The organism is Rhodopseudomonas sp. BR0M22 (assembly GCF_010907035.1).
Lineage (GTDB): Bacteria > Pseudomonadota > Alphaproteobacteria > Rhizobiales > Xanthobacteraceae > Rhodopseudomonas.
The window spans coordinates 57,672-140,751 of the sequence record NZ_QUMK01000002.1; the positions used below are offsets into that span (position 1 = coordinate 57,672).

65 protein-coding genes and 1 pseudogene (1 of these 66 running past the window's edge) are annotated in these 83,080 nt (G+C 65.1%); 39 read left to right on the forward strand and 27 right to left on the reverse strand.

The window, feature by feature from the left end:
- The 3 genes from DY468_RS01030 to DY468_RS01040 all read right to left on the reverse strand — a co-directional run.
- Nucleotides 1-491, reverse strand: partial view of an amidase gene (locus tag DY468_RS01030; RefSeq protein WP_164601545.1) — the start only. The gene continues 994 nt to the left of window position 1, outside the view; the window shows 491 of its 1,485 coding nt (coding positions 1-491); it begins with the start codon at nt 489-491; its stop codon lies off the left edge, out of view.
- Between the two features lie 364 nt (nt 492-855).
- Entirely contained in the window at nt 856-1,659 is an 804-nt protein-coding gene (locus DY468_RS01035; protein ID WP_164601547.1) for an NYN domain-containing protein, read from the reverse strand.
- Nucleotides 1,660-1,822: 163 nt separating this feature from the next.
- Nucleotides 1,823-7,699 (reverse strand): apolipoprotein A-IV repeat region-like domain-containing protein, encoded by a 5,877-nt coding sequence (locus DY468_RS01040; protein ID WP_164601549.1) that lies wholly within the window; start codon nt 7,697-7,699, stop codon nt 1,823-1,825.
- 440 nt (nt 7,700-8,139) lie between these two features.
- Between DY468_RS01040 and DY468_RS01045 the strand changes: the two genes are divergently transcribed.
- Entirely contained in the window at nt 8,140-8,499 is a 360-nt protein-coding gene (locus DY468_RS01045) for an Hpt domain-containing protein (protein WP_164601551.1), read from the forward strand.
- Between the two features lie 96 nt (nt 8,500-8,595).
- Nucleotides 8,596-8,916 carry a 2Fe-2S iron-sulfur cluster-binding protein gene (locus DY468_RS01050; protein WP_110788664.1) on the forward strand — a complete coding sequence of 107 codons (321 nt, stop codon included), beginning with the start codon at nt 8,596-8,598 and terminating at the stop codon, nt 8,914-8,916.
- A gap of 144 nt (nt 8,917-9,060) precedes the next feature.
- Here the strand turns inward: DY468_RS01050 and DY468_RS01055 are convergent, their stop codons facing one another.
- A complete protein-coding gene (locus tag DY468_RS01055; RefSeq protein ID WP_164601553.1) occupies nt 9,061-9,516 on the reverse strand; it encodes an acyl-CoA thioesterase in 456 nt (151 codons plus the stop codon).
- A 160-nt stretch (nt 9,517-9,676) separates the two neighbouring features.
- Between DY468_RS01055 and DY468_RS01060 the strand changes: the two genes are divergently transcribed.
- Nucleotides 9,677-10,705: an NAD(P)/FAD-dependent oxidoreductase gene (locus DY468_RS01060; RefSeq protein WP_164601555.1), complete on the forward strand. Its 1,029-nt coding sequence runs from the start codon at nt 9,677-9,679 to the stop codon at nt 10,703-10,705.
- A gap of 116 nt (nt 10,706-10,821) precedes the next feature.
- Here DY468_RS01060 and DY468_RS01065 read toward each other — a convergent pair whose 3' ends face one another.
- Nucleotides 10,822-11,871 carry a glycosyltransferase family 2 protein gene (locus DY468_RS01065; protein WP_164601556.1) on the reverse strand — a complete coding sequence of 350 codons (1,050 nt, stop codon included), beginning with the start codon at nt 11,869-11,871 and terminating at the stop codon, nt 10,822-10,824.
- A gap of 134 nt (nt 11,872-12,005) precedes the next feature.
- On the opposite strand from DY468_RS01065, the gene DY468_RS01070 reads away from it, so the two are divergent.
- The 3 genes from DY468_RS01070 (at nt 12,006) to DY468_RS01080 (ending at nt 15,377) form a co-directional block, all read left to right on the forward strand.
- On the forward strand, nt 12,006-13,343 hold the full coding sequence (locus DY468_RS01070) for a glycosyltransferase family 4 protein (RefSeq protein ID WP_246700837.1): 1,338 nt from the start codon (nt 12,006-12,008) through the stop codon (nt 13,341-13,343).
- Nucleotides 13,344-13,515: 172 nt separating this feature from the next.
- Entirely contained in the window at nt 13,516-14,622 is a 1,107-nt protein-coding gene (locus tag DY468_RS01075; RefSeq protein ID WP_349644224.1) for an O-antigen ligase family protein, read from the forward strand.
- Between the two features lie 89 nt (nt 14,623-14,711).
- Nucleotides 14,712-15,377 carry a DUF2147 domain-containing protein gene (locus DY468_RS01080; protein ID WP_164601559.1) on the forward strand — a complete coding sequence of 222 codons (666 nt, stop codon included), beginning with the start codon at nt 14,712-14,714 and terminating at the stop codon, nt 15,375-15,377.
- A 148-nt stretch (nt 15,378-15,525) separates the two neighbouring features.
- Here DY468_RS01080 and DY468_RS01085 read toward each other — a convergent pair whose 3' ends face one another.
- The 3 genes from DY468_RS01085 to DY468_RS01095 all read right to left on the reverse strand — a co-directional run bounded on the left by DY468_RS01085 (nt 15,526) and on the right by DY468_RS01095 (nt 21,378).
- Nucleotides 15,526-17,559 (reverse strand): TonB-dependent receptor, encoded by a 2,034-nt coding sequence (locus DY468_RS01085; RefSeq protein ID WP_205511763.1) that lies wholly within the window; start codon nt 17,557-17,559, stop codon nt 15,526-15,528.
- Nucleotides 17,560-18,092: 533 nt separating this feature from the next.
- Nucleotides 18,093-20,192, reverse strand: a complete 2,100-nt coding sequence (locus DY468_RS01090; RefSeq protein ID WP_164601563.1) for an SGNH/GDSL hydrolase family protein — start codon at nt 20,190-20,192, stop codon at nt 18,093-18,095.
- Between the two features lie 91 nt (nt 20,193-20,283).
- A complete protein-coding gene (locus tag DY468_RS01095) occupies nt 20,284-21,378 on the reverse strand; it encodes a putative bifunctional lysylphosphatidylglycerol flippase/synthetase (RefSeq protein WP_164601564.1) in 1,095 nt (364 codons plus the stop codon).
- 410 nt (nt 21,379-21,788) lie between these two features.
- On the opposite strand from DY468_RS01095, the gene DY468_RS01100 reads away from it, so the two are divergent.
- On the forward strand, nt 21,789-22,295 hold the full coding sequence (locus tag DY468_RS01100; protein ID WP_164601566.1) for a YciE/YciF ferroxidase family protein: 507 nt from the start codon (nt 21,789-21,791) through the stop codon (nt 22,293-22,295).
- A gap of 101 nt (nt 22,296-22,396) precedes the next feature.
- Here the strand turns inward: DY468_RS01100 and DY468_RS01105 are convergent, their stop codons facing one another.
- A complete protein-coding gene (locus DY468_RS01105) occupies nt 22,397-22,837 on the reverse strand; it encodes a hypothetical protein (protein ID WP_164601568.1) in 441 nt (146 codons plus the stop codon).
- Nucleotides 22,838-22,986: 149 nt separating this feature from the next.
- Here DY468_RS01105 and DY468_RS01110 point away from each other — a divergent pair, with 149 nt between their 5' ends.
- Complete coding sequence (locus tag DY468_RS01110) at nt 22,987-23,583, forward strand: hypothetical protein (RefSeq protein ID WP_164601570.1); 597 nt, start codon at nt 22,987-22,989, stop codon at nt 23,581-23,583.
- A gap of 27 nt (nt 23,584-23,610) precedes the next feature.
- Here the strand turns inward: DY468_RS01110 and DY468_RS01115 are convergent, their stop codons facing one another.
- Nucleotides 23,611-24,042 (reverse strand): universal stress protein, encoded by a 432-nt coding sequence (locus tag DY468_RS01115; RefSeq protein ID WP_164601572.1) that lies wholly within the window; start codon nt 24,040-24,042, stop codon nt 23,611-23,613.
- 43 nt (nt 24,043-24,085) lie between these two features.
- On the reverse strand, nt 24,086-24,622 hold the full coding sequence (locus DY468_RS01120; protein ID WP_164601574.1) for a SixA phosphatase family protein: 537 nt from the start codon (nt 24,620-24,622) through the stop codon (nt 24,086-24,088).
- 143 nt (nt 24,623-24,765) lie between these two features.
- On the opposite strand from DY468_RS01120, the gene DY468_RS01125 reads away from it, so the two are divergent.
- From DY468_RS01125 to DY468_RS01135, 3 genes are all read left to right on the forward strand, one after another.
- Complete coding sequence (locus DY468_RS01125; protein ID WP_164601576.1) at nt 24,766-26,205, forward strand: NAD(P)/FAD-dependent oxidoreductase; 1,440 nt, start codon at nt 24,766-24,768, stop codon at nt 26,203-26,205.
- A 128-nt stretch (nt 26,206-26,333) separates the two neighbouring features.
- On the forward strand, nt 26,334-26,831 hold the full coding sequence (gene msrB / locus DY468_RS01130) for a peptide-methionine (R)-S-oxide reductase MsrB (protein WP_164601578.1): 498 nt from the start codon (nt 26,334-26,336) through the stop codon (nt 26,829-26,831).
- A 153-nt stretch (nt 26,832-26,984) separates the two neighbouring features.
- Entirely contained in the window at nt 26,985-28,478 is a 1,494-nt protein-coding gene (locus DY468_RS01135) for a glycosyltransferase family 39 protein (protein WP_164601580.1), read from the forward strand.
- Between the two features lie 36 nt (nt 28,479-28,514).
- On the opposite strand, the gene DY468_RS01140 is transcribed toward DY468_RS01135, so the two are convergent.
- Together DY468_RS01140 and DY468_RS01145 are read right to left on the reverse strand one after the other, a co-directional pair.
- The gene (locus DY468_RS01140; protein ID WP_164601582.1) at nt 28,515-28,787 is read right to left on the reverse strand and encodes a hypothetical protein; all 273 of its coding nucleotides are present in this window, start codon (nt 28,785-28,787) and stop codon (nt 28,515-28,517) included.
- A gap of 186 nt (nt 28,788-28,973) precedes the next feature.
- Nucleotides 28,974-33,224 (reverse strand): ATP-binding protein, encoded by a 4,251-nt coding sequence (locus tag DY468_RS01145; protein ID WP_246700838.1) that lies wholly within the window; start codon nt 33,222-33,224, stop codon nt 28,974-28,976.
- Nucleotides 33,225-33,496: 272 nt separating this feature from the next.
- Here DY468_RS01145 and DY468_RS01150 point away from each other — a divergent pair, with 272 nt between their 5' ends.
- The 16 genes from DY468_RS01150 (at nt 33,497) to DY468_RS01225 (ending at nt 54,801) form a co-directional block, all read left to right on the forward strand.
- Nucleotides 33,497-35,347, forward strand: a complete 1,851-nt coding sequence (locus tag DY468_RS01150; protein WP_164601584.1) for a flagellar hook protein FlgE — start codon at nt 33,497-33,499, stop codon at nt 35,345-35,347.
- 40 nt (nt 35,348-35,387) lie between these two features.
- Nucleotides 35,388-37,262 (forward strand): flagellar hook-associated protein FlgK, encoded by a 1,875-nt coding sequence (gene flgK / locus DY468_RS01155; protein WP_164601586.1) that lies wholly within the window; start codon nt 35,388-35,390, stop codon nt 37,260-37,262.
- An 8-nt stretch (nt 37,263-37,270) separates the two neighbouring features.
- The gene (locus tag DY468_RS01160) at nt 37,271-38,875 is read left to right on the forward strand and encodes a flagellin (RefSeq protein WP_164601588.1); all 1,605 of its coding nucleotides are present in this window, start codon (nt 37,271-37,273) and stop codon (nt 38,873-38,875) included.
- Nucleotides 38,876-39,183: 308 nt separating this feature from the next.
- Nucleotides 39,184-41,850, forward strand: a complete 2,667-nt coding sequence (locus tag DY468_RS01165) for a DUF1522 domain-containing protein (RefSeq protein WP_164601589.1) — start codon at nt 39,184-39,186, stop codon at nt 41,848-41,850.
- Nucleotides 41,851-42,003: 153 nt separating this feature from the next.
- Nucleotides 42,004-42,936 carry an FkbM family methyltransferase gene (locus DY468_RS01170; RefSeq protein ID WP_164601591.1) on the forward strand — a complete coding sequence of 311 codons (933 nt, stop codon included), beginning with the start codon at nt 42,004-42,006 and terminating at the stop codon, nt 42,934-42,936.
- Between the two features lie 123 nt (nt 42,937-43,059).
- Complete coding sequence (locus tag DY468_RS01175; protein WP_164601593.1) at nt 43,060-43,728, forward strand: SIS domain-containing protein; 669 nt, start codon at nt 43,060-43,062, stop codon at nt 43,726-43,728.
- Nucleotides 43,729-43,869: 141 nt separating this feature from the next.
- The gene (locus DY468_RS01180) at nt 43,870-44,808 is read left to right on the forward strand and encodes an NAD-dependent epimerase/dehydratase family protein (protein WP_164601595.1); all 939 of its coding nucleotides are present in this window, start codon (nt 43,870-43,872) and stop codon (nt 44,806-44,808) included.
- Nucleotides 44,805-45,842: a GDP-mannose 4,6-dehydratase gene (locus DY468_RS01185; protein WP_164601597.1), complete on the forward strand. Its 1,038-nt coding sequence runs from the start codon at nt 44,805-44,807 to the stop codon at nt 45,840-45,842. Before DY468_RS01180 ends, DY468_RS01185 begins: the two co-directional genes overlap by 4 nt.
- A gap of 8 nt (nt 45,843-45,850) precedes the next feature.
- Entirely contained in the window at nt 45,851-46,510 is a 660-nt protein-coding gene (locus tag DY468_RS01190) for a class I SAM-dependent methyltransferase (protein ID WP_164601599.1), read from the forward strand.
- On the forward strand, nt 46,507-47,484 hold the full coding sequence (locus DY468_RS01195; RefSeq protein ID WP_164601601.1) for a thiamine pyrophosphate-dependent dehydrogenase E1 component subunit alpha: 978 nt from the start codon (nt 46,507-46,509) through the stop codon (nt 47,482-47,484). Before DY468_RS01190 ends, DY468_RS01195 begins: the two co-directional genes overlap by 4 nt.
- A 10-nt stretch (nt 47,485-47,494) precedes the next feature.
- A complete protein-coding gene (locus DY468_RS01200) occupies nt 47,495-48,547 on the forward strand; it encodes an alpha-ketoacid dehydrogenase subunit beta (protein WP_164601603.1) in 1,053 nt (350 codons plus the stop codon).
- A 150-nt stretch (nt 48,548-48,697) separates the two neighbouring features.
- Nucleotides 48,698-49,753, forward strand: coding sequence for a zinc-binding dehydrogenase (locus DY468_RS01205; RefSeq protein ID WP_164601605.1), 1,056 nt, complete (start codon nt 48,698-48,700; stop codon nt 49,751-49,753).
- A gap of 5 nt (nt 49,754-49,758) precedes the next feature.
- The gene (locus tag DY468_RS01210) at nt 49,759-51,243 is read left to right on the forward strand and encodes a PfkB family carbohydrate kinase (RefSeq protein WP_164601607.1); all 1,485 of its coding nucleotides are present in this window, start codon (nt 49,759-49,761) and stop codon (nt 51,241-51,243) included.
- Nucleotides 51,240-52,169 (forward strand): nucleotidyltransferase family protein, encoded by a 930-nt coding sequence (locus DY468_RS01215; protein WP_164601609.1) that lies wholly within the window; start codon nt 51,240-51,242, stop codon nt 52,167-52,169. Before DY468_RS01210 ends, DY468_RS01215 begins: the two co-directional genes overlap by 4 nt.
- Complete coding sequence (locus tag DY468_RS01220; protein WP_164601611.1) at nt 52,166-52,975, forward strand: SDR family NAD(P)-dependent oxidoreductase; 810 nt, start codon at nt 52,166-52,168, stop codon at nt 52,973-52,975. Before DY468_RS01215 ends, DY468_RS01220 begins: the two co-directional genes overlap by 4 nt.
- A 23-nt stretch (nt 52,976-52,998) precedes the next feature.
- Entirely contained in the window at nt 52,999-54,801 is a 1,803-nt protein-coding gene (locus DY468_RS01225; RefSeq protein ID WP_164601612.1) for a thiamine pyrophosphate-binding protein, read from the forward strand.
- 12 nt (nt 54,802-54,813) lie between these two features.
- On the opposite strand, the gene DY468_RS01230 is transcribed toward DY468_RS01225, so the two are convergent.
- The gene (locus DY468_RS01230; RefSeq protein WP_164601614.1) at nt 54,814-56,961 is read right to left on the reverse strand and encodes an O-linked N-acetylglucosamine transferase, SPINDLY family protein; all 2,148 of its coding nucleotides are present in this window, start codon (nt 56,959-56,961) and stop codon (nt 54,814-54,816) included.
- A 519-nt stretch (nt 56,962-57,480) separates the two neighbouring features.
- On the opposite strand from DY468_RS01230, the gene DY468_RS01235 reads away from it, so the two are divergent.
- From DY468_RS01235 to flaF, 3 genes are all read left to right on the forward strand, one after another.
- Entirely contained in the window at nt 57,481-60,138 is a 2,658-nt protein-coding gene (locus DY468_RS01235) for a DUF1522 domain-containing protein (RefSeq protein WP_164601616.1), read from the forward strand.
- Between the two features lie 213 nt (nt 60,139-60,351).
- On the forward strand, nt 60,352-60,732 hold the full coding sequence (flbT, locus tag DY468_RS01240) for a flagellar biosynthesis repressor FlbT (RefSeq protein WP_164601618.1): 381 nt from the start codon (nt 60,352-60,354) through the stop codon (nt 60,730-60,732).
- Between the two features lie 3 nt (nt 60,733-60,735).
- Nucleotides 60,736-61,104: a flagellar biosynthesis regulator FlaF gene (flaF, locus tag DY468_RS01245; RefSeq protein WP_164601619.1), complete on the forward strand. Its 369-nt coding sequence runs from the start codon at nt 60,736-60,738 to the stop codon at nt 61,102-61,104.
- Nucleotides 61,105-61,236: 132 nt separating this feature from the next.
- On the opposite strand, the gene DY468_RS01250 is transcribed toward flaF, so the two are convergent.
- The 4 genes from DY468_RS01250 to DY468_RS01265 form a co-directional block, all read right to left on the reverse strand.
- On the reverse strand, nt 61,237-61,605 hold the full coding sequence (locus DY468_RS01250; protein WP_164601621.1) for a hypothetical protein: 369 nt from the start codon (nt 61,603-61,605) through the stop codon (nt 61,237-61,239).
- A gap of 185 nt (nt 61,606-61,790) precedes the next feature.
- Nucleotides 61,791-62,282: a hypothetical protein gene (locus DY468_RS01255; RefSeq protein ID WP_164601623.1), complete on the reverse strand. Its 492-nt coding sequence runs from the start codon at nt 62,280-62,282 to the stop codon at nt 61,791-61,793.
- Nucleotides 62,283-62,301: 19 nt separating this feature from the next.
- Nucleotides 62,302-62,637, reverse strand: coding sequence for a flagellar assembly peptidoglycan hydrolase FlgJ (gene flgJ, locus DY468_RS01260; RefSeq protein ID WP_164601625.1), 336 nt, complete (start codon nt 62,635-62,637; stop codon nt 62,302-62,304).
- Nucleotides 62,637-63,758 carry a flagellar basal body P-ring protein FlgI gene (locus DY468_RS01265; protein ID WP_164601627.1) on the reverse strand — a complete coding sequence of 374 codons (1,122 nt, stop codon included), beginning with the start codon at nt 63,756-63,758 and terminating at the stop codon, nt 62,637-62,639. Before DY468_RS01265 ends, flgJ begins: the two co-directional genes overlap by 1 nt.
- A 299-nt stretch (nt 63,759-64,057) precedes the next feature.
- Here DY468_RS01265 and DY468_RS01270 point away from each other — a divergent pair, with 299 nt between their 5' ends.
- Entirely contained in the window at nt 64,058-64,468 is a 411-nt protein-coding gene (locus DY468_RS01270) for a flagellar assembly protein FliX (protein WP_164601629.1), read from the forward strand.
- Between the two features lie 139 nt (nt 64,469-64,607).
- Complete coding sequence (dksA, locus tag DY468_RS01275) at nt 64,608-65,018, forward strand: RNA polymerase-binding protein DksA (protein WP_164601631.1); 411 nt, start codon at nt 64,608-64,610, stop codon at nt 65,016-65,018.
- 122 nt (nt 65,019-65,140) lie between these two features.
- Here the strand turns inward: dksA and DY468_RS01280 are convergent, their stop codons facing one another.
- Together DY468_RS01280 and DY468_RS01285 are read right to left on the reverse strand one after the other, a co-directional pair.
- Nucleotides 65,141-65,422, reverse strand: coding sequence for a DUF3551 domain-containing protein (locus tag DY468_RS01280; RefSeq protein WP_164601633.1), 282 nt, complete (start codon nt 65,420-65,422; stop codon nt 65,141-65,143).
- Between the two features lie 196 nt (nt 65,423-65,618).
- Nucleotides 65,619-66,182: a TetR family transcriptional regulator gene (locus tag DY468_RS01285; protein ID WP_164601635.1), complete on the reverse strand. Its 564-nt coding sequence runs from the start codon at nt 66,180-66,182 to the stop codon at nt 65,619-65,621.
- Nucleotides 66,183-66,322: 140 nt separating this feature from the next.
- On the opposite strand from DY468_RS01285, the gene DY468_RS01290 reads away from it, so the two are divergent.
- A complete protein-coding gene (locus tag DY468_RS01290; RefSeq protein ID WP_164601637.1) occupies nt 66,323-67,519 on the forward strand; it encodes an efflux RND transporter periplasmic adaptor subunit in 1,197 nt (398 codons plus the stop codon).
- Between the two features lie 12 nt (nt 67,520-67,531).
- Complete coding sequence (locus tag DY468_RS01295; RefSeq protein ID WP_164601639.1) at nt 67,532-70,648, forward strand: multidrug efflux RND transporter permease subunit; 3,117 nt, start codon at nt 67,532-67,534, stop codon at nt 70,646-70,648.
- A gap of 213 nt (nt 70,649-70,861) precedes the next feature.
- Here the strand turns inward: DY468_RS01295 and flgH are convergent, their stop codons facing one another.
- The 4 genes from flgH to flgF are packed head-to-tail and all read right to left on the reverse strand — an operon-like array spanning nt 70,862 to nt 74,232.
- On the reverse strand, nt 70,862-71,620 hold the full coding sequence (flgH, locus tag DY468_RS01300; RefSeq protein ID WP_164601641.1) for a flagellar basal body L-ring protein FlgH: 759 nt from the start codon (nt 71,618-71,620) through the stop codon (nt 70,862-70,864).
- 5 nt (nt 71,621-71,625) lie between these two features.
- The gene (gene flgA / locus DY468_RS01305) at nt 71,626-72,657 is read right to left on the reverse strand and encodes a flagellar basal body P-ring formation chaperone FlgA (protein WP_164601643.1); all 1,032 of its coding nucleotides are present in this window, start codon (nt 72,655-72,657) and stop codon (nt 71,626-71,628) included.
- Nucleotides 72,658-72,669: 12 nt separating this feature from the next.
- Entirely contained in the window at nt 72,670-73,458 is a 789-nt protein-coding gene (flgG, locus tag DY468_RS01310; protein WP_164601645.1) for a flagellar basal-body rod protein FlgG, read from the reverse strand.
- Nucleotides 73,459-73,470: 12 nt separating this feature from the next.
- Nucleotides 73,471-74,232: a flagellar basal-body rod protein FlgF gene (gene flgF, locus DY468_RS01315; protein ID WP_164601647.1), complete on the reverse strand. Its 762-nt coding sequence runs from the start codon at nt 74,230-74,232 to the stop codon at nt 73,471-73,473.
- Nucleotides 74,233-74,597: 365 nt separating this feature from the next.
- Between flgF and fliL the strand changes: the two genes are divergently transcribed.
- Genes fliL through DY468_RS01335 form a run of 4 tightly spaced genes read left to right on the forward strand, consistent with a single transcriptional unit; the run spans nt 74,598 to nt 77,491 of the window.
- Nucleotides 74,598-75,101, forward strand: a complete 504-nt coding sequence (gene fliL, locus DY468_RS01320) for a flagellar basal body-associated protein FliL (RefSeq protein WP_164601649.1) — start codon at nt 74,598-74,600, stop codon at nt 75,099-75,101.
- A 7-nt stretch (nt 75,102-75,108) separates the two neighbouring features.
- A complete protein-coding gene (gene fliM, locus DY468_RS01325) occupies nt 75,109-76,311 on the forward strand; it encodes a flagellar motor switch protein FliM (protein WP_164601651.1) in 1,203 nt (400 codons plus the stop codon).
- Nucleotides 76,308-76,733 carry a DUF6468 domain-containing protein gene (locus DY468_RS01330; protein ID WP_164601653.1) on the forward strand — a complete coding sequence of 142 codons (426 nt, stop codon included), beginning with the start codon at nt 76,308-76,310 and terminating at the stop codon, nt 76,731-76,733. The genes fliM and DY468_RS01330 overlap by 4 nt, the downstream gene beginning before the upstream one ends.
- Entirely contained in the window at nt 76,730-77,491 is a 762-nt protein-coding gene (locus DY468_RS01335; RefSeq protein WP_164601655.1) for a MotE family protein, read from the forward strand. Before DY468_RS01330 ends, DY468_RS01335 begins: the two co-directional genes overlap by 4 nt.
- Nucleotides 77,492-77,514: 23 nt before the next feature.
- Here DY468_RS01335 and DY468_RS01340 read toward each other — a convergent pair whose 3' ends face one another.
- The gene (locus DY468_RS01340; protein ID WP_164601670.1) at nt 77,515-77,844 is read right to left on the reverse strand and encodes a hypothetical protein; all 330 of its coding nucleotides are present in this window, start codon (nt 77,842-77,844) and stop codon (nt 77,515-77,517) included.
- 466 nt (nt 77,845-78,310) lie between these two features.
- Between DY468_RS01340 and DY468_RS01345 the strand changes: the two genes are divergently transcribed.
- Complete coding sequence (locus DY468_RS01345; protein ID WP_164601657.1) at nt 78,311-82,015, forward strand: tetratricopeptide repeat protein; 3,705 nt, start codon at nt 78,311-78,313, stop codon at nt 82,013-82,015.
- A 76-nt stretch (nt 82,016-82,091) separates the two neighbouring features.
- On the opposite strand, the gene fliP is transcribed toward DY468_RS01345, so the two are convergent.
- Nucleotides 82,092-82,856 (reverse strand): flagellar type III secretion system pore protein FliP, encoded by a 765-nt coding sequence (gene fliP, locus DY468_RS01350; RefSeq protein WP_164601659.1) that lies wholly within the window; start codon nt 82,854-82,856, stop codon nt 82,092-82,094.
- A pseudogene (locus DY468_RS01355) lies at nt 82,853-83,080 on the reverse strand (flagellar biosynthetic protein FliO); the annotation flags it as partial. The pseudogene DY468_RS01355 and the gene fliP, both read right to left, overlap by 4 nt.

Below are 83,080 nucleotides of genomic sequence, written 5' to 3' on the forward strand. Positions count from 1 at the left end.
GGGCCGAGCAAGAGCGACTCCGTCGTTGGCAGGAAGCCATATTCCGGCGTGTTGCTCTTGCCGACGAAGATGATGCCGGCGCCGTCGTAAGCAGCCAGCAGCGGTTCAGTCTTGGTCGAGATGTTGTCAGCAAACAGCCGCGACCCGAAGGTGGTGCGAACGCCCTTGTAGTCGTTGACGTCCTTGGCCAGGCTCGGAACGCCGGCAAAGGGGCTGTTGGGGAGCGGCTTGCGGGCGGCCTTCCGCGCCCGGTCGAACATCGCGGTCACCATCGCGTTGAGCTTCGGATTGACTTGATCGATGCGCTGGATCGCGGCGTCGACGAGTTCTAATGCGGTCACTTCGCGTTTGCGGACCAGTTCGGCCTGGGCCAGAGCGTCGAGCCGAGCAAGATCCGGTGCACCGGATGCCTTGGTGGCGAAACTGGGAATTGCGGAGGCGGCCACGCAGGCGGTGGTCGATTTCAGGATGAAGCGACGGGTGCAGGACATCGGTGGCCTCTGAGAAATCAACAACAGAACGCCAGATCGGACGAATGCGTCGCTCTCGAACGACGGGCGGAAACGCTGCGCGTCGCTCCTTCACCTTACAACCGACGACGGATAGGCCCGAGGTGAGTCTGTCGATTATTGCCGTAACAAACTAATCAATTGTCGCGTGATAATCGATCCTCGGAATCTAACGCTATCAGCTTTCAGAAAGATAAAATCGCAGTGATGGTTGCCGCCGGGTGAGTACGTGCCGAAGTGATGGAAATGCGGTATTCAGGTGATGTGTATCGCGCTCGCTCCGGGTATCAAGATCGGTCGATACAAACAGATGCACGCGCCGCTCCGCGAATCTCGCGCCGGATGGTCAGGTCGCAGGACTTGCGGTTCGTCGGGCGTCCGGTCTCGCGGAGCGCTTTCGCGGAGGCGTCGTTTTGGCAGGAGGCGCACCGGTCGGTTTCAGGCGGATCCGCATCGAGTGGCCGCTCTGATCCTCCAGCTCGAAGGCGTTGGTCTTGCGCACGAGGTCGCTCAGTTTGCGGAAGCCGAAGGTTCTCGGATCGAAGTCGGACGCCAGATTGGACAGGTGCTTGCCGACCTCGCCGAGCGATACCCAGCCGTCTTCGCTTGCCATCTGCTTGATCACCCGCTCGATGATCGGTGTGGCCGCGCTCGGCGGCTGAAGCGACTTCGCGGCCGATGCGGTCCCTCTGCTGTCGGTCGCTCCGGCGATTAAGTTCTCGGTGTAGACGAAGCGCCGGCATGCCTGCCGGAAACTCTCCGGGGTTTTCTGTTCACCGAAGCCGAACACATCGACGCCCTGCTCGCGAATCCGGGAGGCGAGGCGGGTGAAGTCGCTGTCGGACGACACCAGGCAGAAGCCTTCGAACCGGCCGCTGTGAAGCAGGTCCATCGCGTCGATCACCAGCGTGATGTCGGAGGCGTTCTTGCCGGTGGTGTAGGCGAACTGCTGCTGCGGAATGATGGCGTGTTTCGCCAGAATATCGGCCCAGCCCTTCGAGCGCGGGGTGGAGAAGTCGCCATAGATCCGGCGAACGCTGGCTTCGCCGATTTTCGCGATTTCCTCGAACAGTCCGTCTGCGATCTTGGCGGATGCGTTGTCCGCATCGATCAGAACGGCAAGGCGAGGCGAGCGGGGTTCGAAAGGCATGGTGCGTCCTCGGCCTGATGCGGATCGGAAACTGGAAAGCGTCTCGGCCTGAGATAGCGATGCAGCCCGGCTTCCACAACGCCAAACGAAAAAGCGGGAGCCACCGGCCCCCGCTTCGGATCGATTACTTGAGCGCGCTGCCCGGACCGGGCAGGGCGCCATCTTACCCCAGTCGTCCGGCCGCGTGCGCCAGCAGCGTGTAGACCAGACCGGTTTCCGACGCGAGGTGGCTGCGCAGCGCCTGCGGGGCGTTGTCGTCGCGGGCCACCTCGTCGAGCAGACGCTCGAACTCGGCGATGTAGCGGTCGACGGTCTGCTTGAAGCTGCGCTCGCTGCGATATTTGCGGGCGACTTCGTCGAACGCCTTCTGGCCGGCCGGCGTGTACAGCCGCTTGGTGAAGGACTTCGCCTCGCCGCGCTGATAGCGCTCCCACATTTCCAGCGCGAGGTTGCGATCCATCAGCCGGCCGATGTCGAGCGACAGCGATTCCAGCGGATTGCCGCTCATCGCGGTCTGGGCCTGCGGGGCACGGCCGCGGGGCGGCTCGCGCTCGGCCGTCGTGTCGGCGCGGTTCAGCAGCTCCGACAGCCAGCCGTCACGGCCCTGGTCGGCATTGCTCGGCGCGACCGGCGGCGCTTCGGTCCGGCGCGGTCCGGCCGGCAGGCCGAGATCCGGCGGCGGCAGCGTGGCGGCGCTGGAGTCGCGGCCGCGCGGCGCGGGACGGGCGACGACCGCTGCTTCGCTGCGGGCGGCACTGGCGGTGGCGAGTACCGGCTCGGCCTCGCGGGTGGTGACGGCGGCGGCGCGGGTCGGCGTCACCACGTCCATGCCGCGGCCGTGGCGGGCGACGATGCGGTTGAGTTCGGCCAGCGCTTCGATCTGGTCGACGATCACCTTGCGCATCTGCGAGGTGCTCTCGGCAGCCTCCTGCGGGATTTCGAGCACGCCGCGGCGCAGCTCTTCGCGGGTTGCTTCGAGCTCGTGGTGCATTTCCGAGGCCATCTGCTTGATGCCCTGGACGATCGAGGTGAAGCGATCGGCCGATTGCTTGAACAGCGCGTCGGCTTCCTGCGTGCCCTGCTGATACACCTGGTGCATCGCCTCGACGGTGAGGCGGCGCTCCTGTTCGGCGGCACTGCGCACCGCTTCGAACTGCTGCGTGATGCTGGCGGAGCCGGCACCGGCGGTTTCGGCGACGATCCGGGCGACATCGCGGGCGCGCTCTTCGGCGGCGGCCAGCGATTCATCAAGCAGGTTGGTGAACCGGCCGAGCCGCTGATCGAGGTCGGCGGTGCGCAGATCGATGGTGGTCACCAGCGATTCCAGCGCTTCCCTGCGATCGTTCACCGAACTCGACGCCGCGCGGTTGCTGTGCTCGAGCAGGTCGGCGGCCTCGGCCAGCGCGCGGCCGTGGGCTTCGAACTGCTCCGACAGCGCGCCGAGATCTTCCAGCGCCTTGGAGGTCTTGCTGTGGAAGCCGGTGAGCTGGTCTTCCAGCGTCCGGGTCGCGGTGCCGCTGCGGGCGTTGACCTCGTTCATGGTGGTGACGAAGTCGGCGACCCGGGTGACCAACGCGCGCTCCAGCGAGTTGAGGTTCTCGTGGGCGCCGGTCAGCACCTCCTGCAGCAGGATGTTGCCTTCGCGTAGCCGCTCGAACAGCGCCACCGTGTCGGTGCGCAGGATCTTGCTGGTCTCCTGCATCTCGGTGACGGCGGTGATCGAGACCTGGCGCGACTGTTCGATCGCCGACCGCGACGCGAGGTCGAGGTCCTTGAGCGATTTGTTGATCGCGCTCGTGGCCAGATCGCCGGCGCCGGTGATCGAGCGGGCGACCTCGGTGCCGTTGGTCAGGATCGAGTTCGAGAAGGTCTTGCCGCGGGTTTCGATGGCGTTCAGCGCATCGGAAGTGACGCGGTCGATCTCGACGGTGAGCTGGCTGGTCTTGCCGGTGAGGGCTTCGACCAGAACGCCGCGCTTGCCGTCGATGATCTGCGACAGCCGTTCGGCCTGCTGCTGCACGTAGCCGACGATTTCCTCGCTCTTGGCGGTGATCGTCGAGCCGAAGCTGCCGCTGGCCGCGAACACCGAACGCTCGACGTCGGCCGAGGTCGATTTGATCTTGGCGCTGACCTCGTTCGACATCGCCACCAGGGTCGATTGCGCCGCCGAGGCGCTGACCTGGATCTGGTCTGTGGTGTTGCTCGTCACGGTCGACAGCGTGTGCTCGATCTCGGCGGAGATCGCCTTGATCTGGCCGGCGACGTCCACCGAGCTCGCGGTCAGAGTCGACTGCACCTGGCGGGCGCTGTCGAGAATGGTCGAGGCGGTGGCGGCGCCGACGCTGGTCAGCGTCCGTTCGACATCGATCGCCAGCGACTTGACGTGGTTGGCGGCTGCGTCGGACGCGGCAGTGAGCGTCGTCTGCGCCTCTCGGGCACCAGCCAGAATCGAGTCCGCGGTGCTGCGGCCGGCAGAGACGAGGGTGCGTTCGACATCGCCTGCCAGCGACTTCACCTGCTCGGCTGCCTCGGTGGAGGTCGTCACCAGGGTGGTCTGCGCCTCACGCGCGCCGGCCACGATGGTTTCGATGGTGCTCGAACCGGCCGCCGACAGGCGGCGTTCGACGTCGGCCGTCAGCGTCGTCACCTGGTTGGCGGTCTCCGACGACACCGTGACCAGCGTGGCGTGAGCCTCGCGCGCCCCGGCGATGATCGCGCTGGCGGTCGAGCTGCCGGCTTCGGTCAGCGTGCGTTCCACCTCGGCGCTGAGCGCCTTGACCTTTTCGGACGACTCTTGCGAGGCCGAGACCAGAGTCGACTGCGCCGCGCGGGCACCGCCGAGAACGGCTTCGGCAGTCGCATTGCCGGCTGCGTACAGCGTGCGCTCGATGTCGGTGGACAGGGAGCGGATCTGGCCGGTGACTTCGGACGAAGCGGACACCAGAGTCGCGTGCGCCTCGCGCGCGCTCGCCAGCACCGAGGCCGAAGTGGTGTCGCCGGCTCCAGTCAGGGTGCGTTCGATGTCGGACGCCAGCGACCGCACATGATTGGCGACGTCGGTCGACGTCGTCGTCAGCGCAGTCTGCGCCTCGCGTGCGCTGCCGAGCACCGAAGCTGCGGTCGTGTCGCCTGCGCTGGTCAGCGTGCGTTCGATTTCCGAGGCCAGCGACTTCACCTGGTTGGTGACGTCGGTGGAGGTCGTGGCCAGCGTGGTCTGCGCCTCGCGGGCGTGGGCCAGCACGGTCGCGGCAGTGGCGGTGCCGGCGGCCGACAGCGTGCGCTCGATGTCTTCCGAAACCGAACGGAACTGCATTGCGGCCTCGCTGGAGACCATCGTCAGCTTGGCCTGGGCTTCGGTCGCACTCGACACCACCGTGGCGGCGGCCGTGGTTCCGACCGAGGTCAGGGCGCGTTCGATCTCCGCAGAAGTCACCTGCAACTGAGCGGTGACGTCGCTCGACACCGACAGCATCGATTCCCGCGCCGTCTGCGTGCTGCTGCGGATCGTGTCGGTGGTGCCGACCACGAGGCTGGTCAGGGTGCGTTCGGCGTCGGCGACGTTGGTCTTGATGCCGACCGAGAGCTCTTCGGCACGCGCCATCAGCATCTCGCTGGCTTCGCGTCCGCTGGTCTCGAACCGGCCGGCCACCGCTTCGATGCGTGAGCCGAGCAGGTCTTCGAACTGCGTCACCCGGACGTCGACGTCGTTGATCACCGCGGTGACGCGGTTCTCCAGACCGTCGTGGATTTCCTGGAAGCGGGCGCTGACCGTGGCGCTGAGATTGGCGGTGCGGCCGTCGATGGTCTCGGTGACCGCGCCGATCCGGCGGTCGATCGCGTCGATCGCCTGCGCGGTGCCGTCGGTGAGCGAGTGGGTGAGGTGGGTCAGCCGCGAGTCGATCGCTTCGATCGCCTGCACCGCACCGGTCGACAGCGTCGTGGTGAGCGTGGTGATGCGGTCGTCGATCACTTCGGCGGCGTTGGCCGCGCCGGTCGAGAGCGTGGTGGTCAGCGTCGCGATCCGGCCGTCGATGATGTCCGCTGCACTCGAGGTGCCGGTCGACAGCGTGGTGCTGAGCTGCACGATCCGCGAGTCGATCGCTTCCATTGCCGTGGCCGCGCCGGTCGACAGCGCCGAGGCGAGTTTCTCGATCCGGCCGTCGATGTTGCCGGTGACCGCCTCGGTGCGGGTGTCGAGGATGCGTTCGAGCGAGTTGAGGTGGTTGCCGACGGTGTCGTCGAGCGTCTTGAGGCGGGTGTCGATCGCGCCGTCGATGCTTCCGACGCGGGTGTCGAACAGGCTTTCGAACTGGTGCAGACGATCGTCCAGCCGTGCGGTGATTTCGCCGGAGGTGGTGGTGACCCGCTGATCGAAGCTGTCGACGTAGGTCTTCAGGGTCTCGTTGATGTCGAGGGTGCGCTGGCCCATCCGCTCGACGATCTCGCCGCCAAACGTCTTCACGGTGCGGTCGAACTCGGAGATGTGGCGGGTGATCAGTGCGCCGAGCGAGCCGCTGTCGCGCGCGAACTTCTCGGCGAGTTCGGTGCCCTGCTGCTTCACGAGATCGTCGAACGCGCTCATCTGGATGCTGAGCGTGTCGTGGGTGGACTCCGTCTGGCTGACAACCTTGGCGACCAAAGTGTTCACGGTGACGTCGAGCGCTTCGCTCGCCTTGTCGCCGCTGGTCAGGATCTGGTCGGCGAGGCGATGGCCGGCGTCGTCGATCTTGCTGACCAGATCGCCGCTGCGCAGCTCGAGCTCGAGCAGCAGCGAGTCGCCGGAGTTCTTCAGCGAATCCTGCACCTGCTCGGTGCGCTCCGAAATGCCGTCGATGATCGTCGAAGAGCGCTGCTCGAAATCGGTGGTGATGCGGTCGAGCCGCTCGTTCATCATATCGTGGACGCGATCGGCGAGTTCGACGAACTCGGCGTGCACATGACCGGTCTTGAAATTGAGGCTGGTGGTCAGCCGTTCGCTGGCATCGAGCACCGCGCGCGTGGTCTCGGCGCTGGCCTCTTCAAGGCGGTCGAGCAGTTCGCCGCCGCGCTCGCCGAGCGCCAGAATCATATTGTCGCCGGCGTGACCGAGTGCGCTGGTGATGTGGGCGCCGCGCTCTTCCAGCGCGCTGGTGATGCTCTTGGCGACTTCGTCGACACGGCTGGCGATCGCGTCCGAGATCAGCGCGATGTCGTGCCGCAGATCGATCTGTACGCCGGAAATCGCGGTACGGACCTGCTCGGCCTGTCCCACCAGATTGTCGCGCTGATGCGCGATGTCCTGCAACAGGGCGCGGATGCGGACTTCGTTGTCGGAGTAAGCGCGTTCCAACGCCGACACTTCGTTGGCGACCAGGGCTTCGAGTTCGCTGGCGCGCGCGATCGCGCGCTCGACGCCGTCGCCCATCGCCGCAACCTCGCGGCGGATCGCCTGTCCGACCGTCACGACCGAATCGCTGGCGGCGATTTCGGGCTCGGAGAAGCGGATTGCGACCTGCGCCATCGACTGCGCGATCATCCGCAGTTCCTGACCACGCCAGGCCAGACTGGCGAGGAAGTAGAACAGCATCACCGGCGCGAAGAACAAGGCGGCGAGGCCGGCCAGCGCCAGCGTGCCGCCGCTGCCCTGGCCGATCATCGCCTGCAGCGAGGGCAGGAAGGCGACGGTGAGGGCGATGCCACCAATCAGCCAGACCGCGGCGAAAACGGTGGCGAGGGTGTAGACGTTACGCGTGGTGCGTCCCTTCTGCAGCGACTGCAGCAGTTGGCCGATGGTCTCGCGGTCGTCGTTGGCGGGGCGAGAGGCGAAGCTGCGATCGGCGACCGGCTCGAAGCTCGGCGCAGGCGGCGCGAGCCGAGGCTCGGCCGTCTGTTCCGGCAGATCGGGCAAGCTCGGCTCGGTGTCCGAAATTGACGCACTTTCCTTTGGCCCATCGGCCTGATCGTCACCGGCCGGCGGCGCATCGGGGATATTCAGGGCTTCCTGAATCGCCGATAGCGCGACTTCGGTCGGATCTTTGATCTTCTTGGGATTGTTCGCCATTTTGATTTACGCCCTTGTTACGCATCCGGGGACGTCGGTTCAGTGGAGACCGCAGAAAGGCCCCTCGGTGCTCCCCCAGCACGGCGAAGTTGAACCCCATTCCCACCGCGCTTTTGTCCGCCACTTCCTGAAACATCCTATTGGCTGGATCGAGCGAATGAAATGGTTCGGATTAAGACTTTCTTAATCATCGTTAACGGCATCCGCCGCTAAGCCCTTCGGCGAGCGGAAAAATCCTACGCGCCCGAGCGGTAACGGTGGCATTTTAGCGACATTGGCGCGGCAACTCCGCGACGCTGTCCCAAAACGGTGCATCGGCACCGGCAAGAATGCGTTAACCAGACTCATGGTTCGCTTCTCGGCCTGGATTGCTCCGATGTGGAAAACCGCAATTCTGTGCCGAGGTGAACGTGCCGCTACAGGTCGAACGGATCGAATGGATGCCATCGCCGCCGCTGGTTCCGGACTTCGAGCCGATCGATGATGCGCATCTCTATAAGATGACCCTCGGCGATCCCGCCCTCGAGCGCGAGGTCCTGCTGCTGTTCACCGCGCAGGCAGCGAGTCTGATGGCGCTGCTCGCCTCCTGGCCTCCGGATGCCGCAGCGCTCGCGCATACGTTGAAAGGGTCGGCGCGTGCGATCGGCGCGTTTGCGGTGGCGGATGCTGCCGCTGCCGTTGAAGACGCGCTGCGCCGCAATGACGACGCCGCCGAGCCGCTGATCGTACTCGAAGCTGCGGTCGAGCACGTCCGCGCCGTGATCGACGCGCGCGCCAAGCCGACCGGTTCCGGCTTTTGACCGGTGCGACGGCTGGCGGAACGCCGGCCGAGACGCTATAGGACTGACGCGTCAGCCCATAATTCATAAAACGAGCAAAGCGTCCGACGAGCAATCATGGCCAAGATTCACTTCGTTGATCACACCGGTGAAACACGTACTGTCGACGTCGAGGAAGGCGCGACAGTGATGGAAGCGGCGATCCGCAACGCCATCCCCGGCGTCGAGGCAGAATGCGGCGGCGCCTGCGCCTGCGCGACCTGCCACGTCTATGTCGACGAAGCCTGGCGCGAGAAGGTCGGTGCCCCGTCGCCGATGGAAGAAGACATGCTCGACTTCGGCTACGACGTGCGTCCGAACTCTCGGCTGTCGTGCCAGATCAAGGTCTCGAGCGAGCTCGACGGGCTGGTCGTGACCACGCCCGAACGTCAGGCCTGAGCAAGAGCCAGTCTCAATCACCGGCGGCCGTTGCACGGGCTGTTGTGCAACGCCGCGTGAACCGGCGTTGCCATCGCCGGCTGATCCTGCCGCCGCGCGTCACGGCCGGACGATGCGAACTGTCATCCGGCCAAGAAGTCCCGATCAATCGTGCTCGACGCCGCGGCGCCACCATGGCGCCAGATTGGCAATGATCTGTTCGGTCAGCGGTGCAGGCTTGCGGCTAGTCTCGTCGACCAGCACGGTGACGGCGCGTGCCGAAGCGACGCAGACCCCCTCCGAGAACACGACCTGATCGAAATGCGTCGAGGTACGCCCCAGTTTGACCAGGCCGAGCCCAAGCTCGATCTTGCCCGGCCAGTGCAGTTCGCTGCGGAAGTGAATGTCGAGCCGTACCAGAACCCAGGACAGTCCGGGCGGGATTAGTCCGTTGTTCGGGTCCTTCATCAACGTGACCCGGCCGGTCTCGAAATAACTGGCGTAAACCGCGTTGTTGACGTGGTTATTTGGATCGAGATCAGCGAAGCGGACGTTGTCCGCCAGACGGAACGGGAAGTCGGCGAGCTGCGGCAGCGCGTGGTCACGGGATCGTGCGGTCAAGGGCCATTCTCCGGGCTTTTTAGAACCATTGAACGCAAATCTTGCGCTAGAACAAGATACCAATGGCCTTTTATGGCTTTTCTCCCCTGCCTGCCTTGGTTAGACAGGCCGCGACCGGACGGTCCGCGTCCGACCATCTTCAACCCATAAAGAAGCAAAGATGACCGAAACGATCAAAACCGACGTGCTGATTGTTGGCGCCGGTCCGTGCGGACTATTCGCCGTATTCGAACTGGGTCTGTTGGACGTCAAAGCGCATCTCGTCGACATTCTCGACAAGGTCGGCGGCCAGTGCGCCGAGCTCTATCCGGAGAAGCCGATCTACGACATTCCCGGCGTGCCGATGATCACCGGCCACGGCCTCACCGAAGCGTTGATGGAGCAGATCAAGCCGTTCAATCCGACCTTCCATCTCAGCGAGATGGTCGAGAACGTCGAAAAGATCGGCGATCCCGGCTTCCGTGTCACCACCAATGCCGGCACCGTGTTCGAATGCACCGTTCTGGTCGTGGCGGCCGGCGGCGGCTCGTTCCTGCCGAAGCGTCCGCCGGTGCCCGGCGTCGAAGCCTACGAGGGCAAGTCGGTGCACTACGCGGTGCGCAAGATGGAAGACTTCCGCGGCAAGGACATCCTGATCGTCGGCGGCGGCGACTCTGCGCTCGACTGGACCCTGAACCTCAACCCGATCGCCAAGAGCATGACGCTGGTACATCGCCGCGACGACTTCCGCGGCGCGCCGCATTCGGTCGAGCAGATGCGCCAGCTCGTCGCCAGCGGCAAGCTCGATCTCAAGATCGGCCAGATCACCGAGCTGCAGGGCGACAACGGCCAGCTCACCGGCGCCACCGTGAAGCTGAACGACAATTCGACCGCGCAGATCAAGTGCGATGCGATGCTGCCGTTCTTCGGCCTGACCATGAAGCTCGGCCCGGTTGCCAATTGGGGCCTGGATCTGGAGAACAACCTGATCCCAGTCGATACCGGCACGTTCGAAACCAACGTCCCCGGCATCTTCGCGATCGGCGACATCAACACCTATCCGGGCAAGTTGAAGCTGATCCTCTCGGGCTTCCACGAAGGGGCGCTGATGGCGCAGAAGGCCGTCAAGTACGTCTACCCGGACAAGCGCGTCGTGTTCCAGTACACGACGTCGTCGACCAATCTGCAAAAGAAGCTCGGCGTGAACTAATCGCACCGGTCAATTACGGCACGTATTCGAAGGGCGCGCCTGCAGGTGCGCCCTTTGTCGTTGGGATTGCTCCGCTTGCGATCGCAAGGTGGATAGTTCAACTCCGCAGTGGAGTGCTATTTGTCGCCGAGCAGCAGCTTTGCCGCCTTCACCGGCCCGAGTCGAAGCAGAAGCCTCCACAGCGTCGTGTGCGGGACGGGAAGGCCGCCACGGCGCAGCAAGTTCAGCACCGCGGCCTGGGCGAATTTTCGTTCGCCGGCGGTGAGGGTTCGGAGCTGCGAGGTGATGGCGTCGAGGTCGACCGCCGAGGCGGGGATAGTGGCGGCAACGGTCGGGTCGGCCAGTTCGAGCATCCGGAACAGTCGCGAGCTGTCGCGTTCGAACGGTCCGGGCGCGGGATCGTGCCAGTCCGGCGGCGCCGACAGCGCGGTGGATGGGTCCGGCCTGCCGGCCTGCCGTGCGGCGGCGGCGAGTTTGGCGAGGCGGGCCGAGTAGATCTGGCGTAGCTGCCGGGTGCGGGTGACACTGCCGCCGTGCTCGCGATAGCAGATCAGTAATTCCGGCAGAATGGCGACCTCACCGATATCGGCGAGCCGCAGCCAGAAGTCGTAGTCTTCGCCAGCCTCGAATGCGGCGTGATAGCCGCCGACCCGGCGTGCGGCCTCGGCGCGGAACATCACGGTCGGATGAATGAACGGGCTCTTCTTCATCAGCGTGGAGCGCAGCGCTTGCGGGCTCGGGCGCATGTCGCGGCCCTTCTGCCGCCCGTTCTCGTCGATGATCGTGGCCCAGCCGCCGAGCAGCACCACGTCGGGGTGGCGCTGCATGTAATCGACTTGCTGCGCCAACCGGTCGGGCAGGGCGATGTCGTCGGCATCGAGCCGGGCGATCAGCGCGGCGCGGGCCGTCGCCAATCCTCGGTTGAGGCCGGCGACGAGGCCGTCTCGCGGCTGCCGCAATACGATGACGCGCGGATCGGTCGCCGCGACCTGCGCCAGGATCGCCGGCGTCGCGTCGGTGGAGCCGTCGTCGATGACCAGGAGTTCGAAGCCGGCAAATGTCTGATCCCGAACGCTGCGGATCGCCTCGGCGACCCAGCGTTCGCCGTCACGGACCGGCATGATCACCGAGACTTTGGGCTGCTCCGCCGGCACGCCATTCCTCATTTTGCTCCGCCCAAGCAAGGGCGGCGGAGGAACTTAGACTGCGGGAGAGGAGGCAATGCAAGCGGCGGCATTGACGCTGTAAAGCCGAAACCGCTAGACCCGCCGGTCAGCGGCCGTCAGGCCGGACACCGAAGATGGACAGCACCTTGGACCAGCCCGCCGACCGAAACGATCAGCCTTGGCTGTGGATGGACGTCTCGACCAGCGCGCGGGCGCGCTCCGGCCAGATGAACGGCACGCTCCGGGTCGAACAGAGTTACATTCGGGCCCTGTCGGCCGAAATGGCGCCAGAATTGCGGTTTTGCCGCTACGACCCATTGCGGAGCGAATACGTCGCGGTCGCGTCTCCGCCCGACCTGAGCGGCAAGCCGGTCGCCGGCAAGCCGAAATCCAAACCGGCCGGCGGGATCGCCGCCGTGCTGAAACCGATTGGGAAATCGGTCGAGCGCACGGTCAAAACCGCGGTTCGCGGTGCCACCGCATCGCTGTTGCGCAAGACCAGCCAAGCCGAGCCACTGCCAAAGCTTGGCGGGGAAGGTCTCGGCGAAGTGCTGTTTCTTGCCGGCGAAAACTGGTCGCGGGTCGATTTCGCAGCCGTTGCCCGGATGCGCCGCGAGCGCGGCACCAAGGTTGCGGCTTTGTGCCAGGACTTCATCCCGGCGGTTGCGCCGCAGTTCTTCGCCGGCGGCGATTTCGTTGCCAAGTTCGACGCCTATGCGCAGTTCCTGATCAAGGAAACTGACCTCGTCGTGTCGATTTCGGAGGCGACCAAGCGCGATATTCTCGGCTATGCCCAGCGCCACGGCGGGATGCGCGGCGACGTCGAGGTTGTTCATCTCGGCGCCGATATTCCGGCGCCGCAGACGGCACGGCGACCCGAGGCATTGACTGATGCGCAGGCCGCGCGCTTCGTGATCAGCGTATCGACCATTCAGTCGCGCAAGAATTTCGATCTGCTGTACCACCTTTGGCACCGGCTCACCGAGCAGAACACGCCGAACCTGCCGACGCTGGTGATCGTCGGTCAGCCCGGATTCGGGAGTGCCGACCTGCTGTGGCAGATCGGGAATGATCCGGTCACGGCGCATTCGATCGTTCATCTGCCGCGGGCAGGTGACGACGAGCTGGCATGGTTGTATCAGCACTGCTTGTTCACGTTGTACCCCTCGTTTTACGAGGGCTGGGGTCTGCCAGTGTCCGAAAGCCTCGCCTTCGGTAAGTATTGTCTCGCCTCGGACGCCTCGTCGCTCCCCGAAGCAGGGGCCGGACTCGCCCGGCACCTCGACCCCCTCGATTTCGCCGCCTGGCGTCAAGCCGTCCTTGACCTGATTGCGGCGCCCGAGCAACTTGCCCGCCACGAAGCCGCGATCCGCGACGGCTATCGCTCCGTTACCTGGACGCAATCAGCGACGCGGCTCGCCAGCGTGCTGCGCGGTCTGGCCGCGACGGGGTCCTCTGCACACCCCAGATAGAGGTTTCATGGTGTCTGTTACCGCCCATTCGTCGCCGCCGACTTCGGTGTTCGACCGGAGTCGTGCGTGGCTGTTGGCCGTCAAAGCGCCGGAGCGGCTGTTCGTGCAGGTGCTGTGCCTGATGTATGTGATGCACAACATCTGGCTGTCGCGGACCATCCTTTGGTTCTTGGTGCTGCCGACGCTGCTGATCACCGCGCTGCCGCTGCGCAGCCTCGCGCCGATCGTCAAGTCAGGGGTCTTCCTCGCGACGGCCGCTTTCCTGACCGTTATCATCGCTACGTCGCTGCTCGGCGACGGCGTGCCGGCCGCGCTGCTCTGGAAAAACATCCGCTACGTCGCGGCGGTTCTGGCTTTCGTCGTCATCGTGGCTCATCTGGCCAGCCGCGACGGCGACTTTCTTCGCTTGTTGTTTCTTTGGCTCGCGCCGGTCGCCGCACTCGCGGCAATCCGCGATGTCGGCTCGTTCAGCCACTGGTCGGTCTCTGAGATGCTGACGGTGCGATTGCAGGGGACCAAGGGACTGAGCCTGTACTACAATTCCAACGTCGTCGGCCTGATCTACGCGATGCCGTGCGTCGGCGCGGTGGCGATCATGGCGACGCGCCGGCTGCGCTCCTGGCAATTCATGTTGCTGTTTGTGTCTGCGCTGGTGCTTCTGGCCGCCGTGCTGCTCTCGGGCAGCCGGGGATCCTTGATGGCGGCGCTTGCCGGAATTGGTGTTGCGGTGCTGCTCGCGGCGAATTGGCGGATCTCTGCGGCGATCGCGGGGCTCGTTGCGATCGCGGCTGTCGCGACGTTGCTGACGCCGCTTGCGGGTGAATTGGTTCAGCGGAAGGACAGTCTCCGGTTCGAGCTGTGGCCGGTGTATCTGCACATGGTGACGCTGAAGCCGTGGTTCGGCTATGGCCTTGCCTTCGATCCCCGGGTCACCCTGCCGAACGGCATCGAGGTGATGAACGGCCACAATATCTTTATGTGTGCGGCCATTCGCGGCGGCGTGTTTGCGGCACTGGCGCTCGCAGTCGTGGCGCTCACCGCGTTGGCGAGCGGCTGGCGCGCGTTCCGCCGAACCGGGGAAGTGACGGCGCTGGCGCTGCTCGCGGCTGCTCTGGCAGCGAGCTCCGTCGATTATGAGATCATCCCGAGCGACCTCAGCTATCTCTATATTCTGCTCTGGTTGCCGGTGGCTGTCTGTCTCGGCACCGCGCTCGCTCCCGCGAAGCGAGTTCCCGCCGCACGCCCTGCTACCTCTTCGGCGGACATCGCCGCGTCATAAAATAGATCCCGATCCGCCGCGCTCTGCTCACTGGATTGCCGGATCGATCCGCCATATTGTCGTCTCATCGCGGTGTTTCAGGTGTTGCCATGATCACACATCGACCGACTACACATCGACCGATCCGATTAGTCGCGCGGGCCGCTTTTGCGGCTTTCGCGCTGTTGCTATCCGCGGCCGCCCCGTCGGTTGCCGCGGAACCCACCGCCGCAGGCCTTTGGCAGCGCACCGACAACGGCAAGCCCGGCGGCAAGCCGGTCGTCTGGGTGCTGATGCTCGATCGCGGCAACAACGTGTACGAGGGGGTCGTCGCCAAGAGCTTTCCGCAAGCCGGGCAACCCAACCTGACGACTTGCGACGAGTGTGAGGACGACCGCAAGAACCAGCCGATCCTGGGCATTTCGCTGATCCGCGACATGAAGCGGAAGGGCCGTGTCTACGAGAACGGCAACATCCTCGATCCGCGCAACGGCGACGTGTGGAAGGCGATGCTCACGGTCAGCCCCGATGGACAGACCCTGACGTTGCGCGGCTATCTGATGACGCCCGCGCTCGGCCAGGATGAGGACTGGTTCCGGCTGCCCGACAGCGCTGTCTCTCAACTCGATCCGGAGATCGTTGCTAAGTTCATGCCCGAACAAGCTGCGACCCAGGCGGCGCAGGCCGGCAAGCCGGTCGCTGCTCCCGGGACGGCCGGAAAGGCGAAGGCGCCGCCGCCGGCCCACAAGGGCGGCGCAATGGCCCCGGCAAGGTAAACGCCATCGTCTCCCAAATGGATTGAACGGTTACTGGAGCCCTGCTTCCCCATCAGTCGGAAGCGGGGCTTTTCATTGTCGGGTCGGTGCGGCTTCGGCACGCGAGATGCCGCCTCGGTACGACGTGGTCCGACGATTGCCACCACGGTCAGAAGTCCACCGTCATTGACAACCACAGCGTGCGCGGCATGCCGAGGATGAGATAACCGGATGGGTTTGCGGTCCAGTAGTGCTTGTCGGCGATGTTGGTCACGCTGGCCCGGAACGTCGTTGGTCGGCCGCCCAGCTTGGTGAAATAGCGGGCTCCGATGTCGAACGTCGTCCAACTCGGCACATCCTGCAGATTGTCGCCGCTGACATAGGCCTTGCTGGTGTACACCGCGCGGGCCGTGGCGGTGAGGCCGGGCACGAACGGCGTGTCCCACTCGACGCCGAGATTGCTCTGCAGATCGGGCGCCGCAATGGCGTGGTTGCCGTCGTTGAGATGGCCCGCGGTCTGGGTGAGCCGTGCATCGAGCCATGTCACGCCTCCGAGAATACGCACGCCGGTCGCGACCTCGCCGAAGGTCGTCAGCTCGATGCCACGGTTGCGCTGCTCGCCGTCGAGGCCGAAGTTTTTGCTGACCGGATCGAGCACGCCGTTCGGCTGACTGATCTGGAACGCCGCCAGGGTGGCGCCGAACCGGCCGAAATCGAGCTTGGTGCCGACCTCGTACTGCTTGCTTTTGAACGGCGCGAATACCTGATTGGGGTTGGCGGCGCCGGACGGCGGGGTCGGGCCGGGCGACAGCCCCTCAATGTAGCTGGCATACAGCGACAGATACTGCAGCGGCCGCACCACCAGCGCGACTGACGGCGACGTCGCGCTCTGATCGTAGGCCGCCGTGGAGACGCCGGTGATCGCGGCGTAGCTGTCCGATATCACCTGCTGCTGGCGGACGCCGACGGTGAGCTGAACGGCGCCGTTCAGAACCGACAGCGTGTCAGCCACCCCGGCGCTGCGCAGTTCGAGCTTGCTGGCTTTGCCTTCAGGAAAATACCCCACTGGCACACCGGGGCCGGTCAGCATGGTCGGGGCGTAGATGTTGGTGAGGTAGTTGCCGTAGCGGGTTTGTCCAAGCCAGTTGGTCTGGGTCAGCGCGGAGCCGCTGACGACGACTTCATGGTCGATCGGTCCGGTGGTGAAGCGCGACCTTACGCCGGCTTCGCCGGAGACCGAGTCGGTCTTGCCTGTTTGAAACGTCGAGGTCGACTGCGCGGCCCCGGCCGAATTGAGAATCGTCGGGCCCGGCGACTCGCGCTTGTCGAAGCCGAACAGATTGCCGCCGATCGCGCCAAACACTGTGACGTCGGGCGTCAGATCGTATTCGGCGCGGGTCAGGCCGGTGATGCTCCGCGAGCGCGAGTAGTCGAACGGCTGGGACAGGTTGATCCGCGGATTGGGCGCCGCCGGCACGACGATGCCCGGCACCGGACCGTAGCCGCGCGTGCCGGATTTCAGCCAATCGTCCTGATAGAGCAGGTCGGCCGACCACCTGAACCGTTCGCTGCGATAGTCGACGCCGAGGGAGCCGGCTCCGTCGCGGATCGACTGCCCGTCGATCGCCGGCCAGCCGCCTTCAAACGCGCCGTTGACGCGCACGCCCCACTGTTTCTGATCGCCGTAACGGCGCGAGACGTCGAGGTTGTTGGTGAATCGGGCGTCTGACATGTAGCCGGCCGTGTAGCGGGTCAGCGGATCGTCGCCGGCGCGCTTGGTCACGACGTTGACGTTGCCGCCGATGGAGCCGCGCGGCGACATCCCGTACAGGAAAGAGGCGGGACCCTTCAGCAGCTCGATGCCCGCGATCGGCGCCGGGTTGATGCGATAATTTGGCACGAGGCCATACAGCCCATTCAGCGCGAAATCGCTGTTATCGACGCGAAAGCCGCGGATCGTCAGCGCGTCGTAGCGGTTGCCGGCGCCGATCGCGGCGCGCACCGACGGGGCGCTGTTGGTCAGCACTTCGGCGACGCTGGTGGCCTGCTGATCGCGGATCGTCTGGTCGGTGTAGCTGGTCAGGCTGAACGGCGTCGCCATGTAGTCTTTGTTACCGAGCAGGCCGAGATGGCCGCCGCGCGCGACTTGGCCGCCGGCGTAGCTTGGCGGCGAAGCCGCCCGCTGCGCGCCGAGCGATAGCACCGGAGCTGCGGCGAGATCGTTGCGTGTGGTCCGTCGGCTGTGCGCGGCCGGTTGTGCCGGCGCGGCCGGCTTCCTTTGTGTTCGGGCGACCGTCCTGCGCCGAGGTGCATCGACGACGACCGACGGCAGCGCCTGAGCATCGGACGATGCACGGTCGGCGGAGACGGCGGGGCGCGGCGCTGCGGGATTGCTTGGACCTGGTTGTTGAGCCTGCGCGACATGCGCGGTGAGCAGGATCGATACGCAAGCCAGCGGTAGCGCTGCCGTGCGTTGCGAATTCAGGTCGTTCAGCATGCCGTCCCCAAGGTTTCTTCGTGCTTGACTGCGTCGGGATCGATCAGAAGCAATCGATCCCGACGGCCGCGCACGTTAGGGATGACGGTATTCAGTTCCTAATAGAGCCGTTCCAGTTGAGACTGGTTCTCGCGTTAAACGCTGTGGTTGTGTTTGGTGATCAGCGTGCGGCGAACTGGAGCAACGGCATTCTGCGCGTATTGCGAAGTGATGCCGTCGCACCGGGAGCGTGCGGTGACTCAGTTCTCGGTGGGCGCTGGCGCTTGCGGCGGCGGCAGCGGCAGGCTCTCGACGTCGGGGCCGCCGGGCTGCAGTGACAAGACCGATTCCACTGCCGGCAACGCGGCGTCCGCCATGGCGGCGTGGCCTTCGGCGGTGGGATGGATCGCTCCGCCGTACACCGCCGACACCACGCCCCAGGTGGCGTCGTGGATATCGGCCGGCTGAATCGCAGCGGCCAAACCTTGCGGATAGGTCATCGCCGCAAAGTAACTGTCGTTGGCGTCACGGATCCAGCGCGCGCGCGGCAGATAGGCACGGTAGTTGCTCGCCCCGGCGCCGCAGGTCATCGGCGAGCTTCCGGCGGTGACGATGTCGGGATTGAAGCTCTTGCCGCTCTGCGAGAAGCAGACGCGATCGAATTCGGGGTCGGTCGCGGCGCGGGCGCAGAATCCGTGCTCGGCGAACGCCCGCTGATGAGAATCGACGAAGGTCATGCGGTCGGACGACGGATCGCGGCACAGCACCCCGTTGGCGCATTGCGCCAGATCTTTCAGCCGCGGCAGGAATTCGTTGTCGACGAACGAACTCACCGCGCCGAGCCGGGTCGGATCGGCATTGAACGAGGGATGGATGTCGAACCCGGCCGGACCGCCAGGGCAGGGCGTGCCGCGGTTCGCCAGCGCCGGATTGGCATAGGCGACATAGACCACCCGCGACAGATCCTCGACCATCGGCTTCAGCGCCTCGCGCAGCCGGGCGAAATCCCGCGGCAGGGTGCGGGCCAGCGCGCTGCGGGATTCGTCGACTGAGCCGATCACGCCGGATCGCCGGAACAGCGCGCGCTCGGTCGGGGAGTCGACGATGACGTCGGCGACCAGACCGGAGAAATTGATGTCGTTGGCGCCGATCGACAGCAGCACCAGATCGAGATTGCGGTTCGGCTGGCGGCGATGCGCGGCCGTGAGCGCGGCGCGCAATTCGCCGAGCTGACCGTCGACACTGCCGGGGCAGGTTGTTCCGGATTTGGTGCGGAAACACTCCCGTGCCCGCTGCGAGCCGAACAGGCCGTCGCTGATGGTCGCGCCGGTGCAGGCCAGCGGCAGGTAAGTGACGGCGATGTGCGGATGTCGGACCGCGAGCGCCAGCGCGGTGCGGGTCTGGTAGCTGTAGAGCGAGCGGTGGCAGGCGGCATTGAACCAGGTCGCCGAATAGCGCTGCCAGTTCGCCAGCGTGTCGGGCGCCTCGCAGGCGCGGCCTCCCTTGAAGCCGGCGCGGCTCGGTCGGTAGAACTGGCCGGTGCCGCTGCCGAGGTAGGATTTGAAGCAGAAGCCTTCATCCGACAGCGCGATGGCGCGGTCCGGGTTGCCTTCGCCCGAGCCGATCGAATCGCCGAGGCCGGCGATGAAGAAATCGCGGACCTGGATTGGGGCGGTGACCCGCAGCGGCGCGTCGGCGCCGCTGGTGACGTCGACGGTGGCGATCGTCGGCTTGCCGTAGCGGGCGCGGAAATTGATCGGCTCGGCGCAATCCTGAGTGGCGTTGCGCGGACCGTCGCCGTCGTCGAACGTCCACGCGCAGATCGCGCCGACCGGGATCGCGCCCGTCAGCCGTACCGTCACCGGATGCTCGGTCGGCGTCAGATAGCTCTCCTTGATGCCGTCGCGGGTGCAGGGTTCGTTGACCCGGCCGGCGAGGTCGATGCACAGCCGATTGACGACGTTGCGAGCCCAGCCGCGGCCCTCGCTTTGCCGTCCGAGAGTCTCCTCCGAGGCCAGCACGGTCAGCCCGTTGAGCGCGTCGACCTGCTCGCGGAAATCGCGTTCTTCCCGGAACAGCCTGAAGCGGTTGCGCACCTCCCAACTGATCTGCATCGAGCCGTCGGTGACCGGCACCGCCGCAACCGGTGGGGCCGCTGCCGGCGTCGCCGCGGGAGCCGGCGCTGCCACCGGTGGCGCAGCGGCAGGTGCCGCTGCTGCGGGCGGCGCAGCGGCGGGGGCGGTCTGGTCGGGAGTGCTCGAGCCGCCGAACAGCGAGAATTGAGCAAAAGCGGAGGGCGACCAAGCGCCTGCCGCGCCGGTCAGCAGCAACAACAACGCCAAAGAGCGGAAACGGGACATGTCACCACGCGGCCAACAAGGATCGCGGCCATTGACGCTGCGGTTGAGGCTAAAATATGGGGCCGGCCGCAGCGACGGAGGAATCTCTCGATCAGAGCTTGGGGGTACGGTGCAGCGGCTGTGCGACCGGTGCCCGGACCGGCGCGGCGGCGGGCGTGGGCCCGGCCGCAGTGGCCGGATGGCCGTCGCAGCCGCTGCGGCGTTCCCGCCACGGTTTGATCACGCTCAGCCAGATCTCGCGAATGCCCATGATCGAAATTGCCACTCCGAACGGCAGCAGGAAGTACAGCACGCGGTAGATCAGCAGCGTCGCGATCACGTCCTCGCGGGCGAACATCGGCAGCGCCACCAGCATCGCGGCGTCGAACACGCCGAGGCTGCCCGGCGCATGGCTGGCGAAGCCGAGCAGGGTGGCGAGAATGAACACCACCGCCAGCGAGACATAGTCGATATACGGCTCCGACGGCATCAGCAGGTACATCGCCAGCGCGCAGAAGCCGAGATCGACCACGCCGATCAGCACCTGGACCAGTGTCAGCTTGGCCGACGGCAGCACCACCTTCCAGCCGTTCTGGCCAAGCTCGCGGCGCTTCTTGCCGGTCGCCAGCCAGACGAAATAGGCGGCGATGCCGACCAGACAGGCGACCCCGATCAGCCGGTTGATCTGGTCGGGCAGCAGGTCCATCGCGCTCGCGGCCGCCGGATGCCAGATCATGCCGATCCCGAGCACGAACAGGTTACCGAGCCAGAAGGTCAGACCGGAGATGAAGCAGATCTTGGCGACATCGATCGCCGACAGGCCGTAGTCCGAATAGATCCGGAACCGGATCGCACCGCCGGTAAACACCGTGGCACCGAGATTGTGGCCTATCACGTAGGAGGTAAACGCCGACATCGCGGCGATGCGATAAGGGACGTGCAGCTTGCCGATCGTGCGCAGCGCGAAGAAATCGTAGAACGTCAGGGTGCAGAACGCACCGACCACGCACAGCGCCGCGAGCCCGATCTGGGCCGGGCTCTTGTCGGTCAGCGCGGTCAAAATGACGTTGTGATCGACCCCTTTGAGGGTGCGGACCAGCGACGAAATCGCGAAGCCGATAATCAGGATGCTGGCGACGATACCGACGCGTTTCCAGCCGATATACGTCTTGAAGCCACGCCCCAGCGCGCTCAGCAGTCGATGCATTCGTCCTCCCGGCGGGGCGGCAACGCGACGGACGCCGCCTGCAGCACGACCCTGCTACCAGCGTCCGACTTACTCATCCACGCAATTCCTTAGGGCATAAAGGGCCCGTCGTGCAATCCGCCGTACTGTCGCGTGCGGATCGCGCATCCATGGGACGGGCGGCGGTCGGCGCCTTTGACGTGGCACAAACGAGCCGTCCGGCGGCTGCATGGCCGTTCCCTGTCTGGGGCACCCATGCTCGCCGAGCCTGCTGCATATAGGGCCCGCGCGCGCCCGGCGCCATCGCGACATGATCGCCCAAGGAACCGCGGAACGGCGATCGCTGCCGCTGGTTAACGACCCGAACGCCGTGGAAGGGCGTCGGGCGGATCGCCTTCCAGCTCTCTCCGGCCAACCAGAGAGGAACCGAAATGGGACTTTTCACCAAGGACATCAAGACGATGGACGACCTGTTCGTGCATCAATTGCAGGACATCTACTACGCCGAGAAGCAGCTGTTGAAGGCAATCCCGAAGATGGCCGACAAGGCCACCGATCCGATGTTGAAGCAGGGGTTCCTGAGCCATCTGGACGAAACCAAGGGCCATATCAGGCGGCTGGAGCAGGTGTTCGAGATGCACGGCGTTCGGCCCAAGGCGGTCGAATGTCCGGCGATCGACGGCATCATCGAGGAGGCGGACGAGACCGCCGGTGAGGTCGATGACAAGAAGGTTCTCGACGCCGCATTGATCAATGCAGCTCAGGCGGTGGAGCACTACGAAATCGTGCGCTACGGCAGCCTGGTATCATGGGCGAAGCTGCTCGGCCGTAACGATTGCGCTGCGGTGCTGCAGAAGACGCTCGACGAAGAAAAAGCGACGGACAGAAAGCTCAATACGCTCGCCGAAAGCCAGATCAACCTGCGCGCGGCCGTCTGAGTTGGTTGCGACAATCTTGTGACGTCATGATGAGGCCAAAGGCCGCGCGATGATCGGCGCGGCCTTTGGTGTTTTCAACAGCTTGCGTACCCGGGGCGCGATCACACTTTGCGCAAAGCGAAATAAGCGCCGCAGAACGCCATCGCGGCGCCCAATAACAGCGTAGCCAAACCCGCGATGACGCCCGCGGCGGTCGGCACAGCGGAGGGCGCAGAGGCGGCTTGGCCGGCAGCGGCCAGCACCAGGACCAGCACGGCGATCAGAAACTGCCGCAGCCGGGGTGGAATCTGTCCGGCCACCGCATGGTTCATCAGCCTCGCGGTGAAGTAACCGCCGGCGAATCCGGCGGTCGCGACCAGCCACCACGCCAGCGCTGCACTCGCCGGCATGAAGCTGCCGGCATCGTTCCGCCACAGCCCGCCGAGATCGAGCCCGATGCGCTGGCCGAGCATATGCAGCGCCAGCGCCAGCAACAGGCCGGACATCAGGGCGCCGCCCAGGATCAGGTGGCGAGGATAGGGAACGGCTTTGGTGTCGGGCATGGCGGGGTCCGTGCGAGGCTTGGATTGTAGAAAACCGCGTTGCCGCCCACAAGCTGCACGGGCGAGCCGGTCGTGCGCGGGCTGAACGCCGCATTGCGCCGCCGCTCCGGCTCCGGCAATGACGTCGGAGGGCAGGAGGTGCTTTGGCTGTGAGGTCACGATCCGATTCAGACCAGCAAGGCGATGCAGGCGCGGCTTACGCCTACAAGGCCTCGCTGATCGGTGCAGCGCAGCAATTCGAACTCGGCGACGACGGCTTGATCTGGCGGATCGGGCCGAAGGCCGGGGTGTGGCCTTATGCGACCGTCGCCAAAGTGCGGTTGAGCTACCGGCCGGTGTCGATGCAGTCGCGCCGCTACCGTGCCGATATCGAAGATGTCACCGGCGGACGGCTGCGAATCCTGTCGACCACCTGGCAAACCGTTGCCCTGATGGCGCCGCAAGACCAGGCATACCGGGAGTTCGTGCTCGACCTGCACCGCCGGATGCGCGATGCAGGCAGCCGTGCCGAGCTGATCGGCGGTCTGCCGCCGGCAGTTCACACCGCTGCGTTGGGGCTGATCGCGTTGGTTGCTGTGGCGCTGACCGGGCTGCTGGCCCGCGCGGTAGCCGTCGGATCGTGGTCGGGCGCGTTGTTCCTTGCCGGCTTCGCGCTGCTGTTCGGCTGGCAGGTCGGCGGCTTCATCCGCCGCAATCGCCCGCGTCGTTACACCTTCGACGACGTGCCGCGGGATCTGCTGCCGTAAAGCGGTTCTGTATCGCTCGGCGTCGGGCTATGTGCCCTCCCGCACCACCAGCACCGAGCAGGGTGCGTAGCGGACGACGTGGCCGGCATTGGAGCCGAGGAAGTAGCTGCGCATCGCCGGCCGGTGCGAGCTCATCACGATCAGGTCGGCGCTGATCGCCGCGACCTCTTCGAGAATTTCGTGATAGATGCCGCCCTGGCGAACGCTGGTCGACAGCCGCTGCGAGGGGACGCCTGAATTGCGCGCGATCTCGGCCAGCGCTGCCTCGGCCGACTGCCGTTGCTGATCGTCGAAATCCGCCGGAACGTATTCGGCCAACATCACCGGGGTGATCGCCGAGACGTGCAGGAGACGTACTCTGCCGTTGTAGCTGTCCGCCAACTTCGCCGCCGTTGCGATCGCCGGCTGCGCCAATGCGGTTTCGACCAGATCGATTGGCACGAGGATGGACTTGAACATCGCCGTTACCTCCTGATCGCCGGAACGGAGCGATCGTCTTCGGTCAGCTCGCCTCGCGCAACACTTTCGGATTGACGAAGTGTTGCAGTTTACCGGTGCCGAACGATGCATCGGCCCAGTCGGCGATCGGAAAATCGATCACAGCCACGGCGGCGGTCGGCATGCTGCCGGAAATCTGTCGGCGTTGCGCCTCGTTGCAGGTGCAGGTGCAGGTGAGCGCCAGCGCCAGCTCGTGCAGCCCGGGATTGTGCCCGATCAGCATCAAGCGGTTGATGCCGGCCGAGACCTCGTGGATGGCCTGCAGCAATTGAGAGGAACTCGCGCTGTACAATTCCGGCAGATACTCGACCTGCGGCGTACTGCTCGCCGGGAACAGTTCGGACAGCACGTCCCAGGTCTGGCGGGTCCGGGTGGCGGTCGAGATCAGCACCTGGTCGGGGACCAGATGTTCGGCCGCGAGCCAAGCGGCGATCTCGGCGGCGTCGCTGCGTCCGCGGTCTTCCAGACGGCGATCGTGATCCTTGCCGCTCGGCGCATCCCTCTCGGTTTTGGCGTGTCGCAGCAAAATCAGACGGCGCATGAGTTGTTTCCAGCGGGTGGAGCTTGCGGATTAATCGAGACCGGCGGCGAGGACAAGGTGACAACCGCCTGCGCTGTCCGTATTGAACGCGTATCTCGCAAAAACGTAACCCCTGCTTGCGGATGCGCTCTTTAGGAAACGGCATGGATTCGCTCCCGACAAGTGCGACCAATGGACTGGGCTTCGCCGCCGACACCGCCACGGAACCGCACGCGCGCCTGAACTTCGACCTCGACGTCGATCTGTGCGTGATCGGCGCCGGGCTGGCCGGGCTGTCGGTGGCGTTGGAAGCCGCGCGGGCCGGCCTCAGCGTCGCCGTGCTGGAAAGCGGGCGGATCGGCTGGGGGGCTTCGGGGCACAATCTCGGCACGGTGATGCCTGGCTACGGTGTGCCGATCGCCGATCTGATCGATCGCGTCGGGCTCGACCACGCCAGCGCGTTGTGGGCGCTGACGCGCGAGGGCATGGAGATCGTCCGCGCCCGCGCCGCCGACGAGGCGATGCCGGACCTTGCGCTGTCTGACGGCGCGCTGGAAGTCTCCAATGTCGATATCGGCGACCGATTGGTTGAGCGTCTGCAGACGCTCGGCGTCGATTTCGGCTCCGAAGTCGAAGGTTGGGCCACCGACAAGGTTCGCGATGTGCTCCGGACCAACCGCTATTTCCACGGCATCTACTATCCGACGGCGTTCCAGATCGACGGTCGCGGTTACTTGCACGGGGTGGAGCGGCTGGCGCGGCGGGCAGGGGCTCGGATTTTCGAAGAGACCCCCGTCGTCGAGATCGACTTTTCCGGCATCCGCAAGCGGATCTTCACGCCGAGCGCTCGTCTGCGAGCCTCCGACATCGTGCTGGCCGGCAGCGTACATTTGGGGGCGCCGTCGCGACGCATTGCGGAGACCTTGCTGCCGGTGTGGCGCGCCGCAGTGCTGACGGCGCCACTCGGAGGCCGGCTGGCCGATGCGGTCGGCTTTGCCGGCTCGATCACCGACACGGGCGGGGTCGATCACTACCGCATCGTTGGCGGCGACCGGCTGTTGTGGGCGAGCGGCGAAACCACCTTTGAAGTTGCCCCGCAGCGGCTGGAGAGGATTGTGCGGCGCCGGATCCGGACCGTGTTTCCTCAGCTCGATGAGGTTGCGATCGATCGCAGCTTCAGCGCTGCGGTCGGCGTCACGGTCCATGGCATGCCGCAGATCGGCGAATTACGGCCAGGCCTGTGGGTTGCCAGCGGATTCGGCCGGAATGGGCTCGCCACCACGGCGATCGCCGCCCGGCTGATCGTCCGCGGCCTGACCCATGCCGATGAGCGCGTCAGGCTGTTTGCGCCGTTCGACCTGGTGTGGGCTGGAGGCAGAATCGGCCGCATCGTCGGACAAGGCGTGTATCTGGCTGCGCGGGAGGGTGCGCTGGCCGCCGGTACGTTGGCGCGATATCGGGAACGAACGATTGCCCGCTCGCGGATCAAAAGCGAACAGGCCGAAATCAAGCGCGAGGAGCGCCGGACCCGTCTCGAACAGCTGCGTGCCGCGGAGCGCTCGAGCGCTGCGGCGCGTCGCCCCGTTCCGCCACCCTCCGAATAGCCGGACATCCTCGCTCGCAACAATGTGAGCGGGCCGCACTGCCGCCGGTGTAACCTGAGGTGCTGCGGCTGCGTAACTGACGGAAGTGCCGCCGGGGCGCCCGCGCCCGTCACGCAGGGAACACCATCATGATCGACCGCCGCATGCTGCTCGCTTCCGCCACCCTCGCTGCCGTGTTCGGCTTCCGCTGGCTGCGGCCGGATGCCGCCAGAGCGGCCGAAAAGTTCGAGATCGAGAAGACGCCGGAGGAGTGGCGCAAGCAGCTGACGCCGATGCAGTACCATATCCTGCGCGAGGAGGGCACCGAGCGGCCGTTCTCCAGCCCGCTGCTCAAGGAGCATCGCAAGGGCACTTTCGCCTGCGCCGGTTGCGACCTGCCGCTGTTCTCGTCCGATACCAAGTTCGATAGTGGCACCGGCTGGCCGAGCTTCTGGCAGCCGCTGCCGAACGCGGTCGGCGAACGTACCGATAGCACCCTCGGCATGACACGCACTGAAGTGCATTGTCGCCGCTGCGGCGGCCATCTCGGCCATGTGTTCGACGACGGCCCCAAGCCGACGGGGTTACGCTACTGCATGGACGGCTACGCGCTGACCTTCCATCCGGCGACACCGAACGCGAGCTGACGCGCTGGTTGTGACAATTGCGTGAAAGACTTGTTTCCGCGTCTCAAACACTGCGGCTGACGTGGGGAAGTCGGCCGCCTCAGTTGACAAGCTGAGCGCCGCCCCCGCATATCCCGAGCACATTAACTTTCAGAAATGTGGCGGCCGGCCCTGATGCAACCTGTGGTGTCGCAGCCGGGGGGCTCCCGTAGCCTGCTGGCCATTCTCGCGGTGGCGATCGTTCTGCCGGTGGTTCTCGCGGCGATTGTATTTCCGACGCCGCTCTACGACACCCGCGAACTGGTCGCCTGGGGGCGCCACTTCCCGCTGATCACACCGGTCCATCCGCCGATGATGGTGTGGGCCGGCGGTTTGGTCGACCGCCTGTTCGGGCCATCCGGCACCGCCATCGTCGCCGCCAATCAGGTGCTGATGGTGATCGGATTCGCGTATCTCTACGCGATCCTGCGGCTCCTGGTCGAACGGGCGATGGCGACCTATCTGGTCGTGCTCGCCGGCACCTCGTTCTATGCGGTGTTCGCGCCGCTATCCTGGGCGCTCAACGCCGACATCCTCCAGCTCACCTCGTGGCCGGCGGTGATCTATCACTTCCTGCGTGCGCGGCAGGACAACCGCTGGCTGGACTGGATCCTGCTCGGCGTGTGGGCGGCGATCGCCGCGCTCACCAAATACAACGCGGCGGTGCTGTTTCTGGCGATGGCGATCGGTGTCGTCGCGTTGCCGTCGTTTCGTCGCTGTCTGGCGCGTCCTGGGCTGTACCTGGCGATGCTGATCGCCACGGTGCTGCTGCTGCCGCACGTCGTTGCCGCGCTGAAATTCGGCAGCACTATCGCCTATGGCGAGCGCCACTTCACCGGCTTCGGTTCGATCGGCGATACCGCCCGCCGTATTGGGCTGCTTATTGCCGGCTATCTGCCGATGCTGCTGCCGGGCGCGGTGATCGTCGCGGTGTCTAGTCTGCGGCGGATGATCGTGGTGCGCGTGCCTCGGTTCGCCGAGGGCAGCGACGAGTTGAAGTTCCTGGTGATCGTCAACATCGCGATGATGCTGACTCTGCTCGGCATGATCGTGGTGCTCGGTCTGGAATACATCGCTCGCTACGGCGCGCCGTTCTCGCTGCTGGCGGTGCCGGCTCTGGCGCCGCTGCTGCGCTGGAACGAGGCGCGGCGCGAGACTTGCGAGCGGCAGACCGGCTGGACGCTGGCGGGGCTGTACGGCGTGCTCTCGGCTGCTGTGATGATCGCTTATCTCGGCCCCGCTTCGCACAGCGGGTTGCAGGAGCCGACCGCGGATGCGGCACGTCTGATCATGAACGATTGGCGCAGCCAGTATGCGTGCGGTCCGGGCTATTTCCTCGGCGACCGTCAGACCGTGTACGGCATCGGCATCGCCGCGGGGCCGGAGGGCGACTCGATCACCGTCCACTTCATTCCGGCGACCCGCTGGTTCGATCCGCGCAAGCTGGAAGACAAGGGCGCGGTGCTGGTCTACACGCTGCCGCAGGTGCCGGCGCATTTCCATGCTGCCTATCCCGCCATGGCAATGTCGGACGAAAAGCGCATCGACGTGCCGGTGCTGCGTACTCACAACGGCAAGACCAAAGAGTATTTCTACCGCTTCGTCGCGCCCAAAGCCTGCGGCAAGTAGCGGTCGGGATTCAGCTCGGAAGAATCGGCCGCTGGCTCAACCTGCCAGCGCACGCCATTTTTCTGCGGCGTCGATCGCGGCGGGACGGAGGCTGTCAGCGGGCAGGCCGCGATGCAGGGCCTTGGCGTATTCGCAGATTGCCATGAAGGTCGACGAACGGGCCTCGTCGATAGCGCAGGAATGCACGTTTCCGGCGCCGTGGATGTAGCTGATCAGTCGCTTCAGCGACGACACAGCCGAATCCGGTTCGGCCGTTTCGGTCTGGTGCAGGCAGGACAATACCTGCTGGGCGATCTCGATCTCGGTCATGGTACGCTCTTGGCAACGTTCGCGGACAAACATGCTCGGGCCGGAATGAGGCCTCGATGCCACGCTTGAATGTCCGGAGAAATGATCTGGCTCAATGCGATAGCGCAGGCCCGGCGGGCTGGCGATCACATTGGCGCGAACGATGCTTCTCCCAGTCTGTAGCGGTTCCGGGAGACGGAACAGACGTCAGGCCCGTTCCGCCATCGCCTTGCGCAGGACTTTCGACAGATCTTCGACCGAATAGGGCTTGTGCAGCAGGTCGAACCCATGGTCCTCGTCGGCGAGCATATGGGCGTAGCCGGAATTCAGCACCACCGGCAGTTCCGGCAGACGCTTCTTGATTTCGCGCCCCAACGTCACGCCATCCATCCCCGGCATCGCCACGTCGCTGAGTACCAGGTCGAAGCGTTCGGCGTCCTCGCCGAGTAACGCCAGCGCCTGCTCGCCGGAGGAGGCCAGTACGGTCTGGTAGCCGAGGTCGTGCAGCAACTGGGTGGAGAATTCGCCGACCTCGGCGTTGTCCTCGACCACCAGGATGCAGCCGCGCTCCCGGGCGTCGACCGCATTGATGCCGTTTCCCTGACGGAGCGGGATCGGCTTGTCGCTCCGCGGCAGCCGCAGCGTGATCGTGGTGCCGCGGCCGATCGCGCTGTCGACATTGATGCTGCCGCCGGACTGCTGAACGAAGCCGTAGACCTGCGACAATCCGAGGCCGGTGCCGCGACCGATATCTTTGGTGGTGAAGAACGGCTCGAAAATCCGCTCGATCTGCTCGCGTGGAATACCGCAGCCGGTATCGGCGATCGAGACCTCGACGAAGCCATGGTGGCCTGCGGCGGCTTCGTGCTGTGTCGCGGCGGAGTGCGCCACCGAAATTGTGAGGGTGCCGTGGCCATCCATCGCGTCGCGGGCATTGGCGACGAGATTGACCAGCGCCGCATCGAACTGATTGGTATCGGCTTCGACCGGGAGCGGTCGTTCGGCGATGTCGAGACGAAACACCGCGCGCGAGCCCAGCGCAGTCTTCAGCATGTCGGAGACGTGCTCGAGATGAGCGGCGGCGTCGAACACTTCGCGGTTCTGGGCGTGACGGCGCGCAAAGGTGAGAAGTTGGCCGGTGAGCTTGGCAGCGCGATCGGCGGTGTCGGAGATCGCATCGACGTAGCGGCGGATCCGCTCGGGAGGAAGCTCGCGTCTGCGGAGCAGATCCGCGGAGGAGCGGATTACTGTGAGCATGTTGTTGAAGTCGTGAGCGACGCCGCCGGTGAGCTGCCCGATCGCCTCCATCTTCTGCGCCTGCCGGAATGCCTCCTCGGCTTTGCGCCGCTCGGTGATGTCGACCGCTTCGGGGACGATCGCGATCACGTTGCCTTTTGCGTCCTGAACCGGGCGCAATTGGAGGTCGAACCAACGCCAGCCGCTCGCCGACAGGTTGACCTGGAGCTCGCGGCGCACGGTTTCGCCCGCCGCAACCGCGGCGATGTCGCTGCGGATCATGTCCGGCAGTCCCGGCGTTCTGCCGATCCACGGTGTGTCCCAGAGCGGCTTGCCGACCACGTCCTCGAGCTCGGCGCCGATGCCGGCCAGTGCGGTGCGATTGGCGTCCAGCACCTTGCCATCGACATCGAGGAGCGCCTGATAGGTGTAGCTCGCGGCGAATATGGTCCGCAGCCGCGCTTCCTTCTTCTGCAGCTCTGCGGTTCGCTCGGCGACCTGCTCTTCAAGCTGCTCGTTGATGTCACGAAGCGTCGCCTCGGCTTTCTTCTTCTCGGTGATATCGCGGAAGTATACCGAGATGCTGTTGCCGTTGGTCGGGGAGACCTGCAACTCGAACCAGCGCTGGCTCGGCGGATGATAGCTCTCGAATTCGCACGCGACCCGCTCGATCATGGCGCGCTGATAGGCCCGCTCGATGTCGGTGCCGAGCATCGTCGGGTAGACGTCCCAATACACCTTGCCGATCAGGTCGCTTGCCGTTCTCCGAATCAGCCGTTCGGCGGCGGCGTTGACGTAAGTGAAGCGGTACTCCCCATCGAGCGCGATGAAGCCGTCGCTGATCGAGGCCAGAATGCTTTCGGCCTGTTTCCTGGCCGCCTGCGCCTCCTGCCTCAGCGTGTATTCGGTGCGCAGTGCCGTTCGCCGGATCGCCGCGGTGTCGAGATTGGCGCGGACGCGAGTCAGCAGTTCGCGGGCGCTGAACGGTTTGCTGAGATAATCGTCGGCACCTGCCTCCAGTCCCTCGAGCCGAGCTTCTTCGCCGGCGCGGGCGGACAGGAAGATCACCGGGAGGTCGGCGAGCGCAGGGTCGCCGCGTAGCGCTTTGAGCAAACCGAGACCGTCGAGCTGCGGCATCATCACGTCGCTGAGCACCAGATCCGGCCGGCGTTTCTTCGCTGCTTCGAGGGCCGCAGCGCCGTCTCCGACCGCTTCGACCTCGTAGGCATCGCCGAGCAGCCGGGCGACGTAGTGGCGCATGTCTTGATTGTCGTCGGCCAGCAAGATGTGTGGCCGACCGGTCGGAGGCGCGGTGACGAGCCCGAGATCCTGCGCACCCGACGCCGTTGGCCGGCCGCCGTCGCCGTTGTCGTCGAGCCAGCCGATCGCCTCGTCGAGATAGGCCTGGGCCCGGACATTGGTCGAGACCTGCAGCGCGCCATGCCGCGGTCGCTCGGCGGGGAGGTGGGTCGAGCCGAACGGCAGCGTCACGCGGAAGCTCGACCCGCGGCCCACTTCGCTCTCGACGCTGATCGAACCGCCGTGCAGCTTGATCAGCTCCTGGACCAGCGCGAGCCCGATGCCGCTGCCTTCGATCGAACGGCCGCGCGCGCCTTCAACACGTCTGAACCGTTCGAACAGATGTGGGATTTCGGTCGCCGGAATGCCGGTGCCGGTGTCGCTGACTTCGATCACCGCATGAGTGCGGTCCGGATCGGTATCGACGCGGACCGCGATCTCGCCCTCGAAGGTGAACTTGAACGCGTTGGACAGCAGGTTGAGGACGATCTTCTCCCACATGTCGCGGTCGACATAGACCGGTTGCGGCAGCGGCGGCGCATCGATCACGAAGCGCAATCCGGCGCGGTCGAGCGCGGAACGGAAGTTCGACGCCAGTTCGGCTGTGAACGACGACAGCTCGACCGGGGTGAAATGCGCGGTGACGCGGCCGGCTTCGATGCGGGCGAAATCGAGCAGCGTGTTGACCAGTTTCAGGAGCCGCAGGCCGTTGCGATGGGCGATTGCCAGCAAGGACTGCTGTTCCTCCGGGAGGCCGTCGCGGCCCAGCGCTTCTTCGAGCGGGCTCAGCATCAGCGTCAGCGGCGTGCGGAATTCATGGCTGACATTGGAGAAGAACGCGGTTTTGGCGCGGTCGATCTCGGCGAGCGCTTCGGCGCGGCGGCGTTCCTCCTGATAGGCGTTGGCGTGGGTGATCGCCGCCGCGATCTGGCCGGCGACCAGCGCGAGGAAATCCTGATAGGCGGTGTCGTACAGTCGGAACGGGTTGAGCCCGGTGATTAAGAAGCCTGAGCGGCCGGTATCGCCGCTCGCCGGGATCGGCAGCACCACCGCCCTGGTCGGCGGCTGGCGCCAGCCGCCGCTCGGAAACGCGGCGCCGAACCGCGCTTCGAGATCCTCGACCAGGACCGCCGCATCTTGTCGGGAGGCTTCGGCGACGGGCCAAGGCTCGGCGGTGTCTGAGAGCGACAATGTCGGCCTCACGGCCGGGTGAGCCCCATCGAACCCCGCCGAAGCGGCGAGCTCGGCGATGTCGCCGTTCGCGCCGGTCAGATAGATCAGCGCGAATGGCAGGTCGCGGGAGTCGGTAGCGAGTGCCGCCGCACTGCGTTCGCAAACCTGACCTATGCTCCGCGACTCCGCGGCGCTCGAGGCGAGATCGCGCAGCAGCGACAATTGCCGTTCGGTGATGACGCGCTGGGTGTCGTCGGTGTTGGCGCAGAAGATGCCGCCCGGCGAGCCGTCGTCGGTCGGAATCGGGCTGTAGGAGAAGGTGTAGTAGGTCTCTTCCGGAAATCCGTTGCGCTCCATGATCAGGAGCTGGGCCTCGACGTAAGTGCCCTCGTTGCCGCGGGTGGCCTTGGCGAGCAGCGGTCCGATGTCGTCCCAGATCTCCGACCAGACCTCTGAGATCGGGCGGCCGAGTGCCCACGGGTGCTTGCCGCCGACGATCGATTTGTACGGGTCGTTGTACAGATAAGTCAGCTCTTCGCCCCACCCGATCCAGATCGGCTGTTGCGACGTCAGCATGATGCGGACTGCCGTCTTGAGCGCCTGCGGCCAGCTCGCGGGCGGTCCGATCGGGGTCGACGCCCAATCGTGCTCTCTCATCAGCGAGGCGAGTTCGCCGCGCCCGAGGAAAAGACTGTCTGTTCCGGCTTCGCCGAGACGCGGTCGCCCACCCGGCAGGTCTTCAGCAGCCAAGCGATCCCCCGATCAACCCCCGTGCTGTCCGATCGCAAACGCGCCTGCCTGAATTTGGTTCCGCCGCACCCAGGACAGGGGCGCGTTTCGGGCGCTCGCCCCGGCAATTGTTGCCCGACTCGGCAAATCCGCCCCGGCAACACGGCCTTCAGTTCCTAATCAAGTATCTGAAATATCGACAATTTATCCGTTGGCACGAGGCTTGCGGAGAGACTGTCCGGTATCTCGCAGTCAACAGCCGACGCAGACGGTCGCAACGGGAGAAGTCAGTAATGGGTATTTTCGGCGCTCTCACCACTTCGGTTGCGGGCCTCCGCGCCAACTCCTATGCGCTGGAGAACATCTCGGGAAACATCGCCAACTCTCAGACGACCGCCTTCAAGCGGATCGACACCTCGTTTCTGGACCTCATCCCGCAGACCGGCAACAACGCCCAGCTCGCCGGTTCGGTGAACGCTGAATCTCGGTCGACCAACACGCTGACCGGCTCGGTGCAGTCGGCAGCGGTTGGAACCTACATGGCGATCAACGGCGACGGTTACTTCGTCGTCCAGAAGCCGGCCTCGTTCACCGACAACAATCCGATCTTCGCCGGCGTCAACAACTTTACCCGCCGTGGCGACTTTTCGCTCGACAAGAACGGCTACCTCGTCAACGGCGCCGGCTATTATCTCCAGGGCGTGCCGATCGATCCGACCACCGGCAACCCGGCCGGCAGCGTGCCGCAGATCCTGAAATTTCAGAACGACTTTCTGCCTTCGCAGCAGACCACCAAAATCGACTATCGTGCCAACCTCGCCAACTATCCGTTGACCTCCAAGGCCAACAAGTCGGTGCTCGGCTCGGAATTGTTGCGTCCTGCCGATTTCGTGTCGAATCCGCTTCCGCTGGGTACGCCGGCGGCGCCTTACACCAACACCAGCATCCTCGGCTCGGCCAGAACCAATTTTCAAACCCCTGCGGTCGCGATCACTGGCGCAACGCTGCTGAAATCCGCCAGCGGCACCGACTCGCTGCAGGCGGGATTCAGCGCCGGTGACACCCTCACGGTGAAGACGACCACCGGCGGCGTCACGACCACCAAGACGGTCGCGTTCTACGACTCCAGCGCCGGCGGTAGCGCCGGTTCGGCCCCCAACACCGCCTATGTCGATCTCAACGGCGGCAGCGTCTCGAGCCTGCTGACCGCGATCGACGGTCTGACTGGCAATGCCGCGCCGAACCTCTCGAGCGTTTCAGGCGGTGTCGTCACCATCAACAGCGGTCTCGCCAACGACATCCAGCTGTCGTCGTCGAGTTCGGCGGCGTGGAACGCATTGGGCTTCACCGGGACCATCACCGGGTTGCGAGGTGGCGGTGGCACCGCGGGCACCGGCGTGGTCATCGGTTCGGACAATCAGGCCTTTCTGGACGAGTCGGTGGCGGGCGGTGCGCTCACCGCCTATGACGGCAGCGGCGCTCCGGTCAGTCTGCAGTTCCGTTGGGCCAAGGTCGCGTCGTCGACGGTCGGCGGCACCGACACCTGGAACCTGTTCTATCAGACCAATCCCAACGCGACGGGATCGGCGACCAGCTGGGTCAACGTCGGCACCAACTTCACCTTCAGTTCCAACGGTCAGATGCAGCCGGTGGTCGGACAGGTCACCCTGCCGGGCGTCACGGTGAGCGGCGTCAGCCTCGGCAACCTGACGATGTCGTTCGGCACCGGCGGCCTGACGCAGTTTTCCGACAGCAACGGCAACGTTCAGGTCAACCAGTTGCAGCAGGACGGTTACGCCGCCGGCCAGCTCGTCAGCGTTTCGGTCAGCAACGAGGGCCGGGTCGTCGGTGCCTATTCGAACGGTCGCAACATCGACCTGGCACAGGTCTCCGTCGCCACCTTCAACGGCGCCAACTTCCTCAAGCGGATCGACGGCGGTGCGTTTGAGATCACGAACGAATCCGGTCAGCCGCTGTACGGCAAAGGCGGCAGCATTTCGGGAGCGTCGCTGGAATCGTCGAACACCGACATCGCCGACGAATTCACCAAGTTGATCGTCACCCAGCAGGCCTATTCGGCCAACACCAAGGTGATCACCACCGCCAATACGATGGTGCAGGATCTGCTCAACGTGATGCGTTGAGCGGTCGCGCGGCGTCGTCCTCGAACCCGGGTAGCCAGTCATGAGTCTCGGAGACGCACTATCGATCGCAATGGCCGGCCTGCGGGTGAACCAGTCCGCGATCTCGCTGGTATCGTCCAACGTCGCCAACGCCGAGACGCCCGGCTACGTCCGCAAGACTCTCAACCAGGGCGTCACGGTGTCCGGCCAGACCGGAACCGGCGTTCAGGTCAACGGCATCAATCGCCAGCTCGACGACTACATCCTGGCGCAGCTCCGCACCGAGACGTCGGGGGCTGCCTATGCGTCATTGCGCTCCAGCTATCTCAACCAGCTTCAGGGGTTGTTCGGAGATCCGAACTCGACCGGCACGCTGGAGGACGCATTCAACGGTCTGACCACCGCGATGCAGGCGCTGTCGACCAGTCCCGACAGTACCTCGGCGCGGATCGGGGTGCTGAATGCCGCGCAGGCCATGGCCAGCAGCCTGAACTCGATGTCGAATGGCATCCAGACGTTGCGGGCAGGTTGTGAAACCGGTCTCACCGACTCGGTGAGCACCGCCAACAATCTTCTCAAGCAGATCGCCTCGATCAACAGCCAGATTCGCACCAATCCGCAGGGTGGTACATCGACCGACGCCGCGACTGCGGCGCTGCTGGACCAGCGCGACCAGGCGATCAATCAGCTTTCGCAATTGATGGACATCCGCGTCGTCACCAACGGCGCCAACCAGGTTACGGTGTTCACCGGCTCCGGCGTGCAGCTCGCCGGCATGGAAGCCGCGACGCTGTCGTTCAACGCGCAGGGCACCGTCAATCCGTCGACCACTTGGTCGTCGAACAGCCTGACAAGTAAACTCGGCTCGATCACGGTAAGCTACGACAGCGGCTCGTCGATCGATATCACGTCGTCGCTTAAGTCGGGCCAAATGGCGGCCTATGTCGAGCTTCGCGACAATACGCTGGTGACGGCGCAGACCCAGCTCGATCAGTTTGCCGCGACGTTGTCTAGCTCGCTGTCGGACAAGACGACGGCCGGCACCGCGGTGACCTCGGGGCCTTCGTCCGGCTTCGCGGTCGATCTGTCGGGCATGCAGAACGGCAATACGATCAACATCGCCTACACCGACACGGCCACCGGGCAGCAGCACACGGTCACCGTCGTCCGGGTCGACGATCCCACTTTGTTGCCGCTGCCTCAAAACGCGACCAACGACCCCAACGATTACGTCGTCGGCATCGATTTTTCCGGTGTCTCCGGTTCGGCGATCTCGCAGCTCAATTCTGCTCTCTACACCAAGAACCTGCAATTCTCCGGAACCTTTCCGGGGGCCGTCAATGTGCTCAACAATCCCGGCTTCTCGACGGTGAATTCGGCGTCGGTGACATCGACGGTGACGGCGCTGGCCGGCGGCAGCGTCGAGGTGCCGCTGTTCAACGACAACGGCGCGGCCTATTCGGGGGCCCGCAGTGCCTCCGGCAATCAGATGACCGGCTATGCGCAGCGAATTTCGGTCAACTCGGACCTGCTGAAGGACAGTTCCAAGCTGGTGGTCTATTCGACCTCACCGGCGACCGCCGCCGGCGATACGGCTCGGCCCGACTTCATGATCAAGCAGATGATGAAGAGCCAGTACTACTACTCTGCGTCCACCGGTATCGGGTCCGACAGCGCTCCGTTCAAGGGTTCGTTGCAGAGCTTCCTGCAGCAGTTCGTCGGCCAGCAGGGTTCCAACGCGGCTGCTGCCAAGCAATTGTCGGATGGCCAGAGCGTCGTGCTGAACACCTTGCAGCAGAAGCTGTCGACATCGTCCGGCGTCAACATGGACGAGGAAATGGCGCACCTGCTGTCGTTGCAGAATGCCTACGCGGCGAACGCGCGGGTGATGTCGACCATCAACCAGATGTATCAGACCCTGATGCAGGCGATTTGAGGCGAGCCATGGCGATCGACGGCGTAAGCGGGCGTACTTCCTACATCGGTTCCACCATCCTCAATCTCCGCAGCCAGATGGAGACGCTGAGCCAACAGCTCGCGACCGGACGGGTGTCGCAGACCTATGCGGGCGACGGTACAGGCCGCAGTCTCGCGATCGGCCTGCGCGCGCAGGTGGCGAACATCGCCAGCTACAGCGACACGATGACCAACATCACCACCCGCATCAGCACGGCGAACCTGTCGCTGCAGCGGCTAGCCGACATCAGCAGCGAGGTGAAGGGCGCCGCGGTCAGTGCTGGTTCGACGCTCGACAACACCGGGCAGACGCCGGGACAGCGGACCGCGGGGCTCGACTTCTTCGATTCCGTCGACGTGCTGAACGCCAAGGTCGGAGATCGCTATCTGTTCGCGGGCCGTGCCACGGACACCGCGCCGGTGGTGGCGGCCGACGTGATCATGAACGGCGACGGTGCTGCGGTCGCCGGCCTCAAGCAGGTGATCAGCGAACGCCACGATGCCGACGTGGGTACCAGCGGGATGGGACGGACCATCGTCTCGACCGGAGCGACCGCGACCACGGTTCAGATCGGCGAGGACTATGCCGCCAATCCTTACGCAGTGCCGCCGACCACCGCATCGCCGTTCGGGATGAAGTTGAGTGCGGTCTCGACGACGATCAGCGGAGCGGTGGTGACACAGCCGACCGAGACGCCGCCGACGACCCCGCCGGCCACCCCCAATCCGGTGGCAATGTCGGTCGACCTCAACGGTGCGATTCCGAACGATGGCGATGTCGTGAAGTTCACCTTCAACATGCCGGATGGAACCCAGGAAACCATCGCGCTGACGGCATCCTCGAAGACGCCGCTGCCGGACGGCAGCTTCGCAATCGATCAGGGAAACCCGACCGCGGTTCCTCCTGTGGCGCCGTCGTCGGCCCTGACTGCGGCCAACCTGCAGACCGCGTTGACGTCGGCCGTGAAAAAACTGGCCAACGGGCCGCTGGCTGCAGCCTCGGCCATCAAGGCGGGCGATGACTTCTTCAACAACACGCCCCCGCTGCGGGTGGGCGGCAGCGCGCCGTTCGGCGCCGCCACGACGCAGGTTGCAGGAACCAAGGCCAATACGGTCTTCTGGTACAACGGTGAACCGGACTCCGCGAGCGACCCGGCGCGCGGCACAGCGGTCGCCAAGATCGACGACACCATCACGGTGCAGTATGGCGCGCGCGCCGATGAGCAGGCCCTCCGCAAGCAGCTGCAGACCGTGGCGGTGTTCGCTGCGGTGACCACGTCGGCAACCGACCCCTACGCTTCGGGCAAGATCGCGGGACTGAATCAACGGGTTGCCGCCAACCTTGCGGTCGTGCCGGGGGAGCAATCGATCCAGACCATCCAGGCCGACCTTGCCGGTGCTCAGGCGTCGATCAAAGCGACCACTAATCGTCAGGTGCAGGGCAAGGCATTGGCTCAGACTATGCTGAGTTCGATCGAAGGCATCAACAACGACGAGGTGGCGACCAAGCTCCTGGCGCTGCAGACGTCACTGCAGGCGTCGTATCAGACGACGGCTCAGCTCTATCAACTCAGCCTCGTCAAGTTTCTGTAGTTAATTATCTCTGAACGGTGAGCCGCCGCCCCGGCGGCTCCTAGGCCTCGAATTCGAGGCGCAACAGCTGCCGTAGCCAAGGCGCAACCCCCACTAAATACTCGCTGATCTGGACTAATCACGTAGCCTTACGAGGCTGCGCGGATCGTCCCGGCGCGTGTCTCGTATTGCGCAGGCCCGTGATAATACGGGCGATTCCTTCCGTTAAAGCCGCTGATCTCGTTTTACGCATTCTTAGAGTCTGGCGGTCAAGGTTCCGCGGCCGATCAAGAAGATCGCGTTTTGCACACCAGGAAGGTAGCAACACAATGTCCGGTATCGTTCTATCCAACGCCGTTCGTCAGAACCTCTCGTCGCTCCAGGCCACGGCTGATCTGCTCGCCACCACCCAAAGCCGCCTGTCGTCCGGCAAGAAGGTGAACTCGGCGCTCGACAATCCGACCAACTTCTTCACCGCCACTGCGCTCGACAGCCGCGCCAGCGACATCAACAACTTGCTCGATGGCATCGGCAACGGCGTGCAGATTCTGCAGGCCGCCAATACCGGTATCACCTCGCTGAGCAAGCTGGTCGATAGCGCCAAGTCGATCGCCAACCAGGCTCTGCAGACCACGTCGGGTTACGCCACCAAGTCGAACGTGTCGGCGACCATCGCCGGTGCAACCGCCGACGACCTGCGCGGCACCCAGAGCTACTCGAACGGCGTTGCCACCGGCAGCGTGATCTTCGACGGCACCGCCGGCGGCACCACTGCTGCGTCGGGCACCGATACGCTCGGGGGCGCGATCGTCAGCATCGCGGCTTCGGCCGCCGTCACCGTCGTCGGCGCTGCCGACAACACGGCGCTCGGCAGCGTTCTCAGCGTCGGCACTGCCGCCGCGACCGCGGCTGGTACCAATCTGATCAGCGAGCTGACCAACGGTTCGACCACCACGGCGACCGGTCCGGCTGCGGGCGACTCGATCACCGTCAACGGCAAGACCATCACCTTCACGACCGCCGGCACCGCCAGCAAGGACAGCTCCGGCAACTACACGATTGGTCTCGACCAGACCATCAATTCGCTGCTCGACACCATCGACACCATCAACGGCAATACCAGCCTGTCGTCGACGGTGACGGCCGGCAAGCTCGAGCTGCATTCGGGCACCAACAGCCCGTTGACGATCGGGGACAATTCGGGCGGCGCCGTTCTGGCCAAGCTCGGCCTGACCGCGCAGACTGTCGATACCGTCGCTGCGACGTCCTCGGCGAACATCTCGGCCAGCACTCAGTTGTTCAACACCAACGGCGGCCTGACCACCACGGCGATCGCCGACGGCACCACGCTTTCGGTCAACGGCAAGACGATCACCTTCAAGACCTCCGACGCTCCGCAGGGCAACAACATCCCGTCGGGCACCGGCGTTCTGGGTCGTATCGGCACCGATGGTAACGGCAACTCGACGATCTATCTCGGCGACCAGAGCAAGTTCACCAACGCGACTGTCGGTGACCTGCTGACCGCGATCGATCTCGCCAACGGCGTCAAGGCTGCGTCGATCTCGAACGGCGTTGCCACGATCAGCACCAATTCCGGCCAGACTGCGTCGGACGTCTCCGGTGGTATCACCACCATCCGCAGCTCGACGGGTGCCGATCTCAATGTCACGGCGTTCACCGATCTGTTTAAGAACCTCGGCCTGACCACCTCGTCCGGCACCGGTCCGCTGACGCTGACCAAGCAGCGCACCACCAGCGGCACCACCATGGGCACGCTGATCGCCGACGGCTCGACGCTGAACGTGAACGGCAAGACCATCACCTTCAAGAACGCCGCGGTGCCGACCGCGTCGGCGAGCCATCAGGGCATCTCCGGCAACGTCGAAACCGACGGTCAGGGCAACTCGACCGTGTACTTGCAGAAGGGCACGATCGACGACGTCCTGAAGGCGGTCGACCTCGCCACCGGTGTCCGCACCGCTGCGCTCGGCGTCTCGGGAGCGACGATCTCGACCGCCAACGGCACGGCCAACTCGTCGATCACGAGCGGCTCGCTGAAGCTGTCGACCGGCCTTGCGGCGGACCTCAGCATCACCGGCACCGGCAATGCGCTGGCTGCCCTCGGCCTCACCGGCCCGAGCGGCAACTCCAGCTCGTTCACCGCGGCTCGCGGTGTTGCGGCCGGCAGCCTGAACGGCAAGACGTTGACCTTCTCGTCGTTCAACGGCGGCGCGGCGACCAACGTCACCTTCGGCGACGGCACCAACGGCACGGTCAAGTCGCTGGCCCAGCTCAATGTCGCGCTGGCTGCCAACAACCTGACAGCCTCGATCGACAACGCTTCGGGCAAGCTGACGATCTCGGCATCGAACGACTACGCTTCCCACACTCTGGGCGGCGCGGACGGCGGCGCGATCGGCGGCACTCTGGCTTCGACCCTCACCTTCTCGGTGCCGAACGCACCGGTGGCTGACGTCAACGCCCAGAACACCCGTGCGGGCCTGGTCAAGCAGTTCAACGACGTGCTGAACCAGATCGCGACGACGGCTCAGGACTCCTCGTTCAACGGTGTCAACCTGCTGAACGGCGATAACCTGAAGCTGGTGTTCAACGAAACCGGCAAGTCGACGATCTCGATCCAGGGCGTCACCTTCAATCCGACCGGCCTCGGTCTGTCGAACCTGTCGTCGGGCGTCGACTTCATCGACAACAAGGCCACCAACGCGGTCCTCGACAAGCTGAGCGCCGCCTCGACGACGCTGCGCTCGCAGGCCTCCTCGTTTGGTTCGAACCTGTCGATCGTGCAGGCCCGTCAAGACTTCTCGAAGAGCCTGATCAACGTGCTGCAGACCGGCTCGTCGAACCTGACGCTGGCCGACACCAACGAGGAAGCGGCGAACAGCCAGGCGCTGACCACCCGCCAGTCGATCGCGGTGTCAGCGCTGTCGCTGGCCAACCAGTCGCAGCAGAGCGTGCTGCAGCTCCTCCGCTAATCGCGGCGTAGCTGATCGAACAATCGAGGGCGGCGGGGGTGACTCCGCCGCCTTCTCTTTTGCACCCGCTGCTCCCGTCCCGAGGTTCGTGTTGCGGGCGGGGATGCAGTAAGGTGCAGGTGATTCGGGTTACCCTAGAAACGGCGCCGTTGCATGACCGACATCGCCCCGACGGCAGATTCCAGCCCTGCATTCTCTGGCGCGCCGATGCCGCATGCGCCGGGGCCCGACCGGATCCTTGCTGACCTCATCGCTGCGCTGCCCGAGCTGGCGCGGCATCACGCGCCGGGCGGGGCCGCCTACACGGCGCTGGCATCGGCCGCGCGCAGCGCCGTGGTGGCGTTGTTTGCTCGCGGCGGCAGCGACGTGCCGTTCGGCCCGTTCGGGTCGATCAGCTTTCCCTATCATCGGATGGGGGCTGTGGACTCGCTCGACCTGTTCGGTCTCGACGAGCTGATCCTGTTTTCGTTCTATTGGCAGAACCGAGGTCGCTACCGGCGTGTCGCCGATATCGGCGGCAATATCGGCTTGCACAGCCTGGTGATGGCGCGCTGCGGCTTTACGGTCGAGACCTATGAGCCGGACCCCGAGCATATCGCGCTATTTCAGGCCAATATGCGCGCCAACGGCGTCACCACGGTTCATGTCAATGAAGCGGCCGTCTCGGGGCAGGCGGGTGAGGCGGAGTTCCTGCGGTTGCGCGGTAACACGACCGGCAGCCACATCGCCGGCGCCAAACTCGATCCCTATGGCGAGATCGATCGCTTCAAGGTGCGGCTCGCTGCCTTCGACGACATCGCCGCAAACGCCGACTTCGCCAAGATCGACGCCGAAGGCCACGAGGCGGTGATCATCACCTCGCTGCCCAAGGAGCGCTGGCAGACCCTCGACGTCATGCTGGAGATCGGCAGCGAAGCCAACGCTGCGGTGATCTTCGACTATGCGCGCGGTGCCGGCGTGCAGCTGTTCACGCAGAAGAGCGGCTGGCGCCGAGCCGAGACGCTGGCCGACCTGCCGACCTCTTACAAGCAGGGCAGTGCCTTCCTCACCGCCAAGGACGCGATTCCGGGGCTGCCGCCGTCATGATCCTCCGCGGTTGCCAAGTAAGATCCCGAGGCGTCGGACATGGTGCGGCTGCGACCGGTCATGATTTACACATTGCTAACGAATCACGCGCAACCGTGATGGCTCGGAATGCCGAGGACGCCGATGACGCAATCGCGTAACAGCACCGCCCCCGTGCCCGACGACGTTTCGGATGAAGTCGTCGCGACGCCGTTGCTGTCGAAACGGCAGATGTTCGGCTATTACGATCATCTGCGCGCCACCCTCACCAATGCCGAGGTGTCGGATTGCGACGGCCGGCCGTTCGCGCAGGAGGTCGCCGCCTCGCTGGTGATCGCCTGGGCCCGCGAGGTCCATGCCGATGGCCGCAAGCTGATGTTCATCGGCAATGGCGGCAGCGCAGCGATCGCCAGCCACATGGCCACCGACTACTCCAAGAACGGTGGCATGCGGGCGCTGTGCCTCAACGACGGCGCGATGCTGACCTGCCTCGGCAACGATTACGGCTACGAGCAGGTGTTCGCTAAACAGATCGAGCTGTTCGCGCAGGAAGGCGACCTGTTGATCGCGATTTCCTCGTCCGGTCGCTCCGCGAACATTCTCAACGCAGTCGCGGTGGCGCGCGAGCGCGGCTGTCGCGTGATCACCTTGAGCGGATTTTCCGCGGACAATCCGCTGCGGCGGGAAGGTGACATCAATTTCTATCTGGCCTCCGACCAGTATGGTTTCGTTGAACTCGGCCATCTGACGATTTGTCATGCGATCCTCGACTTCGCCTGCGGTCAGAGCGTGCCGCTGTCGGCGGCGGGCTGACGGCTGGCCGCGACCGGCGGCCCGCGCAGTGCTATTCGGGGATGCAGGAATGCGTGTATCTCTTGCATTCAGGGTTGCAATTGATTCGCCGGGGCCGCGATGCGTCGTGCCGGGGGCGGGCTAATCTGTGGGAATCGCACGATGAAGATCCTGGTGACCGGCGCCTGCGGCTACGTCGGAACCACGCTGGTGCCCAAGCTGCTGGCACGCGGCGACGAGGTGGTGGCGTTCGACATCATGTGGTTCGGCAACGATCTGCCGCCGCACCCCCGGTTGACAGTGGTCCGCGGCGACGTCCGCGATACCAAGTCGATTGATCTTTCCGGCATCGACGCGATCGTACATCTGGCTTCGGTCGCCAACGATCCGTGCGGCGATCTCGATCCAAAACTGACCTGGGAGATCAGCGCGCTCGCCACCATGCAGCTCGCCGACCGTGCCGCGCGCGCCGGCATCCAGCGCTTCATCTATGCGTCGTCCGGCAGCGTCTACGGCATCAAGGACGAAGAGCAGGTCACCGAGGACCTGACGCTGGAGCCGATCTCTGAATACAATAAGACCAAGATGGTGGCCGAGCGGGTGATGCTCAGCTACGCCGGCGACATGGCGGTGCAGATCGTGCGGCCGGCGACGGTATGCGGGCCGTCGCCGCGGATGCGGCTCGACGTCTCGGTCAACATGCTGACGATGCAGGCGCTGACCAACGGCGAGATCACCGTGTTCGGCGGCAATCAGGTCCGCCCCAACATCCACATCGACGACATCACCGATCTGTATCTGATGCTGCTCGACCGGCCCGAGCTGCGCGGTATCTACAATGCCGGCTTCGAGAACATCTCGATCCTGGACATCGCCCAGATGGTCGACGCCCAGGTGCCGACCAAGATCACCGTCACCGCCTCGAACGATCCGCGCTCGTACAGGATCAATTCCGACAAGCTGCTGGCGACCGGCTTCAAGCCGAAGAAGACGGTGAACGACGCGATCCGCGAGATCATCGTCAAGTTCCAGCGCGGCGAATTGAAGAACGAGGATCGCCACTACAATCTGCGCTGGATGCAGCGGAGCCTGCAGGCGTGACCGGAATCGTTCCCGCGTCCGCGCCGTGTGCGATGGCCCGCGCGGGCTTCGACAAATATCTAGTGATCGGTTCGAACTCGTTCACCGGCGCCTCGATGGTCAGCTATTTGCTCGACCAGGGCGCCGACGTCGTCGGCATCAGCCGCTCCGACGAGCCGCATCCTGCGTTCCTGCCGTATCGCTGGAAGAAGGCCGATCGCTTCCGATTTCACAAGCTCGATCTCAACCACGATCTCGACGCGATCATGCAGCTGGTGACCGCCGAGCGTTTTCCCTGCATCATCAATTTTGCAGCCCAAAGCATGGTCGGTGAGAGCTGGGCCAACCCGGACCATTGGTTCATGACCAATGTGGTGTCGACGGTGCGCCTGCACGAGCGCCTGCGGACCTGCGACTTTCTCGAGCGCTACGTCCACGTCACCACGCCGGAGGTCTATGGCAACGCCACCGGCACGCTGACCGAGGACGCGGTGTTCGATCCGTCGACGCCCTATGCGGTGTCGCGCGCGGCCGGCGACATGAGCCTGCGCTCGTATTTCCGCACCTACGGCTTTCCGGTGCTGTTCACCCGCGCCGCCAATGTCTACGGCCCGGGGCAGCGGCTGTACCGGATCGTGCCGCGCACCATCCTGTTCATCAAGCTCGGCCGCAAGCTGCAGCTGCATGGCGGCGGCACTTCGGAGCGCTCGTTCATCCATGCCGCTGATGTGGCCGATGCGACCCGGCGGATCGCCTGCAACGGCAAGATCGGCGACAGCTATCACATCTCCACCGATCGCATCGTGACCATCCGCGCCCTGGTCGAGATGATCTGCGCGACGATGGGCGTGCGGTTCGAGGACCAGGTCGAGATCGTCGGTGAGCGGCTCGGCAAGGACGCCGCCTACAAGCTCGACAGTAGCAAATTGCGTAGCGAACTCGGCTGGAGCGACCAGATCACGCTGGAGCAGGGCATCGAACAGACGATCGCCTGGATCGATCGCTGGTTTGAAGAACTGAAGAGCCAGCCGTTCGACTACGCGCACAAGCCTTGAGGACCGCAATGGGTCAGGAAATCGATCTCCTCGTCAATTACCCGCGCACCAAGCGCAATGTCGACGAGCGCGGCCAGACCAAGTCGGAAGAGGATCGCGCGATTGCGCGGCGCTTCGGCAAAGAATTCTTCGACGGCGACCGCCGTCACGGCTATGGCGGATTCAACTACATGCCCCGTTTCTGGCAGCCGGTGATCCCGACCTTCCAGCAGCATTTCGGCCTCTCGGCGTCGTCTTCGGTGCTCGATGTCGGCTGTGCCAAGGGCTTCATGCTGCACGACATGGCCGAGCTGATCCCCGGCATCACCGTGAAGGGCGTCGATGTTTCGGACTACGCCATCGCGCATGCGATCGACGACATGAAGCCGCATGTCAGCGTCGCCAGCGCGACGAAGCTGCCGTTCGCCGACAAGTCGTTCGACGTGGTGATCTCGATCAACACCGTCCACAACCTCGTCCGAGACGACTGCGCAGAAGCGCTGCGCGAGATCGAGCGGGTGGCGCGCAAGGGGGCGTTCATTACCGTCGACGCCTATCGCGACGAAGAAGAGAAGCGCCGGATGATGGCGTGGAATCTGACCGCGCAGACCATCATGCATGTCGACGAGTGGAAGGCCTTCTTCGCGCAAGTCGGCTACACCGGCGACTATTACTGGTTCATCCCATGAACCCCGAGACGTCGCGCCGGTTGCTGTTCGACATGCTGCGGATCCGCAGCGTGGAGGAGACCATCGCGGCGCGCTACGGCGAACAGAAGATGCGCTGCCCGACGCATCTGTCGGTCGGGCAGGAGGCGGTCGCCGCGGCGGCCGGTGCGGTGCTGAGGCCGACCGATCTTGCGGTCAGCGGGCATCGCGCCCATGCGCACTATCTCGCCAAAGGCGGATCGCTGAAGGCGATGATCGCGGAGATCTACGGCAAGGTCACCGGCTGCGCCCGCGGCAAGGGCGGCTCGATGCATCTGGTCGACGAGAGCGTCGGCTTCATGGGCTCGACCGCGATCGTCGGCGGCACGGTGCCGGTCGGCGTCGGGCTGTCCTATCCGATGAAGCTCAACAAGACCGGCCAAATTTCCTGTGTGTTCCTTGGCGACGCGGTGCCGGAGACCGGCGTGTTCTTCGAGTCGGTGAACTTCGCGGTGGTGAAGCGGCTCCCGGTGTTGTTCCTGTGCGAGAACAACGGCTACTCGGTGTATTCGCCGCTGTCGGTGCGGCAGCCGCCCGGCCGTAAGCTGTCCGAGCTGGTCGCCGGCTTCGGCCTCGAGACGCATCATGGCGACGGCAATGATGCGCGCGCGGTGGTTGCGGCGCTCAGCGAAGGCGTGGCGGCGATCCGGGCCGGCGAGGGGCCGCGGTTCTACGAGTTCGAGACCTATCGTTGGCGCGAACATTGTGGCCCGAACTACGACAACGACATTGGCTATCGGGCCGTCGCGGAGTTCGAGGCGTGGAAGCAGCGCGATCCGGTGCCGGCGCTGCAGCGCGCGTTGATCACCGAAGGGATCATGACCGAGGCCGACGTCGCCGACATGCAGGCCGAGATCGATGCGGAGATCGGGGAGGCGTTCGCGTTCGCAGAAAGCTCGCCGTTCCCGCCGCCCGAAGACGCCTTCACCGACGTCTACGCGTCGGCAGCAGGCTAGGGAGGGCGGAATGGCAACCACCTTCGCTGCCGCGATCCGGGATGGACTCGCCACCGCGCTGGCCGCCGATCCGAACGTGATCTGCTTCGGCCTCGGCACCGACGATCCGAAGGGCGTGTTCGGCACCACACTCGATCTGCACAAGCAGTTCGGACCTGAGCGCGTTTTCGACATGCCGACTTCGGAAGCGGCGATGACCGGTTTTGCGATCGGCGCGGCGCTGAACGGGATGCGGCCGGTGATGACGCATCAGCGGCTCGATTTCGCGCTGCTGTCGCTCGACCAGCTTGTCAACAACGCCGCCAAATGGCGCTTCATGTTCGGCGGCAAACGCGGCGTGCCGATCACTATCCGGATGATCATTGGCCGCGGCTGGGGCCAGGGGCCGACGCATTCGCAGAGCCTGCAATCCTGGTTCGCGCATATTCCCGGCCTGAAGGTGGTGATGCCGACCACGGCGGAAGATGCCAAGGGCTTGCTGCTCGGCGCTATCTTCGACGACGATCCGGTGATCTTCCTGGAGCATCGCTGGCTGCACAACATGCAGGGCGAAGTGCCCGCTGGCGATGTCCGTACCCCGCTCGGCAAGGCCCGTGTCGTACGCCAGGGCGATGCGGTGACGATCGTGGCGATGAGCTACATGACGGTGGAGGCGCTGCACGCCGTCGATCATCTCGTCGCCCAAGGCATCGCCTGCGAGTTGATCGACCTGCGCATCATTCGTCCGCTGGACTGGCCGACGGTGATCACCTCAGTGCAGAAGACCGGGCGCCTGCTGGCGCTCGACAGCGGACATCTGACCGGCGGTGTGGCCGGCGAGATTGTGGCGCGGATCGCCACCGATCACTTCGCCAGCCTCAAGAGCGCGCCGCAGCGCCTCGCAGCGCCGGACGTGCCGGAGGCGACCAGCCCGGCGCTGACCAAGAATTATCACGTCCGCGCCGAACACATCGCGCAAGCGGTCGGCCGCATACTCGGCCGCGACGTCGAAACTGCCTCGCTGGTCGCCCAGCGCACCTTCCCGCACGACGTGCCGGGCACCTGGTTCTCAGGACCGTTTTGAGGGCGCGATGATGGCACAACCTGACACTGTCATTGCGAGGAGGCGAAGCCGACGAAGCAATCCAAGGGCCCAGTGCACGGGGCTCCTGGATTGCTTCGCTTCGCTCGCAATGACGGGGACAGTGCGGGCGTCTGCACAGCGGAGGCCGCCATGCCCGTGACCTTCCGCGCCGCGGTGCTTCACGAACTCAATCAGCCGCTCTCGATCGAGATGGTCGAGGCGCCGCCGCTCGCGGCCGGGCAAGTGCTGGTCAAGCTGGCTTACTCCGGCGTCTGCCACAGCCAGGTGATGGAAGCCCGCGGTGGGCGCGGACCGGATCGCTATCTGCCGCATATGCTCGGCCATGAAGGCTCGGGCGTCGTCGTCGAGATCGGCTCCGGCGTCAGCAAGGTCCGCAAGGGCGACCGAGTCATTCTCGGCTGGATCAAGGGCCAGGGCAGCGACACCCAAGGTGTGCGCTACGCCGGCGGCGAGCGCGTCATCAATGCCGGCGCCGTCACCACCTTCAACGAATATGCCGTGGTCGCGGAGAACCGCGTCACGCTGCTGCCGGCTGGACTTCCGATGGACGTTGCAGTGCTGTTCGGCTGCGCGCTGCCGGTCGGCGCCGGCATCGTGCTCAACATCGCCAAGCCGCAGGCCGGCAGCACGCTGGCGATCTTCGGTCTTGGCGGCATCGGGCTCGCCGCACTGATGGCCTGCAAACTGTTCGCCTGCAAGCAGGTGATCGCTGTCGATGTCGAAGCCGCCAAGCTGAAGATGGCGACCGAGCTCGGTGCGACAACCGTGATCGATGCGTCGGTTGCCGATCCGGTCGAGGAGATCCGTAAGCTGACCGGCGGGCTCGGCGTCGACTACGCGATCGAGTCCGCCGGCCTCACCCGCGTGATCGAGCAGGCGTTCGACGCCACGCGTCGGTTCGGCGGGCTGTGCGTGTTCGCCTCGCACCCGCGGAGCGGCGAGAAGATCGCGCTCGACCCGTTCGAGCTGATCTGCGGCAAACGGATCCTCGGCACCTGGGGCGGCGATGCCAAGCCGGAGCGCGACATCGAACTGCTGGCGGGCCTGTACCGCGACGGCAAGCTGCCTCTCGATGCGATGTTCACCCGCCGCTACAAACTCGACGAGATCAACGAGGCGCTGGACGATCTTGCGCAACGCCGCAGCGTGCGCCCGCTGATCGAAATCGATCCGTCGCTGAGGTGACGCTGATGCTGCATCCCGAGACCGATACGGCGCTTGCCGACATCCGCAAACAGGCCGGACGCCGACGCAGCATCGTGTTCGTCTCGGGCAATTTCAACATCGTCCATCCAGGCCATCTGCGGCTTCTGAAATTCGCCGCGGATTGCGGCGACTATCTGGTGGTCGGCGTCACCGCCGAACCCGGTTACGACTGGATGCTGCCGGCCGAACTGCGGCTCGAAGGCGTGCGTGCCATCGGCGTTGTCGACCACGCCTTCCTGCTGCACGATGCGCCGGAGGATTTTGTCGCTGCGTTGCGGCCTGCCGTCGTGGTCAAGGGCAAGGAACACGAGGGCGCCGACAATCCGGAGAAGGCGGTACTCGACGGCTATGGCGGCCGCCTGGTGTTCTCCTCCGGCGAGGTCGCGTTCTCGTCGCTCGATCTGATCAAGCGCGAGTTCCGCGAATTCAATCCGTCGTCGATCGTCAAGCCGCTCGACTATCCGCGTCGGCATCGCTTCGAACCGCTCGACCTGAAGAACGTGCTGGCGGGATTTCCCAAGCTGCGGGTTCTGGTGATCGGTGATCTGATCGTCGACGAATACATCGCCTGCGATCCGCTCGGCCTGTCGCAGGAAGATCCGACGATCGTGGTGACGCCGGTGCTGCGCGAATTGTTCGTCGGCGGCGCCGGCATCGTCGCCGGTCATGCGGCCGGCATGGGCGCGCAAGTCGGCCTGCTCACGGTCGGCGGCGGCGACGCGATGGCGGACTTCGCCCGCGAGCGGCTGGCGTCGTACAACGTCGACGCCACGATCCTCACCGATGAGAGCCGGCCGACCACCACCAAGCAGCGCTTCCGCGCCGGCAACAAGACGCTGCTGCGGGTCAGTCATCTCAAACAGCACGACGTCGATGCCGATCTACAGACGCGGATGCTGGAGACGATCGAGCATCGGCTGCCGACGACTGATTTGGTGGTGTTCTCCGACTTCAATTACGGCTGCTTGCCGACCCGGTTGGTCGAGACGGTCGGTCAGGCGTGCCGAGCGCGCGGTGTGCCGATGGTGGCCGACAGCCAATCGTCGTCGCAGGTCGGCGATATCTCGCGCTTCACCGAGATGCTGCTGATCAAGCCGACCGAGCGTGAGGCGCGGCTGGCCATGCGCGATTTCGATTCCGGTCTCGTCGTGCTGGTCGAAGCGTTGCGCGAAAAAGCGCGGGCCAAGAACGTGATCCTGACGCTGGCGGCCGAGGGCCTGTTGGTGCACGCCGAAACCGGCAGTGCCGGCACCGTGGTGACCGACCGGCTGCCGGCGTTCAACACCGCACCGAAGGATGCGGCGGGCGCCGGCGACTCGTTCTTCGTCTGCGCCGCGCTGGCGCTGGCGATCGGCACCGACATCTGGCGCAGCGCCTATCTCGCTTCGATCGCCGCCGCCTGCCAGGTCGGCCGGATCGGCAACATCCCGGTCACCGCGCGCGACATCATCCGGGAGCTCGACGCGTGAGCGGCAGCCCCAAGGCGCTGCTGGTCGCGGCCGGCCTCGGCACGCGGCTGGCGCCGCTCACCGATGTGCTGCCGAAATGCCTGATGCCGGTCGCCGGCCGCCCGCTGCTCGGGCTGTGGCTGCAGATGCTGAGCGAGGCAGGCTTCTCGGAGATCGTCGTCAATCTGCATCACCATGCGGATCTCGTGAGCGAGTATATCCGCCGCAGTCCGTGGGCACAGCGCGTGATCCTCGCGCCTGAGACCTCGCTGCTCGGCACCGCCGGCACGCTGCTACGGCATCGCGAGCGCTTCGTAGGTGGGCCGACGCTGTTCGCCCATGCCGACAATCTCAGCCTGTTCGATCCGCGCGCCTTCCTCGCCACCCATGCGGGGCGCGCCCCAGATACGGCAATGACGATGATGAGCTTCGTCACCGATCATCCGCAAAGCTGCGGCATCCTCACCCTCGATCCCGCCGGCCGTGTGCTGGAGATGGACGAGAAGCCGCAGCATCCCAAGGGCAACCTTGCCAATGCGGCGGTGTATATCGTCGAGCCAGAGGTGATCGACTTCATCGCCTCGCTCGGCAAGCCGGTGGTCGATTTCTCGACCGAAGTGCTGCCGGTGTTCATGGGACGCATCTTCGCGTTCCACAACGGCAGCTATCACCGCGACATCGGCAATCCGGCGAGCCTGGCGCTGGCGCAGATCGATTTTCCGTTGGCGGCCATTCAGTTTGAAGCCTCTCCCCGTCATTGCGAGGAGGCGCCGCCGACAACGCAATCCAGCCCCGCGCATGGCGCCTCTGGATTGCTTCGCCTTCGGCCCGCAATGACGGAGACCAATAACGACGATCCCTGGTATGGCCTGATGACCGAGAACAACGGCGCCTTGGCGCAGGCGTTCGCGCAGGCTGCGGCAAAGACCTATGGGGGCCAGCGATGAGCGGCAGCGTCGTTATCGCGGCGATCTCCAGTGACATCGGCGTCAGGCTGGCGCAGCTCTATCGGGCGCAGGGCTATGACGTCATCGGCACCTATCGGTCCAGCGAGAATTTGAGCGAGCTGAAGTCTGATGCCGGCATTCATCTGGTGCATTGCGATCTGACGGATGCCAGCAGCGTGCGCAGCGCGGCGGCGGAGATCGCGGCGCTCGGCAAGCCCTGGGAGCGGCTGATCAGCGCCGCGGGGCAGTTGTCCCCGATCGGGGATTTCTTCGGGCGCGACTTCGAGGAGTGGGCGGCGTCGCTGTCGCTGAATTCGGTCGCGCAGATGCGGCTGCTGCACGCGCTGTATCCGCATCGCGCGCAGGGGGCGATCACCAAGGTCGCGTTCCTGGTCGGCGGCGGAATCAACGGCCCGTTCCGCAACTACTCGGCCTATTGCCTCGGCAAGGTCATGCTGGTGAAGCTGTGCGAATTGCTCGACGACGAATATGCCGATGTGCACGCGATCGCGGTCGGCACCGGCTGGGTCAACACCAAGATTCATCGCCAGACTGTGGAGGCCGGCGACGACGCCGGCATCAGTCTGCGCCGCACGCTCGAGTTCCTAGACTCGGGCGCGCAGGGCACGTCTTACGAAGACATTCTCGGCTGCATCGAATGGGCGTTCGATGCAGGCCGAGCGGCGACCGGCGGACGCAATTTCTCGGTGGTGCACGATGCCTGGCGCGGCGCCGGCGGCGCGGCCCTGACCGAGCGGCTCGTCACTGATCCGAACATTTACAAGCTGCGCCGCCACGGCAATTGATCGGCCGCGCAAGGAGGACAAGCGTGAAGCTCTCCGACTATGTCATCGATTTTCTGGCGCGGCGCGGCGTCACCCATGTGTTCGGCATTTCCGGCGGCGCGGCGGTGCACATGTTCGATTCCGCCCACCGTCACCCGGACGTCACGCCGATCTTTCCGCAGCACGAGCAGGCGGCTGCGATCGCCGCGGACGGCTATGCCCGCGCCACCGGCAAGCTCGGCGTCGCCATCACCACCTCGGGGCCCGGCGCTACCAATCTGCTGACCGGGGTGTGCTGCGCCTATTACGACTCGGTGCCGACGCTGATGATCACCGGGCAGGTCGCCACCCATCGGCTGAAGGGAAAGAACCAGATCCGTCAGCTGGGTTTTCAGGAAACCGACGTCACTTCGATCTTCGCCACCGTGACCAAATACGCGGTGCAGATCTCCGACCCGACCACCATCCGCTATCATCTGGAGAAGGCGTATCATCTCGCATTCGAGGGGCGGCCCGGTTCGGTGCTGATCGATCTGCCGGACGATCTGCAGCGCGCCGAGATCGATCCCGAAGCGCTCGCTGGCTTCACGCCGGAAACGGCAACCGCACCCGGTGATCTCGACACCGAGATCGCGGCGCTGCTGCCGCTGATCGCGCGCGCGAAACGTCCGGTGCTGATCCTCGGTGGTGGGCTATCGACGCCACGGATCGGGTCGATGCTGGATCAGCTCGTCGACCGCCTCGGCATGCCGGTGCTGACCACCTGGGCGGCCACCGATCTGATCGCAGCCGATCACCCGCTGCGGGTCGGGCCGTTCGGCGTCTATGGGCCGCGGCTCGGCAACTTCACGGTGCAGAACGCCGATCTGATCCTGTGCCTCGGCAGCCGGCTGTCGCAGAACGTCACCGGCGGCATCCTGCCGTCGTTTGCGCGCGAGGCGACGATCGTGATGGTCGACGCCAGCCGCGGCGAGATGGACAAGTTCGATGATCGCGGTATCCGCATCGCGACCCGGATCGCGGCGCGGCTCGATGCCTTTGTGCCGAAGCTGCTCGCCGCAGTCGAGGCGGCGCCGCCGCGTGAGGCTTGGCTGAATACGATCGCGCGTTGGCGGGTCGCCTTGCCGGACGATCGGCCGGGCCCCGCGCCCGGCAATGCCGGCTTTGTCGACGCTTATGATTTTATCGACAAGCTCAGCGACGCTGCGCCCGCCGATGAACTGATCTATGTCGACACCGGCGGCAATCTCACTTGGACTTGCAACGGCTTCCGCATCAAGCGCGGACAGCGGTTGATTTCGGACTGGAACAACACAGCGATGGGTTACGCGTTGGCGGCATCGATCGGTGCCGCGGTGCAGGCGAAGGGCGGCGTCACCTGCATCATCGGCGATGGCGGCTTGATGCTGTCGCTCGGCGAGCTGGCGCTGCTCAAGCGGCACGAGCTGCCGGTGCGCTTGATGCTGTTCAACAATCACGGCCACGGCATCCAGAAGCAGACGCTGGAGACCTGGCTCGATGGCCACTATGTCGGCGTCGATGCGCCGAGCGGATTGTCGTTCGTGGACTTCCGCAAAGTTGCCGAGGCGATGGACCTGCCGGTGGTCACGATCAGCCGCAGCGCCGATATCGCCGGCCAGCTTCGCGACGTCTATGCGCGTAAAGGTCCCGTGTTCTGCAATGTCGAAATCAACCCGGCGCAGAAATTGTACCCGGTGCTGAAGTTCGGCGCGCCGCTGGAGAGCCAGCTACCGTCGATCGACGATGACCTGATCAAGCGCGAGATGCTGATCGCGCCGTTCGTCCCCGGCTCCGCGCCAAAACACAGCGGCGGCGCGGGCGTGTAACGGAAATGGGGCTCAGCGCCCGCGGCGCAGCGCCCGATCCTTGGCTTCGTCGAATGGCGTGGCGCACCAACGTTCCCACATCGTCCGGTACGCGTCTTCGACCGCGCGTGTGTAGGCGACCGGACCACAGCGCTGCAGGATGAAGTCGCGCAAGCCGCGGCGGATCGAGCGCAGCCGCTCGAGATCCGGCTTGCTGGCAATCTCGATGTAGCGCGTGTCGTCGGTCGCGATGAAGTCCGGCAGCCCGGCGGCGGCGAGCACCGCACAGCCGACCCGGCTGGGCACGGTGGTGCCGAGCCGGCTGACCACCGGCACCCCCATATGCAACGCTTCCCAGGTCGAGACGCCACCGGCCTGCGGGAACGGGTCGAGGCAGAGATCGACCTGCCTGAGCGTTTCGAGGTGATCCTGCCGTGAGCTGGAGCCCAGCAGGGTGATCCGATCCACCGCGATGCCGCGTGTTCGGAACTTGTCGAGCAGGGTCTGGCGCACCGACGGATCGTCGATCTGGTGATCCTTCAGGATCAGCCGCGCCGTCGGCACCGTGGCCAGCAGTTGCGCCCACACCGCGATGGCTTCGTCCGACATCTTGGAGATGCGGTTGAGCGAACCGTAGGTCAGATAACCGTTGCGATCGAACGGTAGTTCCTGCGAGCGCCACTGGTCTGGGGTTGGCTCGATGATCACGATCGATGGCAGATCGTAGATCGTCTCGGCGTAGAAGTGCCGGTCCTCGACCGGGATCGCCACCGGGTCGCCGAGCAGATAGTCGATCACCGGCAGACCGGTGCCGGTGGCATGGCCCCAGGCGCTGATCTGCACCGGCGCCAGCTTGCGGGCGAATACCCGCAGCCGGTTGCCGCCCGAGTGGCCCGACAGGTCGACCAGAATGTCGACCTTGTCTTGCCGGATCGCGTCGGCGAGACGATCGTCGGGCCATTGCGAGGAGTCGCGCCATTTGTCGGCGACAGCCATGAAACTGCTGGTGGTGTCGTCGGGAATGATGACGCCGGAATAACAGACGACCTCGAAATTCTGCTTGTCGTGATGCGTCAGTACCGGGCGGAACGAGAACGCGGCCGAATGCGCGCGGAAATCCGCCGACACGTAGCCGACGACGAGTCGCCGGTCCGGATCGCGATCATTGACCGGGGGCACCGCGCAGGCGCGGTAGATCGGCGCGCCGACTTTGGTCCACCAGTTCTTTCGGGCCGCCTGCTGCATCTCGATGGTCGAGCCGGCGCTGAAGTCCATCGCGAAGATCTGGCTCGAGATCGCCGCTTCGTAGTGAGGCGCCAGCTCCAGTGCGCGGCTGTGCAGCTTGATGGCGGTCTCGGCATCGCCGAGCGCGGCCATGCAGTTGCCGAGCAACGTCAGGGACGGCACCGAATTCGGCTCGACCTTCAGCACCGCGGTGCAGGTCGCCATCGCGTCCTTGACGTTCCTCATCGCCAGCAGCGTCTCGGCGCGGAAGATCCCGGCCTCGACCGGGCGCTTGCCGATCGACAGCGCACGGTCGTAGCTGGCGAGCGCCAGATCGAACTCTTTCAGCTCCTTGAAGGTGCTGGCGCGGTTCATGAAGGCGGCGTCGTTGAGCGGATCGATTTCGATCGCCTTGTCGTAGCTCGCCAGCGCATCCTGATAGCGGCCGAGCTTGTGCAGTGCATTGCCGCGGTCGTTCCAGCTGTCGGTGCGGTCAGGCACCAGCTCGATCGCCTTGTCGTAGCTGGCCACGGCTTCATCGTAGCGGCCGAGGGCGGCCAGCGCGAGGCCGCGGTTGGCATGCGCGAGCGCAAGGTTCGGGTCGAGCGCGATCGCCTTGTCGGACGATGCGATCGCCTCCGCAAACCGGCCGGCAGTGAGCATCAGAATGCTCATGTCGGAGTGTGCCTGCGCCGAATTCGGCTCGATCAGCAGTGCGCGCTTCAGCGACCGGATCGCAGGCTCGATATTGCCGCTCTGGTACTCGGCTAGCGCGTAGAAGTGCAGCGCGCCGAAATTGTCCGGCGCCTTCTTCAGCACCTTCTTGTAGGCCGAGCGCGCCTCGTCGAGCTGCCCGTTCTGATGCAGCAGCCGCGCGCGCATCAACAGCATCACCGGCTCGTAAGCCTTGTCGGTCTGGCTGCGGGGAGGAACGGCCTTGCTGCGTCCGGGCTGCATCTGATGATCCGAATCTGGCTGAGGGATCGTATCTCCTCGGGTCCTGTCGCGCACCTGAGAGACGCTCGTAGGCGCGGCATCCTCCGACAGGCGTGTAAATAATTCATAAACCATGATGGCCGCCGCGCCAGCAGCCGCACAGGGCGCGAGAGAATCGGCCGGCGGCAATTCCCGCCGGCCGAAAAGTTAAGCGAATCACCTCTGGCGAAACCTCATGGCGGCGGTCCGAACCGGGCGCTCTCCGGTTTCGCCTTTGATTCAACTCGATTTTTTCTCCTTAAGATGCTGTTAACCATATTTTAAATGGCCGCGGCCATAGTCCCCGGTGCTCAGGAAGAAGGTAGGTCGAGAATCGGCCGCGTTGATCCGGTGCGCACTTGTGTCGTGCAGCCGAGGTCCCTCTCCAGAACAGGCGTCTAAACACAACCGGCAAGTGTCGCAGCGGCAACGACCGTTCGACGCGAGCAGCGACGTGCGACTGAAGGTCGACGTCCAGCGCGGATCAGGAAGGTTTGCACCATGTCCGATGTGGTTCTCTCAGCAGCGGTTCGCCAGAATCTGCTATCGCTGCAGTCGACTGCAGATTTGTTGGCGACGACGCAGAACCGTCTTGCTTCCGGCAGGAAGGTCAACACCGCGCTCGACAACCCGACCAACTTCTTCACCGCGGCGGGGTTGGACAGCCGTGCAGGCGACATCAACAACCTGCTCGATGGCATCGGCAACGGCGTCCAGATCCTGCAGGCCGCCAACACCGGCATCACCTCGCTGAACAAGCTGATCGACACCGCCAAGTCGATCGCCAACCAGGCGTTGCAGTCGAACGTCGGTTACAGCACCAAATCCAACGTTTCGACCACGATCGCCGGCGCTACGCCGAACGATCTGCGCGGCACCCAGACGTTCGCCAGCGCGATCGCGACCAGCAACGTGGTCTATGACGGCACCGCCGGGGGCACCAATGGCGTGTCGCCGACCGATACGCTCGGCGGCGGCGTCGGCAGTCTGTCGGGCGGCTCGATCTTCAGGAACGTCGCGGCCGACGCGACCGCGACCGGCAGCGTGCTCCATACCGGCACCGCGACCGCGACCGCGACCAGCGCCGACCTGATCAGTTCGCTGACCAACGGCTCGACCGTGACGCCCACCGGCCCGCAGGCTGGCGACGTCATCGTCGTCAACGGCAAGAACATCACCTTCACGACGACGGGCACGGCGACGGCCGACAGCAACGGCAACTACACGATCGGCATCAATCAGCCGATCAGCGCGCTGTTGGCGAGCATCGACACCATCAACGGCAACACCAGCAATCCGTCCATCGTCGATGCCACCGGTCATATCCAGCTCCACAGCGGCACCAACCGTTCGCTGTCGATCAGCGACACCACCAACGGCACGGTGCTGGCGAAGCTCGGCTTCGGCTCGACAGTTTCGGTGCCGCTCGGCACCGGCGCTTCCACCGCAATCACGGCGACCACCAAGCTGTTCAATTCGGTCGGCGGTCTCGGGCCGGCGATCGCCGATGGCACTACGCTGACGGTGAACGGCAAGACCGTCACCTTCAAGGCAAGCGATCCGCCGAGCCCCGCGGGGCTGCTGGCCGGCTCCGGCGTGCTCGGCAACATCGTCACCGACCAGTCGGGTAACTCGACGATCTATATGGGGACGAGCAACACCTACACCTCGGCCACCGTCGGCGATGTGCTGACCGCGATCGACCTTGCCAGCGGGGTCAAATCCGCGACGATCGCCAATGGCGTCGCCACCTTCTCCGCCAACGGCACGCCGTCGCAGATCACTGCGGGTGGGGTGACGCTGGAGACGTCGACCGGTGCGGATCTCAGCATTACCGGTCCGGCCGACTTCCTGAATTCGCTGCAGCTGACCAACTCGACCGGTCCGGGCCCCGCGACGCTCACCGCGACCCGCTCGACCGGCGCCGGCACCATCGGCACGCTGATTCAGGACGGCTCGACGCTGAACATCAACGGCAAGACCGTTACCTTCAAGAACGCGCCGGTGCCGACCGCATCGGCCGACCACACCGGCGTCACCGGTCACGTCGAGACCGACGGCGTTGGCAACTCGACGGTGTATCTACAGGGCGGCACCATGGCCGACGTGCTGACCGCGATCGACCTTGCCACCGGGGTGCAGACCGCGAAGCTGTCGGCGGCGGGGGCCACGCTGACAACTCAGAGCGGCTCGGCGAACTCGTCGCTCTCCAGCGGCTCGCTCAAGATCTCGACCGGCAGCGCGTCCGACCTCACCATCAGCGGCACCGGCAATGCGATGCTGGCGCTTGGCCTCGCCGGCAACACCGGCACCTCGACCGAGTTCAAGGCGTCGCGCGCTTCCGGTGCCGGCGGGGTGTCCGGCAAGAACCTGACCTTCACCTCGTTCAAGGGCGGCACCCCGGTCGACGTCACCTTCGGCGACGGCACTGGCGGCACGGTGAAGACACTGGCCCAGCTCAATGCCAAGCTGGCGCCCAACAACATGATCGCGCAGATCGACGCCAATGGCGTGCTGACGATCTCATCGAACAACGACTATGCCTCGTCGACGCTCGGTTCGATCGCCGACGGCGGCGAGCTCGGCGGCAGCATTGCTGCGACGCTGACCTTCACAACGCCGAATCCGCCGGTCGCAGATCTCAACTCGCAGACCGCGCGCGCCAAGCTGGTGGAGCAGTACAACAACGTGATCGCGCAGATCACCACCACCTCGCAGGATGCCTCGTTCAACGGCGTCAACCTGTTGAACGGCGACACGCTGAAGCTGGTGTTCAACGAAACCGGCAAGTCGACGTTGACGATCGTCGGCACTGCGCTGTCGCCGGCGGCGCTCGGCCTGCCGACGCTGGTGGCCGGGACGGACTTCATCGACAACGCCGCGACCAACAAGACGCTGGCGGCGCTGAACACCGCCTCGACCACGCTGCGGTCGCAGGCGTCGTCCTACGGCTCCAACCTGTCGATCGTGCAGATCCGCCAGGAGTTCGCCAAGAACCTGATCAACGTGCTGCAGACCGGCTCGTCCAACCTGACGCTCGCCGACACCAACGAAGAAGCGGCCAACAGCCAGGCGCTGTCGACCCGGCAATCGATTGCGGTATCGGCGCTGTCGCTGGCCAATCAGTCGCAGCAGAGCGTGCTGCAGTTGCTGCGGTAAGCAAGGCGGTCCCGGCCTGGCGCCGGGACGCCGGCCGCAGCGGCGCGCGGATGCCGGCGCGCTTCGGCGCCGCGCAATCGGCTGTAGCGGTTATCCCCCTCAAACGACGGCGCGTTTGTACTGGATCGATTCGCAAAGCCTGCGCATAAGGAAAACGGCTTGAGAATGAGTCGATTTTGGTCCGGTGACCGACCGTAGGAGAAGGGAGACACGATGCCTCTGCGAGTCGAATTGAAGCCGTTTGAGCGGATCGTGATCGGGCAGAGCGTGATCACCAACTCCGACACCCGCACGACTTTCCTGATCGACGGTGATGCGCCGATCCTACGTGAGAAGGACATTCTCACTGCGGAGACCGCCAACACGCCGGTCAAGCGCATCTATCTGTGCGTCCAGATGATGTATCTGCAGAACGACATTCCCGCGTATCAGGAATTGTACCTGGGCTTCATCAAGGAACTGCTCGAAGCGGTTCCGAGTTTTCGCGAAACGATCGAAGCGACCAGTAATCATATCTTAAGCGGCAATCTCTATAAGGCACTCAGAGAGCTGCGCCCCCTCATCAAGCGTGAAGAAGAACTGTTGTCGAGGTAGACGATGTCGAGTGCCGCGCAAGCCTACGCCCGAACCGCGCAGAGAACCGCGTCTCCTCGCGAAATCGAAGCGCAGGCGTTGTTGAAGGCGGCCAAACAGCTTCAGGACATCGTCACGAACTGGGAAGAGAAGGGCGCGATCGGACTTCAGGAAGCGCTGATGTTCAATCGCAAGCTCTGGTCGATCTTCGTCACCGAAGCGATGCGCGACGACAATCCGCAATCGATCGAGATCCGGCAGAACATCGCCAATATCGGGGTGTTTGTTCTCAGCCAGTCCAGCGCGCTGCAGATCAAACCGGAAGTCGAACGCCTGCAGGCGCTGATCGACATCAATCGCAACATCGCCGCCGGACTCAGCGGTCGCGCTTGAGTCTTGCCTCTTGCTCGATCGTGCGCTGTTTCGCCGTCGGCTGTTTCGCTGTCGATTGTCGCAGGCAGCACGAAATTCCCGCGCCTGCAACCGGCAGGCCGGGAAATTCCCGTTAGACAATCCGAGTGCGCGTCAGACGACGCGGTCGGTTGCGAGCGATCCGATCCGGGCGGTCTTGGACTGATCCAGCTCGCGGAAGTACGCGCGTGCCTTGAGCTGCCAGGACTCCGGGTATTGGCTGATGACCGCTTGCGTGTTCTGATCGACCGCGACGTAGACCATCTCGGCCGCCGCCCGATCGAAGATCACCTGACGGGCGATCGTCGAAGGGTCGGATTGAGACCTGACTGTCGTCGAGCCGGATCCGCTGTCTGCCGCAGTCACGCTTTGTGGCGCGGGCAGATCAGTCGGTATCGCAGTTCGCGCCGCTTCAGGCTCCGGCCTGACGATCGGCGTAATCACCGGCGCCCCCACCGGCTTGACGTTGAAATCGATACTCATGTCAGCCTCCTGGCTTCCATCAGGTCAATCCCACACCTCCTCCATCATCGTGGCAAACAGTTCTGAAATTCCTCCTGCAAAGACTCCGATGATTTGAATCGAAAGTGACCGATCGCGCGAGCTTGCTCGCGCGCGGGCCAGGACGCCAGCCGCAGCGGGAGAGCCGGTGTTCGGAAGGGGCGGCGTTACAGCGAGCGGCTGACGGCGATCGGCGTGAGTTGACGCGGGCTCGGGGCGGTGTGCCGGCCGTAGGCGGTGTAGGTCTGCGGTCCGTTGCGCTTCTGCACTTCGGCATTGACGCCGCGCACGATGCCCTCCGAAACCGCGTGCGCAGTCGCGAGGACCGTCAGATTGACCTGCAGCATGGCGCGGAAAACTTCGTGATGCCGATGCAGCGTGGCGAGCAGATCGGGCGTCGCTTTGGCCATGTAGGGCTGGCTGGCGCGCACCAGCGTGATGGCGCTGATGTAGCGCTTGGTGCGCTCTGTCTTGTCGCTTTCGAGCTGCATCGCTTCGGCGATGTGTCCGGCGCGGACCAGTTCGGTCTCGCGCTCGATCAGCTTCAATAGCCCGTCCATCACCGAGATCAGGGTTTCGGCGAGCTTGCGGGCGTCGGCCGGGGTGGACACCGGCTGTGCGGCGGCGGGCTGAACTTGCTGAGAATGCGTGGAGTTCATGGCGTCGTCCTTTGCGGGTTCAGGAGCGCGCGGCCTGTTGCAGGATCAGCGAGCGGTAGACGTCGCTGGCGATGCCGATGCCGCCGGCCTTGGCGATCATCTGCGAATGCTGTTCGGTCAACATCGAGCGCCAGACGCCGGTTCCGACGGTGTCGCCGAACGGTCCGTCGCCTTTCAGGCCGACCGTCATCTGCGAGAACATGGTGTTGATGAACATCGCCTCGAAGTCGCGGGCGTTGGCCTGCGCCTTTTGCTGGACCTTGGCCGGCACTTTCGACAGCGCTTCGGCGAGCGCGAAGTCGGGACGACCGTTGTAGGTCGGAAGGGTGGGGCCGTAGGTGGTGGCGGTTGTCATCACATCACCTCGATGTCGGCTTCAATGGCGCCGGCAGCCTTGATCGCCTGCAGGATGCCGATCAGGTCGCGCGGGCCGATGCCCAGGCTGTTGAGGCCGTCGACGAGCTGCTGCAACGACACCCCATCCTTGACCACCGCGAGCTTCTTGCCGTCCTGTGTCACCGATACGCGGGTGTTGGGCGTGACGACGGTATTGCCGTTCGCCAGTGGTCCGGGCTGGCTGACCTGCGGGCTTTCGGAGATCGACACCGTCAGGTTGCCTTGGGCGACCGCCACGGTGGCCACACGGACGTCGCGCCCCATCACGATAATGCCGCTGCGCTCGTCGATCACAATCTTGGCAGCCTGATCGGGCTCGACCTGCAACTGTTCGATTTCGGTCAGCAGCGCTACGGCGTTGCCTTTGAACTCGGCCGGGATCGAGAGCTGGACGGTGGAAGGGTCGAGCGGTTCGGCGCATTTGGTGCCGAGATAGTCGTTGACCGCGGCGGCGATCCGCTTGGCGGTTGTGAAGTCGGCGTTACGCAGTGCCAGCCGCACGTTCGGCAGCCGGTTCAGGGCGAATTCGATCTCACGCTCGATGATCGCGCCATTGGCGATCCGTCCCACGGTCGGAACACCCTGGGTGATGCTGGCCGCGGCGCCGGCAGCCTGGAAGCCGCCGATCGCCAGCGAGCCCTGCGCGACGGCGTAAACGTTGCCGTCGGCGCCGAGCAGGGGGGTGACCAGCAGGGTGCCGCCCTGCAGGTTTTTGGCGTCGCCGAGCGCCGAGACGGTGACGTCCATCCGGGTGCCCTGGGTGGCGAACGGGGGCAGATTACCGGTCACCATCACGGCGGCAACGTTGCCGGTACGGATGGTGGCGCCGCGGATATTGACGCCCATCCGCTCCAGCATCGCCTGCAGCGATTGCTTGGTGAAGGGGATGTTGTTGAGGGTGTCGCCGGTTCCGTTGAGGCCGACCACCAGGCCGTAGCCGATCAACTGGTTCTGGCGAATGCCTTCGATATTGGCGAGGTCTTTGATTCGCGAAGTCGCGTTCGCCGCCACGCCGGTCAGCAGCAGCGCGCACAGCACCACCGATGCCAGCTTCAGAATTCGGGTGGTGGGACGCGGCATTCACGGCTCCTGTCGATCCGCCGACGGCTGTCGCCGACGACGTGGGTCAGCCATTCCTTGCCAGTCCTGTGCCACTCCGCAAATCGGCGCAACTTGTTGATTGTACGGGGGTAAGTTCCACTGGCCAGAGCCGGCCCCGGGTTCCCGCCGCGCCGAAACTGCCGTCATCGGCAATTCTTGCCGGGTCGTTTACTCGCCGTTAACCATAAACCGGTTTGCTGTGGGTCGGGGGCCTCAGCCCTGTTGCCGCCCTGGGTGTAAGCTGTTTCGCGGCGAGCCTGGACACGGCGAGAGAAACGATGCGCATTTACGGTCCGAACGGCACCACCACATCGACCGGCTCCGGCACTGTCCGGCGCGCCGGGTCGAGCACGTTCTCGCTACCCAGCGCCCCGACGCCGCAGGAGGCCAAACCGGTCAGCGCCCCGCGCCCGCCGGCCGCCCTCGATGCGTTGTTGGCGATGCAGGGCGTCGAGGATGCCACCGAGCGGCGCAAGCGGTCGGTGAAGCGCGGCCGGACCGCGCTGGACGCGCTCGACGATCTGAAGATCGGGCTGTTGTCCGGTTCGCTTGACGCCGCCACGGTGGCGCGGTTGCGGGCCGCCGCCGCTGAGCTGAAGGACTCCTCCGGCGATCCGGGCCTCGATGCGGTGCTGGCGGAGATCGAGTTACGGGTCGAGGTCGAGCTGGCCAAGGCCGGCCAAGGCTGAGCCCTCCCTGTCCTGTTCCCCAGCTATTCCGCCGTTCCACTGTGAACGCTGCGGTCGATATTGTCTGTCACAACTCAGCGCTATATAAGCTGCCGCGCAGGCGGGGTGTTTACCGCCTGATGTGGATCATGGATTGCCCTTGGACAAGTTGAAAGACTATCGACCATCCGAGAAAGAGCCGTTCATGAACGAGCGGCAGCGCGAGTATTTTCGCGCCAAATTGTTAGCTTGGAAGGACGAGATCCTGCGTGAAGCCAAACTCACGCTCCAGGCACTACAGGAAGAGAACGTCAATCATCCCGACTTGGCCGATCGCGCCTCTTCCGAAACCGACCGCGCTATTGAGCTGCGCGCTCGCGACCGTCAACGCAAGCTGATCGCCAAGATCGACGCAGCGCTGCAGCGGATCGAAGACAACACCTACGGCTATTGCGAAGAAACCGGCGAGCCGATTTCTTTGAAGCGGCTCGAAGCGCGCCCGATCGCGACGCTCTCGGTCGAAGCCCAGGAGCGCCACGAGAAGCGCGAAAAGGTGTATCGCGACGAATAGGCGGGTCGCCTGATCGAAGTTTTACGGCGTCGTTTCCAACCGGAAGCGGCGCCGTCGTTTTTGGTAACTGCTGGGATGTCCTGTCCAGGCTCTGCAGCAGGATGGTCGCCTGGGGCGGTGCCTCAGTGCCGGCGATGCCGGAGCTTCCGCGTCGGAGGCGGAACGTCCTGCGGTTCGGAGAGCTGCTGACGCGCACTGAACGCGACGACGGGATTGATGTCGCAATACGCCCGGGTGCCGGAAGCCGTCACCATACACTGCTGGTAGGAGTCGAACTGGCAGTTGCCGGGATACCCCCATTCGCCGCCCTGCAGGCAGTAAGGGAAATCACGGGCCGAGGCCGGAGCCGCCGCCAGGGTGAGAATGGTCGCTGCCGCGAATACCGCGGCGCCGGTCTTGGTCATCTGGTCTCTCCATTGGGCCCGACTGTCCGACGCAAGGAATCATCGAGCGCCGGCGAACGTAGCGTTCCCCGGTCGCGATACAACTACGATCGCGGGATGCCGTCGATGCGCCGGATCATGTCTGCCGATGTCTATGCAAGCGAGTTGTGATCGGCCGTGATGTGCCGTGTTCACAACCTGCGTCACGACCTGCGGCTCAGTCCTTTCGCGTCATCGCAACGAGACGCGCCAGCAGCTTCTTGCGGTCCATCCGCAGGTCGGGGGCGAGGTGGGTGAGATCGGCGAGCCAGGCACCGTCGGCGGCGAGCCGGACGATCTCCAGTGCGGGCGCAGAGTCGGTCTTCTTGTGGTTGGTCAGCCGCGTCCGCATCCAGATCGACCAGCGCGGTCGCAGTACTGGATCGGTCATCATCGATACCGCCAGCGCGCCGCCGCACTGGTTGTCGTCCTGGTCGCTGAGGTTGAAGGTCGCCCGGACATAGGCGCGGGTGAAGCAGCCGTAGCTGGAATGGTCGTCCTGCATCGCCTCGTCGATCGCGGAACCGAAGATGTCGAGCTGGGCGTCGAATACGGCCTCGATCAATCTCTCCTTGGTCGGGAAGTGATGGAACAGCCCTCCCTTGGTGACGCCGGCGGCCGCGGCGACGGCTTGGACCGTAACCGCCTGCAGGCCGCGCTCCAGCGCCAGATTGGCCGCACAGTCGATCAGAGCGCGGCGGACGACTTCCGGTTGTTTCTTTCGCTCATAGGCGCTGCTCATCGCGGCGAGAGACTTTCGATGTGACGTTCGGATGAATCTACACGGGGGGAGGTTGTTATTGTCAATGATCTAATATACCAACCGGCCGGTATCTTTGAGCGGTTGCGATATGGCTGGGGGGCGCGCGACCGCGCCGAGCGATGGTGATCTGCGTGACAACGAAGACAAGGGCCGCCCTCCGGGCCGCATGCGCGTTTGGTGTGGTGGTGAGTCTGGCCGGCTGTGGTGACGGTAAACAGGCCGGGGCCGACCAGCAAACACCGCCGGTGGCGGTGAGTGTAGTTGCGGTTGCGCCGGAAACGTTGCGCATCGTCAGCGATCTGCCCGGCCGCATCGCGCCCACCCGGATCGCCGAAGTGCGACCGCGCGTTTCCGGCATCATCGTCGAGCGGGTGTTCAAGCAGGGGACTGTCGTCCAGCAGGGCGACGTGCTTTACCGGCTCGATCCGGCTCCATTCCAGGTTCGTGTCGCCAGCGCCAAGGCAGCGCTGCAGCGGGCGGTGGCGACGCGCACGCTCGCGGCACAGCAGGCCGAGCGTCAGACCCGGCTGAAGGATCGCGACGTCACCACCGGCCAACTCTACGACAAGGCGGTCGCCGAACTGGCGCAGGCTGAGGCGGACGAGGCTTCGGCGCGCGCCGGTCTGCAGGCTGCCGAGCTTGATCTGCAATACACCGAGGTGCGTGCGCCGATTACCGGCCGGATCGGGCGCGCGCTGATCACCGAGGGCGCGCTGTTCACCGTCGGCGGCAGCGAGAGTCTGGCGACGATTCAGCAGCTCGATCCGGTCTATGCGGACTTCACCCAGTCGGCCAACGAATTGCTGGAGCTCAAACACGCCGCGCAGCGCTCGGCGAAGCCGGGCGATGCGATCGAAGCCGAGGTTCGCCTGCGCTTCGACAACGGGACGAACTACGCCTATCGCGGCCGGCTACTGTTCTCCGAAGCCTCGGTCGACGCCACCACCGGGCAGGTGACGCTGCGCGGCGAGTTTCCCAATCCCGACGGCGATCTATTGCCGGGCATGTACGTGCGGGTGCTGCTCGTGCAGGGCGAGCAGGCCAATGTGCTGGCCGTGCCCGACCGCGCGCTACGCCGCGATCCCGGCGGGCAGGCACAGCTCTATGTCGTTTCTGCCGACCGTAAGGCCGAATTGCGCCCGGTGACGCCGTCGCGACTACTCGACGGCCGCTGGATCATCGCCAGCGGATTGAAGGCCGGCGATGCGGTGATCGTGCAGGGCTTCCAGGCGCTGTCGCCAGGTGCTTCGGTCGATCCGAAGCCGTGGCCGCACGCGGCGGCTGGCACGACCAGCGCCGCCTCGCAGGCAAAGTGAGGCTCTGCGGTCATGCCCGATTTCTTCATCGCGCGGCCGGTGTTCGCATGGGTCGTCGCCATCTTCATCATGATCGCCGGCGCGCTGGCGATTCCATTCCTGCCGGTCGCGCAATATCCCAACATCGCGCCAGCCAAGATCTCCGTCACTGCCAACTATCCGGGCGCTTCGTCGGAGGAGATCTATCAGGGCGTCGTCCGGCTGATCGAGGATCAACTCGCCGGCATCCCCGGCCTGATGTATTTCGAGTCGACTACCGACGCGACCGGCCAGATCTCGATCGAGGTATCGTTTCAGCCCGGAACGTCGCTGGCCCAAGCCACGGTAGACGTGCAGAACCGCATCCGGCGCGTCGAGTCACGGCTGCCGAGCGCGGTGACTCAGCGTGGTATCCTGGTGGACGAAGCCTCCAGCACCTTCCTGATGTTCATCTCGTTGCAGACCACCGACGGCTCGCTGGATAGCGTTGCGGTCGGCGACTACATCACCCGGCACATCATCAGCGACATCCGCCGGGTCGAGGGGGTCGGCAAGGCGCAGTTGTTCGGCACTCAGCGGTCGATGCGGGTGTGGATCGATCCGGACAAGCTGTTCGGTGTCGGCCTGACCGTCAGCGATGTGTCGGCGGCGATCGCCGCGCAAAACGCGCAGGTCGCGGCGGGACGGATTGGCGCGATGCCCAACCCGGTCTCGCAGGAGGTCACCGCGCCGGTGCTGGTCAAGGGCCAGCTCGGCACGCCGGAGGAATTCGGCGCCATTGTATTGCGCGCCAATCGCGATGGTTCGTCGGTGCGGCTGCGCGACGTCGCGCGGGTCGAGGTCGGCGGCGAGGACTACAATTCCGAGAGCCGGCTGAACGGTCAGCCGGCCGCCTCGATCGGCGTCCAACTCTCGGCGACCGCCAATGCACTCTCCACCTCCCGGGCCGTCACCGCCAAGATGAAGGAGCTGTCGCAGTTCTTTCCCAAGGGCATGACCTACGAGATTCCCTACGACACGACGCCGTTCATCAAGGCGTCGATCGAGAAGGTGCTGTACACGCTCGCCGAGGCGATCGCGCTGGTGTTCGTGGTGATGTTCCTGTTTCTGCAGAACATCCGCTACACTCTGATTCCGACCCTGGTGGTGCCGATCGCGTTGCTCGGCACCTGCGCGGTGATGTACGCCACCGGCTTCTCCATCAATGTGCTGACGATGTTCGCGATGGTGCTGGCGATCGGCATCCTGGTCGACGACGCCATCGTGGTGGTCGAAAACGTCGAACGCCTGATGGCGACCGAGGGGTTGTCGCCCCGCCAGGCGACCATCAAGGCGATGAAGCAGATCAAGGGCGCGATCGTCGGCATTACGTTGGTGTTGACGGCGGTGTTTCTGCCGATGGCGTTCTTTCCGGGTGCAGTCGGGATCATCTATCGCCAGTTCAGTCTGACGATGGTGGTCTCTATTCTATTCTCCAGCTTCCTGGCGCTGACTCTCACACCGGCGCTGTGCGCCACCTTCCTCAAGCCGGTGCCGGACGATCACCATGAGAAGGGCGGCTTCTTCGGCTGGTTCAACCGCAGTTTCGCGCGCGTCTCCGGCCGGTATCGCAATGGCGTCCGTTGGGCGACCGGGCGGACCGGGCGCTTGATGGCTGTGTATCTGGCGCTGCTCGCCGGCCTCGGCTGGGCTTACTTGCGGCTGCCGGCGGCGTTTCTGCCGACCGAGGATCAGGGCTATCTGATCGTCGATATGCAGGCGCCGACCGAAGCGACGCAGACCCGTGCGATGACCTCGGTCGAGCAGGCCGAGCGCGTCTTCCTCGCCGATCCCAGCGTGTCGCAGGTGTTCACCGTCGTCGGCTTCAGCTTCTCCGGCAATTCGCAAAGCGCCGCTGTGGCATTCGTCACGCTGAAGGATTGGAGCGAACGCCGCCACGACAGCGCGGCGGCAATCGCGCGGCGCGCCAATGTCGAACTGGCGAAAATCGGCGATGCCGCCGTGATGGCGTTCGAGCCGCCGCCGATCGACGGTCTCGGAAACTTCACCGGCTTCACTTTCCGGCTGCAAGATCGCGGTGGTCGCGGCAGCGCGGCGCTCGACGATGCGGCGACGCGGCTGACCGCTGCCGGTGCGGCCAGTCCGCTGCTCACCGGTGTGCGCGTCGAGGGCCTGGCCAATTCGGCTCAGCTTCATCTGGTGATCGACCGCGAGAAGGCGAACACACTCGGCGTATCGTTCGCCGACATCAACGCCACGATCACGGGCAGCCTCGGTTCGGCTTACGTCAACGACTTCCCCAACGCAGGCCGGATGCAGCGCGTGACGATCCAAGCGCAGGATGACCGCCGGATGCATGCGGACGATTTGCTCAAGCTGAACGTCCGCAACGCCGCAGGCGGCATGGTGCCGCTGTCGTCCTTCGCGCGCACCGAATGGTCGAAGGGGCCAATCCAGGTGATCGGCTTCAACGGCTATCCGTCGGTGCGCTTCGCAGGCGATGCGACACCGGGCCACTCGTCGGGGGAGGCGATCGCCGAGATGGAGCGGCTCGCCAAGCAATTGCCGCGTGGCTTCGGTTTCGAATGGGCTGGGCAGTCGCTGCAGGAAATCCAGTCCGGCAATCAGGCGCCGTTCCTGCTCGGGCTCAGTGTGCTGTTCGTGTTTCTGCTGCTGGCGGCGCTGTATGAGAGCTGGTCGATCCCGCTGTCGGTGATGCTGGTGGTGCCTCTCGGTATCATCGGTGCGCTGCTGGCGGTGATGCTGCGCGACATGCCGAACGACATCTACTTCAAGGTCGGCCTGATCGCGATCATCGGCCTGTCCGCCAAGAACGCGATCCTGATCGTCGAATTCGCCAAGGACCTGCACGCCGACGGCAGGTCGCTGCGCGAAGCCGCGATCGAGGCGGCGGCAGTGCGCTTTCGCCCGATCATCATGACGTCGCTCGCCTTCATCCTTGGCGTGACGCCGCTGGCGTTCGCGACCGGCGTCAGCGCCGGCAGCCAGAACGCGATCGGCACCGGCGTGTTTGGCGGCATGCTATCCGCCACCGTGCTGGCGGTGCTGTTCGTGCCGGTGTTCTATGTCTTCGTGCTGCGCCGGGTGGAGCGGCGGAAGGCTGCGGCTGGCCAGGACGGGGCGGGGTAGGGCAAGTCGTCGCCGGCGGCGATCGTGTGGCCGTGATGGGAAAAGCGCCAGTCCGGGCATGACCGGAGGCATCGCGAGGAAGATGCGGCTGCGCCGCCTCGAAACGACCGCGGCCTCCGTCCGGAGGGAGAGCCGGACGGAGGCCGCGTTGGAACACCTGACCGCGCCTAGGTTCGCGGCCGGGTGTGGGAGCTCGTTGTCAGGTCATGACGGTCAGAACGGGAGCAGTACGTCCATCACCTGTTGGCCGTAGCGCGGCTGCTGCACGTCGGTGATCTGGCCGCGGCCGCCATAGGCGATGCGGGCCTGGGCGATCTTGCTGCTGTCGATGGTGTTGTCGCTCTGGATGTCTTCAGGCCGCACGATGCCGGCGACGATCAGTTCGCGGATCTCGAAATTGACCCGGATCTCCTGCTTGCCCTCGACCACCAGATTGCCGTTCGGCAGCACCTGCGTCACCACCGCGGCGACGTTGGTCTGCAGCGCTTCCTGGCGTTGCACCGAGCCCTTGCCGTCGGTCGAGGAGGTCGAGTCGGTGGTGAGGATGCGGCCGGGCAGCACTGCGGTCGCCGGCGTCGTGATCGTCTTGCTGCCGATGAAATCGGTAATGCCGGAATCTTCCTTGCTGGACCGGCTGCGCTGGGTCTCGTTGGCGATGTTGGCCTTGTCGGTGAAGTTCACCGTCACGGTGAGAATGTCGCCGATCTTGGCGGCGCGCTGGTCCTTGAAGAATGCGCGGCTGCCGTTCCGCCACAGCGAGTTGGCGTTGTAGGACGCCACCTCCGGCTTCGGCATCGGCATCTGCACCGGCTTGTAGCCGGGCTGCGTGGTCGGGTTCTCGATCGGGGTGAGCGCCGGCCGTTCGCCGATCGCGGCGAGACGATCGATCGAGGAGCAGCCGCCGGCGAGACCGCCGGTCGCGACCAACGCGACGACCAGAACGATGCGTTGCAGCGGCACTGACTTCGACATGAACTTTACTCGGGTTTGGTCGCGCTGGCGACGAGGCGCGGAGAGATGACGGTGATGGCGACCTGGCCGCGGCCGATGACAGTGCCGGTGATGGTGCGCTTGGATTGCAGGTTGAGCACACTGACGACGTCGCCCTCGGCGCCGGTGTCGAGCGCCTTGCCGCGCGCAGTGAGATACAAGCCGGCGGCACGGTAGATCAGCGTGACGCCCTGATCGCGCACCACGAGGTCCGGCTTGGCGAGGTCGGCGCTGCGCAACACTTGGCCGCCGCGCAGCGTCTGGCGGACCTGCATGCCGATCGCAGCATCGTGCGAGACCGCGTCGGAGGCGACTTCGCTCTTCGGCCGGCGCTCGGTTGCAATGTCGGATGCCTTGATCACGTCGTTACGCTGCACCGGTCGCGTCAGCACCGTGGCCATTACGGTTTCGATCGCGGTGCCGGTGACGCGCATCCGCGCCGGTGCGGTGCTTTGTCCGCCGGAGATCTCGTAGCTGATGTCGAACCGGCCGCTGCGCAGGTCGAACCGCTCGCTGACAAGCTGCAGTGCGCCGGCATAGATAGCCGGCAGCGTCTTGGTTTCTACGTCGCGGTCGAAGCTCACCGTGATGTCTTCGGCCTCGCCGAGATTGTGGCGCTGCTGCAGGGTGCGGATCACCTGCTGCTCGATTTCCTTCGCCGCCAGCGTGCGCGCCAGCCGGGTCACGGTGATCTCGGAAATGTCGCGGGTGTCGACACCGATCACCTGATGGGCGCGCAGCGCGGCGAGCACGGTGGCGGTCGGCAGCGCGCCGGTGGTGCCGAGATCGGGCGAGCGATAGATCGCGATGTCGGCTGCCGGCCCGGCATTGTCGATCACGTCGCCGATCCGCACCAGCTCGCCTGTGACTTCGACGTGAGGCCGCAGCACCGGCGTTTTCAGGACTTCGCTCGGCTTCAATTCGGCGGCCGGTTGGGCCTGCGGAACGGCGGTCTGGCCGGAGGCGGTCACACCGGCGGCAGCAACGAAGCTGGCCGCGAGCAGGAGAGTGCGGATCATCTGACGCCTCCCTCAGCGGAACATGTTGGAGGTGGACTGCAGCATCTGGTCGGCGGCGCTGACCACCTTGGCGTTCATCTCGTAGGCGCGCTGCGCCGAGATCAGGTCCGAGATTTCGGTCACCGCTTCGACGTTGGCCTGTTCCAGAGTCTTCTGCATGATGTCGCCGAGGCCGTCGGCGGTGGCGATGCCGTCCTGCGGCGTGCCCGAGGCCGGGGTTTCGACGAACAGATTGTCGCCCTGCGGCTGCAGGCCGGCCTTGTTGATGAACCGCGTCAGGCCGATCTGGCCGAGCACGGTCGGCGTCGTCGAGCCGGAGACCGTCACCGACACCTGGCCGTTGGGGGCGACGGTGATGCTGGTCGCGCCGTTCGGAATCGTGATGGTGGGCTGCACCGGGTTGCCGCCGGCGGTGACGATGCGGCCGGTGTTGTCGGTGGTGAACGAGCCGTCGCGGGTATAGGCGAACGTGCCGTCCGGCATCTGAATCTTGAAGAAGCCTTCGCCGCGCACCGCCATGTCGAGGTCGTTGCCGGTCGGCGACAGCGTGCCCTGGGTCATCAGTCGCGGCGTGCCGACGGTCTTGACGCCGCCGCCGATATCGACACCGACCGGCAGGATCGTGCCCTGGTCGGACGCCTGCGCGCCGACGCGACGGACGTGATCGTAGATCAGGTCCTGAAACTGCGCCGTCTGCTTCTTGAAGCCGGTCGTCCGCATGTTGGCGATGTTGTTGGAGATCACCTGGACGTTGAGCTCCTGGGCCGCCATCCCGGTCGCTGCGGTGTAGAGTGCGCGCATCGTCAGTCTCCGTTAGGCCGGCACTTCGGCAAGCCGCTCGATCGCAGTCTTCCGCAGCTCGCTCTCTTGCTGCAGCATCGCCGAGATCTGGGTGTAGGTGCGGGTGACGTCGATCATTCGCGTCATTTCCATCACCGAGTTGACGTTCGACTTCTCGACGTAACCCTGGCGCAGCATGGATTTGATGTCCGGCGTGCCCTGGTCCGAGGTCGCCGCGAACAGATTGCCGCCTTCCTTGATCAGGCTCTGCGGTCGGTCGAACGACACCACCCGCAGCTTGCCGCGCAGCGAGTCGATGATCGAGGTGCCTTCCAGCACGCTGACGCGGCCGTCCGGCGAGATCGACACTTCCTTGTCGGTCGGCTGCAGCACGATCGGGCCGCCGGTGCCGAGCACCGGGTAGCCGGAGCCGTTAACGAGTTGGCCCTGAGCGTTGATCTTCAGCGAGCCGTCGCGGGTGAAGCGCTCGCCCTGCGGCGTCTGCACCACCAGGAAGCCCTTGCCGTCGATCGCGACGTCGAGCGGGTTCTTGGTCTGCTCCAGCGGACCGGTGGACAGGTCATGGTAGGTGGCGCGGTCCTGCACGAAGCTGACGCGCCGGTCCGGCCGCGCGAAGTTGTCTTCGTGCGCGCGGGTGTTCAGAAACTCCTGAAACATCGACCGCTCGGCCTTGAAGCCGGTGGTGCTGATGTTGGCGAGGTTGTTCGCGACGACATCCATCTGCCGTTCGAGCACGACCTGCCGTGACAGTCCGACGAGAAGAGCATTCTCCATCGGTGGTTCTCCCTTCAATGACCCGCCGCCAAGCCCTCCCAGACCGGTGACGGATCGTGCGAACCGCAGGTGCTCTCCCAAGCGTGCGGTTCGCCGAATACCTTGCGAACCCCGTGCCAAGACGGAAAGTTTCGCTATTTCAATTGCTTGATCATTTTCGAAGGGGCGCCAGGGCGGCAATAAAGGACTTGTTGACCATACCGGCCGGCAAATTCTTCCTAGCTGGGGACGCTTGGAAAGGTTCCGTTAACCATTGCACCATAGCGTCGTGTCATCAGAGCCTTGGGCGCTGGCGGCGTTAGTCTCGCGTTTACGGTTCGCCTCGGCTGCGGCTCGCATTTTTTGGGATACGGGCGATTCGGCCGATGGCGGACGCAGAGAAACCGGAAGAAGGCGCGGAAGCCGGTGAAGGCGGAGCGCCGAAGAGCAAGAAGAAGCTGATCATCATCATCGCCGCGGCGGCCGTGCTGTTGCTCGGCGGTGGCGGCGGCGCCTATTTCTTCCTGTTCGCCGGCCACGGCGAAGACGCCCATCAGGCCGAAGCCGCCAAGGAAGTTAAGCCGCCGAACTTCGTCGAAGTGCCGGAGATCATGGTCAACCTCGCGGGCCAGCCGGGCGAGCGGGTGCAATATCTGAAGGCCAAGGTCGTGCTCGAAGTGAAGGACGAGAAGGTGGCCGAGCAGATCAAGCCGAACATGCCGCGGATCACCGACCTGTTTCAGACGTACTTGCGCGAGCTGCGCTCTGGCGACCTCAACGGCTCGGTGGGGATGTTTCGGATGAAGGAGGAGCTGACCCGGCGCGTGAACCTGGCGGTCGCGCCCGCGCAGGTGTCGGCGGTGTTGTTCAAGGAAGTACTGGTGCAGTGAGCTGAGCATGGCCGGGCAGGACCAACTCGACCAGGACGCAATTGCCGCCCAATGGGAAGCCTCCATGGCGTCGGAGGATCCCGAGGCCGCGGCAAAGGCGGCAGCGGAGAACGAACTCACCGGGACGATGGCGGAACAATGGGCCGCCATGGTCGAGGATGGCGGCCGCGATCTGTCCGGCGGCAAGAACGGCGGCGAGCGGGTGCTGTCGCAGGAGGAGATCGACAACCTCCTCGGCTTCAGCGTCGGCGAGGTGCATCTCGACGAGAATTCCGGCATCCGCGCGATCATCGACTCGGCGATGGTCTCCTACGAGCGTCTGCCGATGCTCGAAATCGTGTTCGACCGCCTGGTGCGGTTGATGACGACGAGCTTGCGCAATTTCACCTCCGACAACGTCGAAGTCTCGCTCGACCGCATCACCTCGGTCCGGTTCGGCGACTACATGAACTCGATCCCGCTGCCGGCGGTGCTGTGCGTGTTCAAGGCCGAGGAGTGGCAGAACTTCGGGCTCGCCACCGTCGACTCCAGTCTGATCTATTCGATGATCGACGTGCTGCTCGGCGGCCGTCGCGGCCAGGCCGCGCTGCGGATCGAGGGCCGGCCCTACACCACGATCGAAACCAATCTGGTGAAGCGGCTGCTCGAAGTGGTGCTGGCCGACGCCGAGCAGGCGTTCCGGCCGTTGTCGCCGGTATCGTTCTCGATCGACCGGCTCGAGACCAATCCGCGCTTCGCCGCGATCAGCCGTCCCGCCAACGCCGCGATCCTGGTCCGCCTGCACATCGACATGGAAGACCGCGGCGGCAATATCGAGCTGCTGCTGCCTTACGCCACGATCGAACCGATCCGCGGCGTGTTGATGCAGATGTTCATGGGCGAAAAATTCGGCCGTGATCAGGTCTGGGAAGGTCACCTGGCCACCGAGATCGTACAGGCAGATATTTCGGTCGATGCGGTGCTGTACGAAGCGGAGCTGCCGCTGCGGCAATTGATGGCGCTGCAGGTCGGCGACACGCTGCCGCTCGAACTCAGTGCCGACGCCACCGTGGCGGTTCGATGCGGCAATGTCACCTTGACCGAGGGCCGAATGGGCCGGGTCGGCGACCGCGTCGCGATCCGCGTCACCAAACCGTTGCGCAGGCCGCTGACGACCTACGCGATGTTCGAGCGCACCGACGAGCAGAGCAAAATGATGGAGGCACAATGAGCCACACGTTCGCAATCGTGATCGAAAGTCTGGTCGCCGTGCTGCTGCTCGTCACCGTCGCGTATTGCTGGCTGCTCAACAAGCGGCTGCTGCGGCTGAAGGCCGACGAAGCGTCGCTGAAGGCGACGATCGGTGAACTGATCACCGTTACGGAAATCGCCGAACGCGCGATCGGCGGTCTCAAGCTGACGGTGCGCGAGGTCAACGAAAATCTCGGACGCGACATCGCCGCGGCGTCGGCGCTGTCCGATCAGCTCAAAAAGCAGCTCGGCGAAGGTGACAACGTCCTGCGGCGGCTGTCGAAGATCGTTGCGGCGGCGCGGCCGAGCGGCGAGCCGCAGCCGGTGTCGGCGGCTCAGGCCAATGCGGCGGCTGCGCAGGCTTTCGCGGAACGTAGGCGGCAAAGCGGTTTGGCTGCATGAATGCATTCCGGGACATTCGCATCCTGCCGGTGGTGCTGGTCGCGATCTTCGGCCTCGCGGTTCTGAAGATCGCCGGACTGGTGCTCGATGGCGGCTACGTGTTCGATTACGATCCGAACGCGACCAAGCCGTCATGGGCCCAGGAGAACCTGAACTTCCCCGGACGGAAGCCGATCGATCCCGACATCACCGGCTCGGTACATGGCGAGCCGAAGAAGAAGGAAGAACCCAAGCCCGAGGTTGCGGCGCCGGAACAGACCAAGCCGGCCGAGACCGAGCCGGAGACGCCGCCGATCTCGGCAGCCGAGCGGGCCATTCTGGAGCGGCTGCAGGCGCGTCGCCAGGAACTCGACGCCCGTGCGCGCGAAGTCGAAATTCGCGAGAGCCTGCTCAAGGCGGCCGAGAAGCGGATCGAATCCAAGGTCCAGGAGATGAAGACGACCGAGGGCCAGATCGGCAAGGCGACCGAGGAAAAGTCGGAGGCCGAGGCGGCGCGCTTCAAGGGTATCGTCACCATGTACGAGGCGATGAAGCCGAAGGACGCCGCGAAGATCTTCGACCGGCTGGAAATGCCGGTGCTGATCGAGATCGCCACCCAGATCGCGCCGCGCAAGATGTCCGACATCCTCGGTCTGATGTCGGCCGAAGCCGCCGAGAAACTCACCGTCGAAATGGCGCGACGCGCCACAGGCAAGGCTTCCGTCGCTTCGACCGTGGTGCTGCCGAAGATCGAAGGACGTCCGACGCCGCGGCCTTGACGGGCGCGACGCGTCTTGCCGAACTACCCGCAGATCCGCGTCAGCACCGCCTTGAAGCAGAGCGAGGGGGCCTCGGCGGCGATGCCATCGACTTGCGCATAGTCGCCGATCGTCGAGCCGTGGAAATCGATGCGGACCTCGTCGACACCGAAGACCGATTGGATGGACGGATCGACGGTATGTCTGCGCGCCGTGATGGTGCCTTGGATCGTGTGGCCGCTCTGCTCGAACACTCCGATATAGGCGAACGCCGAGCTGCCGCCGTGCAGCTTGCCGTCGGAAGCGAACAGCACACCGACCGCCTTGCGGCGTGGCGTCTCGAATTCAACCTTGTAGAGCCCCTTCAACATCATGATGTGGTCGACCGGCTGGAGATTGCGGGACGCGTCTGTCGGTTCGCGAGACGTCGGCGAACGGCGATCCGGAGCTTCGACATGCAGCATGGCAGCCGAGTCGATGGACAACGGTCTCGCGCAGCAAGACGCGGCGAGTATGGTCATGGAATTGAGAGTTCGGATGGTTGCATTCTCCGCCCAGGTAATACTACCAAGAGCGTGTCTGTTCCGACAATCTAAATCTGTGATTGTGAAGGCGGCGGTGATCCGACCGAGCGGATAGGGTGCCGAGCTCTGTGGTCCGGCACCGCCGTCCGCGAAGGTTAAACCACCGTTAACAGCTTGTATGTCCTAGTGAAGCGAGGCTGCGGTTCTGCGCGCTTCCGCCGCGCCCGATCGCATGCTCGGAGTGTGTATGGATAGCGAGCGGCGAAGCCGCTCAGAATCGGCCGACGGCAGGGTCGTCGACCGAAAGACACGACGGATGGCGCGAATGGCTGCCGCTGGAGTTTGGTCACAGGCGCTGGTCGGGCGCGTCGCAAGGCTCTGCCTTGCGCTCGCGCTGCTGATCGCAGCCGTGCTGACCGCACAACCGGCGGCCGCGCAGGTTCGCGGCGAGGCCAGTTTCGAAGCGAAGGGCGGTTACGGCCGGCTGCAGCTCAAGCTCGCCGAGGACGTCGAGTCCGATGTTGCGACCGCCGGCCTGATCGTGGTGATCCGCTTCAAGCGGCCGGTCGATATCTCGGTCGACAAGCTCGCCGATTCCGCACCCGGCTACATTGGTTCGGCGCGCGTCGATCCTGACGGCTACGCGATCCGTCTGGCGCTGACGCGCAAGCTCGGCGTCAACGCGATAGCGGCCGGTGAGCGGCTGTTCGTCGATCTGCTGCCGGAGACTTGGACCGGGGCGCCGCCGGGGTTGCCGCCTGACGTGGTCAAAGAACTCGCCGAACGCGCCCGCGCGGCAGAGCGTGCGTTGCGGGCGCAGCGCGCTGCCGTGGAAGTGAAAAAGCGTCCGCCGATCCGGGTGCGGACCTCGGTGCAGCCGACCTTCGTGCGCTACGTGTTCGAAGTGCCGTCCGATGTACGCGTGTCGTCGACGCTGACCGATCGCAAGCTCAGCGTGCAGTTCAACACGCCGCTGATGTTCGATCTCGCCGACGCCCAGCTGGCATCGCCGCCGAGCGTCGCCTCGATCGCCCAGGCGATCAACGGCGGCAATTCCTCGGTCGACTTCTCGCTGATCGGCGGCGCCGACGTGCATTCGTTCCGCGAGGAAAAGAACTTCATCATCGACGTCGGCTTCCAGCCAACCGGCACCGACGGGCCACAGACGATGGGGCCGTCGGCGCTGAAACTGCCTGAGGCCGCCAAGCTGGATCCGAAGGCGCTGCAGGCCGAGATCTTGAAGCAGGACGCCCAGCCGGAAAGTGGCCGCAAGTCGGACAGCAAGGACGCGGGGCATCAAGCGGACGCTCATCCGGCGCCGGTCATTGCGGAAGCCAAGACGATGAAGCCGGCGAGTCCTGCCGGCCCCCAGCCTGCGCCGGCTCCGTCCGTTGCCGCGCCGTCGCCGTCAGCGGCAGGCCCCGCGGCAACGCCGTCGCCGGCCGGGCCGCCGGCCAAGGACAGCCAGGTCGACGCGACGTCCGCACCCGCGGCGCCGAGCATCGCTCCGCCGCAGACCGCTCCTGCCGCGGTTCCGCCCGTCGCCGCCGAACCGGCGGTGGCGCTCAAACCCGTTGCGTCGACCATCGCCCGTCCGGTGGACGTGCAGATGCGCACCGATGGCCTGCATCTGAATTTTGCCTTCGCTGCGCCGACGCCGGTGGCACTGTTCCGCCGCGGCGACATCCTGTGGCTGGTGCTCGACAACACCGCCCCGTTCGATCTGTCGGCGATCCGGCGCGAAGGCAGCGCCGTGGTCGCCGATGCCAGCAGGGTGACGCTGGCCAATGGCCAGGCGATCCGCATCCGGCTCAACCGGCCGCAGATCGCGACGCTCGGCGAAGAGGACGGCTCCGGCCGAAGCTGGTCGGTGACGCTCGCCGACGCCGGCCGCTCCGCGTCGCGACCGCTCACTGCGGTCCGCAATATCTCCGATCCGGGACGCGCCAGCGTTTCGGTGGCGCTGCCGGCGCTCGGCCAGGTGCAGCATCTCGTCGATCCCGACGCCGGCGATACGCTCACAGTAGTGACGGCGCTGCCGCCGCCGCGAGGCTTCATCAAGCGGCAGAATTTCGTCGAGTTCAGCCTGCTGGAATCGATCCACGGCGTGGTGATCGATCTGAAGTCCGACGATGTCCGTGTCGAGACCACCGCCGATGCGGTGGTGCTGACGCGGCCCGGCGGGCTGACTCTGTCGTCGGCGCCGGAGAGCAACGGCGATGCGAGCGCCGAGCGGCCGTTCTTCGACGTCCGGCAGTGGGAGAAGGATCAGACCGGCAGCTTCAACGAAGCACTCGATGCCCGCCTGAAAGCGTCCTCTGTCGCCGGCGGTGACGACAAGCTGCCGGCCCGGCTCGATCTGGCGCGGTTCTACATGGCGCGCGGACTGTATCAGGAGGCCAAGGGCGTACTCGACCTGGCGCTGTCGGCCAGCAAGCCCGGGCAAGAGGACCCCGCGGCGATGATGGGGCATGCCGCCGCCAGCGCGCTGATGTGGCGACCCGATCAGACGCTGAAGGACGTCGCCAATCCGGCGATCGCCTCGACCTACGACGCGCAGATGTGGAAGGGCGTGGCGCTGGCGCGGCAGGGCAAGTGGCCGGAAGCGCGCGAGAAGCTGAAGAGCGTGCAGTTCGCCGTCACCGCGCTGCCGCTCGACATCCAGCGCGCGGTGCTCGCCGCTGCGATGCGCGCATCGCTCGAGGTGCGGGACTACGCCGGGGCCGCCAAGCTGAGCAGCGATTTCGATCTGGTCGGCGTGTCGCCTGAGATCAAACCGCAGGTCGCGTTCATGCGCGGCTGGCTCGACGAAGCGCTCGGCCGCGAACCGGACGCGCTGAAGAAGTACAAGGACGCGATGGCCTCGACCGATCGGCAGGCTGCCGCCGAAGCGCGATTCCGCGACATCCTGCTGCGCATGAAACGCGACGAAATCACAGCGGCCGAGGCGTTGCCCGAGCTGGAGCGTTTGTCGGTCAATTGGCGCGGCGATCTGCTCGAAGTGAATACCCAGCAATTGCTGTCGAAGATGTACGCCGACGTCGGACGCTATCAGGACTCGCTGCAAGCGGCGCGGGTCGCGACCCAGCTCGCGCCGAATTCGGAGGCCGCCCGCAAGGCCCAGGACGATTCCCGCGCATTGTTCTCGGACATCTTCCTCGGCACCAAGGGAGACAGCCTGCCGCCGATCGAGGCGCTGGCGATGTTTTACGAGTATCGCGAACTGACACCGATCGGGCGCCGCGGCGACGAGATGATCCGCCGGCTCGCGGACAGGCTGGTTGCGGTCGATCTGCTCGATCAGGCCAGCGAACTGTTGCAGTACCAGGTCGACAAACGGCTCGAAGGCGCGGCGCGCGCCCAGGTCGCCGCCAAACTGGCGATGATCTATCTGATGAACCGCAAGCCGGACCGCGCGATCGCGGCGCTGCATTCGTCGCGGATCGCCGATCTGGCCGGCGAGCTGCGCCAGCAGCGGCTGCTGATCGAGGCTAGGGCGCAGAGCGACATCGGCCGGCACGATCTGGCGCTCGACATCATCAGCAACATCGGCGGACGTGAGGCGATCCGGCTGCGCTCCGACATCTATTGGGCGGCGCGGCGCTGGCGCGAATCCTCCGAGCAGATCGAGTTGTATCTCGCCGACCGCTGGAAGGACTTCACCCCGTTGTCGCCGGCGGAGAAGAGCGACGTCATTCGCGCGGTGGTCGGCTACGCGCTGGCCGAGGATTCGCTCGGGCTGGATCGCTTCCGCGAGAAGTTCTCGCCGCTGATGACAGATCCGGCCGATCGCGCTGCGTTCGATATCGCCAGCAAGCCGACGGCCGGCAACAGCGCCGCTTTCGCAGCGATCGCCAAGATGGCGGCCAGCGTCGACACGTTGGATGGCTTCCTGCGCGAGATGAAGCAACGCTTCCCCGACGCATCTGCCCGCGCCACTCCGCCCGGCGCCGACATGACCTCGACCGGATCGCTGCCTCGGGTCCCACCGAAGATCCGCGTCATCCAGACGACGCGGTAGAGGCAACGCGCTGGACGCGAACTATCGGCGCCTTGACCCGTGGAGAGCGGGCATGCGCAGCTTCGATGTGGGCGAACTACCCGCCGCCGGTGTAGCTCTGCACCAGGCTCCCGGCGACCAGCGACCAGCCGTCGACCAGCACGAAGAAGATCAGTTTGAACGGCAGTGACACCACCACAGGCGGCAGCATCATCATGCCCATCGACATCAGGATCGAGGCGACGACGAGGTCGATGATCAGGAACGGCAGGAACAGCAGAAAGCCGATCTCGAAGGCGCGTTTCAGCTCGGAGATCAGGAATGCCGGCATCAGGATGCGCAGCGACAGATCTTCCGGCGTCGCCGGCGGCGGCTCGCCCGACAGGTCGAGGAACAGCTTCAGATCCTTTTCGCGGACGTTCTTCTGCATGAAGATCCGCAGCGGTCCGGACGCCCGCACCAGCGCATCGTCGACGCCGATCTCGTTGGCGATCAGCGGCTTGATGCCGTCGTCGTAGGATTTCTGCAGCGTCGGACCCATCACGAAGGCGGTGAGGAACAGCGCCAGGGCGATGATCACGGAGTTCGGCGGCGCGGTGGCGGTGCCGAGCGCGGTGCGCAGCAGCGACAGCACCACGACTATCCGAGTGAACGACGTCATCATGATCAGAATCGACGGCGCGATCGACAGCACTGTCAGCAGCGCGATCAACTGGATCGCGCGCTCGGTGACGCCGGGGCTGTTGCCGCCGAGATTGATACTGATGTCTTGCGCCTGCGCAGGCGCGATCATCGCGAGCACCGCGACGATCAGGACCGAAAGACTGACGAGAACTCTACGCGGGCCGAACGAGGCGTTCACGTAGGCGACTTCGGGCGGCCGAGCAGTGCGGCCATCTCGTCTTCGAGACTCTCGAAGCCGGTTTTGCCGGGCGCTGGACCGCTGGCCGCTGCGGCCGGCTCGTCCGCGGCGGGTTCGGCGCTGCGTGGCGCAGGCTGGGTCGGCCGGGCCGGAGGCTCGGGCGCGACCGGCAATGCCGGCTCGCCCGGAGCGTTCGGCGGACGGCGCAGGGCAGCTTCAAGCCG

Excerpts from the sequence above, each read along its gene's own strand:
- DY468_RS01035 (WP_164601547.1), bottom strand. The coding sequence starts at position 1,659 with ATGCCTTTCGAACCCCGCTCGCCTCGCCTTGCCGTTCTGATCGATGCG.
- DY468_RS01040 (WP_164601549.1), bottom strand. The coding sequence starts at position 7,699 with ATGGCGAACAATCCCAAGAAGATCAAAGATCCGACCGAAGTCGCGCTA.
- DY468_RS01045 (WP_164601551.1), top strand. The coding sequence starts at position 8,140 with ATGCCATCGCCGCCGCTGGTTCCGGACTTCGAGCCGATCGATGATGCG.
- DY468_RS01050 (WP_110788664.1), top strand. The coding sequence starts at position 8,596 with ATGGCCAAGATTCACTTCGTTGATCACACCGGTGAAACACGTACTGTC.
- DY468_RS01060 (WP_164601555.1), top strand. The coding sequence starts at position 9,677 with ATGACCGAAACGATCAAAACCGACGTGCTGATTGTTGGCGCCGGTCCG.
- DY468_RS01065 (WP_164601556.1), bottom strand. The coding sequence starts at position 11,871 with ATGAGGAATGGCGTGCCGGCGGAGCAGCCCAAAGTCTCGGTGATCATG.
- DY468_RS01070 (WP_246700837.1), top strand. The coding sequence starts at position 12,006 with ATGGACAGCACCTTGGACCAGCCCGCCGACCGAAACGATCAGCCTTGG.
- DY468_RS01080 (WP_164601559.1), top strand. The coding sequence starts at position 14,712 with ATGATCACACATCGACCGACTACACATCGACCGATCCGATTAGTCGCG.
- DY468_RS01090 (WP_164601563.1), bottom strand. The coding sequence starts at position 20,192 with ATGTCCCGTTTCCGCTCTTTGGCGTTGTTGTTGCTGCTGACCGGCGCG.
- DY468_RS01095 (WP_164601564.1), bottom strand. The coding sequence starts at position 21,378 with ATGCATCGACTGCTGAGCGCGCTGGGGCGTGGCTTCAAGACGTATATC.
- DY468_RS01100 (WP_164601566.1), top strand. The coding sequence starts at position 21,789 with ATGGGACTTTTCACCAAGGACATCAAGACGATGGACGACCTGTTCGTG.
- DY468_RS01105 (WP_164601568.1), bottom strand. The coding sequence starts at position 22,837 with ATGCCCGACACCAAAGCCGTTCCCTATCCTCGCCACCTGATCCTGGGC.
- DY468_RS01115 (WP_164601572.1), bottom strand. The coding sequence starts at position 24,042 with ATGTTCAAGTCCATCCTCGTGCCAATCGATCTGGTCGAAACCGCATTG.
- DY468_RS01120 (WP_164601574.1), bottom strand. The coding sequence starts at position 24,622 with ATGCGCCGTCTGATTTTGCTGCGACACGCCAAAACCGAGAGGGATGCG.
- DY468_RS01125 (WP_164601576.1), top strand. The coding sequence starts at position 24,766 with ATGGATTCGCTCCCGACAAGTGCGACCAATGGACTGGGCTTCGCCGCC.
- msrB (WP_164601578.1), top strand. The coding sequence starts at position 26,334 with ATGATCGACCGCCGCATGCTGCTCGCTTCCGCCACCCTCGCTGCCGTG.
- DY468_RS01135 (WP_164601580.1), top strand. The coding sequence starts at position 26,985 with ATGCAACCTGTGGTGTCGCAGCCGGGGGGCTCCCGTAGCCTGCTGGCC.
- DY468_RS01140 (WP_164601582.1), bottom strand. The coding sequence starts at position 28,787 with ATGACCGAGATCGAGATCGCCCAGCAGGTATTGTCCTGCCTGCACCAG.
- DY468_RS01150 (WP_164601584.1), top strand. The coding sequence starts at position 33,497 with ATGGGTATTTTCGGCGCTCTCACCACTTCGGTTGCGGGCCTCCGCGCC.
- flgK (WP_164601586.1), top strand. The coding sequence starts at position 35,388 with ATGAGTCTCGGAGACGCACTATCGATCGCAATGGCCGGCCTGCGGGTG.
- DY468_RS01160 (WP_164601588.1), top strand. The coding sequence starts at position 37,271 with ATGGCGATCGACGGCGTAAGCGGGCGTACTTCCTACATCGGTTCCACC.
- DY468_RS01165 (WP_164601589.1), top strand. The coding sequence starts at position 39,184 with ATGTCCGGTATCGTTCTATCCAACGCCGTTCGTCAGAACCTCTCGTCG.
- DY468_RS01170 (WP_164601591.1), top strand. The coding sequence starts at position 42,004 with ATGACCGACATCGCCCCGACGGCAGATTCCAGCCCTGCATTCTCTGGC.
- DY468_RS01175 (WP_164601593.1), top strand. The coding sequence starts at position 43,060 with ATGACGCAATCGCGTAACAGCACCGCCCCCGTGCCCGACGACGTTTCG.
- DY468_RS01180 (WP_164601595.1), top strand. The coding sequence starts at position 43,870 with ATGAAGATCCTGGTGACCGGCGCCTGCGGCTACGTCGGAACCACGCTG.
- DY468_RS01190 (WP_164601599.1), top strand. The coding sequence starts at position 45,851 with ATGGGTCAGGAAATCGATCTCCTCGTCAATTACCCGCGCACCAAGCGC.
- DY468_RS01195 (WP_164601601.1), top strand. The coding sequence starts at position 46,507 with ATGAACCCCGAGACGTCGCGCCGGTTGCTGTTCGACATGCTGCGGATC.
- DY468_RS01200 (WP_164601603.1), top strand. The coding sequence starts at position 47,495 with ATGGCAACCACCTTCGCTGCCGCGATCCGGGATGGACTCGCCACCGCG.
- DY468_RS01205 (WP_164601605.1), top strand. The coding sequence starts at position 48,698 with ATGCCCGTGACCTTCCGCGCCGCGGTGCTTCACGAACTCAATCAGCCG.
- DY468_RS01210 (WP_164601607.1), top strand. The coding sequence starts at position 49,759 with ATGCTGCATCCCGAGACCGATACGGCGCTTGCCGACATCCGCAAACAG.
- DY468_RS01220 (WP_164601611.1), top strand. The coding sequence starts at position 52,166 with ATGAGCGGCAGCGTCGTTATCGCGGCGATCTCCAGTGACATCGGCGTC.
- DY468_RS01230 (WP_164601614.1), bottom strand. The coding sequence starts at position 56,961 with ATGCAGCCCGGACGCAGCAAGGCCGTTCCTCCCCGCAGCCAGACCGAC.
- DY468_RS01235 (WP_164601616.1), top strand. The coding sequence starts at position 57,481 with ATGTCCGATGTGGTTCTCTCAGCAGCGGTTCGCCAGAATCTGCTATCG.
- flbT (WP_164601618.1), top strand. The coding sequence starts at position 60,352 with ATGCCTCTGCGAGTCGAATTGAAGCCGTTTGAGCGGATCGTGATCGGG.
- flaF (WP_164601619.1), top strand. The coding sequence starts at position 60,736 with ATGTCGAGTGCCGCGCAAGCCTACGCCCGAACCGCGCAGAGAACCGCG.
- DY468_RS01250 (WP_164601621.1), bottom strand. The coding sequence starts at position 61,605 with ATGAGTATCGATTTCAACGTCAAGCCGGTGGGGGCGCCGGTGATTACG.
- DY468_RS01255 (WP_164601623.1), bottom strand. The coding sequence starts at position 62,282 with ATGAACTCCACGCATTCTCAGCAAGTTCAGCCCGCCGCCGCACAGCCG.
- flgJ (WP_164601625.1), bottom strand. The coding sequence starts at position 62,637 with ATGACAACCGCCACCACCTACGGCCCCACCCTTCCGACCTACAACGGT.
- DY468_RS01265 (WP_164601627.1), bottom strand. The coding sequence starts at position 63,758 with ATGCCGCGTCCCACCACCCGAATTCTGAAGCTGGCATCGGTGGTGCTG.
- DY468_RS01270 (WP_164601629.1), top strand. The coding sequence starts at position 64,058 with ATGCGCATTTACGGTCCGAACGGCACCACCACATCGACCGGCTCCGGC.
- DY468_RS01280 (WP_164601633.1), bottom strand. The coding sequence starts at position 65,422 with ATGACCAAGACCGGCGCCGCGGTATTCGCGGCAGCGACCATTCTCACC.
- DY468_RS01285 (WP_164601635.1), bottom strand. The coding sequence starts at position 66,182 with ATGAGCAGCGCCTATGAGCGAAAGAAACAACCGGAAGTCGTCCGCCGC.
- DY468_RS01290 (WP_164601637.1), top strand. The coding sequence starts at position 66,323 with ATGGTGATCTGCGTGACAACGAAGACAAGGGCCGCCCTCCGGGCCGCA.
- DY468_RS01295 (WP_164601639.1), top strand. The coding sequence starts at position 67,532 with ATGCCCGATTTCTTCATCGCGCGGCCGGTGTTCGCATGGGTCGTCGCC.
- flgH (WP_164601641.1), bottom strand. The coding sequence starts at position 71,620 with ATGTCGAAGTCAGTGCCGCTGCAACGCATCGTTCTGGTCGTCGCGTTG.
- flgA (WP_164601643.1), bottom strand. The coding sequence starts at position 72,657 with ATGATCCGCACTCTCCTGCTCGCGGCCAGCTTCGTTGCTGCCGCCGGT.
- flgG (WP_164601645.1), bottom strand. The coding sequence starts at position 73,458 with ATGCGCGCACTCTACACCGCAGCGACCGGGATGGCGGCCCAGGAGCTC.
- flgF (WP_164601647.1), bottom strand. The coding sequence starts at position 74,232 with ATGGAGAATGCTCTTCTCGTCGGACTGTCACGGCAGGTCGTGCTCGAA.
- fliL (WP_164601649.1), top strand. The coding sequence starts at position 74,598 with ATGGCGGACGCAGAGAAACCGGAAGAAGGCGCGGAAGCCGGTGAAGGC.
- fliM (WP_164601651.1), top strand. The coding sequence starts at position 75,109 with ATGGCCGGGCAGGACCAACTCGACCAGGACGCAATTGCCGCCCAATGG.
- DY468_RS01330 (WP_164601653.1), top strand. The coding sequence starts at position 76,308 with ATGAGCCACACGTTCGCAATCGTGATCGAAAGTCTGGTCGCCGTGCTG.
- DY468_RS01335 (WP_164601655.1), top strand. The coding sequence starts at position 76,730 with ATGAATGCATTCCGGGACATTCGCATCCTGCCGGTGGTGCTGGTCGCG.
- DY468_RS01340 (WP_164601670.1), bottom strand. The coding sequence starts at position 77,844 with ATGATGTTGAAGGGGCTCTACAAGGTTGAATTCGAGACGCCACGCCGC.
- DY468_RS01345 (WP_164601657.1), top strand. The coding sequence starts at position 78,311 with ATGGCGCGAATGGCTGCCGCTGGAGTTTGGTCACAGGCGCTGGTCGGG.